Genomic DNA, 110780 nt, shown 5'->3' on the forward strand with positions numbered 1-110780 from the left:
CGGCACCCAGAACAAGCCGGCCTGCGTGCGCTACGACCTGCTGCAGGAGCATGCCGGGATCGATGTCCGCGCGATGTGGCCGGCCTCCAACGAGCGCGGGCCCGGCGCCGATGCCTGGACCTGGGACACCTTCCTTAAGGCCGCCGAGGCCTGCCACAAGGCCGGCGTGCCCTTCGGCCTGCCGATGGGCCAGTTCACCGACGCGGTGGACTGGGTCGGCGCCATGTTCCTCAGCTACGGCGCCCGCATCACCAATGCCAAGGGCGAGCCCACCATCAAGGGCAACGACAAGCTGAAGCAGGCGATCGACTATGGCGTGCGCCTCTCGAAATTCCTGCCGAACGACGTCTGGGCCTGGGACGATGCCTCGAACAACCGGGCGCTGATCTCCGGCAAGTCGGCGCTGGTCTTCAACCCGCCCTCCGCCTGGGCGGTGGCCAAGCGCGACAACCCGGCGGTGGCCGAGAAGTGCTGGACCATCCCGATGCCGGCGGGGCCCGAGGGCCGCTTCCTCGCCTATCTGCCCTACACCACGGGTATCTGGTCCTTCGGCAAGAACAAGGCCGCGGCCAAGGCCATGCTGGAGTTCCTGACCCAGCGCGAGAGCGCCGAGTTCACCACCAATACCAGCGGCGGCTACGACATCCCGCCCTTCGCGACGATGTCCGACTTCAAGGTCTGGGAGACCCAGGGCCCGCCGGTCGGCACCATCTCCAACTACCCGCTGAAGCCGCACCACCAGGCGAAGACCTCGATCGCCTTCGACCCGGCGCCGCCGGAACTCGCCTCGCAGATGTACATCCAGGCGCTGAACACCAAGGTGATCGCGCGCGTCGCCCAGGGCGGCGAGAGCATCGACCAGGCGATGGCCTGGCTGGAGCGCGAGATCAACAACATGCGCCGCGGCTGACGCGGCGGCCCGGCCGGGCGGCGTGCCGCCCGGCCCATTCGAATCCAGCACAACGGGGAGGGGCTTCCATGGCCCTCGATGCCACCACTGCCACCGCGGCCGGGCCGGGCGTGACCCCGGTGCGGCCCGGCCTGACCCTGCACCGCATCGCCCAGCGCCGGTCCACCATCGCCTTCCTGATGGCGCTGCCGCTGATCGCGGTGATCGCGGGGCTTGTCGCCTGGCCGGCGGGCTATGCGATCTACCTCTCGACCCTGAGCCGGCGGATGACCAGCAATATCGGCCTCGGCAATTTCGAGATCCTCCTCGAGTCCGAGACCTTCCGGATGGTCATCTGGCAGAGCTGCATCTTCGCGATCAGCGCGGTGGTCCTGAAGGCGCTGCTCGGCTTCTGGCTGGCGCATATGCTGCACCACGTCCCGGCCAAGGGGCAGAAGATCTGGCGCGGCCTGCTGCTGCTGCCCTGGGTGATCCCGCCGGCGCTGTCGACGCTCGGCTGGTGGTGGATGTTCGACCCCAGCTATTCCAGCCTGAACTGGATCCTGAACGCCATCGGCGCCCCCTCCGTCCCCTGGCTGGGCGAGCCCTGGTGGGCGCGGGCCTCGGTCATCATCGTCAATGTCTGGGCCGGCACGCCCTTCTTCATGATCATGTACCTCGCGGCGCTGAAATCGGTGCCCGACCAACTGTACGAGGCGGCGGCGATCGACGGCGCGACGGGCTGGCAGGGGCTGCGCTACGTGACCCTGCCGATGATGCGCAACATCATCAGCATCACCGTGCTGTTCAGCCTGATCGTCACCTTCGCCAATTACGACATCGTCCGCGTGCTGACCAATGGCGGCCCGCGCGACCTGACGCATGTCTTCGCCTCCTACGCCTTCCAGGTCGGCGTGCTGTCGGGGAACATCCCGCGCGGCGCGGCGGTCAGCCTGTTCATGTTCCCGCTGCTCGCCGTGGTCGCCTTCTTCATCCTGCGCGGTGTCAACCAGCGCAACCGGGAGATGGCGTGATGTCCGCCACCGCAGCCCGCCCCTCCGCCGTCGTCCCGGGCCTCGGCCGCAAGGTCGGCTCGCTCCGCAAGGAGCGGCGCTGGGCGCTCGTCACGGCCTATGTCTCGCTGGTCGTCGCCGCCATCGTCATGCTGGCGCCGCCGGTCTACATGCTGCTGACCAGCCTGAAGACCAGCGCCGAGATCTCCAACCCCGTCGGCACGCCCTGGATCGTGCGCCACCCGACGCTCGAGAACTACACGGCGCTGATCGGCGACCCGATGTTCCGCGGCTTCTTCTTCAACAGCATCAAGGTCACCGTGCTGGTGGTCTGCCTCACCATGGTGATCTCGGTGCTGGCCGCCTTCTCGCTGGCGCGGATGAAGTTCTTCGGCAGCCAGGTGCTGGCGACGGGCGTCTTCCTGACCTACCTGGTGCCGGACACGCTGCTCTTCATCCCGCTCTACCAGCTCGTCGGCGGGCTCGGCCTGCTGAACTCCACCTGGGGCCTGGTGCTGGTCTACCCGACGCTGACCGTGCCCTTCTGCACCTGGATCATGATCGGCTACTTCGCCTCCATCCCGAAGGAGCTGGACGAGGCGGCGCTGATCGACGGCGCCAACTGGATGCAGATGCTGACGAAGATCTTCATCCCCGTGGCCCTGCCGGGCATCATCGCGGCGACGATCTTCGCCTTCACCGTCTCCTGGGCCGCCTTCGTTTATCCCACGGCCTTCATCACCCGGCCGGACGAGATGCCGCTGACCATCGGCGTCGTCTCCCAGCTCATCCGCGGCGACACCTTCGCCTGGGGCCAGCTCATGGCCGGCGCCCTGCTCGCGGCGCTGCCGCCGGTGATCGTCTACGCCTTCCTGATGGATTATTACATTGCGGGCCTGACGGCCGGCGCGACGAAGGGCTAAGCGGCGATGGCGCAGGTCAAGCTCAACAGGATCGTCAAGGAATACGAAGGCGGCGTGCAGGCGGTGAAGGGGATCGACCTCGACATCGCCGACCACGAATTCGTCGTGCTGGTCGGGCCATCGGGCTGCGGCAAGTCCACGACGCTGCGGATGATCGCGGGCCTCGAGGAGATCTCCCGCGGGGAGATCGCCATCGGCGGCAACGTGGTGAACGACATCCCGCCGCGCGACCGGGACATCGCCATGGTGTTCCAGAACTATGCGCTCTATCCGCACATGACGGTCTACGACAACATGGCCTTCGGGCTCATGCTGCGGAAATTCCCGAAGGAGGAGATCCGTCGCCGGGTGGAGAACGCGGCGCGCATCCTCGACATCGGCATGCTGCTCGACCGCAAGCCGAAGGCCCTCTCGGGCGGGCAGCGGCAGCGGGTCGCCATGGGCCGCGCCATCGTCCGCGACCCCAAGGTCTTCCTCTTCGACGAGCCGCTGTCGAACCTCGACGCCAAGCTGCGCGTGCAGATGCGGACCGAGATCAAGAAGGTCCACCAGACCGTCAAGACCACCACCATCTACGTCACCCACGACCAGGTGGAGGCGATGACGCTGGCCGACCGCGTCGTCGTCATGAACCACGGCGTGATCGAGCAGGTCGGCCCGCCGACCGAGCTCTACCACCGCCCCGCGACCAGGTTCGTCGCCGGCTTCATCGGCAGCCCGGCGATGAACTTCATCCCGGGCCGGCTGGTGAACGGCGGCGCGGCGCTGAACGTGGAACTGGCGGGCGGCATCCGCCTGCCGGTGCCGGCGGAGCGGACGCAGCGCTATGCCGGCTATGCCGGCCGGGAGGTGCTCTTCGGCATCCGGCCGGAGCACCTGACCGAGATCCGCCCCAACGACCACCGCCCGAACCTCGCGCCGCTGAGCCTGACGCCGGAGGTGGTGGAGCCGATGGGCATGGAGACGCTGGTGCATATCTGGCTGGAGGGCACCGAGATCAGCGCCCGCATCGACCCCGCCGTCCCGGCCGAGCCGGGCGTGCCGCTGCCGCTGGCCGCCGATATGGGCCAGATGCACCTGATCGACCCGCAGAACGACCGGATCATCTGAGCGAAGGCCTCCGGCGGGGCGCGGCGGGGATACCCGCCGCGCCCCGAATGCATTAGCAGGGACCCCATGGACACCAATGCCCCGGTGCTGATCGGCGCCGACACGCTCGAGACCCTCGTCGCCCATATCTTCGTCGCCAATGGCTGCGACGCGGCGGAGGCGGACCGGATCTCCCACCACCTGCTCGGCGCCAACCTCGCGGGCCATGACAGCCATGGCGTGGTGCGCGTGCCGCGCTATGTCGAATGGCAGCAGGCCGGCTACATCGTCGCGGGCCAGAGCGCCGACATCGTCACCGATGGCGGCGCCTTCGCGCTGCTCGACGGCAAATGGGGCTTCGGCCAGACCGTCGCGCCGCAGGCCTGCGCGCTGGGCATCGAGCGGGCGCAGCGGCACGGCACCGCGGTGATCGCGCTGCGCAATGCCGGCCATGTCGGCCGCATAGGCGCCTATGCCGAGCAGGCGCTCGCCGCCGGCCTCATCTCCATCCATTTCGTCAATGTCGCGGGCAGCGTGCTGGTCGCCCCCTTCGGCGGGACGGAGCGGCGCTTCTCCACCGCGCCCTTCTCGGTCGGCGTCCCCACCGACCCGCCCGTCGTGCTCGACTTCGCGACGTCCCGCGTCGCCGAGGGGAAGGTCCTCGTCGCCTCGAACGGCGGCAAGCCGCTGCCGCATGACGCGCTGGTCGAGCCCGATGGCAGGCTCTCCGCCGATCCGCACACGCTCTATGGCGACTACCCGCCGGTGGGGCCGCGCAACCCGGCGGGCGGCCTCGGCGCCATCCGCGCCTTCGGCGAGCACAAGGGATCGGGCCTCGCCTTCATGTGCGAGCTGCTGGCCGGCGCCTTCACCGGCGGCGGCACCTCCGGCCCGGTGGAGGGGCGCGGGCGCATCGCCAATGGCATGCTCTCCATCTACATCTCGCCGAAGCATTTCGGGACCGAGGCGGAGTTCAAGCGCACCGCCGAGGACTATGTCGCCTGGGTGAAGTCCTGCCGCCCCGACACCCCGGGCGGCGAGGTGCTGGCCCCCGGCGAGCCGGAGGCGCGGCTGCGGGCCGAGCGCCTCGCCAAGGGCGTGCCGCTGCAGCCCGATACCTGGGAGAGCATCGTGCGCTGCGCCCGCGCCCTCGGCGTCACCGTCCCGAACTGAGCGCGTGTCCGAGAGCCTGACCGCGGCGGCGCGCTACGCGATTTACGCGCCGATCCGCCGCCACCTCCTGACCGAGGCCTCGAAGCGCATCCCGCTGGCCTCCGTCGCCAGCCAGGCCCGCGCGCTCACGCTCTGGGACGGCAGGCAGGTGCGGCCGGCGGACGAGATGCAGCTTGCCGCCGTCTTCGACCTCGGCGTGCTCGACCCCGTCGGCGGCCATTCCCGCGCCATCGAGCGGCAGGTGAAGGCCGATCCGCCGCTGCCCGGCAGCGAGGAGGAGCGGATGCTGCGCGCCCTGATGGAGGCGCGCTTCGGCCTCTATCGCCTGCTCGGCCAGCGGGCGGAGGGCGGCGTGGAGGCGATCTCCGTCCCGGGCGGCGAGCCCGTGGTGATCTGGGACAGCCACCTCACGCGCGGCCGTGCGCCCGGCGCGCTGATCGGCACCCGCCTCGCCTGGCCGGAGGAGGACCTGGCCATGACCTGCGGCACCGCCATCAGCCTCGACAGCCGGGCGGTGGAGCGGCTGCTGCTCGGCACGCCGCCGCAGAAGGGCCCCGTCCTGCCCCGCCTGCCCTTGCCCGAGGACGGCGCGGCGCTGGAGCGGCTGCTGGCCGAGCCCGCGGCGCGGATGCGGCTCGAGGCGCTGTCGCGCGCGCCGGGCTTCGCCGTCATGGTCACCCGGACGGCGATCGACCTTGGCCTGATGGGCGCAATCCCCGGCCGCACGCCGCCGGAGGCGATGCCGCCCCCGGCGGCGTGAGCGCACCCCCTTGCCGATCACGCCACCGCTGGCCTAACTGGCGGTGGGGATGAACGCCGGAACCTCGCGCAACCACTGCCCAGGGGAACCGGACGTGCCGGATCAGGATCAGACCGTCGATACGGTGCCGCCGGCGCCGAAGCTGCTGGCGCTTGCCTTGCAGCATGTGCTGGTGATGTATGCCGGCGCCGTGGCGGTGCCGCTCATCATCGGGCGGGCGGCGAAGCTGCCGCCCGAGCAGGTGGCGCTGCTGGTCAATGCCGACCTCTTCGCCTGCGGCATCGCCACCCTGGTGCAGTCGGTCGGGCTCGGCCCCTTCGGCATCCGGCTGCCGGTCATGATGGGCGTGACCTTCGCCGCCGTCGGGCCGATGGTCGCCATGGCGAATGCGCCGGATCTCGGCCTGCTCGGCATCTTCGGCTCGGTCATCGCCGCCGGGATCGTGACCATGCTGGTCGCGCCCTTCGTCAGCCGGCTGCTGCCGCTCTTTCCCTCCGTCGTCACCGGCACGATCATCCTGATGATCGGCATCTCGCTCATGCGGGTCGGGGTGAACTGGGCGGCGGGCGCGCCGGCGCCGACCCTGCCGGGCTATGGCGATCCGCTGCATCTCGGCATGGCGGGCGCCGTGCTGGTGCTGATCCTGCTGATCACCAAATATGCCCGCGGCTTCCTGGCCAATATCGCCGTGCTGCTCGGCATCGTCGCGGGCTGCGCCGCGGCCTGGGCGATCGGCCGGATGGGCTTCGCCAAGGTCGCCGCCGCGTCCTGGTTCGCGCCGGTGCTGCCCTTCGGCTTCGGCATGCCGGTCTTCGACCCCGTCGCCATCCTGACGATGAGCATCGTCATGGTCGTGGTGATGATCGAATCCGCCGGCATGTTCCTCGCGATCGGGGAGATGGTGGACCGCCGGGTGGACGAGGCGGCGATGACGCGGGGCCTGCGCACCGACGGGCTCGGCACCGTCATCGGCGGCATCTTCAACACCTTCCCCTATACCTCCTTCTCGCAGAATGTCGGGCTGGTCGGCGTGACGGGGGTGAAGTCCCGCTGGGTCACCGCGGCCGGCGGCGCGGTCATGCTGGCCATGGGCCTGATGCCGAAGCTCGGCGCGCTGGTCGAGAGCGTGCCGCTCTTCGTCCTCGGCGGCGCGGGCATCGTCATGTTCGGCATGGTGGCGGCGACCGGGGTGCGCATCCTCTCGGGCGTCGACTACCGGGACAACCGCCACAACCTCTACATCGTCGCCATCTCCATCGGCTTCGGCCTGATCCCGCTGGTCGCGCCGCAATTCTTCCGGGCGATGCCGCATGCGCTGGCGCCGATCCTGGAGTCCGGGATCCTGCTCTCGGCCATGATGGCGGTGGTGCTGAACCTCTACTTCAACGGGCTCGGCACCGCCGCCGCGGCGCGCGAGGGCGCGGCGGCGGCGGCGCGCAGCCAGGAGGCGGTGCACTGATGGACCCCTATCTCCACGAATGGGGCGGGATGCTGCTGCGCTGGCTGCATGTCCTCGCCGGCATGGCCTGGATCGGCAGCAGCTTCTACTTCATGCATGTCGACGCCATGCTGAAGCCGGCGCCCGACATCCCCGCCGGCAAGGGCGGCCAGATCTGGGAGGTGCATGGCGGCGGCTTCTACCAGGTCCGCAAATGGCTGGTGGCGCCCAGCGAATTGCCGCCCGACCTGCTCTGGCACAAGTGGGAGGCCTATACGACCTGGCTCTCCGGCTTCGCGCTGCTGGCCTGGGTCTATTACGGCGCCTCGGAGCTTTTCCTGATCGACCCGGCGGTCGCCGATATCGGGCCGGTCACCGCCGCGGCGATCGGCATCGGCTCGCTGGTCCTGGGCTGGGTCGCCTATGACCGGCTCTGCAAGTCGCCCCTCGGCGAGGACGAGGTGAAGCTGGCCGCCATCGGCTTCGCCTTCGTCGTCCTCGTCGCCTTCCTCTTCCAGCAGGTCTTCAGCGGCCGCGGCGCCATGATCCATACCGGCGCCCTGATGGCGACCTGGATGGCCGGCAACGTCGCCATGATCATCATCCCGAACCAGCGCAAGGTGATCGCCGCGCTGCTGGCGGGGCAGGCACCGGATCCTGCGCTCGGCAAGGCCGGCAAGGTGCGCAGCACGCACAACAACTACCTGACGCTGCCCGTGCTGTTCCTGATGCTGGCGAACCACTACCCGATCCTCTGGTCCACGCCCTATGCCTTCGTCGTGGTCGGGCTGATCCTGATTGCCGGCGCGGTGATCCGGGTCTTCTACAACCTGCGCCATTCCGGCCGCGGCAATCCCTGGTGGACCTGGGCGGTCGCGGCCGCCTGCATCCTGCTCGCCGGCCTCGTCAGCCTCACCTCCTCGCCGGTGGGGCGGGAGAGGCTCGGCCTCGCGGCGCGCGAGGCGCCGGGCACCACCCTGCCGCACGGCGTCGCGGCGCCGCCGGCCGAGGTGGTGGAGATCGTCACCGGCCGCTGCTCCATGTGCCATGCGGCGGAGCCGGTCTGGGCCGGCATCCCGATCGCGCCCAAGGGCGTGCGGCTGGACACGCCGGAGCACATCGCGCGGGAGGCGGCGGCGATCCGGACCCAGGCCGTCCTCAGCCACGCCATGCCGCCGAACAACATCACCGGGCTGGAGCCGGCGGAGCGGCGCGTTCTGGCCGCCTGGCTGGCGCAATAGCGCGGGCAGGGACCGGGTCGCGGCGCCAGCCGCCCGGCGTCGCCCACGCGATGCGGTCGCCCCGCCGGTCCCCGGCGGGTCAGTCGCAGCGCGCGGCGCCGCCCTCGACGAAGGCCAGCAGGCAGGCGCCATAGCGGAGCGTGAAGCCCGATTCCGCCCCGCCGCCATGGCCGCTCACCTCCGGCGGCCGGTCGAGGAAGAGCAGCCCGCCGACGCGCGGGGCGTTCAGCGTGCGGAACAGCGCGGCGCGGCGGTCCGGATCCGGGTCGAACTCGTCTTTGGCGAAATTGGCGACCACCACCCGGGCCGCGGGGCTGCGGGCCGCGGTCAGCACCCGCATCAGGTCCTCCAGCGCCCAGGCCCAGGCCGGGCTGCCGCGCGCGCCATGTGCTGCCGGCGCGATGGCGACGACGCCGTCCACCAGCCCCGGCGCGTCCAGCGCCTGCAGCGCGTTCCAGCCGCCGCGCGACTGGCCGCCGACGATGACCTTCTGGTAGCCCTGCGCCCTGAGCGTCCGCAGCGCAGAATGCAGCCACTCCGCGGCGGCATCCGTCTCGTCCGTCGCCGGGTCGCGGTCGAAGCGCAGCACGTCGTAGCCGGCATTGTTGAAGACGCGGACATGCGGCTGCGGCTGGCTGCCGCGGCTGTCCTGGCCCCCGGCGGCGCGGCCATGCGCCCAGACATAGGCGCCGCGCGCCTGGCCGGGGCCCTGCCAGAAGAAGCGGTCATCGGGCACCAGCGACCAGCCCGGCCCGCTGCGGACGGGCTTCAGGGCGGCCGCGGGCGGCGCGCTCTCCCGCCCCGGCCAGACCACCGAGAGGTCGCGGGCATAGAGCTTGCAGCCGCTGCCGCCCCAGGAGGCGCAGAGTTCCAGCGCCCGCGCCTCGGTGGCCGCGGCGTCCGGCAGCGCCGAGGCCCAGCCCCAGGCGCCCGTCGGGCTCAGCGCGAAGGCGCGCGGCGTCGCCTGCTGCAGGAAGCGGGCATAATCCTCCCGCCCCTCGGCGCCGAGATGCGGCACCGCGGCGGTGTCGAGGACGGTGGGATGCGCCGGCGGCTCGGCCCGGGCGGGGACGAGGGCAACGGCACACAGGATAAAATACAAGAGTATGTGATATCCCATAAACGTGAGGAAACCACATCGCCGCCCCCGCTTGCAACAAGCCTCTTGTCCCAGGCCGCCCGACGGGGCAGGACAGCCGCCTTATCGCAGGCCGCCGGGCCGCTCCGGGGCCGACAAGGACTCTCCCGATGCGCGTGAAGGACGTGAAGAAGGTCGTGCTCGCCTATTCCGGCGGCCTCGACACCAGCGTGATCCTGAAATGGCTGCAGACCACCTACCGTTGCGAGGTGGTGACCTTCACCGCCGATCTCGGCCAGGGGGAGGAACTCGGCCCCGCGCGCGACAAGGCGCTGCTGCTCGGCATCAAGCCGGAGAATATCTTCATCGACGACCTGCGCGAGGAATTCACCCGCGACTTCGTCTTCCCGATGTTCCGGATGAACGCCCTCTACGAGGGGCAGTACCTGCTCGGCACCTCCATCGCCCGGCCGCTGATCGCCAAGCGGCAGATCGAGATCGCCGAGCAGGTCGGGGCGGATGCCGTCGCCCATGGCGCGACCGGCAAGGGCAATGACCAGGTCCGCTTCGAGATCGGCTACTACGCCCTGAAGCCGGACGTGAAGGTCATCGCCCCCTGGCGCGAATGGGACCTGACCAGCCGGACGAAGCTGCTCGAGTTCGCCGAGGCGCACCAGATCCCGATCGCCAAGGACAAGCGCGGCGAGGCGCCCTTCTCGGTCGACGCCAACCTCCTGCACAGCAGCAGCGAGGGCAAGATCCTCGAGGAGCCCTGGGACGCCCCGGACGAGATGGTCTGGCAGCGCACGATCTCGCCCATGGACGCCCCGGATACGCCCACCGAGATCGTCATGGAGTTCGAGCGCGGCGACGCCGTCGGCATCAACGGCAAGCGCCTGTCGCCGGCGGCGCTGCTGACGGAGCTCAACGCCCTCGGCAAGGCGAACGGCATCGGCCGCCTCGACCTGGTCGAGAACCGCTTCGTCGGCATGAAGTCCCGCGGCTGCTACGAGACGCCGGGTGGCACCATCCTCTGGCAGGCGCACCGGGCGATCGAGAGCATCACCCTCGACCGCGAGGCGATGCACCTGAAGGACAGCCTGATGCCGCGCTATGCGGAGCTGGTCTACAACGGCTTCTGGTTCAGCCCGGAGCGCCGGATGCTCCAGGCCATGGCCGATGAGAGCCAGCACAGCGTCACCGGCGAGGTGCGGCTCAAGCTCTACAAGGGCAATGTCATCGTCACCGGCCGGCGCAGCCCGCACAGCCTCTACTCCATGAAGCACGTCACCTTCGAGGAGGACCAGGGCGCCTACGACCAGTTCGACGCCCAGGGCTTCATCAAGCTGAACGCGCTCCGGCTCCGGCTCGGCGCCATGGCCGGGCGGAAGGGCGGCGCGCTCTAGGCCTGCCATGCGGGAGATGGCGCGGCGCCACGGCCTCCGGGTCGTGCTGCGCCATCTCTACGAGGCCGGGACGCCCGCGGCGAAGCGCTTCCGCTACGCGCTCCTCGGCCTCGACATCCTCAGCGTCGGCTGGATCGCCCTCGCCTCCTTCCTGCCGGACACCGGCCTCGTCCTGACCGTGGACGTGCTGCTCGGCCTCGTGCTGCTGGCCGAGTTCTGCCTGCGCATCGCCGCCAGCGGCGTGCCGCTGCGGACGCTGGTCGCGCCGCTCAACCTCGCCGACCTGGTCGCCATCCTCTCCCTGCTGCTCGCGCCCGTGCTGCAGGGGGCGCTCGGCTTCCTGCGCGTGCTGCGCACCCTGCGGTTGCTGCATTCGGTGCGGCTCATCAGCACCCTGCGCAGCGACCTGCCCTTCTTCCGCCGGAACGAGGAGGCGACGCTCGCCGCCGCCCAGCTCGGCGTCTTCCTCTTCGTCATGAGCGGCCTGGTCTACGAGACGCAGCACCGCGGCAACCCGGGCATCCGCAACTACGCCGATGCGCTCTATTTCACCGTCACCAGCCTGACCACCACGGGCTATGGCGACGTCACCCTGCCGGGGACCACCGGGCGGCTGCTCTCGGTGGTCATCATGCTGGCGGGCGTCACGCTCTTCCTCCGGCTCGCCCAGGCATTGTTCCGTCCCGTGAAGGTGCGCTATCCCTGTCCCGCCTGCGGCCTGCAACGGCATGAGCCGGATGCCGTGCACTGCAAGGCCTGCGGCCACATCCTGAACATCCCGGATGAGGGGGAGGCCTGACGCCATGCGCACCATGTCCATCGCCGCGCTGCTGCTCGCGGCCCTGCTGCCGGCAGGCCAGGGCTTCGCGCAGTCGGCCTGCCCGGGCCACCTCTCCGCCACCGCCCTGCAGCCGGTGCCGCGCGACGCGGTCTACGGCATCGCGCTCCGCAGCGACGACGCCACCAGCCGGGCGCTGCGCGACCAGGTCTTCGCCGCGCTGCGCGCCCGCGGCCAGCGGGTGGGGGAGCCAGCGACGCATGTGCTCTCCTGGCGCGGCGGCCTCGCCACGGACGGGCCGGGGCGCGGCGGCAGCGACCCCTTCCGCTTCGACGACAGCGACCGCTTCCACGAGAGCGACGATCTGCACTGGATGCAGGACCTGCCGCGCAACCGCCGCCCGGGTGGCGCGCCGGCGGCGCAGCGGCTGAACGGCAGCGTCGAGCTGCGCGACCGCGCCACCGGCCGGGTGGTCTGGACCGCGGTGCTCTCCTGCGACCGGCGGGGCAACGACCAGGCGGCGCTGATCTGCACGCTGGTCGGCGCCGTGGTGCCGGCGATCGGCCAGACTGTGGCCGGGCGGGCCTTCTGACCCTGGCCGCTGCCGACGCCGTCTGGCGCTTGGTCTTCCGGCTGGGCTACCCGCTGGCGCGGCTCTCCTGGGCGCTGCGCCGGCCGGCGCGGAACGGCGTGATGGTCGCGGTCTGGTGGCAGGGCCGGATCCTGGTGCTGCGGCAATCCTACCGGCGCGGCCTGACCTTCCCCGGCGGCGCCATCGAGCCCGGTGAGGCCCCGGAAGCCGCCGCCCGCCGCGAGCTGCGCGAGGAGGTGGGGCTGGAGGCGCCGCCTGGCGCGCTGCGCCCGGCCGGCGAGGTCACGGTCCGTTTCGAATCCTGCCGCGACCATGTGCGCTTCTTCGAGCTGCGGCCGGAGGCCCCGCCTCAGCCTCGGCCGGACAACCGCGAGATCATCTGGGCAGGTTTCCTTGATTCGTCCGCCGCGCTCGCTGAACGCATGCCACCCTATGTTCGACTCTACCTGAAGGAGCGCATAGTTGCGCGACGCTGATCCACGAGGCGATTAGCCGAGTGTGTTTGTCAACGGGACTGGTTGATCTTTCTCCCAATCTGATCACGCCATTAGTTCAGCTGTGGCAGGAGGGCTGATGCCGGAAGAAGCGCATCTGCGAAAGAAGTCGGCCAAACCGAAGCCAGTTCCGGGCAAAGTCGAAGCAGCCGGACGTGATCTCTGGCTCGACCGCTTCCTTGCTGATGTCCAAGTCTACGCGGGGCAGTTCACGGCGGTGGCAAAGGCTTTCGCCGGGTTGCTGGTCGCGGCGGTCGGGATAGCGACGGCTGCCGCTTTCCAGGTGCTCCCCTGGTGGGTCGCGATCCTCGTCTTAGGGTTGCCCATCGCTGCCGCAATTCTGCATTTCTTGGCTACCAAACCGACGCGGCGTCCCGCGTTGCTCGACCTCACTGAAGGAGTTGAGCGAGGCTTTTTTCGGATTGGCTCCTATACCGAGCAGGATCGGGATGTCTATCGCCGCGCCGACGGGGCCCATGAGCAGGTGCGCGATTGGTTGGAGCGAACCACTGCGGTCCCGTTATACTTGACTGGCGATTCCGGTGCTGGCAAATCTTCTCTGCTATCGGCCGCCGTGTTACCCGAACTCGCTAGGCAGGGTTGGCGGATTGTTGCTGCGCGAGCCCTGGACGACCCCGAAGCGAGCCTGCGGGCTGCCCTGAAAAGTGATGTGGCGGAGCTACCTACGGTGATCGCCGCCGCCGTGCCTCGGGCTAAGCGTGGCCAAGAGCCTCCAGGTTTGCTGCTGCTACTCGACCAATTTGAGGAATTTCTGATACTCGCGAAGCAGGGACTTGTGCCTCCTTATGCCGCTGAACGCTTTCTTACTCTGCTGAGGCGGTTGGAGGCAGAACCTGTTCTCGGTCTTCGCCTGCTACTGGTGCTGCGGAAAGATTACCAAGCCGATCTCCTGCGGGCTGGATTGCCGCCGTTGCAGCAAGGGCGGAATTGGCAGGAAGTGGACAGCTTCCATCCCCCGGACGCGGTTGCTTTCCTTAAGGCGTCCGGTCTCGGCCTCGACGATGTGGCGGTATTGCGTTTGGTGGAAGGCGTCATCGCGCTGGACGGCGTACCCGCGAAGGTACGGCCAATCACTCTTAACATGGTCGGCTATATCCTGGCGCATGGACATGGCTGGCGAAAGGGCAACGAGGATGTCGGTACGCTGCTGCAGGGCCATGTCGCGCGTGCCCTACGACAGACAGGCATCACTATGCAGGCACCGCGACTGGTGCCCGGATTGCTGACCAACGTAGGGACGAAGCGGGCGCGACAGCTCCAAGATTTGGCGGCGGAGGCGGGGCTGGACGAGGCGGAGGCCCGGACGGTCCTCCTTAACCTCCAGCGCATGGGGCTCGTCCGTCCACTGGGCGCGCAGGAGGAGAGTTGGGAGATCTCGCACGACTTCGTCGCGCGTCTGCTGGAGCGGGAGATCACCCGGACAAAGCCCCGCCGCTGGTGGTGGCATGCGGAAGCAGCCGGCGATCCCGCAGAGGCGCGCCGGGTCGCTGAGGCGGAGGCGAGACGAGCTCTCGCCGACCTCGGCTTGTTCCTCCGTGCCACAGGCAAGGGCGATACGCTGGTGTTAGAGGCGGGCGCCGCGGAACAGGCGGAACTGGAGCGAGGTATAGCATACTTAAAATTTTTATCGTATCGGATCATGTCCGCCAGAATAGGTCAAACTCGGATCGACGATGTGAAGCCGTTGGCTGTCTTAACCTTTCTCCAAGATCTTTCTTTGCCAAGAACAGGCGTTACGAACTTGGAGCCGCTGGCGAGTTTGGCTTCACTGCAAAAACTCAATTTACAGGGCACGAAAGTTACGGATCTAGAGCCGCTGGCAGGCCTAACTGTCTTGCAAAGCCTTGATCTGTCTGGAACACAAGTAGCGAACCTGCAGCCGCTTGCTGGTTTGCATGCGTTACAAAACCTCCGCCTTGTTCAAACGCCAGTCGAAAATTTGGAGCCGTTAGCTGGCCTGACCACGCTTCAGAACCTCGATCTCGTTCATACACCGGTAGCGAACCTGCAACCGCTGGCTGATCTGGTTGCGTTGGTCGAGCTCAAACTAACTGGTACGAAAGTAACGAAGCTAGAGTCGCTGGCCGGCCTCACCGCGCTGCGGCGCCTCGACCTGTCTAGAACGTCCGTAGAAGACTTGGAGCCGTTGGCAGGTTTAACCGCGCTGCGGAGTCTCGACCTGTCTGGAACGCCCGGAAAAGATTTGGAGCCTTTGGCAGGTTTGACCGCGCTGGCCGAACTCAAATTAAGTCATAAAAGGGTGACGAAGCTCGAGCCGCTAGTTGGGCTGACAGACCTGGTGTATCTTGATTTGAGTTACACGGCAGTAGCCAATCTGGAGCCGCTGTCTGGTTTCACCGCATTACAGATGGTGAGTTTAGTTGGAGCGCCGGTAACCACTTTGGAGCCGTTGGTTGGTTTGACTGAGCTAAAAAGTGTTCTCACAAAGGGACTATCTGCCGATAGCCGCACTGCATTCATCGCTGCTCGCCGTGCCCGCGGCCTGTCGTCCGTGGAACTCAACGACATGGATAACGACATGGATAACGACATGGATAGCGTCACTCCGGCTTGATGCCGGTCTCCTGCACGATCTGCTTCACCACCGCCCGCTCCCGCCGGATGCGGTCGGCGAAGGCTGCCGCGCCCTCGAAATTCGGCTCGTTGCCGGCGTCCTTCAGGCGCTTCTGCACCGTCTCGTCCTGCAGCGCTGTGCGCATCGCGGCCTCGAGCTTCGCGATCACCGGGGCCGGCGTGGCGGCGGGCGCGAACATCGCGTTCCAGCTCGTCAGGTCGAAGCCGGGATAGCCGCTCTCGGCGATGGTCGGCAGGCTGGCGAGGCTGCCCATCCGCCGGCCGCTGGTCAGCGCGATGCCGATCGCGCGGCCATCCTCGATCAGCGGCCGGAAGCTGTTGGCCGTGCCGATGGCGCTGTCGAGGTTGCCGGCCGCGATGTCCCGCGCGCTCTCCGGCCCGCCGCGATAGGGGATGTGCTCGAGCTGGACCTTCGCCCGGCTGGCCAGCAGCGCGCCCGCGAGGTGCCCGACCGTGCCGGTCCCCGGCGTGCCATAGGCGAGGCCCGGGTTCTTCCTGGCGTAATCCACGTATTCGGCCAGCGTCCTCGCCGGGAAGCCCTTCCGCACCACCAGGACATAGGGCGCCGAGACCGCCTGGGCGACCGGGGCGAAGGCCTTGTCATGGTTGTAGGTCAGGCCCTTCACCAGGAAGGGCACGATCAGGAAGCCGAAGCTGTCGAAGAGCAGCGTATGGCCATCGGCCGGCGCCTGCGCCACCGCGCCGCCGGCGATGGAGCCGCCGGCGCCCGGCCGGTTCTCGACCACGAGGGGCTGGCCCAGCGCCTCGGACAGCTTCGGCGCCAGCAGGCGGATCACGGTGTCCGACTGCCCGCCGGGCGCGAAGGCGACCAGCACCCGGATGGGCCGGCTCGGAAAGCCGCCCTGGGCGCGGGCGGGCAGGGCAAGGCTGGGCAGGGTGATGGTGGCGGCGAGGAGGCTGCGGCGTCCCGGCATGGCGTCGTCTCCCGGATCTTTCCCCAAGGCTTTCCCGGGGCGGCCGCGCGGGTCAAGCCACCGCCCGCTGCGCCCCCGTCATCTCCACCCGCTCCTGCGGCAGGGCATTCGGGTGCCGCGCCGCCAGCCAGGCGATCAGCTTCTCCCGCATCAGGCAGCGCAGGTCGAACATCCGCCCGGCATCGGCGGCGCTCATCAGCACGCGCACCTCCATGCTGCGCTCCTTCAGGTCGGTCACCTGCACGGCGAAGGCGCGTCTGTCCCAGAGCGGCGTGGCATCGAGGATGCGCTGCGCCTCGGTCCGGATCGTCTCCACCGGCACGGTGTAGTCGACATAGACGAAGATGGTGTCGAGGAGCTGCGAGCCGGTGCGGGTCCAGTTCCGGACGGGACGCTCGATGAAATAGGTCAGCGGCACGATCAGGGACCGCAGGTCCCAGGTGACGATGGTGACATAGGTGGCGGTGATCTCCTCCACATGCCCCCAGTCGCCCTCCACCAGCACCGCGTCGCCGATGCGGATCGGCTGGGTGAGCGCGAGCTGGATGCCGGCGATAAGGTTGGAGACCGCCGGCCGCGCCGCGAGGCCGGCGACGATGCCGGCGACGCCGGCCGAGGCGAAGAGGCTGAGCCCGACGGTGCGCACCGCCGGGATCGCGGTGAGCACCAGCCCCGCCGTCAGCGCCAGCCCGGCCGAGACCCAGAGGCGGCGGAAGACGACGAGCTGCGTCCGCCGCCGCCGCGCCATCCAGTCCTCCTCGGTCAACCGGCTGCGGTCGAGCCAGGCATCGAAGATGGCGGCCACCTTGCGCGTCAGCGCCCAGCCCAGCGCCGCGATCAGCGCCAGCCGCGCCACGCCGCCGACCGCCGTGACGAATTGGCGGGGCAGGTCGAGCTCCGGCAGCGCGGTCAGCACGGCGAGGAGCGCGACGGCGACCCGCAGCGCGCCGCGGCCGTCCTGCACCACGCGGCGGGCGACCGGGGCGTATTGTCCCCGCAGCACCCGGTCGAGCACCAGGTGGAACAGCGCGAGCGCCGCCAGCGCCGCCGCCGGCGCCGCGAGGAAGGCGAGCAGCAGCGAGAGCCAGAGCGGCATCGGGTCGGGCAGGATCATCCGGCACTCCTTCGGCGTCCCGGCGGGAACGCACCGGAACCGCGCCCTGCCGCCGGCGTTCCGCGCCCGGACCGAAGGAGCAGGCCATGCCGCAGGACAAGGGCAAGGGCACGGGCGAGCCCGGCTGGAGCGAGACGGAGAAGGGCCACGGCGCCCCCGGCGGCGGTGATGCCGGCGCGGCCGGCGAGCCCGCGCCGAAATCCGGCTATGGCGGCGACGCGCGGGCCGAGACCGAGGCCGCCGCCGCCGAGACCGAACGCGACCAGAAGACGAAGCCCGACGCGCCGCAGCGGAGCGGCGACCGCCGGCCCGGCTGACCCCTGCCGCGGCCCGCCGCGCGGCCGATGACGCCGCCATCGCCATGGCCCCGGGGACCTGGCCGCGCGGCGCCGGGTCGCCACCCGGCCGGGCGCAACCCCGGCCGCCGCGGCACCCTCCGCCGGCGCAACCCCGCCCCGCGCGCGGCGCCGTTGCGGCGGCGGGCGGCGATCCGGCAGGCTGTCCGGATGTACAATCCGCCAGCTTTCCGGGAGGACCGCCCGGATATCCTCTACGGCCTGATCCGCAATGCCCGCCTCGCCCTGCTGGTCTCGAACGGCGCGGGCGGCGTGCCGGACGTCACCCACCTGCCCCTGACGCTGGTGGAGGAGGAGGGCGTGCTGCTCGGCCACCTCGCCCGCGCCAACCCGCACTGGCAGGCGCTGCGCGCCGCCGGCCGGGCGCTCGCCGTCTTCCAGGGGGCGGAGGGCTATGTCTCGCCGAACTGGTACCCCTCCAAGGCCGAGCACCACCGGGTGGTGCCCACCTGGAACTACGAGGCGGTGCATGCCGAGGGCCCGATCGAGGTCATCGAGGACCCGGCCCGGCTGCACGCCATCGTCTCCCTGCTGACCGAGCACCAGGAGGCGGCGCAGCCGAAGCCCTGGTCGGTCGCCGATGCGCCGGAGCCCTTCGTCGCGGCGCAGCTCAAGGGCATCGTCGGCCTGGCGCTGCGGATCGAGCGGCTGGAGGGCAAGCGCAAGCTCAGCCAGAACCGGGCGGAGCCGGACCGCGCCGGGGCGGAGGCCGGGCTGGCGGCGAGCGCGGATGCGCGGGACCGCGCGGTCGCGGCGGCGATGCGTAAATTAGGGGCCGCGAAATGAATCGCTCAGAGAGCTTCGTCGGCCTTAATCAGCATCTACCTGTGAGGATCGCCGATATTTGTCTTTTTTACTGAGTTGTGATGCACGCAGTCCATCTAACGCGCCGGACAACGCATCTTGCACGTGAAAACTTGGGTGGTTCTCGCTCGCCTTGGCGATCATATGCCAAAGATTTAACCTATATTTTTCTACTTCCCAGTCAGCGAGGGTGCGTATATTTTTTTCCTTGACGTCTAGAAAAAGACCGCTTGCCATTTCTTCAACTTCTTTGCGGCTTTGGCCCTTCTCGGCCGCACGGATCAACAGCAAAGCGATACGTTCGAAAGCTCTCATAAGGAAATATCATATCATTCTCGTGTTGGAGTCGCAACATTAAATTTTGCGGAGACGAAGTAAGATGGCCAGCCCGGCGAGCGTCACCGCCCCGCCCGCCAGGTCGGTCCAGCCCAGCCGCTCCCCCAGCAGCGCCCAGCCGAGGACCGCGGCGAGCGGCGGGGCGAGGAGCTGCAGCGCCGCGGCGGTCGCCGGCGGCAGCCGGTCCAGCATGACGAAGAACAGCGCATAGCCGCCGATCCCGACCACCAGCACGCCATAGGCCAGCGCCAGCACCAGGGTCAGGCTCGGCGCCGGCGGCAGCGCCGGCTCGGCCAGCCCGGCGATGACGAGCAGCGTCGCCGCCGCGACCGTCGTCTGCGCGGCATTGGCGGTCCAGGGCTCGATCCGCCGCCGCGCCGGGGCGAAGGCGAGGATGCCGGCCGCCTGGCTCAGCGCCCCGCCGAGCGCGAGGGCGACGCCCCAGAGTTCCGCCACCGCCACGCCCCCGGCGCCGCGGCCGGCCCCGAGCACCGCCACCCCCAGCCAGCCGAGTCCGAGACCCGCCCAGGCCAGCGGCGGGATGCGCTGCCGGAGGAACAGCGCCTCCCCGCCCGCGACGAAGAGCGGCGTGGTGGCCGAGAGCAGCGCGACCAGGCCCGAGGGCAGCACGCGCGAGGCCGTCCAGGCCCCCGCCAGGTAGAGCGCCGAGCCGAAGACGCCCATGGCGACGAGGCGCCAGGCATCGGCGCGGGCCGGCAGCGCCGCGCGGCGCCAGGCGACCACCGCCAGCAGCAGCGGCGCGACGCAGGCGAAGCGCGCGGCGAGGCCCCAGAGCGGCGGCCATTCCGGCACCACGCCCTTGATGGCCGTGAAGGCGGAGGCCCAGATCGCGACGAAGAGCAGCCCCGGGCCGAGCCCCGCCATCCCTGCCTCCCATGCAATGCTTCACGGCCGGGCGGGGACGGGCGGGATGGCAGCCCCTTGCCCCCGCCGCCGCGCCGGCCGGCGCCGGATCAGCCCGCCGGGCCGCGGCGGCGCAGCGCCGCCTCGAGCGTGTTCTCCAGCAGGCAGGCGATGGTCATCGGCCCGACGCCGCCCGGCACCGGGGTGATGGCGGCGGCGCGCGCCGCCGCCTCGGCGAAGGCGACGTCGCCCGCCAGCTTGCCGCTGGGGAGGCGGTTGATGCCGACATCGATGACGATCGCGCCCTCGCCGATCCAGTCGCCGCGCACCATCTCCGGCCGCCCGACGGCGGCGACCAGGATCTCCGCCCGCCGGCATTCGGCGGCGAGGTCGCGCGTGCGGCTATGGGCGATGGTCACCGTGCAGTCCGCCGCGAGCAGGAGCTGCGCCATGGGCCGCCCGACGATCTGGCTGCGGCCGAGCACCACCGCGCGGGCGCCGGACAGGCTTGCCCCGGCCTCCCGCAGTAGGTGCATGCAGCCCTTCGGCGTGCAGGGGACGAGGCCGGGCTGCTGCGTCGCCAGCAGGCCGGCATTGACCGGGTGGAAGCCGTCCACGTCCTTGGCCGGGTCGATGGCGGCGATCACCGCCTCCTGCCGGATCTGCGGCGGCAGGGGAAGCTGCACCAGGATGCCGTCCACCGCCGGATCGGCGTTCAGCCGGGCGACCAGCGCCAGCAGGTCGGCCTCGGTCGTCTCGGCCGGAAGCTGCAGGGTGGCGCTGTCGAAGCCGGCCGCGGCCGCGGCGCGGTCCTTGTTGCGGACATAGACGCCGCTCGCCGGGTCGTCGCCGACGCGCACCACGCGCAGCCCCGGCTGGAAGGACAGCCCGGCGATCCGCGCCGCGAGCGCGCCGCGCAGCCTCTCGGCCACCGCCTTGCCGTCGATGATGCGTGCGGTCATGCCAGCGTCTCCAGCCGGGAGGCCAGCGCCGTCGGGTCGCCGGCGACGAAGATGAGCTTCTCGCGCGCCGCTGCGCCCTGCGCGACCTCGGCGGCGGAGGGGGCGACGCCGAGGGCGCGGGCGAGGGCGGCGCAGACCGCCCGGTTCGCCCGCCCGTCCTCCGGCGCCTCGGTGACGGCGAGCTTCAGGCGCGGCCCGTCGGCGCCCGGCGCGAGGCCCAGCAGCCCGGCCCGGCGGGCCCGCGGCTGCACCTTCACCCGCACCGCGACGCCCGCGGCTTCAGCCCGCCACCAGGCCGCGGTCAAAAATACAGCCCGCCCCGCCAGAGATAGCCGCGCAGCGCGCCGAGCAGCATCTGGGTCGCGGTGATCAGCAGCAGCACCACCAGCGGCGAGAGGTCGACGGGGCCGAAATTCGGCAGCACCCCGCGGATGCGGCGGAAGAGCGGGTTGGTGACGCGGTCGAGGAAATCCGAGATCGTCCAGACCAGGCGGTTGCGGGTGTCGAGGACGCCGAATTGCACCAGGAGCTGGACGATGACGGCCAGCACCACCGCCCACCAGAGCAGGTCGAGCACGGCGCCCGCCAGATAGAAGATCACATCCAGGAACATCGACCATCCCGCCGGAAACGCTGGCGCAACCTAGTGAGGTGCCATGGCTGCGGCAAGCGCAGCAGGCGCTTGACCTGCCCCGCGGGGTGGGGCATATGCGCGCTCCCCGCGGCACCCCAATGCCGCAGGCGAGTGGTACGGGGCTGTAGCTCAGTTGGGAGAGCGCGTCGTTCGCAATGACGAGGCCAGCGGTTCGATCCCGCTCAGCTCCACCATTCCCCCCTTCTCCCGCATCATGGACCGGGCCCGGCACGCCAGTTGATGGCGTGAGCATGTGCCAGGCCGACCGCGGCTGCCCGCCTCGGGGCAGGCCTGCTTCCACTCCGCCCTGGGATCCGCGGCGGCGCATGGGTGGCGCGCGCCCGGGCCCGGCAGCGGCGGATCCATCGACACGAGGCCCCGCGGCGGCGATGCGCCCGGTCCGCCCTGCGGGCCGGGCAGCCCGCACCTCCGTCCCGTCCGGCGAGATTCGTCTCCAGGCCCGGCGCCCGCGCCATCGGCATGCCTGCGGCCGGGCGGGGGTGGAAGGCGTATCACGGGCCCGCGAAGGGTCCCGGCGCCCTGCCCGGCGCGGGCAGGGCGGCCCGGATCAGGCCGCCAGCCGCTCCGGCACCCGCGGGTCCAGCCGATAGGCGCCGCGGTCCGTCAGCAGGAGCTGCGGATTGGCCGGATCGGACTCCATCTTCTGCCGCAGCCGGTAGATATGCGTCTCCAGCGTGTGGGTGGTCACGCCGCTGTTGAAGCCCCAGACATCGGCCAGCAGCGTGGTCCGGTTCACCGGCGCCGAATTGGCCCGCAGCAGGTATTTCAGGATCCGGCACTCCTTGTCGGTCAGCCGGACCTTGCGGTTCTTCGCCGGGTCCAGCAGCAGCCGGGCGCTCGGGCGGAAGAGGTAATGGCCGATGCTGAAGACCGCGTCCTCGGAATTGTCGAAGACGCGGAGCTGGGCGCGCAGCCGGGCCAGCAGCTCGGACAGGCGGAAGGGCTTGGCGACATAGTCGTTCGCCCCGGCCTCGAGGCCGCGGACCACGTCCTGCTCGGCATCCGCGCCGGTCAGCATGATCACCGGCATCTTGCGCCCTTCGCGGCGCAGGCGGGCGCAGAAGTCGCGGCCATCGCCATCGGGCAGGCCGATATCGAGCAGGACCGCGTCGTAGCGGCAATCGGGATCCTCGAGCTTCGCGGTCGCCTCGGCGGTCGTGCCCACGGCATCGGCGACGAACTCGCCATCCAGCGCGATCTGCTCGGCCAGGGTGGAGCGGAGGTCGACATCGTCCTCGACGATGAGGATCGGGCGGGCGAGGGTCATGGCGGTCTCCTGTGTTGCGCGTCCCAGGACGCTAGCGCGGAGGCGCTGAAATTTTGCGCCAATGCTCAACCTGTGAGATTAGATACGCGGTTTCGTGTCCTCGGCGCGAAGGAATAAACACCAACGGATGAACACGATGATGTGCGGTGCGACACGCACACATCACTTAGACAGGCGAAGTTTGGCGAGGGGAGGGGCCTCCTGCGGCAAGACCGCGGCAATGTCCAGGCGGTCACGGGATCCGCGGCCCGGCGTTGCCGCAGGACCACACCGGACCGGACCCCTCCCCACACATGGATCCCTACCTCGTCCTGCTGGTCGGCGCCGGCGCGCTGATCCTCCTCGTCGCCTGGCTGCCCATGGCCCTGAAGGAACTGCCGCTCTCGCTGCCCATGATCTGCGTCGCCTTCGGGGCGGCGACCTTCGGCCTCTCGGCCGGCGACGCGCCCAACCCCCTGGTCTTCCCCGCCGTGACGGAGCGGCTGGCGGAACTGGTCGTCATCGTGGCGCTGACCGGCGCCGGGCTGAAGCTCGACCGGCCCTTCGGCTGGCGGCGCTGGGTGCTCACCTGGCGGCTGCTCGGCCTCGCCATGCCGCTCTCGATCGCCGGCATCGCGCTCGTCGCGCAGGGGCTGCTCGGCCTCGGCATCCCCGCCGCCCTGCTGCTCGGCGCTGCGCTGGCGCCGACCGACCCGGTGCTCGCCTCCGACGTCCAGGTCGGCCCGCCCGGCTCGGGCGAGGAGGACGAGGTCCGCTTCACCCTGACCGCCGAGGCCGGGCTGAACGACGGCCTCGCCTTCCCCTTCGTCATGCTGGCGATCGGCCTCGAGCTGAACGACGGGCTGGCCGGCGACTGGCTCTGGCGCTGGGCCGCGCTCGACATCCTCTGGCGGCTCGGGGCCGGGCTGCTGGCCGGCTATGCCGTCGGCACCGCGCTGGGCTGGCTGACCTTCCACATGCCCAACCGCGCCCGCCTGTCCCGCACCGGGGACGGCTTCGTGGCGCTCGGCGTCACCTTCCTCGCCTATGGCCTGACCCAGTTGGTCCATGGCTACGGCTTCGTCGCCGTCTTCGTCGCCGCGGTCGCCATGCGGGCCGCCGAGCGCAACCACCAGTACCATGATCGCCTGCACGACTTCGCCGAGCAGACCGAGCGGCTGCTGATGATGGTGCTGCTGGTGCTGTTCGGCGGCGCGCTCGCCGGCGGGCTGCTCTCGCCGCTGACCTGGGAGGGCGTGGCGGCCGCGCTGCTCTTCGTCTTCCTGGTGCGGCCCCTGGCGGGGCTCGTCTCCCTGGCCGGCGCCCCGGCGCCCTGGGATGAGCGGGCGGCGATCGGCTTCTTCGGCATCCGCGGCCTCGGCAGCATCTACTACCTGGCCTTCGCCCTGAACCAGGCGCCCTTCCGGCAGGGGGAACAGCTCTGGGCCGTGCTGGGGCTGACCGTGCTGGTCTCCATCGCGCTGCATGGCGCGACGGTGACCCCGGCCATGCGGCTGCTCGATGAACGCCGGCGGCTGCAGGGCGTCCTGCCTCTGGGCGGCTGAGGCGTGCCGATGACCGAAGGGCCGGATGGCCCGGAGGTCTGAATCGGCTCGCTCGACAGGCAAGGTGATCCGATGACCGCAGGGCCGGATGGCCCGGAGGTCTGAATCGAACCGCCCAACACACAAGGCGCGGTTGGCGCCGCCGGCGCCGCGCTGCATTCTGACGCTGGAACCGCAGGAGGCACATCCATGTCCGCGACCCATGCCACGCCGCCCAGCCTGACCGGGCGCTTCCCGCTGGTCCGCCGGATGGCGGCGGGCTGGTGGGTCTTCGTCCTGCGCGGGGCGGTCGCCATCCTCTTCGGCATCCTGGCGACGGTCGCGCCGGGGGCGGGGCTCGCCTTCATCCTCGGCGTGCTGGCGGCTTGGATGGCGATCGACGGCATCTCGACCCTCTACCAGGCGGTCAAGGGCCCGCCGGAGCGGCACGGCGCCTGGTTCTGGGTGGACGGCATCGTCTCCATCCTCGCCGCCGTCGCGATCCTGCTGCTGCCCGGCGTCTCGGCCCTGACGCTGGTCTACATCACCAGCTTCTGGAGCATCGCCAGCGGCATCTTCCGCCTGATCCTCGCCTTCCGCCTCGGCAGCGTGCTGATGGGGCTGTTCGGCGCGATCGCCGTCTTCTTCGGTTTCTGGCTGCTGCTGAACCCCGGGCCGGGGCTGCTGGCGCTGATCTGGATCGTGGCGCTGCAGGCCTTCTTCGCGGGTTTCGTGATGATCGGCTTCGGCTGGCGGCTGCGGCGCATCCACCACGATCCGCACGGGCCGGCGGTGGGGCGGGGGTAGCGAGGGGGACGCCGTCCCCCTCGTGCTCCCCCTGCCAAGGGCTTAAGGCCCTTGGATCCCGTGAGTCTCCCGGTGGACGCACCCGGGCCGAGGGGCGAAACTCCGCCAACCCTGGAGTGAAACGCCTTGCCCGATGCGCCGCCGACCACGGTCGTGCCCAGCCGCGCCGACCTCTTCCTCGGCTATCTCAAGATCGGCCTCTTCGGCTTCGGCGGCGTCGCCGCCTGGGCGCGGCGCGTCATCGTCGAGGAGCGCCACTGGCTGACCGAGCGCGAATATGCCGAGGTGCTCGGCCTCGGCCAGGTGCTGCCCGGGCCGAATGTGGGCAATGCCGCTGTCATGATCGGCCGGCGCTTCCACGGCCTGCCCGGCGCGCTGCTGGCGACCGGCGGGATCTACTGCGCGCCGCTGCTGATCCTGATCGGCCTCTGCCTGCTCTATGAGCGCTACGGGCAATTGCCCGCGGTGGCGCCGGCCATGGCCGGCATCGCCGCGGCCGCGGCCGGCATGGTCATCGGCACCGCCATCAAGATGGTGGTGAAGCTGAAGCTGGCGCCGGAGGCGATCGGCATCCTCATCCTCGCCGCCTTCGCCGCCGCCTGGCTGCGCCTGCCCCTGCCGCTGATCGTCCTGGCGCTGGCGCCGCTCTCCATCGCCGCCTCGCTCTGGCGCGCCGGGCTGATCCTGCGGGACGAGGCGGCACGATGACCCTGCTGCTGCAGATCCTGCTGACCTTCGGCATCCTCTCCCTCGTCGCGGTCGGCGGCGCCAATGCCGTGCTGCCGGAGATGCACCGGCAATTGGTCGAGCTGCGGGGATGGCTGGACGACGCGACCTTCGCGCAGCTCTATGCCCTTGCCCAGGCGGCGCCGGGGCCGAACATCCTGGTCGCCAGCGTCATGGGCTGGCGCATCGGCTCCTGGGGTGGGATGGCGATGGCGACCATCGGCATGCTGCTGCCGGCCGCCATGCTGGCCTGGGGCGTCGCCGGCCTGACGCACCGGCTGCGCGGCGCGCCCTGGCTGAAGCCGGCGCAGGCCGGGCTGGTGCCCGTCGCGGTCGGGCTGCTGCTGGCCGCCGGGCTGGTGATGGCCGAGGCCTCGAGCCAGTTCGGCCTGCTGCCGCTGGTCATCGTCGCCGCCTCGACCGTCTTCGTCTGGCGCACCAGCTACAGCCCGCTCTGGGTGCTGGCCGGCGGCGGCATCCTCGGGCTGGTCCTTCTCCGGTAGCGCCGGGCCGCGGCCGGGCATGGACCCCATGCGCGGCGGGATGCTTGCATTGCGCAGGACACCGAGAGGGGGAGCACGACCATGGACCTCGGACTGAAGGGCCTCTGCGCCATCGTCACCGGCGGCAGCAAGGGCATCGGCCGCCGCTGCGCCGAGATCCTCGCCGATGAGGGCGCGCATGTCGCGATCTGCGCCCGCAACGCCGCCGAGGTGGAGGCGACCGTCGCCGCGCTGCGGGCCAGGGGCGTCACCGCCTTCGGCCAGGCGGTCGATGTCGCGGACAAGCCGGCGCTCGAGGCCTGGGTGGCGGCGAGCGCCGCGGCGCTCGGCGGCATCGACATCGTCGTCGCCAATGTCTCCGCCCTCGCGGTCACCGATGACGAGGCTGCCTGGAAGGCGGGCTTCGAGACGGACATGATGCACACCGTCCGCGTGGTGAACGCGGCGATGCCCTATCTCGAGCAGTCGAAGGCGGCCTCCATCACCGCGGTCAGCAGCGTCTCCGGCCGCGAGATCGACTTCACCGGCCCGGCCTATGGCGCTTTCAAGGCGGCCCTCGTCCATTATGCGCAGGGGCTGGCCTTCCGCCTGGCCGGCAAGGGGATCCGCGCCAATACCGTCTCGCCCGGGAATACCTATTTCGAGGGCGGGATCTGGCAGTGGATCGAGACCAACAACCCGGCCCTCTTCAAGGAAGCCCTGGCGCTGAACCCGACGGGACGCATGGCGAAGCCGGAGGAGATCGCCCGCGGCGTGGTCTTCCTGGCGAGCCCTGCTTCGTCCTTCACCACCGGCACCAACCTGGTGATCGACGGGGCGCTGACCCGCGGCGTGCAACTCTGAGTGGCGGGCGCCAGGGGCTTGCCGCCCGAGGCGCGGCGCGCGGTCTGGCGCGGCGCGGACCCCGAGAGGGGCGCGGAACCCCGGAGCCGGCACCCCTGATGCTTTGGATCGGAGGCGCGGCGCCGGGACCCGGCATCGCCAGGCCGTCCACCCGCGCGGCGGCAGCGCCACCGGCGTGAGTGGCGCGGCGTCCTCCCATCCAGGACGCCCCGGTTCTTCCGGTTGCCATGGCGGCTGTGCATGAACAAGCGATCATGCCGGCCGGCACTCCTATTGGCCGCCATGAGACGCCGCGCGTTGTCGGGGCGCCGCGGGAGCGACCCGCGGGGTGGGCGGTGGCGGATGGCGGACCGGGAGGGCATCGACGCCAGGCTGGCGGCCATGCGGGCTATGCTGCAGCGGATGCGGGCGCGCGTCGCGGAGAGCCAGCACCGCCTCGCCGCGAGCCAGGCCTTGCTGGCGCGGGGCGCCGCGCGGTTGCAGAGAGAGGGGCGCATGTCGGACGACAGGAAGGGCAATGATCCCGGTCCGGAGGTTGCGGCGCAGGCCCAGGACCGTGGCGCCGAGATGCGGCGCGCGCGCGCCGCGGAGCGGCAGGCCGCCGCCGAGGCGGACCGGGAGGCGGCGGAGCGGGAGCGGGTCCTGGCCGAGACGGCGCGGCACGCCGGCGAGGAGGGGCGCGAGGTGGCCGAGGTCGGCCGCTCCGTGGCCGAGGATGCGCGCGCGGCGGCGGAGGAGGTGCGGACGGCGCGCGAGGAGGTGCGCAAGGCCCGCGAGGAGATCTACAGGATCCGCGAGGAAGTCCGGCAGATCGCCGAGGCGCTGCGCGTCGACGCGGAGCGGCTGCGGGCGGAGGCCGAGGCCGAGCGCCGCGAGGCGGAGCGGTTGCGCGCCGAGATGCAGGAGGCGCGCGCGGCGGCGCGGCCGGACGGAAAGCGGACGGGCGACGGCCGATAGCCCGCCGGGATGGCGCCTGTTCCAGGGGAGGGCTGCCGTCGCGGGCCCGGCCCGCCGGGTCCGGATGCCGCCCTTCTCCGGCGCAGGGAGGGGTGCCGCGCCGGCGGTTCACGGCCAGGGCGGATTGCCGGCCGGCGGTCTCCCGGCCGGGACCGGGCACGCCGCGCTTGCGCCCTCGCGCCCGCCGGACTATAGGAATATTGTCAAGGCCCGGGCCGCGCCCATGGCCCGGGATGGCAGGGGCGCGGCGGCCGTAAAATTCCTCAAAAATAAAACCCGCCGCGGCCGAAGCCGCGGAAAACCTGGCCTGCGCCGAATTGGGGCCGGATCGGACTCAGCGCCGCTGAAGCGAATTCGGCCGGTTTGACCGGAATTGAGCGGCCATGAATCAGCCTATAGCCGCGCCAGCAGCTCCGCCTTCTTCGCCGCGAATTCCGCATCCGTCAGGATGCCGCGCTGGTGCAGCTCGCCGAGCTTCTCGAGCATCGCCAGCGGGTTTTCGCCGCCCGCCGCCGGGGCCGCCGGCGCCCGGCCCTGTGCCGGCGGGGGCTCCTGCGGCTGTTGCTGCTGCTGGCCCGGGGCGTCGAGCGGCCGCAGGTCCTCCAGCCGCACCTCGCCCTGGCTGGTGGAGAAGCGCAGCGACTGGCCGAAGCCCTGCTGCTGCGACACGCCGTAGATCTGCAGGTTGCCCGTGTCGTAGAGGCGCGTGACGCCGCCCTGCTGCACCGCGAGCCGGCCGGCCTCGGGGAAATGCGCATAGCGCATGTCGTTCTGCCCGCCCGAGGACGCCGGCGCGCCGAGCTCCGCCGGCCACCAGTTGGACGGCGCGAAGCCCATGCCGCCGCCGCCCTGCCACTGCTGCTGGCCGCCGGTCCCGGGCGCGGAGGGGGCTGCCGGCGGGGCGAAGACCGGCATCTCCCGCAGCAGCCCGGCCAGGTCCTGCGCCAGCGCGTCCACCCGCGCCTTCAGCGCGTTGTTGAACATGTCGCCGATCATCAGCATGCCGCCCTGGCTCCACTGGCCCATGCCGCCGAGCTCGGGATGGCTGAACTGCGCCATGCTGCCGCCGCCGGCGGCGAGCGCCCGCAGCAGCGTCCCGGCAGCCTCCGGGCTGACGCCCTGGCGCGCGGCGATCTCCTCCAGGCGCCGGCGCGCGGTATCGGTCAGGTCCTGCATGGCGGTGCTCCATCCTGGTTGCGTCGGCATCGCATGGGGCGCCGCCGCGGGGAAACCGCGCAGCCCCGCCCGCGCGTCAATCCGCCGTGTAGCCGCCGCGCCGCCGGGCGGAAACGGCCCGCGGCGCGGCGGTCCGGCGCGGCCTCAGAAGGCGATGCGCGTCCCGGCATAGAGGCTGCGCCCGTCGCCCGGGTAGAACATGGTGGTGTTCGCCCCCGGCGCGCGCGCATCGGCGATGGTGGTGACATCGGAAATGTAGCGCTTGTTCGTCAGGTTGCGCGCATCGAGGAAGAGCGTGACGCCCGGCCCGACGGTCACGCCCGCCTCCAGCCCCAGCTTGAGATAGCTGTTGGCGCGCACCGTATTGGCATAGTCGAGCCAGGCGCCTTGCGGCACCCAGTCCAGCGCCGGCCGGACGAAGAAGCGGTCGGGCTGGGCATAGGTGAGGGTGGTGCGCAGCACATGCGGCGGCAGGCCGGCGATGCGGTTGTCGCCATATTGCGGGTCGCCGCGGAAGCGGAAGTCGTTGAAGGTCCAGACCTGGCCGAGCGTCACCCGGTCGCCCGCCGCCGCCAGGTCGCGCACCAGGTCGCCGTGCAGCGCGAACTCGACGCCCTGGTTCACCGTGGTGCCGGCATTTTGGGTGAAGGCCGGCACGCTCGGGTCGGTCGAGAATTGCAGCAACTGGCCGTTGATGTTGGAGCGGAAGAGCGTGAGGTCCCAGCCGATCCGGTCCAGCCGGCCGCGGGTGCCGACCTCCACCGTCCAGGCGCGCTGCGCTTGCAGCGGCACGAAGCCGGTGATGCCGCGCACGGTCTGCGTCAGGTCGGAGAAGTCCGGCACGTCCTGGCTGCGCGTCAGGTTGGTGAAGACCTGCACCTCCGGCCGCGGCTGCCAGAGCAGGCCGATCTTGGGATTGATCCCGTCATAGGTCCGGCCGAGCGAGACGGCGCCGCGCGAGGAGGTGAGGCCGCGGCCGCGGTCCTCGTAGTCCCGCTCGTCCCGCAGCGCCTTGGCGCCGGCGACCAGCGCCAGGCTCGGCAGGACCCAGAGCCGGTTCTCGGCATAGGCCTCGTAATTCTGCGCCCGCTGCACGGAGGAGAGCGTCTGCCGCCCGCGCGAGCCGCGGTTGTTCACGTACTGGTCGGCGTCGTTGGTGCCGGCGAAGTAGCGCGCGCCGATGACGAGGTCGTTGCGCAACCCCGCGACGGTGAAGCCGTGCGTCCAGCGTGGCGCGACGCCCCAGGTCAGGCCGTCCTGGTCGATCACCTGGAAGATCGGGTGGTAGAGCCGCTTGTGGACGACCCAACTGTCGACGTCGATCTGCCCGGCATCGAGCCGCACGGTGGTGCGGTTGGCGAAGCGCTCCGCCCAGATGTTGCGCGCCTGGTTGCCGGAGACGGCCTGCGGGTTCGCCTTGCGCGGGTCGTTCAGCGCATCCGAGAGGCTGAGCGCGCCGGGCAGCAACTGCCGCGTCTCGTAGACGCCGGCATAGAAGCGCGTCTCGATGCTGTCGGAGATGCGGTAGCCGAGATTCGCGTTGAACTGGTCGTAGCTGCCGCGGCTGTGCTGCCGCCAGCCATCGCTCGAGGCATGGGAATGGTTGGCGAGCGCATCCCAGTCGTCCCAGACACGGGAGACCTGGCCGGAGAGGCGCCAGGTGCCGAATGTCCCGCCCTCCGCCCGCAGGATGGTCTCCGCCTCCGCCGTCCGTGCGGTCGGGGTGACGACATTCACCGCGCCGCCGAGGGTCGAGGCGCCGAAGGGCAGCGCATTGCCGCCGGGATGGACCGTGACGCTCTGGCTGGCGAGAGGATCGATCTGGTAGAAATCCCCCGACCCGTCCGCGAGGTTCACGGGGATGCCGTCCTGCAGCACCTCGATGCCGCGGAGGTGGAAGCCGCGGGCGATGCCGGAGCCGCGGATCGAGAGGCGCAATTCCTGCCCATAGCGTTCCTGCACGAAGACGCCCGGCGTATCGGCGAGGACGTCGCGCAGGGTGAAGGCGCGGCGGTTCTGGAACTCCCCGGCCTCGATGAAGCGGACCGCGGCGGGGGCCTGCTCCACCTGCCGGCGCTGCTCGGCGACCGGCGGGACGGTGAGGGAGCCGGGCGCCTGCCCGATGACCTGCAGCTCCGGCAGGGTGGCGCTGGGCTCGGGCGCCTGGGCCAGGGCGGCGGCGGGGAGCAGGGCGGCGAGCAGCGCGCCGCTCCGGGCGCGCGAAAGCGATGGCATGCGGGATCTCCTGACGACGGAAGGCCGCGCCGCGGGGCGGCGTGGCGGGCGCGGGCGTCAGGCGAGGGGCGGGGCGCGGGGCTGTTGCGGCGGCGCGCGGGCCGGCGCGGGCGGCAGGCCGGCAACCGGCGGCGGCACCAGGGCGGCGTAGCGGACCGGTGCCGCGGGCAGGGCCGGGGCCTCCGCCGCCGGGGCGGCGGCGCCGGGGCAGAGCGGGCAGCTGTCATGCGCATGCGGGGTGGGGGACTGGGGCTGCCCATCCTCCCCGAGCAGCATGGTCTGCATGCCCTCGGCGGTGCAGATCTCGACCGCCTGGCCGGCGGCGGTGGCCGCGAGCGGTGCGAGGCAATGCGCGAAGGCCGCCCCCCACTGCAGCGACAGCAGCAGGGCCAGCACGACCGACAGCCAGGGCGCGCGGCGGACCATGCGGCCCCTATGCCCGATCATGTCGGTCGCGTCATCCCCTCCGGCGCAATTGACCTGGACGCCCGTCCGGCTCACGAGTCCCGCCATGCCCGACGACCAGCCCCTGCCCCCTTCCTTGCTCGACCGCCTGCAGGCCCTGCTCGGCCCGCGCGGGCTGCTGACCGACCCGGCCGACCTGGCGCCGCACCTCTCGGACTGGCGGAACCTCTACCGGGGCCGCACGCCCTGCGTCATCCGCCCCGGCTCGGTCGAGGAATTGGCCGCGGCGGTCAGGCTCTGCGCCGCCGCCGGCACGCCGCTGGTGCCGCAGGGCGGCAATACCTCCATGGTCGGCGGCGCGACGCCGGACGAGGGCGGCGGGCAGGTGGTGGTCTCGCTCGCCCGGCTGAACCGTGTCAGGGACATCGACCCGCTCGACATGACCATGACCGCCGAGGCGGGCCTGGTGCTGAAGGCGGCGCAGGACGCGGCTGCCGAGGCCGGCTGCCTCTTCCCGCTCTCGCTCGGCGCCGAGGGCACGGCGACGGTCGGCGGCGTGCTGTCCACCAATGCCGGCGGCAATACCACGGTCCGCTACGGCAATGCCCGCGACCTCATGCTGGGGCTCGAGGTCGTCCTGCCGGACGGGCAGGTCTGGAACGGGTTGCGGCGGCTGCGGAAGGACAATACCGGCTACGCGCTGCGGCATCTCTTCGTCGGCGCCGAGGGGACGCTCGGCTTCGTCACCGCGGCCGTGCTGCGCCTCTTCCCCCGGCCGCGGGAGACCGAGGTCGCGCTCTGCGCCGTGCAGGACGAGGATGCGGCCCTCGCCCTCTTCCGCCGCTTCCGCGACCGCGACGAGGGCGCGGTGCGTGCCTTCGAATACATGTCGGGCGAGGGCGTCGGCTTCTACGCGAAGCACATCGAGGGCGGCACGGTCCCGCTGCCGGGCTTCGACCACTACGTCCTGGTGGACCTTGCCTCCTCCCGCCCCGAAGCCGGGCTGCGCGGCCTGCTCGAGGCGGTGCTGGAGGAGGCGCTGGAGGCCGGGGAGGTGCTCGACGCCACCATCGGCGAGAGCGAGGCGCAGCGGCATGCGCTGTGGCGCATCCGCGAGGAGCACCCGGAGGCGCAGAAGCGCGAGGGGGCGAGCGTGAAGAACGACGTCTCCGTGCCCGTCTCCAGGACCCCGGAGCTGATCCGGCGCTCCTCCGAGGCCTGCCGGGCGCTGATCCCGGGCGTCCGTCCCGTGCCCTTCGGCCATATGGGCGACGGCAACATCCACATGAACCTGGAGCAGCCGGTGGGCATGGACCCGGCCGAATTCCTCGCCCGCAGCCACGACATCATGGAGACGGTGAACGCGGTGGTCCGCGACCTCGGCGGCAGCTTCTCGGCCGAGCACGGCATCGGCCGGCTCAAGACCGACATGATGGAGGACTGGCGCGGCGGGGCGGAGCTCGACCTGATGCGGCGGATCAAGGCGGCGGTGGACCCAAAGGGGCTGATGAACCCGGGGAAGGTGCTGCCGTAACGGGCGGCCGCGCCCTATATTGGGCGGCGGAGGTCCGATGCCGTGAACGCCGCCCCGCAGCGCCGCATGACGGCCGATGAGTTCATCGATTGGGCCGACCGGACGGATTTCCGCGGCGAACTCGTGGCCGGGGAGCCGGTGGCGATGTCGCCGGAGCGGATCGAGCATGGCGAAGTGAAGGGCACGGCCTATGCGGCGCTTCGAGACGCGATCCGCCGCGCGCGCCTGCCCTGCCAGGCCATCGTCGACAGCGTGGCCGTCCGCGTGGATGACGGGACGGTCTACATGCCCGACGTGCTGGTCCGCTGCGGCAGCCGCCTGCCGCGCGGGACGATCATCGTCCCCGATCCGCTGATCGTCGTCGAAGTCCTGTCGCCCTCGACCGCCGCGACCGATGCGGGCGCGAAGCTGGAGGACTACTTCCGGATCCCCTCCGTGATGCATTACCTGATGCTGCGCACCGATCGCCGGACCATCATCCACCATGCCCGGGATGAGGCGGGAGGCATCACCACCCGAATCCTCCGGAGCGGCGCCCTCGTGCTCGACCCGCCCGGGCTGACCCTCGACCTCGCCGCCCTGTTCGAGGACGACCTGCCCCCGGCCTGACCGCCGCCCGCCCCCGGGGCCCCGTCCCCCGCGCCACACCTGCGGCAGCATCGCAACATCCCGGGCCGCCGCCGCTTTCCCCGGCCCCCCGCCCTCGCTAGGGTGCCGCCGGCCCCATGACCCGTCTCGACCGCTACATCTTCCGCCAGCTCGCCGTGGCCCTCCTCGCCGTGACCATCGGGCTCGCGGCCCTGGTCTGGCTGACGCAGTCGCTGCGCTTCATCGAGCTGGTCCTCGACCGTGGCCTCTCCTTCCTCGTCTTCATCGAGCTGACGGGCCTGCTGCTGCCGAGCTTCTTCGCCGTCATCCTGCCGATCACCACCTTCGTTGTTACTTTGTTTGTCTATGTCCGCCTCTCCTCGGACCGCGAGCTGGTGGTCATGCGCGCCGCCGGCCTCTCGCAATGGCGCCTCGCCCGCCCGGCCCTCGGCCTCGCCCTGGTCGCGGTCATGGCCTGCTACGGGCTGAACCTCTGGCTGGTGCCGGCCAGCCAGGCCGCCTTCCGGGCCTGGCAATTCGAGATCCGCAACCAGCTCGCCGCCATCCTGGTGCAGGAGGGCGTCTTCTCCTCCATTGGCGACGACCTGACGGTCTATGCCCGCTACCGCGACCGGGACGGCACGTTGCGCGGCATCCTGGTGCACGATGCGCGGGAGCGCGGCGCCCCCGTCACCATCCTGGCCGAGGCCGGCCGCATCACCCCCGGCCCCAATGGCCCGCGCGTGACCCTGATGAACGGCGAGCGCCAGCAGATCGAGCGCGTGCCGCCGCCCGCCGGCGCGGCGCCCGGCACGCCGCCGACCACCCGGCTCAACGTCCTCTCCTTCTCCGAGAACAGCGTCGACCTCGCCCGCACCGGCCGCGGCAGCGGGGAGGGCGGGGAGCGCTACCGCAATGCCCAGGAACGCACGCTGGACGAGCTGCTGCACCCCGACCCCGCCGACCACGTGCCCGACCGCGACCTCCGCCGCTTTCGGGCGGAGGCGCATCAGCGCCTCGCCTCGCCGCTGAATGCCATCGGCTTCGGCCTGGTCGCGCTGGCGACGGCGCTGACCGGCCAGTTCCGCCGGCATGGCGGCGGCCTCCGGCTCTTCACCGGCATCGCCGTGGTGGTGGTGCTCCTCGCGCTCGGCCTGATGACCAACAACCTGGCGGCGCGGCAGAATGCCATGATCCCGCTGATCTGGCTGAACGCCCTGGCGCCGGGGCTGGTGGCGTGCTGGGTCCTCGCCGACATGCCCGGCCTGCCCTACGGCCTGTTCCGCCGGCGCGTGCGGCCGCCTGCCCAGCATGCCTCCGGGCCGGGGCCGGCATGACCCTCGCCACCACGCTCACCCTCTATGTCGCGCGCCGCTTCCTCGGCGCGACCTTCGCCATGCTGGCCGGCCTGACCCTGCTGGTCGCGCTCTTCGACTTCATCGAGCTGCTGCGCCGCGCCGCGACAAGGCCGGATGCCGGCTTCGCGCTCGTCGCCAGCATCGCCGCGCTGCGCCTGCCCTTCGTCGCCCTGCAGATCCTGCCCTTCGCCATCCTGCTCGGCGGCATCCTGGCCTTCTGGCGCCTCACCCGCTCCTCGGAACTGGTGGTGGCACGGGCCGCCGGCATCTCCGCCTGGGGCTTCCTCTCGGGGCCGGTCCTCGTCGCGCTGCTCTTCGGCGTGATCGGCACCGCCGCCGTCTCGCCGCTCTCCTCGGCCATGCTCGCCCGGGCCGAGCGGATGGACTATGCCTATCTCCGCAACAGCGCCGGCCTGACCGCCATCGCCGGCGGCAGGCTCTGGCTGCGTCAGGCCGACCGGGGACTCGACCCGCAGGGGGTGGCCATCCTCTCGGGCCGGCCGGTCGCGGCGCGCCCCGGGGACCGGCCGGCCGGCTTCGAGATGACCGATGTCAGCCTCTGGCGACTCGCCTCGTCCGACCGGCCGCTGGCGCGGATCGAGGCGCCGCGCGCCCGGCTGCAGCCCGGCCGCTGGATGCTGGAGGACAGCATCACCTTCCTCACGGGACGCGCGGCCGGCCGGCCCGAGACCCTGTTCTTCCCGACCGACCTGACCCCGGACCGGATCGAGAACAGCTTCGCCTCGCCCGACACGCTCTCCTTCTGGGCGCTGCCCGGCTTCATCGCGGTGCTGGAGGCGGCCGGCTTCTCCGCCGTGCGGCACCAGCTGCATTTCCAGAGCCTGCTGGCCCTGCCGGTGCTGGCGGTCGCCATGGCGCTGCTCGCCGCCGGCTTCTCCATGCGGCCCTCGCGCCGCGGCGGCGTCGCGCAGATGATCGGCGCCGGCGTCTCGGCCGGCTTCGCGCTCTTCGTGCTCGACAAGATCACCAGCGAGTTCGGCGAGGCCGGCACGCTGCCGGTGGAACTCGCGGCCTGGGCGCCCACCGTCGCCGGCCTGCTGCTCGCCCTCGCCCTGCTGCTGCACCTGGAGGATGGATGAGCCCCGTGCCGGACCGGATGCGCCACCTCCGCCTGCCTGCGCTGCTGCTCCTGCTGGCCGGGCTGCCCGGCGCCGCCCTCGCGCAATACGACCAGCCGACCGTCACGCCGCGCGACCCGACGCCGCTGCCCGGCGCGACGGGCAGCCGGCCGCAGCGCATCGAGCCCTTCGCCGGCCTCGGCGGCAGCGGCCCGCGGCAGGACCCGAACGCGCCCGTCACCTTCACCGCCGACGAGGTGGAATACGACCGGGAGACCGGCGTGGTCACCGCCCGCGGCAAGGTGGAGGCCTGGCAGGGCGAGCGGCTGCTGCGCGCCGATGTCTTCACCTACAACCGCAACACCGGGGTCGCGACCGCCAAGGGCAATGTCCAGCTCCTCGAGCCGGACGGCACCGTGCTCTTCGCCGAGGAAGCCGAGCTGAAGGACCGCTTCCGCGACGGCGTGCTGGAAGGCGTGCGCGCCCTGCTGGCCGCCAACGGCAAGATGGCGGCGAACGGCGCCCGCCGCACCGGCGGCACGATCAACGAGCTGGCGCGGGTGGTCTATTCCTCCTGCGACCTCTGCAAGGACGACCCGACCGCGCCGCCGCTCTGGCAGGTGCAGGCGCGCCGCGCGACGCAGGACAAGGAGGCGCTGCGGATCTCCTACCGCGACGCCACCGTGCGCATGTTCGGCGTGCCGGTGCTCTACACGCCCTATCTCTCGCACCCCGACCCGTCGACGCCGCGCGCCTCGGGCTTCCTCTTCCCGACGGTCGGCTATACCCGCTTCCTCGGCCTGTTCGGCGAGACGCCCTATTTCTGGGCGATCGACCAGACCTCGGACCTGACGATCACGCCGATCTTCTCCGACCGGCAATATCCGAATCTCGGCCTCGAATACCGCAAGCTCTTCAATTTCGGCGAGATCCAGGGCAGCGCCTCGGTCGGCGGCTTCAACGGCAACGACACCTCCGGCAAGGCGGCGGGCGGCCGGGAGGACCTGGCCGGCCATATCTTCCTCAAGGGCCGCTTCACGGTCGACGAGAACTGGCGCGCCGGCTTCGACCTGAACCGCGCGAGTTCCGAGCTCTACCTCCGGACCTTCCGCTACGAATACCGCCGGGTGCTGACCAGCCAGGTCTATACCGAGGGCTTCTGGGGCACCGAGGGCTATGCCCGCTTCGACGCCCGCGCCTATCAGGGCCTGCGGAGCGTCGACGACACGCGGCAGGTGCCCTATGTCCTGCCGAACATCTATGTCGAGCGGGCGCCGCGCGAGAAGATCCTGGGCGGCAACCTGACGCTGGATGCCGGCATCCTCGGCATCTACCGCGACATCGGCAGCCAGACCCAGCGCATCGCCACCCGCGCCCGCTGGGAGCGGCCGGAGGTCGATCCCTTCGGCAGCCTCTGGACCTTCCGGCTGCAAGGCGACGCCATCGGCTACCGCGCCCAGGGCCAGCAGGAGCCGCCGACCAACCTGCCGGACGCCAATGGCACGCGCGGCGTCGGCAATCTCCGCGCCGCGGTGGACTGGCGCATGCCCTTCGTCCGCAGCGCCGGCGAGTACGGCACCCAGACCATCGAGCCGCATGTGCAGTTCGTGACGGGTCCCCGCCAGGGCCCGCAGCGCAGCGTGCCGAACGAGGACAGCGTCGATTTCGAGTTCACCGACGCCAATCTCTTCGCCCTGAACCGCTTCACCGGCCGCGACCGGCAGGAGGGCGGCACCCGCATCGACACCGCGCTGCGCGGCGCCTGGGACTTCCCGAATGGCGGCCAGGTCGAAGGGCTGGTCGGCCGCTCCTACCGCATGGACGACGACTTCCGGCAGGAGAACCCCTATCCCGGATCGGGCCTCGACAAGCGCGCCTCCGCCTGGGTGGCGCGGCTGCGCGTGGCGCCGACACCCTGGCTCGAGACGATCGGCCGCGTGCGGACGGACCCCGACCAGCCCTTCGTGACGCAGTTGACGGATACGGTGGCGAACCTGACGGTCGGGCCGGCCACCTTCTCCGCGGGCTACCTGCATTCCGTGCCGCTGCCCTACCTGATCCCGGAAGTCGGCGGGACCATCCGCACGCGCGACGAGATCAGCCTCGGCGTCAGCGGCCGCATCGGGCAGTACTGGCGTGCCGGCGTCTCCGGCAAGTACGACCTCAAGATCGACCGGCCGGTGCTGGCCCAGGGCTTCGTCGGCTACGAGGACGAGTGCTTCATCCTCGAGGGCCGCTTCATCAAGCGCTTCGCCCAGGACCCGACGACGCAGACGCTCTATCCCGCGAACACGATCGTGCTGTTCCGCCTCGGCTTCAAGACGCTGGGCGAGTACTTCTTCCGCGCGATCTGATACCGACGCCCCTGAACCTTGGCACGTTCAGGGGCCCCTCAGACGCCGGGCGCGAACCTCCGGTTCGCTTGGCTTCGCGCCATCCGGCGCGGCGCCCGTTCGGGCGCTCGGCCCGGTCGGCAGACCGGGCCGTTGTCATGGCGCGGCACCCGGCGCCGCTTGCCGGCGGCGCCGGATGGGTGCATCCGACCGCCGCCGCGCCGCGACGCCGGCGCATCCGGGAGCAGAACCGCCATGACCCTTCGCCTCCGCCGCCGCGCGACGCTCGCGCTCGGCGCCGCCGCGCTCGCCAGGCCTGCCATAGCCCAGGCGCCCTATCCCGCGCGGCCCATCCGCATGTACGTCCCCTGGGCTCCGGGCGGCACCACGGATGTGCAGATGCGCGCGCTGTGCGACGCGGCCTCCCGCCGCGCCGGGCAGCCTGTCGTGGTGGAGAACAAGTCGGGTGCCGGCGGCATCCTCGGCGCCCAGGCGATGCTGAACGACAAGCCGGACGGCTACTCGCTGGGGCAGATGCCCGTCTCGGTCTTCCGCACGCCACTGATGTCCAGCCGGCCGATGTACGACCCGGTGAACGACTTCACCTACATCGTGCATCTCTGCGGCTATCTCTTCGGTGTCGTGGTGCGCGCCGATGCGCCCTGGAAGACCTTCCCGGAGTTCCTGGACTACGCCAAGGCCAATCCGGGCAAGGTGAATTACGGCACGCCGGGCATCGGCACCTCGCTGCACCTGACGATGGAGCGCATCGCCTCCGACCGCGAGATCGACTGGACCCATGTCCCCTTCCGCGGCTTCGCCGAGAACATGAACGCGCTGCTCGGCGGCCAGATCGACGCGCTGGCCGACAGCAGCGGCTGGGCGCAACTGGTCGAGGATGGCCGCGCCCGGCTGCTGGTCACCTGGGGCGAGGCGCGCGCGAAGCGCTTCCCCGATGCGCCGACGCTGCGCGAGGTCGGGATCGACATCGTCAGCGCCTCTCCCTACGGCATCGGCGGCCCGAAGGGCATGGATCCCGGCCTGGTGCGCGCCATCCACGACATCTTCCGCGACGCGCTGCAGGACCCCGCGCATCTCGCGATCCTGGAGCGCTTCGACATGCCGGTGATGCTGAAGGGACCGGAGGAATACCAGGCCTTCGTCCGCCGGCAGGTGGAGGAGGATAGGGCGATGATCCGCAAGCTCGGGCTGAAGCTGAACTGATTGCGGGGCCCACGCTCCGGCGCCCGCGCGATGGGGGTGGCGCGGGGCGGCGGGCGTGGCGCATGCTCCCCGGCAGACCGGCGCCAAGCCGGCTGCCGCAAGGGAGAACGCCGATGCCCCTGCCCATCGCCCGCCGCGCCCTGCTCCTGGCCGGCCTCGCCGCGCCCGCCCTGGCGCAGAGCCGCTACCCCGACCGGCCGGTGCGCGTCTTCGTGCCCTGGACGCCGGGCGGCGCCACCGACATCCAGATGCGCTCGGTCTGCGACATCGCGCAGCGGCATCTCGGCCAGCCCATCGTGGTGGAGAACCGCCCGGGCGCGAGCGGCACGCTGGGCGCGGTCGCGCTGAAGGACGCCAGGCCGGACGGCTACACGTTGTCGCAGATGCCGAACGGCGTCTTCCGCATGCCGGCCATGCAGGCGAAGCCGCAATGGGACCCGGTGCGGGACTTCACCTGGATCCTCCGGCTGGTCGGCTACATGGGCGGCGTGGTGGTGCGGCCGGACGCGCCCTGGCGCGGCCTGCCCGACCTCGTCGACCATGCGCGCGCGCATCCGGGCCGGGTGAACTACGGCACGCCCGGGGCCAATACGACCGAAGTGCAGATGCAGACGCTGGCGAAGCTGGCGGGGATCGAATGGGTGCCGGTGCCCTTCCGCGGCGCCGCGCCGAACCTGCAGGCGCTGCTGGCCGGCGACATCCATGTCTCCGCCGAGACCAGCGCCTGGGCGGACATGGCGCTGGAGGGAAGGCTGCGGCCGCTGGCCGTCTGGACGGGCGAGCGGGCGAAGCGCTTCCCCGAGGTGCCGACCTTCCGCGAACTGGGCTGGGACGTGCTGGGCGAGAGCAGCTACGGCATCGCCGGCCCGCGCGGCATGGATCCCGAGGTGGTGCGCGCCATCCACGACGCCTTCCGGGCGGCGGTGCACGACCCGCAGCACCTGGCGGTGCTGGCGCGCTTCGACATGCCGGTGCGCTACCTCGGCACCGAGGATTTCGCCAACGAGGCGGTGCTGCTGATGGAGGAGGCGAGGCGGATCGTGCGCGAGCTTGGGCTGAAGCAGGTGTGAGCACCCTGCATCTCCGCTGCGGCGACGACCTGCGGGAGGTCCTGCCGCGCGCCGGCCTCGCCGGCGACTACCTCTGCTTCTCCGATCCGGTCTGCGTCGGGCCGGCGGAGGATCATGGCGACCTGCTCGCCTGGCTCGGCATGCGGGCACGCTATGTCGCGCTGCATGCGGGGCAGGATGCCGGGCAGGTGCGGCTGCGGCTCGGCCGCGAATACGCCGCGCTGAACGGGCTGCAGCGCTACGACGCCGTGCATCTCTGGTTCGAGCACGACCTCTGGGACCAGGCGGCGCTGATCCGCATCCTCTCGCTCGTCGCGGAGAAGCGGCAGTTGCGCGGCAGGCTGTGGCTGATGCCGGCGGACGGGGTGCGGACCTTCCCCGAGATGCCGGAGGCGGAGCTCGCCGCGCTGCGGCCGGCGCCGCTGACCGACCTGCAGATCGAGCAGGCGGCGGAGGCCTGGGATGCCTTCGCGGCGCCCGATCCGCGGGCGCTGGAGGCGCTGTCCCGCCGCGCGCTGGCGCTGCCCTTCCTGGCCGCGGCGATGCGGCGGCACCTGCGCGACCTGCCCTGGACGAGCGACGGCCTGGGCGAGACGGAGCGCATGGTGCTGCGGGCGGTGGCGGAGGGTGCGGCGACCGAGGGCCAGGTGCATGCGGCGCTGCGCGGGGCGGATGCCGTCTTCCACGTGACGGACCTGATCACGCGGGAGGTGATCGGGCGCCTGCGCATCGGCCCGAAGCGGCCGCTGCTGGCGAAGGATCCGCTGCGCCTCTCGCCGCAGGGCGAGGCGCTGCTGGCCGGCGCGGCACGGCACCGCCCACCGCCGCGGGCGCATGCGGGCATCGCGGTCCTGCCGGATCCTCCCTGGCTCTGGGATCCCGCAGCCGAGGGAGTAGTAAAGGGCGATTAGCGCGAAGGGGCGGGGCCAGGCCCCGCCCCGCCGTGGCTCAGCTGCCGGACTGCGAGGAATGCACCCTCGCCAGGCCGGTCGGCGCCGGCGCCGCGTTGCGGTAGGTCACGTGGCGGCTGTTCGCGTCGCCCGTGATCTCGGCGACGAGGCCGCTGGAGGCCTGTGCCTGCGGCGTGCTGCCATAGGCGATGGTGCGGTTGTCCGCCTCGCCGGTGATGCGGGCAAAGCCGCCGCCGACGACGTTCGCGGGCGGCGCGTCATAGACAACCTCGGCATCCGGGCCGCCGCCGACCAGACGCGGGCCGCCCTGCGCGAAGGCGATGCCGGTCAGGCCGAGTGCCAGCGTGGAAGCCAGGAGCATGGTGCGAAGCATGGTGAATGTCCTTCAAGTCGGTGGACGACGTCGCGTCGTCCTCTTGCACCGGAAGATGGGCTATCGCGGTGCGAAATCCCAATGCAGGTAGTGAATGCCTATGATTTGCGCCTTGGATGGCAGTTTCTGGTGCAGCGACGCCTGCCTCACGGTGGCGTGAAGTAAGGTTCGCCCGCCGGCGCCGATGTCGTGGCCGCCGGCGGGCCTGCCGTCACCGGCCCTGCGAGCGGGTCAGGCTCTGCGCCAGGACCACCGAGCCTTCAGCGGTGCCGGTGACGAAGCGCCGGTCCTCGCCGCCGCCGACGATGAACACGTCGCGGCCGGGCCGGGCCTGCACCGCCTCGGCGGTGATGCTGCGGTTCTCGCCGCCGCCGCTGATCTGCGCCCGCGCGCCGCCGACGACGTTCTGCGAAGGCGCGGTGTAGATCACGGCGCTGTCCTCGCCGCCGCCGACGAGCTGCGGGGCGGCCTGCGCGGCGCCGGCGGCGAGCGTGATGACGGAGGCGAGGGCGAGGTTGCGGATCATGGCGGGTCTCCTTCGGTTCGTTGCTGGACGGCGTTTTGCGCCATCCGGTGACCCGAAGGATGCGCGCCGGCGCACAGCCTGCCCAATGCCGTGTCCGGATGCAGCCGATTTGCCCGGCGCATGATGCGGGCCGGCGCGCCGCGGCATGCCGGCGCAACCGGCGGATGGCGGCACGGCCGCGAGGCGGCCAGCCTGCCCGCATCAGCCGAGGAGCCTGCCATGCCGCATTTCCGCTGCCTCCCCATCCCGTCCGGGACCGCCGCGCGCTGGCGCGCCACGGGCCATGACGACCGCGGCGGCGCGCTGCACCGGCGCGTGGTGGACGGGCCGGGCTTTCCCTGCCGGCACTGCCTGCAACTCGGCGAGCCCGGCGAGGCCATGCTGCTCGGCAGCTACGACCTGCCGCATCCGCAGGGCGTCTATTGGACCCCGAGCCCGATCTTCCTGCACGCCCGCGACTGCGCCCGCTTCGCGGCGGTGGACGAGATCGCGCCCATCGTGCTGGCGAACGGGATGGTGTCGGTCCGCAGCTACGATGCGGCGGAGCTGTGCCTCTACGACCTCGGCGCGGTCAGCGAGGGCCGGGAGGTGGCGCCGGTCCTCGAACGCGCGCTCGCCGATCCGCGCACGCGCTTCGTCAACATCCACACCGCGCGGCCGGGCTGCCTGCTGACGGCGGTGGAGCGGCTTTAGCCGGAACTACGCCGCCTCCAGCTTCTCCTGCAGCTCGAGCCACTCGGTCTCCAGCGCCTCGACCTCCTTCGCGATCGCGGCGCGGCGGGCGGTGGCGCGGGTGATCAGCTCCGCATTGTTGTTGGCGTAGAGCCGCGGATCGGTCAGCGCGGTGTCGATGCTCGCGGCCTCGGCGTTCAGCTTGGCAAGCTGCGCCTCCACCCGCTTCACGCGGTCGCGCAGCGGCGCCAGCGCCACGCGCGCCTCGGCCCGCTCGCGCCGCTCGTCGCGTCGGGTCGGCGCCGCCTCCAGCTTCGCGGCCGGCCGCGCCCGCTCGGCGAGCAGCGCGCGGTACTCGTCGAGGTCGCCGTCAAAGCTGCGCACGGTGCCGTCGGCGACCAGCCAGAGCCGGTCGGCCGCCAGCTCCACCAGATGCGGGTCGTGGGTGATGAGCACGACGGCGCCGCCGAACTCGGCCAGCGCCTTCACCAGCGCCTCGCGCGCATCGATGTCGAGGTGGTTGGTCGGCTCGTCCAGGATCAGCAGATGCGGCGCGTCGCGCGTGCAGAGCGCCAGCAGCAGCCGCGCCTTCTCGCCGCCCGAGCAGGCCGATATCAGCGTCTCCCCCCGGTCGGCATCCAGCCCAAAGCGGGCGAGCTGGCTGCGGCACTGCGTCTCCGTCGCGCGCGGCAGCGCCGCCTGCATGTGGGAGAGGGGGGTGCCGCGCGGGTCCAGCTCCTCCGCCTGGTGCTGCGCGAAATAGCCGACCTTCAGCTTGGTCGAGCGATGGACATCGCCCGCCATGGGCGCGAGCCGCCCGGCCAGCACCTTGGCGAGCGTCGACTTGCCGTTGCCATTGGCGCCGAGCAGCGCAATGCGGTCTTCCTGATCCAGCCGCAGGTTCATCCCCTGCAGCACGGCGCGGCCGTCATAGCCCGCGCTGCCGCGCTGGATGGAGAGGACGGGCGGGGGCAGGGCGGTCGGCTCGGGGAAGGCGAAGCGCGTCACCGTGTCCTCGACCACTGCCTCGATCGGCGGCATGCGCTCCAGCGCCTTGAGGCGGGACTGCGCCTGGCGCGCCTTGGTCGCCTTGGCGCGGAAACGGTCCACGAAGGCCTGGATGCGGGCGCGCTCGGCCGTCAGCTTCTCGTTCTGCGCCACCTGCTGCGCCTGCCGCTCCGCCCGCACGCGGACGAAATTCTCGAAGCCGCCGGGGTAGAAGGTGATCTTCCCGCGGTCGAGATGGGCGATGGCATCGACGCAGCGGTCGAGCATGCCGCGGTCGTGGGAGACGACGATGGCCGCGCCGGGGAAGCGCTGCAGCCAGCCCTCCAGCCACATCGTGGCCTCGAGGTCGAGGTGGTTGGTCGGCTCGTCCAGCAGCAGCAGGTCGGGCTCGAGGAAGAGGGCGCGGGCGAGGGCGACGCGCATCCGCCAGCCGCCGGAGAACTCGGCGATCGGCCGGGCCTGCGCCGCGGCGTCGAAGCCGAGGCCGGCCAGGATGGTCGCCGCCCGGGCCGGGGCGCTGTCGGCCTGGATGGCGATCAGCCGCTCATGGATCTCGGCCAGGCGATGGGCGTCCGGGTGGCCCTCCAGCGCGGCCAGCAGCGAGGCGCGCTCCGTATCCGCGGCCAGCACCGTCTCCAGCAGGCTGTCCGGGCCGCCGGGCGCCTCCTGCGCGACATGGCCGAGGCGGGCGCGGGCGGCCAGGCGGATCTCGCCGCCATCCGGGTGCAAATCCCCGATGATGGCCTTCAGCAGGGTGGACTTGCCGGCGCCGTTGCGCCCGACCAGGCCGACCTTGCGGCCAGGGTCCACCACCAGCTCGGCCCCTTCCAGCAGGGCGCGGCCGGCGATGCGGAGCGTGAGGTCGCGGATGGCGAGGACGGTCATGGCCGCCCCTTCCTAACCGCCCGGGCGGGCCCCCGCCAGCGCGGCGCGCATCCCATCGGCCTCGCGCCTTCGTGGACGGCGGCGAACCGGGCGGCCCCGCCTGCGTCTCGGCCCGGGGAGGAATCGGTCCGCCGGGCCGCCGCCCCGGATGCGCGGGCCAGGGGAGGGCAGCATGGACCACGCCTACCGCTTCGGGATCGAGGAGGAATACTTCCTCGCCGATGCCGGCAGCCGCGGCACGCCGGACCAGGCGGTGCTGGACGCCTTCCACGCCGCGGTGGCGGACCGCCTGCCCGGCATCGAGCGGGAACTGCTCCGGGCCCAGGCCGAGGCCTCCACCCCGCCGGTGACGGACTGCGCGGAGGCGCGGGCGGTGCTGCAGGGGCTGCGGAGCGGCCTCGCCGACCTGGCCGGGGAGCACGGCCTCCGCGTCTTCGCCGCCGGCACCCACCCGCTGGCGCACTGGACGCGCCAGAGCCACACGGAGAAGCCGCGCTACCAGGACCTGGCGCAGGCACTGGGCCTGCCGGGGCGGCGCAACCTGGTCGGCGGCCTGCATGTGCATGTCGAGGTGCCGCGGCCCGAGGCGCGCGTCGACCTGATGAACCGGCTGATGCCCTTCCTGCCGCTGCTGCTGGCCCTCTCCGCCTCCTCGCCCTTCTGGCAGTGCCACCGGACGGGGCTGGCGGCCTATCGGCTCTGCGTCTTCGGCGAGATGCCGCGCACCGGCCTGCCGGAGCTCTTCGACGGGCCGGAGGACTACGACCGGCTGGTCCGGACGCTGACCCGCACCGGGGCCATCCCGGATGCCAGCTATCTCTGGTGGGTGGTGCGGCCCTCCGTGAAATACCCGACGCTGGAGCTGCGGGTGGCCGACAGTTGCACGCGGCTCGAGGATTCGCTCGCCATCGCCGCGCTCTGGCGCTGCTTGGTGCGCTGCGCCGACCGGCGGCCGGAGCTGAACCGCGGCATGACCGGCGCCTCCCGCGCCATCGTCGGGGAGAATCTCTGGCGGGCGCAGCGGGACGGGGTGCGGGCGCTGCTGCTGGAGGAGGGGGAGACGGGCGAGGCCCTGCCGCTCGCCGCGCGGCTGGAGGCGGCGCTCGTCCTGGTCGCCGAGGATGCCGCGGCGCTGGGCTGCGCGGCGGAGGTGGCGGCGGCGCGCGGGATCCTGGCGCGCGGCACCAGCGCCGACCGGCAGGTGACGATCTTCGAGGCAGGCCAGGGGCGCGGCCTGGACGAGCCGGCCGCGCTGGCCCCGGTGGTGGACTGGCTGGCGGCGGCGACGGCGGGGCGGGAGGCCGGCTGACCGACCCGGTAGGGCGGTGACCGGCCCGGCGGGCCGGCGCCGTGCCGGAGGCTGGCGGGCGCCTTGCCCGGCGCCTCAGCCCGGCTGCCGCTCCGGGTCCTCGGCCTCCGGCTTGCGCTTCGGCTCGGTGGGCTCCCCGCTCCACTCGTCCTCGATCATGCCCTGCTGGCTGCTGACCAGGTCGACATCGGCCTGGGTCGGCGGGCGGGGGATGTAGCCCTGCTTCGGCGGCGGATCGCCGCGGCGCTTGTCGTCGCTCATGCCGCCCCAACGCCGGGGGCGCCGTCGGGTTGGGCTTGCATCCCGCCCGCACCCCGCCTATCCGGCGCGCGACTCTTCGCCACGCCAAAGGAACGCCCCATGGCCGCCGAGCGCACCCTCTCGATCATCAAGCCGGACGCGACCCGCCGCAACCTGACCGGCAAGATCAACGCCAAGTTCGAGGAGGCGGGGCTGCGCATCGTCGCCCAGAAGCGCCTGCAACTGACCGAGGCCCAGGCCGGCGCCTTCTACGCCGTCCACAAGGAGCGGCCCTTCTACAAGGACCTGGTCAGCTTCATGATCTCCGGCCCGGTCGTCGCGCAGGTGCTGGAAGGCGAGAACGCCGTGGCCAAGAACCGCGAGGTCATGGGCGCGACCAACCCGGCCAATGCCGCCGCCGGCACCATCCGCAAGGAATTCGCCGAGAGCATCGAGGCGAACAGCGTCCACGGCTCCGACAGCGCCGAGAACGCCGCCACCGAGATCGCCTTCTTCTTCGCGGGCATCGAGATCACCGGCTGAGCGGCCGGGGCGCCGCGGCCGGGCTTGATCGGCGGCGGCGCCCAGGGCACCATTTCGCGCATGACGGAGGAGGCGCCGGTCCCAGCCCAGGCCTGGAGACCGCATGCCCTTCCTCACCCGCCGCGCCCTGCTGGGCGCGGCCGCCTCGCTCCCCCTTGCTGCGCCGGCCCGCGCCGCCTGGCCCGACCGGCCGCTGCGCATCGTGTCCGGCTTCGCCCCGGGCGGGCTGAACGACATCGTCAGCCGCGCCATGGCCCAGGCGCTCGGCCCGGTGCTCGGCCAGCCCGTGGTGGTGGAGAACCGCGCCGGCGCCGGCGGCAGCCTCGGCGCCACGGCGGCGGCCCGCGCGGCGCCGGACGGCAGCACGCTCTGGATGGGCATCGTCGACACCCAGGCGATCAACCCCAACTCCTACCGCGGCCTGCAATACGACCCGGAGCGGGACTTCGCCCCGATCAGCCTGGTCGCGCATTTCCCCTTCGGCGTGGTGGTCGGCCCCTCCCAGCCGCAGCTCCGGGACTTCGAGGGCATGATCGCCGCGGCCAGGGCCGCGCCCGGCCAGTTCACCTTCGCCTCCTGGGGCGTCGCCAGCACCTCCCACCTCGCGATGGAGCGGATCCTGCGGGCGAAGGGCGTGGAGATGCTGCATGTCCCCTTCACCAGCCAGGCGCCGGCGATGCAGGCCATCATGGCCGGGCAGGTCGATGCCATGGCGCTGCCGGCCGGCGGGGCGGAGAGCCTGACCCGCGACGGCCGGACGCGCTGCGTCGCGGTCATCGCGCAGCGGCCGCTCGACATCCTGCCGGGCGCGCCGCCGGTGAACACCCTCGGCGTCGACCTCGAATCGGGGCTGTGGAAGGCGATCTACGCGCCGGCGCGGACCCCGCCCGAGATCCTGGCGCGGCTGAACGCGGCGGTGCGGGAGGCGATGCAGGCCCCGGCCTTCGTCGAGGTCGTCCGCCAGCAGGGCGCGGTGCCGCAGCCCTCGACCCCGGAGGAACTGGCCGCGCTCGGCCGGCGGGAGCGCCTGGCCTGGGGCGAGGTGGTCAGGGCCACCGGCGCTTTCGTGGATTAGGGCATCGCCGCAGGGCGGCAGCGCCCGGCGGCGCGGCCAGCCCGCGATGCCTGGCCGGGGCACCGGCGTATCGTCCGGCCAGCGCGATGGCACTCCGGCGCGGGGCGCGGCGGCCCCGCCCGGCCGGGTCAGGCGACGAAGAGCAGCAGCGCCAGCAACAGGATCACGACCACGGCGATGCCGTAGGTCAGGAACTGGGTGAAGCCCTCCCAGCCCCGCTGGTGCTGGGCGACGATGTCCTTGGCGTCCACCGCCGCGAATTCATAATGCTGCTGCTCGGCCACGGGCGTTTCCCTCATCCGATCCGGTCGGAGGGTGTAGGAAGCAGGAGCGTTTCGGGCAAGGGGTTGACCAGCGCCGCGGTGCCCGGCGCGGCGCCCTCCACCAGGGCCCGGCCGCCCTCCAGCCGCACCCGCCCGGCCGCCAGCCAGGCCAGCGCCGCGGGGTAGATCCGGTGCTCCTCCGCCAGCACCCGCGCCGCGAGCGCCTCCGGCGTGTCGCCCGGCAGCACCGGCACCGCGGCCTGGACCAGGATCGGCCCCTCGTCCACCCCGGCGCTGACGAGGTGCACGGTGCAGCCATGCAGCCGCACGCCGGCGGCGATCGCCCGCTCATGCGTCTCGAGCCCCGGGAAGGCCGGCAGCAGGGAGGGGTGGATGTTCACCAGCCGTCCCGCCCAGCGCTCGACGAAGCCCGGCGTGAGGACGCGCAGGAAGCCGGCCAGCGCGACCAGGTCGATCCGGTGCCCGTCCAGGACCTGCTGCATCGCCGCCTCGAAGCCGGCGCGGTCGCCGCGGAAGCCGCGGCTCTCCACCACCGCCGTCGGCACCCCGGCCGCGGCGGCATGGGCGAGGCCGGCGGCATCGGCGCGGTTGGACAGCACCAGCGCGATCTCGGCGGGATAGGCCGGGTCGCGCGCCGCCGCCAGCAGCGCGGCCATGTTGGAGCCGCGGCCGGAGATCAGGATGGCGGTGCGGGTGCGGCCCGACCCCGCGCCAGGCCGGTCCATCAGCGCGGCCAGCCCTGCGGCAGGTTGTCGATGCGCAGCGTGGCGGCGCCGTCGCCGGCCTCGATCCGGCCGATGCGGTGGACGCTCTCGCCCGCCGCGGCCAGATGCGCCGTCGCCTTGTCCGCATCCGCCGCGGCGACCACCACGACCATGCCGATGCCGCAGTTGAAGACCCGCAGCATCTCGTCGGCCGCGACATTGCCGGCGCCCGCCAGCCAGGCGAAGACCGGCGGCACCGGCCATGCGGCGGCGTCCACCACCGCCGTCACGCCCGCGGGCAGCACGCGCGGCAGGTTGCCGGGCAGGCCGCCGCCGGTGATATGCGCCGCCGCCTTCAGCAGCCCCGCCCGGTGCAGGCCGAGCAGGGACTTCACGTAGATCCGGGTCGGCGCCAGCAGCGCCTCGCCGAGGCTCTGCCCCGCCGCGAAGGGCGCCGGATCCGCCAGCGAAAGCCCGGCCGCCGCGACCACCCGCCGCACCAGGGAGAAGCCGTTGGAATGCACGCCGGCCGAGCCGAGGCCGAGCAGCACGTCGCCCGGCCCGACCGCCCGTGGCAGCAGCGCCCCGCGCTCGGCGGCGCCGACCGCGAAGCCGGCGAGGTCGTAATCCTCGGCCGCGTACATCCCCGGCATCTCGGCCGTCTCGCCGCCGACCAGGGCGCAGCCGGCCTGGCGGCAGCCCTCGGCGATGCCGGCGATGACGTCGCGCGCCTGGTCCAGCCGCAGCTTGCCGCTGGCGAAGTAGTCGAGGAAGAAGAGCGGCTCCGCCCCCTGCACCACGAGGTCGTTCACGCACATGGCGACGAGGTCGATGCCGACCGTCGCATGCCGGCCGGCATCGATCGCGACCCGCAGCTTGGTGCCGACGCCGTCGGTCGAGGAGACGAGGACCGGGTCGGTGAAGCCGGCGGCCTTCAGGTCGAAGAGCGCGCCGAAGCCGCCGAGGCCGCCCATGGTGCCGGTCCGGTCGGTCGACTTCGCCAGCGGCTTGATGGCCTCGACCAGCGCGTCGCCGGCGTCGATGTCCACCCCGGCCTCGCGGTAGGTCAGGCTCCCCGGGGGGGTGCCCTTGGGGGTGGAGGTGGGGGAACTGGTCAGGGCGGCCTCCAATCCTCTGAGGGGGGCAGGGCGGCGTCGCCGTGGCCGCCATCCCCGAAGCGCCCCACGCCGAGCGAGCCGCGCGAGGGTGCCGCAGGGACTGGATTCGCACAGCGGCGTCACGCCTTCGAGCGTTTCCGCTCTGCGGCGATCTGCTCTAAGCAGACTTTCGCGGGTTGGGCCACACTTCGTGCGGCCCAATCCTTTGAAGCGAAAGCCTGCTTAGGGTTTTGTTGCAGCACAAACCCCGAGGGGTTTGCTTAGGCGTGGCGCCTGTCCAAGTCCAGGGACACCAAACCCGGAGCAATGCCACCCTGCCCAAGGCAGGCCGCTTATGATCCATTATATCGTCTCTGGCATGTCTCCGGCGCCGTTCCGTGGCGAGGCAGACGGCCGGACGCAGCGGTGGGAGCAGGAGAGGCCATGCCGGGACAGAGGTCATGCAAGCCGCGGCGGCCGGCAGGCTGGCTCGCCGCCCTGTGGCTCGCGCTCGCGGCGCCCGCCGCCCTCGGCCAGGCGCTGCCGCCGCCGGTCCCGGCCACCGCGGCCGCGCCGGCCCCGGTGCCCGCCGACCCCGCCGCCGCCACCCTGAGCTTCGCCCAGCACGGCATCCCGGCCGAGGCCAGCGCCGAGAACGGCGTCCTGGCGAAGGAGCGCGCGCTTGCGGCCGGCCGCCGCCTTGCCCTGCAGAAGCTGGCGACGGAGGCGGGGCTCACCGCGCCCAACCTCTCCGATTCGCAGATCGACGACCTCGTGGATTCCATCGTCATCGAGCAGGAGCGCACCTCCCCCACCCGCTACAGCGGGCGGATCACGGTGAACTTCAATGCCGGCCGCGCGCGCCGGGCGCTCGGCGCGCCCGCCCCCGGTGGCCTGCCGCCGGTCGCCGGCGCGGCGGCCGCGGCCGCGAATGCCGGCGACCCGGCCTCGACGTGGGTCGATGTCGTCGCCACCTACAACTCCATGGGCGAATGGCTGGACCTCATGCGGCGGCTGCGGGGCGCGGGCCCGGTCGCCTCGGTCGATATCCGGGCGATCGCGACCGATGCGGCGCGGCTGCGCCTCGGCCTGCGCGCGCCGGCCGAGGCGGTGCAGGGCGACTTCGCCGGGTCCGGCCTGTCCCTCCAGCCGGCCGCCGGGCCGCGGCCGGGCGAAGCCTGGCGCCTGGGCCTTGCCGGCACCTTCTGAGCCGCCGGGGGAAGGCCCGGAGGAGAGCGGGATGCCGGAGGCCGCGCCCGTCGCGCCCGCGCATGTCCTCACCCTGCCGAACCTGATCACGCTGGCCCGGCTCTGCGCCGTGCCGGCGACCATCTGGCTCATCCTGCAGCACCGGCTCGACCTCGCCTTCCTGCTCTTCGTCGGCGCCGGCGTCTCGGACGCGATCGATGGCTGGCTGGCGCGGGTGCGCAATGCCCGCAGCGCGCTCGGCGCCGTGCTCGACCCGGTCGCCGACAAGGCGCTGCTGGTCTCGGTCTACGTCACCCTCGCCGCGGTGCATGTCCTGCCGGACTGGCTGGCGATCCTGGTGGTGTTCCGGGACATCGTGATCGTCGGCGGCGTGCTGGTGCTCTGGGGCCTCGGCCAGCCGCCCTCCATCAGCCCGCTCTTCGTCTCCAAGCTCAATACCGCGCTGCAGATCGCGCTGGCCGCGCTGGCGCTGCTGCTGGCCGGCTTCGGGCTCGCGGCCGATGGGCTGCTGGAGGCGATGATCTGGGCGGTGGCCGCGACCACGCTCGCCTCCGGCGGCGCCTATGTCGTCACCACCCTCCGGCGGCCCTGGACCGGGCCGTGAGGCGCGCATGAACCTGCTGCCGCCCGAGAGGGCGCCCTCCCGCCTGCCATCGGCCGAGCCGCCGCCCGCCGCGACGCGGCCGCGCGCGGAGCCCGCGCCCGCCCCCCCGCCCGGGCCGCGCGTCGCCACCCGCGGGCAGCGCATCGCGCTCTTCGCCGGGGTCGGCGCGGCGCTGCTGCTCGGCCTGTGGATGTTCTCGGCGATCCTGACGCCCTTCGTGCTGGCGGCGGTGATCGCCTATTTCCTCGACCCCATCGCCACGCGCCTGACCCGCATCGGCGTCCCGCGCACGCTGGCGGCGCTGCTGCTCGTGCTCGGCATGGTTGCCGTCGCGCTGCTCGGCCTGCTGCTGCTCTACCCCCTGCTGATCGCGCAGGTGACGGTGCTGCTGCAGCGGCTGCCGAGCTACGTGCTCGGAGTCGGCCAGGCGGTGCGGGAGGCGCTGATCGCGCTCTCCGAGAGGCTCGGGCCGGAGATGTTCGACCAGCGCCTGCAGGACCTGGCGGTCGGCCAGGCGGGCGCGATCATCTCCTTCCTCGGCACCTCGCTGGCGCGCCTCATCGGCGGCGGCGTCGCGCTGTTCAACGTCTTCACGCTCGTCACCGTGACGCCGGTGGTCGCCTTCTACCTGCTGCGCGACTGGCCGCGCATGCTGGCGCGCATCAATGCCTGGCTGCCGCGCCGCTCCGCCGCGACGCTGCGGCAATTGGCCAAGGACACCGACCGCGTGCTCTCGGCCTGGCTGCGCGGGCAGTTGCTCTGCTGCGCGCTGCTCGCAGTCTACTACGCCGCGGCGCTCTCGGCGGTCGGGCTCGAGCTCGGCCTCTCGGTCGGGCTGATGGCGGGCCTGCTCTCCTTCATCCCCTATATCGGCTCCATCACCGGCCTCATCACCGCGCTCGCCCTCGCGCTCGCGCAGTTCGGCACCTGGGACGGCGTGCTGGTCGTGCTCGCCATCTTCCTCGCGGGGCAGGTGATCGAGGGCTACATCATCTACCCCCGCCTGCTCGGCGACCGGGTGGAGCTGCACGCGGTCTGGGTGATCTTCGCGCTCTTCGCCGGCGGCGTCGCCTTCGGCTTCCTCGGCGTGCTGCTGGCCGTGCCGATCGCCGCCGTGGTCGGCGTCATCGCCCGCTACTGGCTGCGGCGCTACCTCGAGAGCCCGCTCTACCTCGATCCGCCGCGCACGGGGCTCTGATGCCGCCGCCCTACCGGCAGCTCGCCCTGCCGCTGCCCGTCGCCGATGGCTGCGACCTCGCCGACCTGCTGGAGGATGCGAGCAATGCCGAGGCGCTGGCCTGGCTGCGCCGGCCGGAGAGCTGGCCGGCCGGCCGCCTCGCGCTCTTCGGCCCGGCGGCGACCGGCAAGACGCATATGCTGCGCGGCCTGGCCGCCCGCCGCGGCTGGCCGGTGCTGCCGGGGCTGACCATCCGCGGCTGGCCCGCGGTGCCGGCGGGGGAGGGGCTGGCGCTCGACGATGCCGACTGCGTGCCGGAGGAGGCGGCGCTGCTGCACCTGCTGAACCTCTGCGCCGAGCGCGGGCAGAGGGTGCTGCTGGCCGGGCGCGACCCGCCGGCGCGCTGGGCGGTGACGCTGGCCGACCTGCGCAGCCGGCTGCGCGCCATGACCGCCGTCATGGTCCATCCGCCGGGCGATGCGCTGCTCTCGGCCCTGCTGCGGCGGCATTTCCTGCTGCGCCAGTTGCGGGTGGAGCGCGGGGTGCAGGACTGGCTGCTGGCGCGGCTGCCGCGGGAGGCGGCCGCCGTCGCCGAGGCCGCCGCCCGGCTCGACCATGCCGCGCTCGCCGCCGGGGGCCGGGTGACGCGGGCGCTGGCCCGGGCGGCGCTCGTGGAACTGCCGGGCTTCGGCCCCGATGGGGAGGAGGAGGACGCGCCGCCGTTCCGGGATGACGGTTTCACGGACGGCCCGACCCTGCTGTAGGCTGGCGGCAAGAGAAGGAGTGAGCGCGCATGTCGCTGGCCGAGACGCTGTCGCCGGAGGTGGCGGAGGCCACGATCTCGCTGGACGACCCGGCGCGCTTCATCAACCGCGAACTGTCCTGGCTGGATTTCAACACGCGGGTGCTGGAGGAGGCGGCGAATCCCCGCCATCCGCTGCTGGAGCGGCTGCGCTTCGTCGCCATCTCGGCCTCCAACCTCGACGAGTTCTACTCGGTCCGCGTCGCCGGGCTGATGGGGCAGGAGCGGGCGGGGATCGCCACCCTCTCGCCCGATGGCCGCACGCCGACCCAGCAGCTTGCCGCCATCCTGGCCCGCGCCAAGGTGCTGATCGAGGGCCAGCAGGCGGAATGGCGGACGCTGTGCAACCTGCTGGCCGGGGCCGGGATCGTGCTGGCGCGCGTCGGATCGCTGTCGGAGGAGGACCGCGACTGGCTGGCCAACTGGTTCATGGAGCGGGTCTTCCCGGTCCTGACCCCGCTGGCGGTCGATCCGGCGCATCCCTTCCCCTTCATCAGCAACCTCTCGCTCTGCATGGTGCTCAAGCTGGTGCGGGAGGAGGATGGCGGCACCATGCGGGCGCTGCTGCCGCTGCCGCCGCAGATCGACCGCTTCATCCGCCTGCCCGCCGGCGACGGCGCGATCCGCTTCGTGCTGCTCGAGGATGCGATCACCCTCTCGCTCGGGCGGCTCTTCCCAGGCTTCATCCCGGCCGACCAGGGGCTGTTCCGGCTGATCCGCGACACCGATGTCGAGTTCGAGGAGGAGGCGGAGGACCTCGTCCGCTCCTATGAGACGGCGCTGAAGCGCCGCCGCCGCGGCCGGCCCATCCACCTGACGGTGACCGCCGCGACGCCCGCCGACATGGTCGAGTTCGTGGTGCAGGAGCTCGACGCCTCCCCCGGCAGCGTGGTGCTGGTGGACGGGCTGCTCGGCATCGCCGACCTCAAGCAGCTCATCGTGGACGACCGGCCCGACCTGCTCTTCACGCCCTATACGCCGCGCTTCCCCGAACGCATCCTCGATTTCGGCGGCGACTGCTTCGCCGCCATCCGCGCCAAGGACATCGTCGTCCACCACCCCTACGAGAGCTTCGACGTGGTGGTGCAGTTCCTCCGCCAGGCCGCGCGCGACCCGAACGTCGTCGCCATCAAGCAGACGCTCTACCGCACGAGCCGGGAGAGCCCGATCGCCCGCGCCCTGATCGAGGCGGCCGAGGCGGGCAAGAGCGTGACCGGCGTGGTCGAGATCAAGGCCCGGTTCGACGAGGAGCGCAACATCGCCCTCGCGCGGGAGCTGGAGGCGGCCGGCGTGCAGGTCGTCTTCGGCTTCGTCGAGCTGAAGACCCACGCCAAGGTCTCGCTGGTGGTGCGGCGGGAGGGCAATGCGCTCCGCTCCTACGCCCATTTCGGCACCGGCAACTACCATCCCGTGACGGCGCGCATCTATACCGACCTGTCCTACTTCACCGCCGACCCGGCGCTGACGCGCGACGCGCAGAAGCTGTTCAACTACATGACCGGCTATGCCCGGCCGGAGACCATGGATGCGCTGGCCTTCTCGCCGCTCACGATCCGCCCGACGCTGCTCGGCCTGATCGAGCAGGAGATCCGCTTCGCGCGGGAGGGCAAGCCGGCCGGCATCTGGCTGAAGATGAACAGCCTGGTGGACGAGCAGTTGATCGACGCGCTCTATCGGGCCAGCCGGGCCGGGGTGAAGGTCGATTGCGTCGTCCGCGGCATCTGCTGCCTCCGGCCCGGGGTGCCGGGCCTGTCGGACCACATCCGGGTCAAGTCCATCGTGGGCCGCTTCCTGGAACACTCCCGGATCATCGTCTTCGGCAACGGCCACCGCCTCCCCTCCCGCCGCGCCCGGGTGTACATGTCCTCCGCCGACTGGATGGCCCGGAACATGGACTGGCGGGTGGAGACCCTGGTGCCGGTGGAGAACCCCACCGTGCATGCGCAGATCCTCGACCAGATCATGGTCACCAACCTCAAGGACACGGCCCAGAGCTGGCAGCTTCAGCCGGGCGGGGAATGGATGCGGGTCGAGCCCGGTATGCAACCCATCTCGGCCCACGAGTATTTTATGACCAATCCCTCGCTCTCGGGCCGGGGCAGCGCCCTGCGGCGGGCTGCCCAGGGGCGTTCCCACGGTACGCGGCGCGGGCGGCAGGACCGCGTGGCACAGGACTGAACCGCTTGGACACACCGGTACGCACCTGGCAGCCCGGCCCCGGGCTGGCCGCCGCCCCTGCCCGCAGCGGGGTGGTCGATCTCGGCTCGAATTCCGTCCGCCTCGTCGTCTTCGAGGGGCTGGGGCGGAACCCGCAGGCCATCTTCAACGAGAAGGCCGTGCTCGGCCTCGGCCGCGGGCTGCAGTCCACGGGCCGGCTGAACGAGGAGGCGATCGGGCCGGCGCTGACGGTCCTCGCCCGCTACCATGCCGTCGCGCGCGCCATGCATGCCGACCCGATCGAGGTGCTGGCGACGGCGGCGGTGCGGGATGCGAGCAACGGCCCGGACTTCGTCGCGGCGCTCGAGAGCCGGATGCCGGGCGTGCCCATCCGCATCCTGACCGGCGAGCAGGAGGCCGCCTTCTCGGCCGCCGGCGTGCTGCTGGGCTTCCCCGGCGCGGACGGCATCCTCGGCGACATCGGCGGCGGCAGCCTCGAGGTGGTGCGGCTCGATGCCGGGCGGCCCGGCCGCTCCCGCTCCCTGCCGCTCGGCGTCATCCGCCTCGCCGAGCGCTCGGGCGGCGACGTGGTCCGGGCGCGGGCGATCTGCGAGGAGGAACTCGGCGCGGTGCCCTGGCTGGCCGAGGGCGCCGGCCGCGACCTCTATCTGGTCGGCGGCGCCTGGCGGGCGCTGGCGCGGATGCACATCGCCCAGACCGGCTATCCCCTGGCGATCGTCCACCATTACGTCCTGCGGCGGGAGGAGGCGCGCGACCTCGCCGGCGTCGTCATGGCGGCGTCCCGGCGGGTGCTGGAGCGGATGCCGGGCGCGCCGCAGAAGCGCCTCGCCGACCTGCCCTTCGCCGCGCTCGCCATGCGGCGCCTGCTGCGGGCGACCGGCGCCGCGCGCGTCGTCTTCTCGGCCAATGGGCTGCGGGAGGGCTGGTATGCCGGCCTGCTGCCGGAGGCGGAGCGGCTGGCCGACCCGCTGCTCTCGGCGGCGCGGGAATTGGCGCTGCGCTGGGGCCGCGACCCCGGCCTGCCGCAGGCGCTGCTGGCCTGGACCGACCCGGTCTTCGCCGGTCAGGACAATGGCGCCCGCGCCTTGCGGGAGGCGGCCTGCTGGGTCTCCGACATTGGCAGCCACGACCACCCGGAATACCGCGCGGAGCAGGCCTTCCTCCGCATCCTGCGCCAGCACGGCGTGGGCCTCGACCACCATGCCCGCGCCTTCCTCGCCCTCGTCGCGGCGCTGCGCTACGAGGCCGAGCCCGGCGCGCCCTGGCTGGCGCCGACGCGGGTGCTGCTGGACCTGCCGACGATCCGCCGGGCGGAGGCGCTCGGGGCGGCGCTGCGGCTGGCCTATACGCTCTGCGGCGGCACGCCGGCGCTGCTGGCCGGCACGCGGCTGGAGCGGCAGGGCGGCAGGCTGGTGCTGCGGCTGGCCGAGGGCACCGGCGTCTTCGCCGGCGAGAGCGTGCTGCGCCGGGTGGAGGCGCTGGGCGCGGCGCTCGGCCTGGAAGCGGTGGTGCAGGTCGAGGAGGACTGAAGCGGACCGATGACCGCAGCGCCGCAAGGCGCGAAGGTCTGGATCGGCCCGCCCGGCATGCAATGTACCGCCCGGGGACGTGACCCGGCATCGGGTGTGCCGCGCTGGCTGGTCGGCTTGGTCGCGGCCTCGGGCCAAGAGCCGCGGGGCTTACCCTCATCCCGGCCGGGCGCTCTCGCCCGCCCTGGCCTGACGCCGCGGCGCGAGCTGTGATCCATGCTACGGCGCAGCATCCAAATGCCTGGGCATGGTGATCCCCGCGCGGGTCCGCCGGCGCGGTCCGCGGGGAGGCATCCATGAGCACGACCTATTACGAGGTGACCGAAGGCAGGGTCATCCGGACTGCCCGGGCCTGGCTGCGGACCCGCCTTCTCTCCTGGTTCCAGGGCAGGCTCTGGCCGCCGCAGGAGGATACCGCCTGCCGGCCAGTGGAGTATGTGCGGGGCCTGCAGTCGGACCTGCGCATCCTGACGCGCTATGTCGCACGCCGCGACGATCTCGGCTTCAAGTGGCAGGACCCCGACGCGGATGCGAAGGGGCGCGCCGCGCCGGCCCCTCCGGCCACCGATCCGGGCCCGGCTGCCCCCGGCTCCGCCACCTCCGGCTCCCCCGCCCCGGGCTTTGCCACTCCCGGCCCCACCGCCGACCGGTCATCCGGACCCGTCTGCGACGAGAAGGTGGCGAAGCTGCTGACCGCCTGCCCGGAGGAGATCGCCAGGGACGCCAGGCTCCTTGCCGCCCTGGTGCACCACACCGACATCCTCTCGCGCCACGTGCGGCCGGCCAATGTCAGCACCATCCGGCTCACCTGCGCCTATGTCGACACGCATGAGCACGGCCCGATGCCGCCACAGGTGGTGCAGGAGGCGCGGTCGGTCCGCCGCTTCATCCGCGCCATGGCGCTGCTCGGGCTGTTCGCCCTCATCCTCGCCGTGCACCTGCTGGTCCATGCCGGCAATGGCGAGCGGATCCTCGGGGACCTCGAGGCGCAGCGGAAGGCGTTGAGCCAGGCCGAGGCGGCGGTGGCGACCGCGCAGCGGGACGCGGCGGCGAACCTGCCGGCCGAGCGGCGCGAGGAGGCGCTGCGCGGTGGTGCCGAAAGCATCTGCAAGGCGACGGCGCCCTTGCCGCCGCCGCCGGTCGCCAAGGCTTGCCTCGAACGCGAGCAGGCCCTGCAAGGCCTGCGCGTCACGCGGGAACGGCTGGTGCTCTGGAACGGCACCACGGACAACCTCGCCCGCTGGACCTTGCTGTACCACTTCGTGCCGGAGGTCCGGCCGCCCGGCGACCTGCCGTCCGATGCCTGGTCCTCGGCCGAGGCGCGCACGAAGGGCGGGCTCTTCGGGCTGACCGCCTTCGTTCTGCCCATGCTGCTCGGGCTGGTGGGGGCCTGCGCCTTCATGTACCAGCGCATCAGCCGGAAGATCGAACTCTGGACGCTGGAAGCCCGTGACAAGTGGCGCAGCGTGCTGCGGGTGCTGCTCGGCTTCATGCTCGGCGGCCTCGTCGGCGCTCTCTGGACCTCTGGCGAGAGCGTGGAGATGGAGGGCGGCGTCACGCTCAGCCTCGCGGCGATCGCCTTCTTCGTCGGCTACGCCGTGAAGATGGTGTTCGATACGATCGAGGCCATCATCGCCGCCGTACTGGCCAAGGTCAGCCTCCTCTTCGGCAAGCCCGATTCGGCTACCTGAAGGCGGCGGGCAGGGAGCCGCCCGCGATGCAGGGGCGCCGGTCCGGGTCAGCCCGGCCGGCGCTGCGCCAGCCAGATCCCCGCCGCGATCAGGCCGATGCCGAGGGCGTGGAAGACCCGCGGCACCTCGCCCAGCAGCAGGATCGCCAGCAGCGTGCCGAAGACCGGCACCAGGTGCATCGCCAGCCCCGCCGTGTTCGCGCCCACTAGCGCGACGGCGCGGTTGTAGGCGAGATAGGCGAGCACCGAGGCGCAGGCCGCCACATAGACCACCGCCAGCAGCGCCGGCGCCGAGAGCGGCATGGGCCGGCCCGCGAGCGTCTCCGCGCCATAGAGCGGCAGCAGCATGGCCGCCCCCGCGACGAAGAGGGCGACCAGCAGGCTGAAGGGGGTTCACCGCCGGCCGCCGCCGCAGCAGCGCGGTGTAGAGCGCGTAGCTGACGCAGGCGCCGAGCATCCAGAGATCGCCGGGGTTGAAGGCGAAGCCCGTCAGCACCGCCGGGTCGCCATGGCTGACCAGCGTCAGCGCCCCGGCCAGCGAGACCGCGATGCCGAGCCCCTGCTGCGGCCGCACCCTCTCCCCGAACAGCAGGAACGAGGCGAGGACGATCAGCACCGGCATCACCGTCTGCAGCATGACGATGTTGAGCGCGGTGGTGGTCTGCGCCGCGGTGTAGAGCATGGTGTTGAACACCGCGATGCCGAGGAAGGCGAGGGCGAGCACCGGCTTCCAGGCCCGCAGCAGCGCCGGCAGGTCGCGCGCCAGGTGCGGCCAGGCCAGCGGCAGGACGAGCAGGGCGCCGAGCACCCAGCGCCAGAAGGCGAGGCCGACCGGCGGCACCACCCCGGCGACCGCGCGCCCGACGATGGCATTCCCGGCCCAGCAGAGCGCCGGGACGGCCATCAGCAGCCAGGCCCGGTCGAAGGGGCCCTGCCTGCCCGTCATGGCGGCCCTCAGGCCGCCTCGATCAGCTTGACCCTCCGCCCCTCGACGCCCAGCGCCAGCCGGCCGGCCTTCAGCGCCAGCGCCGCCTCCCCGAACACCTCCCTCCGCCAGCCATGCAGGGCGGGCAGGTCGGGATGCGCCTCCGTAGCCAGGCGGTCGAGGTCGTCGCTGCTCGCCAGCAGCTTCGGCGCGACATGGTGCTCCTCCGACTTCGCGGCCAGCAGCACCTTCAGCAGCGCGACCAGGGCGGGGGAGGGGGTGGGGCCGGAGCGGTCGCGCGGCGGGTCGGGCAGGGCGCTGTCGGGCAGGCCCTTCGCCTCCTTGATGGCGGCGAGCAGCCCGGTGCCGCTGCGGCCCTTGGCGAAGCCCTCCGAAATCCCCCGCGCCCGGGCCAGGTCGGCCGGGGTTTCCGGCATGGTGGCGGCGAGCTCGAGCAGCGTCTCGTCCTTCACCAGGCGCTGGCGGGGGATGTTGATGCGCTGCGCCTCCCGCTCCCGCCAGGCGGCCAGCGCCCGCAGCATGCCGAGGAAGCGGCGGTTGGTGGTGCGGGGCTTCAGCCGCTCCCAGGCGCTCTCGGGCTCGGTCCGGTAGGTCGCCGGGTCGTTCAGCACGGCCATCTCCTCGGCGACCCAGTCGAGCCGCCCCTCCCGCTCCAGCCGCGCCTTGAGGCCGGTATAGATCCGCCGCAGATGCGTCACGTCCGCCGCCGCATAGGCGATCTGGGAGGGGGAGAGGGGCCGCGCCGACCAGTCGCTGAAACGGTGCGCCTTGTCGATCTGCGCGCCGGCGAGGGAGCGGGCGAGGGCGTCGTAGCTCACCTGGTCGCCGAAGCCCGCGACCATGGCGGCGACCTGGGTGTCGAAGAGCGGCGTCGGGACGGCGCCGAATTTCAGCAGGAAGATCTCCACGTCCTGCCGCGCGGCGTGGAAGACCTTGGTCACCTTGTTATCGGCCAGCAGGGCGCCGAGCGGGGCGAGGTCCATCCCCTCCGCCTGCGCATCGACCACGGCGGTCTCGTGCTCGCCGCCGAGCTGGACCACGCAGAGCTCGGGCCAATAGGTCCGCTCCCGCATGAACTCGGTGTCGACGGTGACGAACTCCTCCCCGCGGAGGCGCTCGCAGAGGGCCGCCAGCGCCTCGGCGGTGGTGACCAGGACGGGTGGCGCAGCTTCTGCAGGCGGGCGACGGCTCATGCCGGGGCTTCTACCGCCGGGGGAAGCCCGGGAAAAGGCCACGCGGCTTGACAGGAGGGGGGGCGGACGCCTCAAACCGCCCGACCTCAGCGATCCGGGTTTTATCCTCACATGCATGCCTACCGCACCCATACCTGCGGCGCCCTCCGCGCCACCGACGCCGGCCAGACCGTGCGCCTCTCCGGCTGGGTGCACCGCAAGCGGGACCATGGCGGGCTGCTGTTCATCGACCTGCGCGATCATTACGGCCTGACGCAATGCGTGGTGGCGACGGGCAGCCCGGTCTTCGAGGCCGCGGACCGGCTGCGGGCCGAGAGCGTGATCACCGTGACCGGCGAAGTGGTGCCGCGCGAGCCCGGCACCATCAATGCGAAGCTGCCGACCGGCGAGATCGAGTTGCGGGTGCGCGAGCTGGTCCTGCAATCCGGCGCCGAGGTGCTGCCTTTCCAGATCGCCGGCGAACAGGATGCGCCTGAGGAACTGCGCCTGCGCTACCGCTTCCTGGATCTCCGGCGGGAGCGGCTGCAGCGCAACATGATCCTGCGCGCCCAGGTCATCCAGGACATCCGGGAGCGGATGATCGCCACCGGCTTCAACGAGTTCCAGACGCCGATCCTGACGGTGTCCAGCCCCGAGGGCGCGCGCGACTTCCTGGTCCCGGCCCGGCTGCATCCCGGCAAGTTCTACGCCCTGCCGCAGGCGCCGCAGCAATACAAGCAGCTCACCATGGTCGCGGGCTTCGACCGCTACTTCCAGATCGCCCCCTGCTTCCGCGACGAGGCCGGCCGCGCCGATAGAACCCTCATGTTCTACCAGCTCGATGTCGAGATGAGCTTCGTCACCCAGGAGGACGTCTTCACGACGATGGAGCCGGTGCTGCGCGGCACCTTCGAGCGCTTCGCCGAGGGCCGCCACGTGGATGCCGGCCCCTGGATCCGCATCCCCTATGCCCAGGCGATGCTCGACTACGGCACGGACAAGCCGGACCTGCGCAACCCGCTGGTGATCCGCGACGTGACGGCGCAATTCGCCGGTTCCGGCTTCGGGCTCTTCGCCAAGATCGCCGCCGGCGGCGGCGTGGTGCGCGCCATCCCGGCGCCGGGCGCGGGCGGCAATCCGCGGTCCTTCTTCGACAAGATGAACGAATGGGCGCGCGAGCAGGGCGCCGGTGGCCTCGGCTACATCACCTTCGAGGCTGCCCCCGCCGGAGGCGACGAAGCCATCCCGAAGGGCCCGATCGCCCGCAACCTGGAAGCCGACCGCGCCGAGGCGATCCGCGCCGCCTGCGGGCTCAAGGCGGGCGACGCGGTGTTCTTCGCCGCGGGCAAGGAGGCCGAGGCCGCCAAGCTCGCCGGCCAGGCCCGCCTCAGGCTCGGCACCGACCTCGGCCTGACGGCCAAGGAGGGCTTCCGCTTCTGCTGGATCACCGACTTCCCCTTCTACGAGCTGAACGAGGAGACGGGGCAGGTGGACTTCAGCCACAACCCCTTCTCCATGCCGCAGGGGGAGATGGAGGCGCTGGAGACGAAGGACCCGCTGACCATCCCCGCCTTCCAGTACGACGTAGTCTGCAACGGCTACGAGATGGCCTCTGGCGCGATCCGCAACCACAAGGCGGAGATCATGGTGAAGGCCTTCGGCATCGCGGGCTACCCGCCCGAGGCCGTGGAGGAACGCTTCGGCGGCATGCTGAACGCCTTCCGCTACGGCGCCCCGCCGCACGGCGGCATGGCGGCCGGCATCGACCGCATCGTCATGCTGCTGGCCGAGGAGCCCAACCTGCGCGAGGTGAACCTCTTCCCCATGAACCAGCAGGGAGAGGAGCTGATGATGGGCTCGCCCTCCCCGGTGGAGGAGCCGCGGCTGAAGGAACTCCATATCCGTACCGTGCTGCCGCCGGCCAAGGGCGGCGCCAAGCCGTCCTGAGGGCCGGGCCGCGCAAGTTTGCGCGGCGGAATCCCGGCCCGGGCGTTTGCGCGGGCGGGCACCTGCCCTAGATGCACCCGATCGACCGAAGGACCCGAGCGATGCCGCTGCGCCGCCATCTCCTCGCCACCCTGGCGGCACTCGGCCTCGCCGCCGCCCTGCCGCGCCCCGTCCCGGCCGCCGAGCCGGGCGCGGAGGCCATGATCGGCCACCGCGCCGCCTACAAGCTGACGCTCGACAAGGTGCGGGACAATTCCGACATCGCCCGGGCCGAGGGCGTGATGCTCTATGAGGTGGTGGATGCCTGCGACGGCTGGGCCACCCGCCAGCGCTTCCAGCTTCGGATCACCGACCGCGACGGGCAGGATGTCGAGACCACCTCGGACTACTCGACCTTCGAGACGAAGGACGGGAAGAAGCTCCGCTTCAGCCTGACCCAGACCAGCCAGGGCGCCGTCTCCCAGCGCATCGCCGGCGATGCCGAGACGACGCCGGAGGGCGGCACGGTGAAGTACACCGAGCCCGAGGCGAAGGAGGAGACGCTGCCCGAGGGCACGCTGCTGCCGATGCTGCACACCATCCGCAGCCTCGCCGCGGCCAGGGCCGGGTCGCGCATGCTGGTCGTGCCGCTCTTCGACGGCACCAGCGCGGAGGGGGCGCAGGACACGACGACGGTGATCTCCGCCTGGACCCCGCCGCAGGCCAATGCGCGCTTCCCGGACCTCGCCAAGCTCGGCAGCGCGCGCATGCGCGTCGCCTTCTTCGACCGCGACAAGGGGAGCGATGCCGGCGGCGCCAGCGCCCCGGACTACGAGGTGGGGCTGCGCTATTTCGAGAACGGCGTGGCCGACGACCTGAAGATGGATTTCGGCGAGTTCAGCGTGGACGGGAAGCTGCAGGAACTGTCGATCCTGCCCAATCCCTGCTGACCCGCCCCGGGCACCGGCGGCCGGGTCGCGTTCCCGGGCCATGCGGGCGCTCCGCTCTCGATACTTGATTCCTCCGAATCTGGAGTCTATCTTCTCCGGGTGAGGAGGACCCTGCCATGGGTGCCCTGGCCTATGCCGCGACCCGCCATGCCCCGCCGGCGCTGGTCGACCTGGGATCGAAGGCGGAGCGGGAGCGGCTGAGCGCCTCCGCGCTGAAGGCCTTCTTCGCCATCGCCGAACGCTGGAAGCTGAAGGACGAGGAGGCCCGCGCCCTGCTGGGCGGGCCGGCCGCCAGCACCTTCTACGAGATGAAGCGCGCGCCGGAGGGGCGGGTGCTGGACCAGGACCGGCTGACGCGCCTTTCCTACCTCATCGGCATCTTCAAGGCGTTGCACATCCTGCATGGCGAGGCGCTGGCCGACCAATGGGTCGGCCTGCCCAACGGCAACCGCATCTTTGGCGGCAGCACGCCGCTCTCCTACATGATCCGCGGCGGCGCCCCGGCAATGCAGACCGTCCGCCGCCTGCTGGATGCCCGCCGGGGCGGGCTGTGACAGCGCTGCCGCCGACCCGGCTGGTCCGGCGGCAGGACACCCACCGGCTCATCCCCTCGCAGTACAGCGTGCTGGCGCGGATCGCCGGCGACGACGCGCAACTGCGCGACCTCTTCGACCTCGACAATGCCACCAACGAAAGGCTGCAGGCGGAGGCCGGCCTGCTGCCGGGCATCGGCATCGAGGAACTGGTCTTCGGCATCCCCTTCGCGCGCATCGTCAACGCCGCCTTCGTGCATGCGCATCCGCTCGGCAGCCGCTTCAACGGCCCCGAGCGCGGCGCCTGGTATGCCGGCTTCGAACTGGAGACCTCCATGGCCGAGGTCGCGCACCACAAGGCGGTGCAATATGCCGAGATCGGCCGCTTCGACGACGTCGTGACCTATGACGACTACCTCGCCGACATCGCCGGCGAATTCCACGACCTGCGTGCCGCGCCGGTGTTCGCCGATTGCCTCGACCCGGACAGCTACGTCGCATCCCAGGCCCTGGCGGAGCGGGTGCTGGAGGCGGAGGGGCTCGGCATCGTCTATCCCAGCGTGCGGCGGGCCGGGGGCACCTGCCTCGCGGTCTTCCGGCCTGCGCTGGTGTCGCATGTGCGGCGCGACACAACCTGGCGCTTCGCCTGGACGGGCAGCCCGGTGCCGGAGATCGGCCGGGCCTGAGCCTCCCGCGGTTTGACCGCCCCACCCCGGCCATGATGGACTGCCGGCAAGCAATCGCCAGCCGGACACGGATTTCGTCACTGCATCCGCAGGAGAGCCGCCATGGCCGCCGATACCGCCGCCGCGCCCGCCATCCCGATCATCGATCTCGGCCCCTATCTGGCCGGTGAGCCCGGCGCGCTGGAGGCGACCGCGGCGCAGCTCCGCCACGTCAACGAGACGATCGGCTTCATGACGATCGTGAACCACGGCGTCCCCGCCGCCCTGGTCGAGGAGGCCTTCGCCGCCTGCGCCCGCTTCCATGCCCAGCCGCTCGAGGCGAAGCTGGCGGTGAAGGCGAATGCCCAGCTCCAGGGCTATGTCCCGCTGCGCGGCAGCACCACCCGGCACTCGAAGATCAACCCGGACAACAAGCCGAACGAGAACGAGGCCTTCTTCATGAAGCGGGATGGCGAGGACGCGGGCGCGCCCGACCGCTGGCCCGCGGACCTGCCCGGCTTCCGCGAGGTGGCGCTGCGCTACTACGACGCCATGGACGCGCTCGCGCAGAGGCTGCTGCCGCTCTACGCCGTGGCGCTGGACATGCCGCCCGGCCATTTCGGGCCCTTCTGCGACCGGCCGCTGAGCGGCCTGCGCTTCACCCACTACCCGCCGGCGGAGTACGGAGCCAACCAGTTCGGCATCGCGCCGCATTCGGATTCCAGCTTCATCACGCTGCTGGCGCAGAACAAGGTCCCCGGCCTGCAGCTCCGCACCACCGCCGGCGAGTGGATCGACATGCCGGTCATCCCCGACAGCTTCGTGGTCAATACCGGGGAGGTGCTGCACCGCTGGAGCAACGGCCGCTTCATCAACACCCCGCACCGCGCCTACAACGTCTCGGCCGGGCCGCGCTACGCCATCCCCTATTTCTTCCACCCCAATCCCGACACGCTGATCGAGGCGTTGCCGACCTGCCGCGTGCCGGGCGAGGCACCGCGCTTCGAGCCGATGACGGTCGGCGACTACATGGCCTGGTTCCGCAACCAGAACTACGACCACGTCCGCAAGCAGGACGCGGCCTGATGCGCCGCATGCTGCTGGCCGCCGCGCTGCTCGCAGCCGCGGCGGTGGCGCCCGCGCGCGCCGAGGAGAAGGTGCTGCGCGTCTCGCTCAATACCGAGCTGCAGGTGCTCGACCCGATCGTCACGACGATCAACGCGACGCGGGTCTTCGCCTATTTGGTCTTCGACACGCTGGTCGGCATCGACAGCAAGGGCGCCTATCGCCCGCAGATGCTGGAGGGCTGGGAGGTCAGCCCGGACCGCCTGACCTGGCGCTTCCGCCTGCGCGAGGGGCTGGAGTTCTCCGACGGCACGCCGGTGACCGCGGCGGATTGCGTCGCCTCCATCAAGCGCTGGGCGCGGCGCGAATCCCTCGGCGCCCAGCTCCTGCGCGCCGCCGACAGCCTGCAGGCGCTGGACGCGCGGAGCTTCGAGCTGCGCCTGCGCGAGCCCTTCGCCTTCGTCATCGAGGCGCTGGGCAAGCCCGGCCACACCATCCCCGTCATGATGCCGGCCCGCATCGCCGAGGCGCCGGCCGACAAGGCGGTGACGGAGATCGTCGGCTCCGGCCCCTTCCTCTTCCGCCGCGAGGAATGGCGGCCGGGCGACCGCGCCCTCTTCCACCGCAACCCGCGCTACCGCCCGCGGGCCGAGCCGGCGGATGGGCTGGCCGGCGGCAAGGTGGTGAAGCTCGACCGCGTCGAGCTGGTCAGCATGCCGGACCAGGCGACGCGCATCTCGGCGCTGATGGCGGGCGAGCTCGATTTCCTCGAGATCGTGCCCTTCCACTTCATCGACCGGCTCCGCCGCAGCCGCGCCATCACCGTCGCCAACCAGCGCGGGGTGGAGCAGATGGTCGCCATCCTCTCCATCAACCACCTGACGCCGCCCTTCAACGACATCCGCATGCGCCGCGCGCTGCAGGCGGCGATCGGCCAGGCCGATGTCATGGCCTCGCTCGGCCTGCCCGCCGGCATGGCGATGGAGCAGTGCCTGACGATCTACATGTGCGACGGGCCGCTGGCGACGGAGGCGGGCACCGAGGCCTATCGCGGCGCCGGCATCGCGCGCGCCCGGGCCCTGCTGCAGGAGGCCGGCTACAAGGGCGAGCCGGTGGTGCTGCTGCATTCCGAGAGCTCGGCGCTGCTGAACCCCACGGGCCTCGTCATGGCTGACCAGATGCGCCAGGCCGGCTTCAACGTCGATGTCCGCACCAGCGACTATGCGACGGCCGCGGTCCGGCGGATGAGCAAGGCGCCGGTGGAGCAGGGCGGCTGGAACGTCATGCCGATCGTCTGGAACGGCATCGACCTGGTGAACCCGCTGGCCAACCCCGCCGTCGCCAACAACTGCAACGAGTTCAACTCCGGCTGGCATTGCGACGAGCAGACCACGGCCCTGCTGCGGGAACTGGCCGTGACAGCCGATCCGGCGGCGCAGAAGGCGCTGGCGGAGAAGCTGCAGGCGGCCTTCCACCGCAACGTCAACTACGTCCTCGGCGGGCAATTCGCCGCCCCGGCCGCCTACCGGTCCGAGGTGACGGGGGTGGTGCCCTTCGCCTTCCCCGTCTTCTGGAACATCGAGAGGCGCTGATGGTAGATTGAATTCGCTTGCGTGGCGTTCATTGTGCGGTGCAACATGGGCGTGAGGCTAGGGAGGAACCTCAACCGGAGATCCCGCGCCATGCTGCCCTTCTTCCTCGGCCTCGCCACCCTCGTCGTCGTCAACCTCGTCACGGACCATGAGGCCCGGCGCGAGGGCCTCGACGAGCTGAAGGCCGGCCTCCGCCTCGGCTCGTGAGCCTGGCGCGGCGGGGCCTCGGTGCCCCGCCGCAGGCTCATGGCATGGGGCGCGGCCCCTGCTGCACCCCGCCGAGCCCGGCCTGGGAGGCCCTCCGCAGCAGGAGGGCCGGTAGGAGGGTCGGTGTCGGGCGAAGGGCAGGCGAGGCCGCCCCCTGGCGCCCCTGCCCCGGCCGGGGCATGCTTCCCGCCGGCGGCCGCCGGCCGCCCAACAGACGCCCGTTGCCCGGCCCGCGCAGCCTTCCGGAGGATCCGCCATGAGCGCCGGCCTCGTTCTCGACCATTCCGCGCCGCTGTCGGCTCGCCCGCTCGGCGCCACCTTCGGCGCGGAGCTTTCCGGCCTGCGCATCGCCGGCGACCTGCCGCAGGCGGAGGTGGATGCCTTCCTCGCCGCCCTGCACCGCCACGGCGTGGTGCTGCTGCGCGGCGTGCCGGAGGACCCGGGCGCGCAGGTGGCCTTCAGCAAGCGGCTCGGCCCGCTCGAGCGGCATTCCTCCACGGCCCATACCCATCCGGCGCACCCCGAGATCTTCTGCGTCGGCAACTACGAGGCGCCGGGCGGCCCGAAGGCGCATTTCGCCACCGGCGTCGAGCAATGGCATGCCGACAGCAGCTTCCGCCCGGTGCCGAGCCGCGCCTCGCTTTTCTACGGCGCCATCGTCCCGCCGGAGGGCGGCGAGACCTGGTTCCTCGACGCCGTCACGGCCTGGGCGGAGATGCCGCCGGCGCTGCAGGCGCGCATCGAGGGCCGCCGCGGCGTGCACGACCTGAACACGCTCTCCGAGTGGAACCGCCGGCACACGCCCGGCCGCCCGCCGCTGTCGGCGGAGGCGCGGCGGCAATTCCCGCCCGTCGCGCAGCCGCTGGTGCGGCGGCATCCCGTCACCGGCCGCCGCTCCCTCTTCGTCTGCCCCGCCGTCATCAGCCACATCGAGGGCATGTCCGCCGAGGACAGCCATGCGCTGATCGAGGAGGTCATGCGGCACGCGACGCAGGAGCGCTACCTCTACCGCCACCGCTGGCAGGCGGGCGACTTGGTCGCCTGGGACAACCTGGCGACCCTGCACACCGCCACCCTCTTCGACCACACCCGCCATGTCCGGCTGATGTTCCGCACCACGGTGGCCGGGGAAGCCTGAGGCTTGCTCAGTTGGTCGCGCTGGCGATCGCCTGCAGCCGGTCGAACTGCTCCTTCGTCCAGCCCGCGCCCGCCGACGGGTCGGTCAGCAGCGGCAGCGTCACGGCGCGGAAGGGCGCGCGGTCCGGGCGGAGGATGACCTTCCCCTCGCGCTCGAACTGGCCGGGCAGCGCCGCCTCGATCTCCCGCACCGCCAGCGTCGAGCGCGTCGCGGCCTCGCGCAGCGCCTGCTCCACCACCGGCCGGTCGGCCTCGCCGATCCTGCGCCAGGCGCTGCCGCCGATGACGGTGCTGATCGCCTCGGTGATGTGGCCGGTCAGGATGACGTGGCTCTGCACCTCCTGCAGGCGCTTGGCGGCGATGTTCGGCAGCGGGTTCTCCTGCGCGTCCACCGTGCCGTTCTGCAGCGCGAGATAGACCTCGGCGAAGGCGATGGGCGTGGCATTCGCCCCGACCGCGCGGGCGAACATCATGTAGAGCGGCGCCTGCGGCACGCGGAGCTTCAGGCCGCGCATGTCCTCCGGCCGGGTGATGGCGCGGTTGGCGGTGACGTGCCGCTCCCCGGTATAGGTCAGCGTCACCATGTGGTTGCCGCTGGCGCGGTCGTAGCCGGCGGCAAGCTCGCGGAACAGCTCGCTGTCGCGATAGGCCATGAAATGCCCGAAGTCGCGCAGCATGTAGGGCGCGCCGGAGATGGCGATGGGCCTGTACTGCCCGGCGGCGAAGCCGACCGCGGTATAGGCGATGTCGATCGAGCCGAGCACGAGGCCCTGGTTCAGTTGCGGCTCGGAGCCGAGCTGGGAGGCGGCGAAGACCTCGATCTGGATGCGGCCCTGCGTACGCTCGGCGATCTCCTTCGCGGCGCGCAGGGCTTCCAGGTGGTGCGGCTCCGTCGCTTCCTGCACATGGCCCCAGCGGAGCCGGGTCTGGGCGGCGGCGGGCAGGGCAGCAAGCAGGGCAAGCGACAGCGTCAGGGCAAGCGACAGCGTCAGGGCAAGGCGCAGGGGCGCCATGGCAATGTCTCCTCGATCCGTGGCGCTTTCCCCGGACCGGAAGGCTAACGAAGCCGCGCCGCGGCGCAAGCCGGGTGCGGATGGCGGAATCCGGCCCAGCCGCTAGGATATGCCTCGAAAGGGAGCAACCGCCATGGACGCCGTCACCCAGCCACCCGTCATTCGTCTGAACCCCGAGGACGGCGTCGTCATCGCCCGCCAGGTCCTGCCGCCGGGAACGCCGGTCGGCGCCGGCGTCTCGACCGCCGCCCGCATCCCGGCCGGCCACAAGATCGCGGTGCGGCGGCACGGGAAGGGCGAGCCGGTGCGGCGCTACGGCCAGATCATCGGCTTTGCCACCGAGGAGATCCTGCCGGGCCAGTGGGTGCATACCCACAACCTCGCCATGGGCGATTTTTCCCGGGATTATGCCTTCGGCCAGGATGCGAAGCCGACCGAGCCGGTTCCCGTCCCGGCGACCTTCCAGGGGATCGTCCGCGCGGATGGCCGCGTCGCCACGCGCAACTACATCGGCATCATCACCTCGGTGAACTGCTCGGCGCATGTCGCGGAACTCATCGCGCTCGCCTTCCGCCGCAACCCGCTGACCGGCGAGGACCCGCTGGCGGCCTGGCCGAACGTCGACGGCGTGGTGGCGCTGACGCACAAGACCGGCTGCGGCATGACGCAGGGCGAGCCGCTGGCGCTGCTGCGCCGCACCCTCGGCGGCTTCGCGCGGCACGCCAACTTCTCCCATGTCATCGCCATCGGCCTCGGCTGCGAGGTGAATCAGATCGGCGGCCTGCTGGAGGAGCAGCGCCTGTCGGGGCGTCTGCGCAACATGGCCATCCAGGAGATGGGCGGCTCGCGCAAGACGGTGCAGGCCGGCATCGACTTCGTCCGCGAGGTGCTGGACGAGGCGAACCGGGTCACCCGGCAGCCCGTGCCGGCGAGCGAGCTCTGCGTCGCGCTGCAATGCGGCGGCTCGGACGGCTATTCCGGCATCACCGCCAATCCCGCGCTCGGCGCGGCCTCCGACCTCGTCGTGCGGCATGGCGGCACGGTGATCCTCTCCGAGAGCCCGGAGACCTATGGCGCCGAGCACCTCTTCACCCGCCGCGCCGTCTCCCCCGAGGTCGGGCAGAAGCTGGTCGACGTCATGCACTGGTGGGAGGAGTACACGAAGCGCGAGGGTGCCGAGATGGACGCCAACCCGTCGCCCGGCAACAAGCTCGGCGGCCTGACCACCATCCTCGAGAAGTCGCTCGGCGCCATGGCGAAGGCGGGCAGCACGAACCTCGTCGATGTCGTGCGCTATGCCGAGCCGGTGACGAAGAAGGGCTTCGTCTTCATGGACACGCCCGGCTACGACCCGGTCGGCGCCACCGGCCAGGTCGCGGGCGGCGCCAACCTGCTCTGCTTCACCACCGGCCGCGGCAGCGTCTTCGGCTGCAAGCCCACGCCCTCCATCAAGCTGGCGACCAATACGCCGATGTACGAGCGGATGGAGGAGGACATGGACGTCAATTGCGGCACGATCGTAACCGGCGAGGAGACGGTGCAGCAGGTGGGCGCGCGCATCTTCGACCTGATGCTGGCGACCGCGAGCGGCCAGCGGACGAAATCGGAAGCCTTCGATTTCGGCGCGGCGGAATTCGCCCCCTGGGTGCTCGGCGCGACGATGTAGCGGCGTCCGGCAGCGGCGCCGGCCGGCGGCGCTACGGCCGGCATAGTCACCGGCAGAACGACCGATTTTAAAGATCGATTCTGCCGGAACGTGCTTTGTTCCGGAGAATCTCCTGTCATCATCGTGAGGTGCGCCTTGCGCCGCCGGCGGCGTTGCGCACCGGCGGGCGGCGCCTTCGCTGTGGCCTGCGGCCCGCGGAGGAGACAGTTCATGGCCGAGATTTTCTTCAGCGCGGTGGCGCCCGCCAATAATTCGGGCGTGGCAAGCCTGGCGCGCATGACGCTCGACGGCACGACGCTGCATGTGGACCTGGTTGCCATCGGGCTCACGCCCGGGCAGGCGCATCCGATCCAGATCGACGGCTTCCCGGATGGCAGCGGTGCCGCGCGGCTGGCGGTCGCCAGCGACGATACCAACGGCAACGGCATCATCGAGCGCGCCGAGGCGGCGGTGGCGACCGGCGCGCCGCTCTTCGACGTCACCCCCTCCGGGACCAACACGCATGGCGCCGGCGCCGGGGCGGATGCGCCGGTGGCGGATGCGAACGGTGTGCTGGCGCTGAGCCAGAACTACACGCTCGACCCGGCGCAGCCGAACGACGCGCAGCTCCTGTCGCACCTCGCGGGCAGCATCCTGGGCATCGGCGGGACCACGACCGCTACGGCCTTCGATCCCACCCTGCCCGCCGCCCAGGGCCAGGTCCTCGCCCTGACGGCCGCCGATGCGGCCGCCGCCGGCCCGCTCGCCAACGATGCCAGTACCTTCCTGCAGCAGGCCGGCGCGGTGGTGGTCGCGCTCGGCGCCTATACGCTGAAGGTGGATGGCAGCGGCCCGGTCCTGCCGGAGCCAGCGGCGGCAACCCAGCCGGGTGCCACGGAATTCGCCGCGGTGCTGCTCCCGTCCAACAACTCGGGTGCCTACGGCCTCTCGATGGCGCATCTCGACGCTGCGGCGGGGACGTTGCAAGTCGATCTCTGGATGGCCGGGCTGACCCCGGACCAGGCGCATCCCGCGCATATCCATGGCTTCTCCAACAACGCGCCCTCGCTGCTGCCGAATGCCAGCCTGGATACGGACCGCGACGGTTTCGTCGAGGATGCGGAGGGTGAGCGGGTGACCGGCCCGGTGATCCTGACCCTGACGCAGGACGGCAGCATCAGCGATGCGGTCCTGACGGCGAATTCCGGCACCGCCGATGCGTCCGGCAACCTGCAGATCCACCAGACCTACCAGTTCGACCAGAACGACCCGGTACAGCGGCAGATCTTCAGCGAGCTCGAGGATCGCCTGACGGGGCGCGAGGTGCAGGTGCACGGCCTCGACGTCACCGCGCAGCAGGGCGCGGGCACGGTGAACGAGGTCAATGGCGAGGCCGGCTACAAGCCCGGCCTCCCCGTCGCCAACGGCATCTACCTGCCGCTCGACGGCCCGGATGCCTCCGTGGCGCTGGCAAGCCTGGCGCAGACGCTTGAGACGCAGTTCGGCGGCACGTCACCGCAGACGGACCAGATGTTCGCCTGACCCAGACAGGCCAGCGGCTGTTCGGATCGACGAACAGCCGCTTCGCCCGCCCGGGATAGTGGAGCCGTTCCGCGTCCCGTTCGCGGCGTCCGACCGCGAGGACGTCGCCGCCATGGACGCGCGGCGCACCCGTCAGGTGGTTGAGCGCGTCCGATGCCCGGCGGATGTTGCCGCCGCCAGGCGCGGCGGCGCAATGCCCATGCGCCGCCGGCCCTTTCCGTGACGCCGACGATCGGCGGGACGGGCGGGTCAGCCCTCGTAGGCGACGGTGCGCTGCCGCTGCTCGCCCAGGCCCTCGATGCCGAGGCGCATGGTCTGGCCCGCCTTGAGGAAGACCGGCGGCTTCATGCCGAGGCCGACGCCGGGCGGCGTGCCGGTGAAGATCACGTCGCCCGGGTGCAGCGTGATCATGTGCGAGACATAGGAGACGATGGCCTTCACCCCGAAGATCATGGTCCGGGTGGAGCCGTTCTGCATCCGCTTGCCGTCCACCTCGAGAAACATGGCGAGGTTCTGCGGATCGGGGATCTCGTCCTTCGTCACCAGCCAGGGGCCGACGGGGCCGAAGGTGTCGCAGCCCTTGCCCTTGTCCCAGGAGCCGCCGCGCTCGATCTGCCACTCGCGCTCGGAGACGTCGTTGCCGACGGCATAGCCCGCGACATGGTCGAGCGCCTGGTCCTCCGACACGCATTTGGCCTTCGTGCCGATGACGATGCAGAGCTCGACTTCCCAGTCCGCCTTCACGCTGTTCTTCGGGATGATGACGTCGTCGTTCGGGCCGCATAGGGCGCCGAGCGACTTCAGGAACACGATCGGCTCCTTCGGCACCGGCGCGCCGGTCTCGGCCGCGTGGTCGGCGTAGTTGAGGCCGATGCAGACCAGGTTCTTCATCCCCGAGGTCGGCGGGCCGATGCGCACCCCGGCATCGACCGCAGGCAGCGAGGCCGCATCGAGCGCGGCGAGCTTCGCCAGCCCGGCGGGCGAGAGCACCTCGCCCGCGAGGTCGGAGACGACGCCCGAGAGATCGCGGATGGTGCCCGAGGCGTCGAGCAGGCCCGGTTTCTCCTGGCCGACTGGGCCGTGGCGGAGCAGCTTCATGGGTGGGTCCTCCGGAAACGAAATACTGCCGACGCAGGCAGGGTTGGTGTGGCGGCTGGCTGCGTCGGCGCAGGAAAGAGGCGCGGCGGCTTGATGCCGGCGCGAAGCATCAAAGCATCCAGCCGCCGTCGATGACGATGGCCTGGCCGGTGACGAACTGGCTCTCGGGCGCGGAGAGATAGACGACCAGCGCCGCGATCTCCTCGGCCGTCGCCAGCCGGCCCATGGCCTGGCGCGCGACGAAGGCCTGCCGCGCGGCATCCAGGCCGCCGGCCTGCGCCGCATTGGCGGCGATGCGGTCGCCGAGGCTCGGCGTGTCCACGGTCCCCGGGCAGACCGCGTTGCAGCGGATGCCCTTCGCCACGTAGTCGGTCGCGACAGACTTGGTCAGGCCGATCACCGCGGCCTTGGTCGTGCCGTAGAGGAAGCGGTTCGGCGCGCCCTTCACGCTCGAGCAGGCGGAGGCCATGTTGACGATGGAACCGCCGCCCTTGCCGAGCATCCCCGGCAGCGCGGCGCGGATGGTCTGCCACATCGCCCGGACATTCAGCCCGAAGGCGAAGGTCCACTCGTCGTCGGTGCAGGTCTCGACCGAGTTCTGGTGCACGAAGCCGGCGCAGTTGAACAGCACGTCGAGCGGCCCGGCGTCCCGGAAGGCGGCGGCGACGGCGGCATCGTCGAGCACGTCGAGCGCCCTGGTCTCGATCCCCTGCGCCTCGAGCCCCGCGAGCCTAGCGGCGTCGCGGTCGGTGGCGACGACGCTCGCGCCCTCCGCGGCATAGGCGAGGGCGGCCGCCCGGCCGATGCCCTGGCCCGCCGCCGTCACGAAGCACCGCCTGCCCTGCAGCCTGCCGGCCATGGCCCGTCCCCACCCTGCTCTTCGGCCGCCATCATCGCGGCGGCGCCCGCAGCGTCAATGGGGGGGCGTCAGTGGGGGGGCGTCAGTGGGGGCTCAGGCGGCGACCGGCGGCGGCATGGCGAGGAAGGCGTGCATGGCGTGCCAGAATTGCTGCCGGTTCAGCCCGAAGCCCAGCGCATGCGCGGCATGCGACAGCGTGACGAACTGCCGATCGCCGTTCGGCAGCCGGCCGAAGAAGTCCTGCAGGTCGGCCAGGCTGGCGATGCCGTCATGCTCGCCGCGGATGATGAGGACGGGCGCCTTGACCGCCTCCGGCTGCACCACCGGCAGGTTGGCCGTCATGTCCAGGTAGGTCCCGGTCGGGATCTGGTCGCCGAAGGCAAGCTCGGCATCCGCCAGCGCCTCGGCGACCGCCATGTCGGAGGTGCCGGGCAGGTCGCGGGTGAAGATGCTGCGGATCATGGCGCGGTCGCGCAGGCGGCGGTTGCTGGCGCGGTACTCGGGCAGGCGCTTCGCGCGCTCGGCCAGCGTCGGCGAGCCCTTCCCCGTATAGGTGAAGGCCGACAGCACCAGGCGATCGACGCGCGCAGGCTCCCGCGCCGCGAAGACCGCGGCGCGCAGCGCGCCCGAGCTTTCGCCGCAGTAGTGAAAGCGCGCCGCGCCCGTCTCCCGCGCCACGACAGGCGCGGCGGCGGCGAGATCCTCGGCGCCGCTGGCGATGTCCGAGTTCGACCCGGTGCGGGAGGACCTGCCGTAATTCTCGTGGTCCATCGTCCAGACATCGTAGCCGAGCCGGGCGAAGACGTTCATGAGCGAGTACTCGCCCTTGCCCGGCACGGTCAGGTCGAAGCTCGGCTGGGCGGAGTTGGAGGAGCCGTGCACCAGGAAGAGCACGGGCCGCGGCGCCTCCCCGGGCCGCGGGACGCCGAGCCGCTTGCGGTAGAGGCAGAGGCGCACGGGGCCCTTCCCGGCCCAGTACTGCGCGCCCCAGACCGCCGCCTCCTCGGCCGCGGCGGGGCCGGCGGCGAGCGCGGCGGCTGTGGCCGCGCCGGCGAGCATGGCGCGGCGCGATGCGGGTCCCTGCATCGGACATCTCCCCCGTGGTGTTGCGGGGGAGCCTAACGCCTGTCCGGCGGAGGGAAAACGTCGCGGGGGGTCGGATACGACAAGGGCCGGGGGTAGTCCCCCGGCCCTTGGCCGTCAGCGGAGTGTCGGGTGGCGGTTCAGCGCCGCGCCGGCTCCGCCTGGGCGAAACGGCGCGCCACCGCCGGCGGCAGCGCGGCGACCGGCGGCTGCTTCACGGCCTCGGCCTGGCGGGGCTGGGGCCGTGCCGGGGTCGGGATGAAGGCGCGCTGGTTCTGCTGCAGGGTCCGGGCGGAGGGATCCTCCGGCGCGGGAGACCCTTGGGCGAAGGCGGGCGCCGCGGCCAGGCCCAGAAGCAGGGCGGCGGCAGGCAGGATGCGGGACATGTGGATCGACCCTCTGGAGGGGGCGGCCCGATAGCCGCCCCTCGCTTGGCGCCATACTTGCGCATCCCGGCCGCCGATTCCAATGCGGCATGTCGATTGCCGTCATCCGTCAGGCGGATTCCCGCCCGACGGAACCGCCGGGCAACCCTCAGTGGTTGTGCCGGCTCTCCCCCTTTGTCTCGAGGATGTTGAGATAGAGCGTCGCCGGCTCCAGGCAGCCGCCGGTCCCGAGCTGCCCGACCATGCTGCGGGAGATCTCCTCCCAGGGCGTCTTGTGGACCAGCTTCGGCGGCTGCCAAGCGGCGCGGCGGGCGGCCAGCTCCGCCTCCGGGATCAGCACGTCCACCTTGCGGGTGTTCAGGTCGATGCGGATCGGGTCGCCCGACTTCAGCAGGGCGAGGCCGCCGCCGACCGCCGCCTCCGGCGAGACGTTGAGGATGGAGGGGCTGCCCGAGGTGCCGCTCTGCCGCCCGTCGCCCATGGTGGGCAGGGTATCGACGCCGGCTTTGATGAGCGCCGCCGGCGGCTGCATGTTCACCACCTCCGCCGAGCCGGGATAGCCGACCGGGCCGCAATTGCGGATGACGAGGACGGTGCGCGCGTCGATGCCGAGCGAGGGGTCCTCGATGCGGTCGTGGTAGTCCTCCGGCCCCTCGAAGACCACGACCTTGCCCTCGAAGACGCCCGGCGGCTCGGAGAGGAAGCGGCGCTGGAACTCGGCATCGATGACCGAGATCTTCATCACGGCATTGTCGAAGATGTTGCCCGACAGGATGGCGAAGCCGGCGCGTTGCTTCATCGGCGTGCCATAGGCGCGGATCACCTCGCGGTCCGGCTCCTCGAGGCTCTCGAGATTTGCCGCGTAGCTCCTGCCGGTCACCGTCATGACGTCGCCATGCAGCTTCCCGGCCTGCAGCAGCTCCTTCATCACGGCGGGCACGCCGCCGGCTCTATGGAAAGCCTCGCCGAGGAAGCGGCCGGCCGGCTGGCAATCGACCAGCAGCGGGATCTCCTGGCCGATCCGGTCCCAGTCCTCGATCTTCAGCTCGACACCCATGTGCCGGGCGATGGCGATGATGTGCGGCGGGCAATTGGTGGAGGCGCCGATGGCGCTGGCCGCGACGATCGCGTTCTCGAAGGCCTGGCGCGTCAGGATGTCGGAGGGGCGCAGGTTCTCGTGCACCATCTCGACGATCCGCTTGCCGGTCGCGTAGGCCATCTGCCCGCGCTCCCGGTAGGGGCCGGGGATGGCGGCGCAGCCGGGGAGCGACATGCCCAGCGCCTCCGCCAGGCTGTTCATCGACAGCGCGGTGCCCATGGTGTTGCAGTGGCCGACGCTGGTCGCGCTGGAGGCGACCAGCTCCATGAAGCGCTCGTAGTCGATCTCCCCGGCCGCCAATTGCTTGCGCGCCGCCCAGACGATGGTGCCGGACCCGGTGAGCTGGCCGCGGAAATGCCCGTCCAGCATCGGCCCGCCGGAGAGCACGATGGCCGGTATGTTCACCGTCGCCGCGCCCATCAGGCAGGCCGGCGTCGTCTTGTCGCAGCCCGTGGTAAGCACCACGCCGTCCAGCGGATAGCCGTGCAGCACCTCGACCAGGGAGAGATAGGCGAGGTTGCGGTCGAGCGCCGCGGTCGGGCGCTTGCCGGTCTCCTGGATCGGGTGGATGGGAAACTCGAGCGGGATGCCGCCGGCGGCGATGATGCCGTCCCTGACGCGCCTGGCGAGGTCGAGGTGATGGCGGTTGCAGGGGGCGAGGTCGCTGCCGGTCTGGGCGATGCCGATGATCGGCTTGCCCGATTGCAGCTCGCCCCGCGTCATGCCGAAGTTGAGGTAGCGCTCGGTATAGAGCGCGGTCATGCCCGGGTCTTCCGGATCATCGAACCAGCGCTGGCTGCGCAGCTTGAAACTCTTCTTGGTCTGGTCGGAACCGGCCATGGCGATCACTCCCCGAGGGATGGAAGGGTTAGACCCGCCAGTTGGGGTGTCAACGGCGCGTGCGCAGGCCAGGGCATTCTCACGCTGACCGTGCAGCGTGAGAATGCCCTAGGCTTTTGATTTCTGGAGCAGATTCACGCCTCCGAGCGTTTCCACTCTGCGGCGATCTGCTCTAGCCTCCGCGGAACGATGGGGGAGGAGACCCGCCATGTTGCGCCGCCGGCTGCTCGCCGCCCCGCTCGCCGCCGCGCCCGGCCTCGCCCCCGTCCTGGCCCAGGGAGCCGGGGAGCCGCCGATCGCGCTGCGCGCCATGGGCAGCTTCCATATCGGCGGGCGGGAGGCCGTGGTGACGGGACGGCCGGTGAAGGAGGTAGCGCTGGTCCCAGGCAGCGTCCCGGCCCGCATCGACCCGAACGGCACCTACCAGGTCGAGGCGATGTACGTGCAGTACCACCTGCCGGCCGCGCCGCGCGGCGCGGTGCCGCTGCTGCTCTGGCATGGCGGCGGCCTCACCGGCGTGACCTGGGAGAGCACGCCCGACGGCCGCGAGGGCTGGCAGCAGTATTTCCTTCGCTGGGGCTGGGCGACCTATGTCTCTGATGCGGTGGAGCGCGGCCGCGCCGGCTGGGCGATGTCGCCGGAGATCTTCCAGGGCGATCCCGTCTTCCTGACGAAGCAGGACCCCTGGGAGCGCTTCCGGATCGGCGCCGGGCCGGGAAGCTGGCGGACGCGGACCGCGCTGCCCGGCACGCAGTTCCCGATCGACGCCTATGACGCCTTCATGCGCCAGGTGGTGCCGCGCTGGACCACGACGGATGCGGCGCAGCTTGCGGCCTATCGGGCGCTGCTGCGGCAGGTCGGGCCGGCGGTCGTGCTGGCGCATAGCCAGGGCGGGCTCTTCGCCTGCCGCGCCGCCCAGGCGGAGCCGGCGCAGGTCCGGGCGCTGGTGCTGCTCGAGCCCTCCGGCTTCGGGGAGGCGACGCCGGAGGCGCTGGGCGCGCTGCGCGGCATCCCCGTCCTCGCGCTCTACGGCGACTTCATCGACCAGGACGCGCGCTGGCCGGCGATCCGCCAGCGCGGCCTCGATTTCTACGAAAAGCTGCGGGCGGCGGGCGGGGCCGTGGAGGTGGTCTCGCTGCCCGAGCGCGGCCTCCGCGGCAACAGCCACATGATGATGATGGACAGGAACAACCAGGCGGTCGCGCAGGTGGTGCAGGACTGGCTGGCGGCGCGGGGGTTGTGGCAGTAGCCGATCCCGGCGACGGCGGCCGGTATCCTTTATTGAAACGAACGAAAATACCGTTATTCCTGCGCACGAATTCGTGATGTGCGCCAGGAGAACCTCCTCATGGATGACGGCAAGCTCTTTGCGCCTGTTGCCGACGCAACCGGGCCGGGTCTATCGGCGGCCGTCCCGGTCTCCATGGTGTTCGATGTCTCGGACCTGATCGAGTATTTCATCCATTCACGGCTGCCGACCGGCATCCAGCGGGTGCAGATCGAGGTGGCGCGCAACCTGCTGGCCGATCCCCGGTCGGATATCGAGATCGGCTTCGTGAGTTTCGTCCGGGCGATGCAGGGCTGGGCGGAGATCGCCCCGGCGGACCTGATGGCACTGGCGGACCTGGCCATGCGGCAGGGCGACGCGCAGGCCCCGGAATGGCGCGAAGCCTTCGAAGCCTTTCACGGCCGCCTGCAGGAAGCGCCGCCCTTTGCCTTCCCGGCCGGCGCCTGGCTGGTGAACCTCGGCTCGTCCTGGGGCATCCCGAACTACTTCCTGCACCTCCGCAAGGCCAAGGTCCTGCACGGCCTTCGCTACGTCCCCTTCATCCACGACTGCATCCCCTTGACGGCGCAGGAATACTGCGCGCCGCAGCAGACGCGCGAGTTCCTCGACTGGATCCTGGGCGTGTTCCAGCACGCCGACCGGATCATCGTGAACTCCCGCGCCTCGGCGCGGGACCTGCGGCGCGTCGCCGCCGCGCTCGGACAATCCCTCGATATGCCGCCGGTGGTGACGCTCGACGCCGATTTCCGGACCGCCGAGACCCGCGTCCAGCCCGCGCCGCTGCGCGAGGACCTGGCGAGCGGCAATTTCGTGCTGATGGTCTCGACCATCGAGGCGCGGAAGAACCACCTCGCCGTCTTCGCGGCCTGGCTGGCCTTGCTCCGCCGCCATGGCCCGGCCCGCGTCCCGATGCTGGTCTGCATCGGCAAGCCAGGCTGGGAGAGCGGCCCGATCTACGCCCGGCTTGCCAGCAACGACCTGCTCCGGCGCCGGGCCATGATCCTGTCCGACGTGACGGATGCCGAACTGGCCGCGCTGTACCGGCATTGCCGCTTCACCCTCTACCCGAGCTTCTACGAGGGCTGGGGCCTGCCGGTGACGGAGGCGCTGTGCCACGGCCGCGTGCCGCTGGTGGCCCGGACCTCCAGCCTGCCCGAGGCCGGCGGCGAATTCGCGCGGTACTTCGACCTGGGCTCGCAGGCGTCGCTCGAGCAGGCGCTGGAATCGCTGATCTTCGACGATGCGGCCCGGGCCGGGATGGAGGCGCGTATCGCCGCGGCCTTCCGGGCCCGCCGCTGGTCCGACATCGCCGCGGACATCACCGGCCTCGTCCGCGATTGGGCGCGCTCCGCGCCCGCCGCGCCCGGCTGGCACCGCGACCTCGCCGCGCGCGGTCTCTGGCCCTGCGACATGCCGCTCGGCATCTGGCTCGGCCTCTCCCCCTGCCGCGAGACCGAACTCTGGCCGGGTCGCTCCGCTCCCGAGGCCCTGCGGCAGGGCGAGAACTGGTGGGACCTGGAGGACTGGGGCTGCTGGACGCGGGGCAAGCTGGCGCGCCTTGCCGCCCTCGTCAGGCTTCCCGACGAAGGCAGCGCGATCGTGCATATCGGGCTGCTCGGGCTCTCGCGCGGGGAGTGCCGGGGCCGGGTCACGCTGCAGGGCATCGGCCAGCAGGAGGTCACCGTCGGTCCTTCCTCCCATGCATGGGTCAGCTTCGAGGTTACCCAGGAGCGCGCCGCGGCGCTGCGGCTGCCGGATGGCCGCGCGGTGATCGACATCGTCATCGCCAGCGACCGCAGCCTGGACTTTGCCGAGGTGACGGGAGGCGCGGACCGGCGGACCGCCGGCCTCGGCGTCCGCGGCATCCTGATCTGCGCCGCGGCCGACACCGGCACGCGGTTGCGCTTCCTGGAATGCGCCACGCTCGGGAATTTCCGGCCCCTCCTCGGCATGCCGGACGACATCGAGCATCAGGGCGTCGGGCGCTGGGCCGATGCCGACCTGCCGGACCCAGGGGAAGCCGCCGCAACCTGACGCCGCGCGCCTCCGCCACGCGCATCGCGCGGGCGGAGGCAGGCCCTCAGGCCCCCGCTTCCTCCAGGAAGACCTGCACCGCCTGGAACAGGGCGCCGCGGTTGCGCTCCATGATGATGGTATGCGTCCCCTCCGCCAGCATCACCAGCCGCTTGCCGGGCGAGGCGGTCAGCAGCGGGAAGAGCGTCGTCGCCATCGCGGGCGGCGTGTCGTGGTCCCATTCCGCGACCACCAGCAGGGTCGGCGCGGTGATCTTCGCCGGATCGTAGAAGGGCTTGCCGGCCTGCCAGTATTCCCGGCCGTCGAGCAGCACGCCGTTCGGCGCGCGCAGCGCCGGCGGGTTGCGCCGCTGCCCCTCCGGATCGGTCGCCCAGGTCACGCCGGCCCAGTGCTCGAACCAGCCGGGCGGGATCAGGGCCGCGCGCTTCTCGGCCGGCACGCCGGTCAGCCAGCGCTCCCGCGCCTGGGCCTGGGTGACGAAGCGATAGGCGCCGAGCTCGCCGGAGGTCCCGGCGGCCGAGAGGCTCGGCCCCTCCCGCAGCCAAGCGGGCGCATAAAGGACGAGGCGCTCGACGAGGGCGGGGTTGTCGGCGGCGAAGCGCGCCTGCGTCGCCGTGCCCCAGGACCAGCCCATGTGGACGATCCGCGGCAGGTTGCGCTTCTGGCGGATGAAGGCGGCGACCGCGCCGATATCGGCCACCGCCGTCTCGCCGCGCACGAGCGGCGGGTTCGCTTCGGGCGGCTGCGCCATCTCCGGCGGGCGGGTGCTGCGGCCATAGCCGCGGAGGTCCATGCACCAGACGTCGAAGCCGCGGCCGGCGATGTAGTCCATCCAGGACAGGCCGCCGAGCGGCAGGTCGAAGGCGGTCGAGGCCGGATAGGTCGCGCCATGGACGAAGAGCAGCGTGCGGTCCGGCCGCGGCGCCGCGCCGCTCTCCGGGCGCTTGTTGCGGACGAAGATCTCGATCCCGGCATCCTTGGACGGGACCATGAATTCCTCGGTGGCGATCTGCGGCGCCTGGGCCTGCACGGCGCCAGGGACGACCACGGGGGCGAGCATCGGGGCGGCGAGAAGCGCGCGGCGGTGCATGGCGTCACTCCGGTTGTGCCGGCCCGTCGGGCGGGCCGTGCTTTCGGCCGCGAAGTGTCGCCCCACTCGGCGCCGAACGGAAGGGCATGCGGCGGGGGCGGCGCGCGATCGGGCGGCGGGCGCAACCATCCGGCCACAGGCGCGGCCCCCGCCCGCGCGGCGCGTGCGGCGTGTCACGCGACCCGGCGGCGCGGACCCGCTAGAGGAGGGCGGATGGACGCCATCACACGGGCCGCCGGGGACAACGCCTGGGCGGCGGAGGCGCGGGCGACGCTCGCCCTCGCCTGGCCGCTCGCCCTGACCAATCTCAGCCAGCACGCGCTGGCGCTGACGGATGCCATGATCCTCGGCTGGCTCTCGACCGAGGCGCTGGCGGCGGCAACGCTGGGCGCCAATCTCTACTGGGCCGTCATGGCCGCGCCGCTCGGCACCGCCCTCGCCGCGACGCCCCTGCTGGCGCAGGCGCGCGGCGCCGGCAGGCTGCCGGGCGGCCGGGGCTGGGTGCGGCAGATGCGGCGCGGGGCGCGGAGCGCGCTCTGGGCCTCGCTGGCCATGCTCCTCCCGTCGATGGTCCTGCTCTGGTTTGCCGAGGCGGTGCTGCTGGCGATGGGGCAGGAGCCGCGGCTGGCGGCGCTGGCGGGCCGCTATGTCCGGGCGCTGATGTGGGGGCTGCCGCTCTTCTGCGCCTTCGTCGTGCTGCGCGGCTTCCTCGCCGCCATGGAGCGGCCGGCGCCGGCGCTCTGGATCGCGCTCGCCGGGATCCTGGTCAATGCCGCGCTCTGCGCGCTGCTGACCTTCGGCGCCTTCGGCTGGCCGGGCCTCGGCATCCGCGGCGCGGGCATCGCCAGCACGCTCGCCAATGCGCTGATGGTGCTCGGGCTGCTCGGGCTGATGGCGCGGGACCGCGTGCTGGGGCGCTTCCGCCTGTTGGGACGCTTCTGGCGGCCGGACCGGGCCAAGCTGGCCGAGGTGACGCGCATCGGCCTGCCGATCAGCGGCACCATGCTGCTCGAGATCGGCGTGTTCAGCGCGGCGGCGATCGCCATGGGCTGGTTCGGCGCCACCGCGGTCGCGGCGCATGCCATCGCGCTGCAGGTCGCGGCCATGACCTTCATGGTACCGATGGGCATCGCCCAGGCGGCGACGGCGCGCGTCGGGCTCTTCGCCGGGGAGGGGCGGGGGCGGGAGGCGGCGCGGGCCGGCTGGGTGGCGGTCGCGCTCGGCGCCGGCTTCATGGCGGCGATGGCGATGCTGCTGCTGGCCGGGGCGCATCGCATCGCCTGGGCCTTCCTGGACGCGGCCGACCCGCAGGCGGCGCCGGCGGCGGCGCTGGGCGCGGTGCTGCTGACCATCGCCGGCATCTTCCAGTTGGCCGACGGCGTGCAGGCGGTGGCGGCGGGCGCGCTGCGCGGTCTGAAGGACACGCGGGTGCCGATGCTGCTCGCCGCGCTCGGCTATTGGGGCCTCGGCATGCCGATCGGGGTCGGCCTCGCGGCCGGGGCGGGGCTGGGGCCGCCCGGGATCTGGGTGGGGCTGGCCGCGGGGCTCGGCGCCGTCGCGCTGCTGATGCTGCGGCGCTGGCGGCGCCTGTCCGCGGCGTAACTGGACGGTTCATGCCGGCGCGCGCATCAGGCGGATCGGTTGAAGGACCCGCCCATGCGCCTGTTTCTGCTGCTGCTGCCCCTGCTGCTCGGGGCCTGTGAATACGTCAGGCCGAGCCCAGTCGGGACGAACTGCGTCCACCAGGGGCGCAACCCGATCCCGGTCTGCACGAACTGAGCGCGCCGGAGGTCACTCGCTCTCGGGCGGGATGACGTTGGTCTTACGCCCCTCGACCAGCACGTCGCGCATGGTCTCGGCGCCGAGGCGGCGGATGTCGTCCCAGGCCTCGGGCGTGTGGAAGGCGATGTGCGGCGTGATGACGAGGCGCCCCGCGAGCCAGGGCTCCCGGTCCCGGTAGGCGCGGAGCAGCGAGGGGATCGGCTCCTTCGGCGGCTCCTCCGGGATGACGTCGAGGCCAGCGCCGGCGATATGGCCGTCGCGCAGGCAGCGCTCCAGCGCATCGATGTCGAGGATGGGGCCGCGCGCGGTGTTCACCACGACGGCGTTCCGCGGCAGCAGGCGCAGCTCCCGCTCCCCGATCAGGCCGCGCGTCGCGCGCGTCAGCGGGCAATGGATGGAGAGCACGTCCGACTGCGCCAGCAGCTCGTCCAGCGAACGGGCGCGCTCGATGCCGAGCGCGCGGTCCCAACCATTGGGCTGGTTCGGATCGTGGAAGACCACGCGGTAGCCGAAGGCCCTGGCGCGCAGCGCGGCGGCGCTGCCGATGCGCCCGAGGCCGAGGATGCCGAAGGTCTGGACCTGCTGCCGCCGGTGCAGCGGCGACTGCAGGACGGACCAGGGCGCCGGGTCCGGCCCGCGCTGGGTGTCGTGGTAGAGGATGAGGCCGCGGCGGAGCGAGAGGGCGAGGAGGACGGCGAACTCCGCCACCTCCATGGTGCCGTAGTCCGGCACGTTGCAGACGGTGATGCCGCGCGCGGCGCAGGCGGCGCGGTCCACGCGGTCGTAGCCGACGCCCATGCGGACGACGACCTTCAGCTTCGGGAAGCGCGCGACCTGCTCGGCCGGGACCGCCATGCGGAGCGTCATCAGCCCCTCCACCTCGGCCAGCAGCGCGTCCGGCAGTTCGGCGATACTCGCCTTCGCGTTGCCCTGCAGGATGCGGACGCCGGGGCCGAGGATCTCCTGCTCGAGCCTGGTATCGGGATAGAGCCCCTCGGGCTCGAGCACCGTCAGCATCGCGCGCGTTTCCCCCTGGATCGGTTGGGCGGGCAGAATGCGGCGGCCCTGCGACCCACGCAATCCGCCCCGCCCCGCGGCGGACAGGATGGTCATGGCGCGCCGCCGATGGTCTTCTGTGCCTTGCGGCGGGGCCCTGCCGGCATGGGCGGGGCGCGTCGCGGAATGACGGATGCAGGTCGGAGGACAGGATGGCGCGGCGTTACCTCATCACCGGCGCGGCGAGCGGCATCGGCGCCGCCTGCTGCCGGTTGCTCGCCGCGCCGGGCAATGCCATCGCCCTGCACACGCGGAAGAACCGGGAAGGGCTGGAGCACATGGCCGCCCAGGTCAGGGAGCGCGGCGCCACCGCCCACACCCTGCTCGGCGACCTCGCGGAGGCCGGGGCACCCGAGCGGGCGGTGGAGGAGGCCGCGGCCGCCCTCGGCGGACTCGACGTCGTCATCGCCAATGCCGGCTTCGCCGACCGCACGCCCATCGACCGGTTGACCGACGAGGCCTTCACCCGCAGCCACGACTCGATCACCCTCGCCCTGCTGCGCCTCGCCCGCGCCGCCCGGCCGCATCTCGCGCGCGGTGAGCATCCGCGCCTCGTCGCCGTCTCCTCCTTCGTGGCGCATGTCTTCCGGCTGGAGCAGCCGCTCTTCCCCGCCTCCGCCGCCGCCAAGGCGGGGCTGGAGGCGCTGGTCAAAGCGCTCGCCATCGAATGGGCGCCGGGGATCACGGTGAACGCGGTCGCGCCCGGCTTCACCCGGAAGGACCCGGGCGCGCACGCCGCGCTCGACCCGAAGGCCTTCGAGGAGCGGATCGGCCGCATCCCGCTGCGCCGCCTCGGCGAGACGAAGGAGGTGGCGGCGGCGATCCTCTTCCTCGCTTCCCCGGCCGCGGGCTACGTCACCGGCCAGGTGCTTCACGTGGATGGCGGCATCACCGCCTGAGCGCCGGCGAGTCGCTCACCGCATCGGATAGGCCGTGAAGATATAGTCCTTCGCGGCGACCGCCGTGTGGCAGGCATGCCCGCAGGCGGTGCCGGTCACGCTCGGCCGGAAGCTATCGGCGGCGGCGTCATAGGCATACTGGGCATAGGCCCATCCGGCCGTGGCCGGGAAGCGCTTGGTGTCCTTCTCGATGAAGGAGACCGATTTCAGGACGCCCGGCACCGTCACCGCATAGGGCGATTCGGCGCTGGCCTGCCGCGACCACTCGATCTTGGCGACCATGGAGCCCTCGGGGAAGGGCCGGCCACTGCCCGGCACGCCGGCCCGGTAGGCCTCGATCATCGCGGGGTTCGCGGCGATGACCTTCAGCCCCTCCTCCGTCGCGCTCACGGCGACGTATTGCCAAGTCTCGTAGCCCCGGAACTCGGCCAGCGAGAGCCCGTCCGGCACCGTCACCGCGAAGCGGTCCTGCGCCGCGGGGGCGATGCCGCCGAGCGCCGCCGGGAGGGCGGCCGTCGCCAGGGTCATCGCCATGCGTCTGCCCTTCATGTCCGTTGCCTCCTGTGCACTCGTCGGTCGCGGCGGTGGAGCGAAGCGGCGTCGGTAGGGAAGCGGCGGCCTTCCCTGCGGGTGTCCCGGAGGGGAGCGCGCCGGGACTGCGGCGGCGGCGTATCGGCCGCAAGGCAATGCGAGGGCCGAGCCTGCGCCGCTGCCTGCCCGGATGCAACGACGAAGCCTGCCGCGGGAAGCGCGGTCCGGACGGCGGGACCCTCGGCCGCCTCCATCCCCGGCTTGCCGTTTCTGGAAATTATTCCTATAACGTGCCCGCGCTGCCGGAGGCCGATCCATGCGTCCCGCCCCACCCCTCCAGATCCCGGTCCAGGTCCCGCCGGCTGCACATTCTTGCCACATTTCCCCGGCCGCCTTTGTCCGAAAGCCGCGTTCTCCTCCGGTGCCGCTTCGGAATTCCCGACCTGTGCGACTGATCCTGCTACTCGTCCTCGCGCTTGTGCCGCTGTCCCCGCGCGCCCAGGACCTCGCCGGCCATGGTGGGCCGGTGCGGGCGCTGGCGGTGCTCGCGGACGGGATGCTCGCCTCGGCCGGCTTCGACCAAGCGGTGATCCTCTGGGACCCGGCGGCGGGGAAGGCGCGGCGGGTGATGCGCTGGCATGCCGGGGCGCTCTCGGCGCTGGCCGCGCTGCCCGGCGGCGGGGTGGCCAGCGCGGGGGAGGAGGGGCGCATCGCCCTCTGGCCCGCCGGCGGCGCGGCCGAGCCGCTGCGGGTGCTGGAGGGGAATGACGGCCCGGTCACGGCGCTGGCCGCGGCGCCGGACGGGGTGCTCGCCTCCGGCGGCTGGGACGGCACGGTGCGGCTCTGGGCCCGGGACGGCACGGCGCGGGTGCTGCAGGGCCATGCCGGGCCGGTGGGCGGCCTCGCCTGGCTCCCGGCGGGCCTCGCCAGCGCCGGGGCGGACGGTACCCTCCGACTCTGGGACACCACGGGCGGATCGGGCGGCGGCCGCGTGCTGGCGGAGTTCGGCCTGCCGCAGAACGCGCTTGCGGCGCTGCCGGGCGGGGCGCTCGCCGCCGGAGGAGCGGATGGCGTAGTGCGGATCCTCGGCCCGGACGGGACGGTGCGGGAGATGGCGGCGGGCAGCCGACCGGTGGTGGCGCTGGCCGCCTCGCCGGACGGGCGGGTGCTGGCCGCGGCCTCCATGGGCGGCAGCGCCGGGCTCTGGTCGGTCGCCGATGGCCGCCTGCTGCATACGCTGGAGGGACCGGGCCTGCCGCTCTGGTCCGTTACCTTCGCCGCGGATGGCCGGAGCCTCTGGACCGGCGGGCAGGACCGGCGGGTACGGCGCTGGGATGCGGCGACGGGCGCGCCGCTCGGCCCCGTCGCGCCGGTGTCCGAGGCCGCGCTGCCTGCCGGCGCCGATCCGGAGGGCGCCCGGGTCTGGCGCGCCTGCAGCGCCTGCCACGCGCTGACGGATGGGGAGGGGCCCATGGCCGGGCCGACGCTGCACGGCCTCTTCGGCCGGCGGATGGGCAGCGTGCCGGGCTATGCCTATTCCGAGCGCCTCGCCCGCGGCGACATCACCTGGACGCCGGAGACGGTGGCGGACCTCTTCACCCGCGGCCCCGACCTGGTCACCCCCGGCACGCGCATGCCGGTGCAACGGGTGGGGGAGCCTGCGGAGCTGGCGGCGCTGATCCGCTTCCTCGAGGTGGCGACGCGATGAGCCGCCATTCCCTCCGGCCCCCGGCTGGACGCACCCCGCGGGGCGAGGCTTGGCCGCCGCGGCGCGGCCCGGGCTCAGGGCAGCAGGCGGGAGATGGTGACGCGGCGGCTGTCGCGGTCCTCGAGCTCGCGCGTCGTCGGCACCTCGAAGCGGGCCACTTCGAGAAGCCCTTCGCGCGGGACATAGGCGCGGCCGGGATCGGCCAGCCAGACCTCCGCCCCCGCCGCCGCCATGGCGCGCAGCCAGGGCAGGATATGGCCGGTCATCGGCGCCTCGTAGCAGACATCGCCGGCCAGGATCAGGTCCCAGCGGCAGGCGGCGCCGACCACGTCGCCCGCGGGCGTCGCTACCGCGACGCCGTTCAGCGCGGCATTCACCCGGGTCGCGGCCAGCGCCAGCGGGTCGATCTCGGCGGCCTCCACCAGGGCGGCGCCGGCCTTGGCCGCGGAGATGGCGGCCAGGCCGCAGCCGGCCGCGAAGTCCAGCACCCGTCGCCCGGCGGCACGGGCAGGGTCGTCCAGGATCAGCCGCGCCATGGCCTGGCTGCCGGGCCAGGCGAAGGCCCAGAAGGGCGGCTCGATCCCCTCCTGCTGCAGCCAGGCCTCGGTCGCCTGCCAGATCGGGGTGATCTCGGTGGCCAGATGCAGCGGGATCTCCGGTACCAGGGCCGGCCGGGCGATCGCCGTCTGGGCGCGGATGAAGGCCTCCGGGTCCCTCACAGCCGGCCCAGCAGGAAGGCCGCGGCGACGGCCAGCCCCACCTCACGGTTCGCCTTGAAGAGGCGGAGGCAGTGAGCGGGGTCGTGGATGTCGAGCGTCGCCACCTGCCGCGCCAGCAGCGCCGCCGGCAGCAGCAGGCCCGGCAGGTAGGGCCAGGCCAGCCCCGCCGCCCAGCCCGCGGCGGCGAGCAGGCCGAGCATCGCGGCATAGCAGGCGGCGAGGAAGGGCCGCGTCCGCTCCCCGAAGCGCAGCGCCGTGCTGCCGATGCCGACCGCCGCGTCGTCCTCGCGGTCCTGGTGGGCATAGATCGTGTCATAGCCGAGGATCCAGCAGAAGCCGGCGGCCCAGAGCAGCCAGGCCACGGGCCCGAGCGCCCCGGTCGCCGCCACCACCCCCTGCGGCGCCGCCCAGGAGAAGACGAGGCCGAGCATGGCCTGCGGCCAATGGGTGACGCGCTTGGCCAGCGGATAGAGCAGGATCGGCAGCAGGGAGCAGAGGCCGAAGAGGATCGCGGCCCCGTTCAGCTGCACCAGCACCAGCAGCCCGACCAGGCAGAGCCCGGCCAGGAAGACCAGCGCCTGGACGGGGGTGACCGCGCCGGAGGCGAGCGGCCGGCCGCGCGTGCGCTCCACCCGCCGGTCGATGTCGCGGTCCCAGAGGTCGTTGACCACGCAGCCCGCCCCGCGCATGGCGATAGCGCCGATGCCGAAGAGCGCCGTCAGCCACAGCCCGGTGCCCCGGTCCGGCGCCACGGCGGCGAAGGCCCAGAGCCCGGGCAGGAAGAGCAGCCAGGAGCCGATGGGCCGGTCCAGCCGCGCCAGCAGCGCATAGGGCCGCCAGCCGGCGGGCAGGCGGGCCACCAGGCCCTGGGTGCGGATGTCGGTATGGCCTTGCATGCTGTGCCCTTGAATTGGGGCTCCGTGTCAGCGAAAGGGCCGCATGTCCACCCCGCGCCTCTACCTGGACCAGCCGCTGGAGGAAGGCCGGGAGGTCCCGGCCACCTCCGCCCAGGCGCATTACCTCGGCGGCGTCATGCGCCGGGCCCCGGGCGATGCGGTGCTGCTCTTCAATGGCCGGGACGGGGAGTGGGAGGCGCGCATCGCCGCACTCCGCAAGGACCGTTGCCTGGTCAGGCCCGAGCGGCGGACCCGCGCGCAGGAGGTGGCGCCCGCCACCCGCCTGCTGGTCACGGCGGTCAAGCGCGACGCCATGGACTGGATGGCGGAGAAGGCGACCGAGCTCGGCATCGGCGCCATCCAGCCCGTGCTGACGCGCCGCAGCATCACGGACCGCGTCAATACGGGGCGCCTTTCCAGCATCGCGCAGGAGGCGGCCGAGCAATGCGGCCGGCTGACGGTGCCCGCCATCGCCCCGGCCGCCCCCTTGCATGCGGTGCTGGATGCATGGGATGGCACGCCGCTGCTGGTCGGCGACGAGCGGCGGGAGTCGCCGCCGCTCGCCGCCCTCGCCCAGGGCCTGCCGGTCGGGCCCTGGGCCTGGCTGGTGGGGCCGGAGGGCGGGTTCGAACGGGCGGAGCTTGACGATCTCCGCCGCCGTGCCTTTGTTTCGACGGTTTCCCTCGGGCCCCGCATCCTGCGGGCGGAAACCGCCGCGGTGGCGGGCCTGGCGGTGCTGCAGGCGCTTGCCGGCGACTGGAATACAACCTGATCGTGCCGGGCGATCGCCCAGGGCCCGAGGACACTGGAAGGGCAGGATGTCGAATCCCGGCGAGGCGGACCTGACGCCGATCACCTCCGTTCGGCAGCTTGCCGAATGGTTCGCCGCCGGCAGCAAGCCGCGCGGCGAGTGGGGCGTGGGGACGGAGCACGAGAAGTTCGGCTTCCATCGCGGGGATCTCGCGACGCCGCCCTACGAGCCGCACGGCATCCGCGCGCTGCTCGAGGGGCTGCAGGGCAAGGGCTGGGCGCCGATCCTCGACGACGGCAACCCGATCGGGCTGAAGCGCGGCGGCGCCTCCATCAGCCTGGAGCCGGCGGGGCAGTTGGAACTGTCCGGCGCCGTGCTGCCGGACCTGCATGCCACCTGGGCGGAGCTGCAGCAGCACCTGCGCGAGGTGCACGAGGTGGCGGGCCCGATGGAGATCGGCTTCGCGCCGCTCGGCTTCCACCCGCTGCATGCGCGCGAGCAGATGCCGTGGATGCCGAAGGGCCGCTACGCCATCATGCGGCGCTACATGCCGACGGTGGGCTCGATGGGCCTCGACATGATGACGCGCACCTGCACGGTGCAGGCCAATCTCGACTACGGCGACGAGGCCGACATGGTCGAGAAGCTGCGCATCTCCCTCGCGCTGCAGCCGGTGGCGACCGCGCTGTTTGCCAACAGCCCCTTCACCGAAGGCAGGCCGAACGGCTTCCGCAGCATGCGGGCGCAGGTCTGGACGGATACCGACAATGCGCGGACGGGCATCCCGGCCGTGGTCTTCGAGCCGGGCTTCGGCTTCGAGCGCTTTGCCGAATGGCTGCTCGACGTGCCGATGTACTTCGTCATGCGTGAGGGCAAGTGGCTGGACGCGGCAGGGGCGAGCTTCCGCGCCTTCCTCGACGGCAGGCTGAACCTGCTGCCGGGCGAGCGCGCGACCATGGGCGACTTCGCCGACCACGTGACCACCGCCTTCACCGACGTCCGCCTCAAGCGCTTCCTCGAGATGCGCGGCTCGGATGCCGGCAGCGCGGCGATGATCGTGGCCAAGCCGGCGCTCTGGGTCGGGCTGCTCTATGACGACGCCGCGCAGAAGGCGGCCGCGGCGCTGACGCGGGACTGGACGGTCGAGGAGATCCGGGCGCTGCGGCTGGCCGTGCCGCGGGAGGCGCTGGGGGCCAGCATCCGCGGCCGCAGCCTGCGGGACGTGGCGCGCGACATGGTGGCGATCGCCCGCGACGGGCTCAAGGCGCGCGGCCTGGGCGAGGAGGTCTATCTCGCGCCGCTCGACGAGATCGTGGCGAGCGGCCTGACCCAGGCGGACCGGCTGCTGCAGCTCTACGAGCGCGCCTGGGGCGGCGATGCCGGCCGGGCGCTGCGGCACGCGGAGGTGTGAGGTGACGCCGCCGGTGCGCCTGCTGCCCGAGGAGATCGCGGCGGTGAAGCGCATCGTGGCCGAGCATTTCGGGCCGGCGGCGGAGGTGCGGGTCTTCGGCAGCCGGGCGCGGCTGGAGGCACGGGGCGGCGACCTGGACCTGCATGTGCTGGTGCCGGGACGGGCGCCGGCGGAGAGCGTCGCCGACCGCGTTGCGATGGCGATCGAGCACGCGCTGGACGACCGGCACACCGACCTGCTGGTGCTGGGCCGCGAGGATACTGCGCGCCGCATCGACGAGGTGGCTCTGCAGACGGGCGTGCTGATTTGACCGAGGCCGACCTCGCCGAGGCCATCCGGGCCGCGCAGGCCATCGCCCAGGCGCTGCGCCGGTCGCGGGAGCGGTTGGCGCCATTCTTTCCGCTCGACGCCGCGGGCGTCGCCGCGCTGGACGAGGACCAGCGCGAGCGCACCGATGCGCTCATCAAGCGCTTCGAGAACCTGGTCAACACGCTGCAGGACCAGGTCTTCCGCCAGATCGCGGAACGGGAGCTGGCACGCGACCCCGACCGGATGTCGCGCCGCGACGTCCTCGACTACATGGAGAAGATCGGGGTGCTGGACGCGGCCGACCGCTTCCTCGACGCCGTCAAGCTGCGCAACCGCCTCTCCCATGTCTATCCGGCGGACCCGGCGAAACAGGCGGGCCAGTTGAACCGGGTGCAGGCCGCGGCGGCGGTGGTCCTGCGGGCTTTGGATGGGGTCGAGGCCTGGGCGGCCCGCCGCCTCACCCCACCCGCTTCGCCATGAACACCCGCGCGAAGCCCTTCTCCTGCCGCCGCTCCGTCTCGGCATAGCCGCGCTTCGCATAGAGCGCGATGTTCCGCTCCATCAGCACATTGGTATAGAGCCGCACCTCCGGCAGGCCGCGCCGCCGCGCCTCCGCCTCCACGAAGTCGAGCAGCACCCGCCCCTCGCCGCTGCCCTGCCGCGCCGGGTCGACCGCGATATTGTCGAGCATGAGGTGGTCGGCATGCGTCTCGATGACGACGAGGCCGCGGATCGCGCCCGCGTCCTCCAGCACCCAGGCCTCGCCGGCGGCGATGCGCGCGGCGTAGTCGTCGTCCATCGGGAAGGGGCGCCGGCCGACCACCGGCACCCAGGGGCCATAGGCGCGCTCGACGATGGCCGCGAGCAGCGGCGCCTCCGCCGGGCGCGCCTGGCGGATCATACGGCGGTGCCGCCCACCGTCAGCCCCGCCATCTTCAGCGTCGGCTGCCCGACCCCCACCGGCACGCCCTGGCCCTGCTTGCCGCAGGTGCCGATGCCGGGGTCGAGCGCCATGTCGTTCCCGACCATCGCCACCTTGGTGAGCGAGTCGGGCCCGTTGCCGATCAGCGTTGCGCCCTTGACCGGCGCGCCCAGCTTGCCGTCCTCGATCAGATAGGCCTCGGAGGCCGAGAAGACGAACTTGCCCGAGGTGATGTCCACCTGCCCGCCGCCGAAATTCACGGCATAGAGCCCGCGCTTGACGCTGCCGATGATCTCGTCCGGCGTGTGCTTGCCGCCCAGCATCACCGTGTTGGTCATACGCGGCATGGGGATATGCGCGAAGCTCTGCCGGCGGCCATTGCCGGTCGGCTTGACGCCCATCAGCCGCGCATTCTGCCGGTCCTGCAGGAAGCCGACCAGCACGCCGTCCTCGATCAGGACCGTGCGGTTAGAGGGCGTCCCCTCGTCGTCCACGGTCAGGCTGCCGCGGCGGTCGGGGATGGTGCCGTCGTCGATCACCGTCACGCCCGGCGCCGCGATCCGCTGGCCGAGCAGGCCGGCGAAGGCGCTGGTCTTCTTGCGGTTGAAATCGCCCTCGAGGCCATGGCCGATCGCCTCGTGCAGCAGGATCCCCGGCCAGCCCGGGCCGAGTACCACCTCCATCTCGCCGGCCGGCGCCGGCACGCTGTCGAGGTTCACCAGCGCCTGGCGCAGCGCCTCCTGCACCGCGCCCTGCCAGACCGGCTCGGCGACGATGCGGGCATAGTCGAAGCGGCCGCCCAGGCCGTGGCTGCCGGTCTCCCGCCGCCCGTCCTGCTCCACCACGACGGCGACATTGAGCCGCACTAGCGGCCGGATATCGGCGACGCGGGTGCCGTCCGGGCGCAGGATCTGCACCGCCTGCCATTCGCCGGCGAGGCTCGCCATCACCTGCTTCACCCGCGGGTCGCGGCCGCGGGCATAGGCGTCGATCTCGGCCAGCAGTTTCGTCTTGGCCGCGAAGTCCAGCAGCGCCAGCGGATTGGCGTCCTCGTAGAGCCGGGCATTGGTCGCGCGCGGCGCGACGTCGAGCGTGCCGCTGCGGCCCTGCCGCACCGCGCCGACCGTCTCCGCCGCCCGCTTCAGCGCCGCCTCGCTCAGCTCGCCGGCATGGGCATAGCCCGCCGCCTCGCCCGCCACGGCGCGCAGGCCGAAGCCCTTGGTCGCGTCGAAGCTGGCCGAGCGGATGCGGCCGTCATCGAGCGAGATCATCTCGCTCTCGCGGTATTCGAGGAACAGCTCGCCATCCTCGGCGCCGGCCAGCGCCTCCTTGAGAATGCGTTCCGACCCCGCGCGGTCGAGCTCGCTGAAGAAGAGGCGGTCCGTCACCGAGAGCGGCGTGTCGAGCGGCATGGGATGGGCTCTCCTTCGGAATGTCAGGCGGCGAGCGTGGCGAGCAGGCGGGATTCCGGGAAGCGCAGCACCGCCGTGGTTCCCGCGCCCGGCACGCTCTCGAGCGTCAGGGTGGCACCCTGCGCCTCGGCCAGGGCCTTGGACAGATATAGGCCGAGGCCGGAGCCGGGGAAGCGCCGCGAGAGGGAGGAATCGAGCTGGGTGAAGGGCTCGAAGGCGCGCGGGATGTCCTCGGGCCGCATGCCGATGCCGCTGTCGGTGACCCGCAGCACCACCGCGCCCCCGGCCTCCTGCCCGGCCGAGACCGTCACCTGCCCGCCCTCGGGGGTGAACTTCACCGCATTGGAGAGGAGGTTCAGCAGCACCTGCCGCAGCCGGAGCTCGTCCGCCCGCAGCGGCGGCAAGGCCTGCGGCAGCGCCGCCTGCAGCGTGACCCCGGCGGTCGCCGCGGTCGCCTGCATCACCCGGATCGCGCCCTCGACCAGCGGGACCAGCGCCACCTCGCCCTCGACGGTCGCGAAGCCGCTGGTCTCGCCGCGGGTGACATCGAGGATGTCGTCGATCAGCGAGAGCAGGTGCCGCCCGGCCTCGTGGATGCAGCGGACATAGTCCTTGCCGCGCTCCGGGTCGGGGTCGACGCCCAGCGCCTCGGAGAAGCCGATCACCGCGTTCAGCGGCGTGCGCAGCTCGTGGCTCATGGTGGCGAGGAAGCGGGACTTCGCCCGGTTGGCCGCCTCGGCGGCATCCTTGGCGCCCTCGAGCTCGGTGCGGATCCGGCGGTCCTCGGTCACGTCGGTCAGCGCCAGCACCCAGCCGCCGCCCGGCACCGGCTCGGAGGCGATCTCGAGCACCAGGCCATTCGGCCGGGTGCGGGTGGACAGCGTCGCCTGCCGCCGGTCGCGCGCCTTCAGCCTGGCTGCGACCGCAAGGCCCGCCTCGCCCTCGCCATACTCGCCCCGCTGCTGCAGGTGGTCGATGAAGCCGGCGAAGCTGCCGCCCGCGCGCATGACCTCCTGCGGCAGGTCGAGCAGGGCGAGGAAGACGGGGTTGACCGCCTGGATCCGGCCATCGGCATCGAACAGCGCGATGCCGTGCCGGATATTGTCCAGCATGGCCTGCTGGATGCCGGCGCGGCGCTGCGCCTCGGCCTCGGCGCGGGCGAGGGCGCTGATGTCGGTCATCGTCACCACGAAGCCGCCATCCGGCGTCGGGTCGGAGGTGACCTCGATGATCCGCCCGTCGGCATGCGGCCGCAGGTAGCGCGCGGGGCGGCTGCGGTCGAGCGAGCGGGCCATGCCGGCCGTCGCCCGTGCGTCGCCGCCGACCGAGCCGGCGGCGAGCTGGTAGTCGATCAGCTCGTCGATCGAGGCGCCGGTCTCGATGAGGTGCCGCGGGAAGCCGCCGAGCTCGGCGGCCAGCGCATTGGCCGAGATCACCCGCCGGTCCGGCCCGTAGTAGCAGATGCCGTGCCGCATGCTGTCCAACATCACCTGCAGCACGCCGGCGCGCTGCCGGGCGGCGGCCTCGGCCTCGGTCAGCGCGGTGATGTCGCTGTAGGTGGCGACGAAGCCGCCATCCGGCGTCGGGTCGGTAAAGATCTCGATGACCCGGCCGTCGAGGTGGCGGCGGATGCGCCGCTGCGGCCGGCCGTAGTCGTCCTCCGCGGCGGCCCGCACCGCCTCGGGCGAGATGACGCCGGCCTGCATCGCGGCGGCGGCCAGTTCCGCGGCCGTGACGCCCGGCCGCAGCACCGCCGCCGGGATGCCGTTGAGCTCGCCGGCCAGCCGGTTCGCCGTCACCAGCCGCTTGGCGCTGTCGAACTGGGCGATGCCGTGCCGCATGTTGTCGAGCATGATCTGCAGCAGGCTGGCGCGGGCCAGGGCCTCGGCCTGCGCCTGCGCCAGGTCCGTCACGTCGGTATGGGTGACGACGAAGCCGCCCTCCGGCGTCGGGTCGGAGCCGACCTCGATCACCCGCCCGTCCGGCTGCACCCGGCGGTAGCGGGCCGATTGGCCACGGTCGAGGGCGAGGATGTCGGCGAGCAGCGCATCGGCCGCCTTGCCCTCGCCGAAATGGCCGCTGGCGTGCTGGAGGCGGACGAGGTCGTCGAACCGGCTGCCGCGATGCGCCACGAGGTCGGGGATGCCATAGGCCGGCCCGGCCAGGCGGTTGGCCAGCAGCAGCCGGCGGTCCGGGCCGAACAGCATCAGGCCATGGCGCATGCTGTCGAGGGCGGCCTGCAGCATCCCGGCATGCCGGCGCGCCTCCTCCTCGGCCCGCGCCAGGGCGGTGATGTCGGTGCAACTGACGACGAAGCCGCCATCCGGGGTCGGGTCGGTGAAGACCTCGATCTGCCGGCCATCGGGCATGTGGCGCAGCACGCGGCTGCGCCGCGCCGGGTCGAGGTCGAGGAACCCCTCCGCCGCGCCGGCCGCGGGCTCCGGCGGGCCATGCGCGCCCTGCAGCGCCGCCGCGGCCAGGCCGGGTGCCACCTGCTCCGGCGACAGCCCCAGCATCGTCGCGGCGAGGGCATTGGCCGCGGTCAGCCGGCGGTCCGGCCCGAAGATCAGCAGCCCGTGCCGCATGTTGTCGAGCGCGGCCTGCAGCATGCCGGCGCGGCAGGCGGCGGCCGCCTCGGCCTCGGCCAGCGCGGTGATGTCGGAGAAGGTGATGGCATAGCCGCCATCCGGCGTCGGGTCGGAGACCACCTCGATGAGCCGGCCCTCGGGGCTGCGGCGCCGGTAGCGGAGTGGCTGCGACCGGTCGAGGGCGAGCAGCCGCCGCGCCATCGCCTCCGCCTCCTCGCCCGCGCCGAAGACGCCCGCCGCCTGCTGCAGCCGCAGGATCTCGGCATGCGCCATGCCGGGCGGCAGCCGCTCCTCCGGCAGGCCGCTCAGCCGCGCGGCGAGGCGGTTGGCGGCGATCAGCCGGTGGTCGGGGCCGAAGAGCTGGATGCCGTGGCGGATGACGTCGAGCATCACCGCCTGGGTGGCGGCGCGTTGCTTCGCCTCCGCCTCCGCCCGCGCGAGCGGCGTGATGTCGGAGAGGCTGAGGACGAAGCCGCCATCCGGCATGGGGTCGGAGAAGACCTCGAGCGTGCGGCCGTCCCGCATCGGGCGGATGTAGTGCAACGGGCGGCTGCGGTCGGCCGCCCGCACCAGGCGGGCGAAGTCGGCGTCCTGCGCGGGATCGCCGGTCCCGCAGGAGGCGACCACCGTCTCTATCAGGGCGGCGAAGGGCGTGCCCGGCTGCGCCAGCGCCTCGGGCACGCCGGCCAGCTCCCGCGACAGCCGGTTGTCGGCGAGGAAGCGGTGGTCGGGGCCGAACAGCACCACGCCGTGATGCATGGTGTCGAGCATCGCCTGCAGCGTCGCGGCGCGCTGCGCCGCCGCCTGCTCCGCCTGCACCTCGATGGTCACGTCGGTCCAGGTGATGACGAAGCCGCCATCCGGCGTCGGGTCGGAGACGCTGTCCACCACCCTGCCATCGGGCATGACGCGGCGCACGGGGTGGGGCCGGCTGCGGTCCCGGGCGGCGACCGCGCGCGCCTCGGCCGCCGCCGCCGGGCCGGTGCCGAAGACGCCGTGGCGGAACTGGCGCTCCGCCAGTTCCGCCGGCGTCATGCCGGGCACCAGCTCCGCATCCGGCACGCCGGCGAGGCCCGCGGCCAGCCGGTTCGCCAGGATCAGCCGCTGATCGGGGCCGAAGAGCGCGATGCCGTGCCGCATCGAATCCTGCATGGTCTGCAGCAGCTCGGCCCGCCGCTGGATCTCCGCCTTGGCCGCCGTCACCTCGGTCGTGTCGATGTAGCTGATGACGAAGCCGCCATCCGGCAGCGGATCCGACAGCACCTCGACCGTGCGCCCGCCCGCGCTGCGGCGGGTGCGGCGCTGCGGCCGCCGCCGGTCGAGGCCGAGGGTCCGGGCGACCTCCTCGGCCGCCGCCGGGGCGAGGTCCGGGCCGGTGCCGCCCACCCGCTCCGCGACGAGGTCCTGCAGGCTGCGCCCCGGCCGGACGGCACCCGGCGGCAGGCCGGCGAGCCCGCTGCAGAGGTCGTTCGCCACCACCACCCGGGCGTCGCGGTCGAAGACCGCGATGCCGTGCCGCAGGTGGTCCAGCATGGCCTGCAGCAGGTCGGCGCGCTCGCGCCCCGCCGCTTCCGCATGCGCCAGGGCGGTGATGTCGGTCAGGGTGATGACGAAGCCGCCATCCGGCGTTGGCGCGGAGAGCACCTCCATCACCCGGCCGTCCCGCATGCTCCGGCGGGCCTGCCACGAGCGGCGGCGGTCCCAGGCCAGGGTGGCCTGCAGGAAGGCATCCGCCTCCGCCCCCGTCCCATAGGCGCCCGCGGCATGCTGCAGCCGGGCGAGGTCGGAGAAGGGCCGGCCGGGGCGGAGATCCGCCGGCGTCAGGCCGCAGAAGGAGGCGGCCAGGGCATTCGCGGTGACCAGCCGCCCCGCCGCGTCATAGAGGATGAAGCCGTGGCGCATCGAATCGAGCGCCCGCTGCAGCCCGGAGGGGGGCGGCGGCACCTCCGCGGGGGCGGCTATCTCGACCAGCACCGCGACATGGCCGCCCTCCGGCAGCGGCGACGTGGTCTGCTCGAAGCAGGTGCCGTCGGTGCGGCGGAGGCGGCGGCGGGAGGGTTGGCCATGGTCGAGCGCCAGATGCTCGCGCGCCAGGTGCTCGCACGCCAGCGCCTCGGGGTCGCCGGGGCCGTAGAGGCCGCGCTCGGCGAGGCGGCGGAGCAGGGCCTCGAGCGGCGTGCCAGGCGGCAGCGCCTCCGGATCGAGGCCGGCGGCCTGCCGCAGGGCGGCATTGGCGAAGGCGAGCCGCCGGTCCGGGCCGATGACCCAGACCGGCAGGGGCAGCCCGGCAAGGGCGGCAGCGAGCGCCGCCCCGGCGCCCCCGTGCTGTGTCATGCAGGTCTCCGGGGTTCGCGCAGGCCATGCAGGGCGAGCAGCGCCGCCGCCAGCACCAGCACCGCGCAGGCCTGGTGCAGCGTGCCGAGCCAGACCGGCACGACATGCACCAGCGTGGCGACGCCGAGGGCATATTGCAGGCAGACCGCGCCGCCGAGCAGCAGGCAGGCGTGCCGCGCCGCGCCCGGCGCCAGCCGCCGCCAGCCCCCCGTGGCGGCGCCGAGCGCGGCGAGGGCGGTGAGTGTCGCGAGAAGGCGGTGGTTGAACTGCACCGCCGGGATATTGGCCGTGAGGTTCTGCCACCAGGGCGAGAGCCGCCCATAGCCTTCCGGCACCAGCTGCCCGTCCATCAGCGGGAAGGTGTTGTAGTCGAAGCCGGCCTTGATGCCGGCGACGAAGCCGCCGGCCAGCATGGTGGCGACCACCAGCCAGGCCGCCGCCTTGATCTGCCGCCGGACCGAGCCGGTGGCCGGCTGCGGCGCGGCGGGGGCGCGCAGCAGGGAGAGCCCGGTCCAGAGCAGCGCGGCGAAGAGGCCGAGCGCCAGGCCGAGATGCAGGACGAGCCGGTAGGGGGAGACCGCGGTCCGGTCGGCCTCGAAGCCCGAGGCGACCATGAACCAGCCGACCGCGCCCTGCAGCCCGCCGAGGAGAAGCAGCAGCAGCAGCCGGCCGCGGTAGCCGGCGGGGATCCGGCCGCGCAGCCAGAACCAGGCGAGCGGCAGCGCATAGGCCAGGCCGATCAGCCGGCCCCAGAGGCGGTGCGTCCACTCCAGCCAGAAGATCTCCTTGAAGCCCTCGAGGCCGAAGCCGGCATGGACCAGGGCGTATTGCGGGATGGTCCGGTAGAGGTCGTAGAGCCGCTGCCACTCCGCCTCCGACAGCGGCGGCAGGGCGCCCGAGAGCGGCGCCCATTCCATGATCGAGAGGCCGGAGCCGGTCAGGCGCGTCGCCCCGCCTAGGGCGACCATGATCCAGACCATGGCGGCCACGCCCAGCAGCCAGAGGGCGACGGGGCGGGGATCGGGTTCGGTGCGGTCCGCGGTGGCGGCGGAGGTCTCGGCGTCGAATGGCATACAACGGACTATAGAGTGGCGCCGCTTCGGGTGCATCCGTGCCGCGGCTTGCCGGTGGCGCCACGGACTGCTACCCGCGCGCCCATGCCCCTCGCCGAGACCGCGGCGCCGGCTGCCGCCGCGCCGGCCTCGCCGGTCGCGGCCGGCGTGCCGGCCGGCCCGCTCCCGCTTTCCGTCGTCATCCCCGTGCGCAACGAGGCGCCGAACATCGCCCCCCTGGTCCAGGAGATCGAGGCGGCGCTGGCCGGGGTGCCGCACGAGATCGTCTATGTGGACGACGGCTCCTCGGACGCGACGCCGGCGGCGCTGCGGGCGGCAGCGGCGGGCGCGTCGGTGCGGGCGCTGCGGCACCGCGCGAGTTGCGGCCAGTCGGCCGCCATCGTCACCGGGGTGAAGGCGGCGCGCGGCACCTGGATCGCCACCCTCGACGGCGACGGGCAGAACGACCCGGCCGACATCCCCCGCCTGCTGGCGCGGGCGGAGGCCGAGGGCGGCGCCATCCTGGTCGCCGGCCACCGGGTGACGCGGCGGGATTCCTGGGTGAAGCGCCGCTCCAGCCGCATCGCCAATGCGGTGCGGGCGCGGCTGCTGCGCGACGCCACGCCGGATACCGGCTGCGGGCTGAAGGTCTTCCCGCGGGCGCTCTTCCTCGACCTCCCGCATTTCGACCACATGCACCGCTTCCTGCCGGCGCTGGTGCTGCGCCAGGGCGGGCGGGTGGTGAGCGAGCCGGTGAACCACCGGCCGCGGGTGCGGGGCCGGTCGAATTACGGCACGCTCGATCGCCTCGCGGTCAGCCTCTTCGACCTGGTCGGCGTCGCCTGGCTGCAGCGGCGCTGGAAGCGGCCGGTGGTGGACGCCGCGGAATGAGCGACGGCCCCGGCCCGGGCCGCGAGCGGCTGCGGGCGGTCGGCAAGCTGGTGGTCCTCGCCCTCGGGCTCGTCCTGGGCGGCCTGCTGCTGCGCGCGCTCGGCGCCGTGCCCGGGACCGAATGGGTGGACCGCTACATCCGCGACCAGGGATTGCTCGGCGAGACGCTGTTCCTGCTGGTCGGCGCCGCCGCCGCGGCGGCCGGGCTGCCGCGGCAGGGCGTCGCCTTCCTCGGCGGCTATGCCTTCGGCGCCGTGATCGGCACGCTGCTCAGCCTGCTCGCGCAATTGCTCGGCTGCGCGCTGGCCGTCTTCTGGGCGCGGCTGGTCGGGCGGGCCTGGGCGGAGCGCGTGCTGGCCGGCCGCTACGGGCGGCGGCTGCGGGCGGTGCGCGACGTGCTGGCCGAGAGCCCCTTCGGCGCGACGCTGGCGCTGCGGCTGCTGCCGGTCGGCAACAACCTGGCGCTGAACCTGCTGGGCGGGCTGGCGGGCATCGCGCCGCTGCCCTTCCTCGCCGCCTCGGCGCTCGGCTACCTGCCGCAGACCGTGGTCTTCGCCCTGCTGGGCAAGGGCGTGCGGGTGGATGGCGCCTGGCAACTGGCGCTGGCGGGGCTGCTGCTGGCGGTCTCGGTCGGCATTGGCCTCGCGCTGCTGCGGCGGGCGCGGGCGGGGCGGGCGCTGGCCGCGCCCTGAAGGCGCGTGCGCCATCGCATGCCGCGGGCGATCCGGCATTGCCGGAGGCGCATGGAGCGCCTTCGACACCGTCGAAGGCGACCAGTGCCGGCGGCCATGGGCCCGGAGCCTCGTCAAGGGTGCGGCTTCGCCGCACCGCGCGAAGCGCGGCTTCGCCCTTGACGAGGCTCCGGGCCCATGGCTTGGGCTGGAGGTCGCTCGACGCGGTCGAGCGCCCGTCCGGGCCTCGTCCGACGACCGGGTCAGGGCTTCGGCGGCACCATCGCGGCCTCCGTCACCTCGGCCGCGCCCAGCGGCTCGCCGGCGGCGAAGCGCGTGGCGTTGCCGAGCGTCGTGTCGGCGATCGCCGCCAACGCCTCGCGCGTGAAGAAGGCCTGGTGCCCCGTCACGACAACGTTCGGGAAGGTCAGCAGCCGCGCCAGCACGTCGTCCGGGATGATCCGGTTCGACAGGTCCTCGAAGAACAGGTCGGCCTCCTGCTCGTAGACATCGATGGCGAGGCCGCCGAGCCGGCCGCTCTTCAGCGCCTCGATCGCCGCCTCGGCATCCACCAGCCCGCCGCGGCTGGTATTGACCAGCAGCATGCCGCGCCGCGCCCGCGCCAGCGTCTCCGCCCGCAGCAGGTGCCGCGTCGCCGGCGTCAGCGGGCAATGCAGCGTCAGGATGTCCGCCTGCGCCACGATGGCGTCGAGATCGGCATAGGCGATGCCGAGCGCCTCCAGCGCCGGGTCCGGCACCAGGTCCTGCGCCAGCACGCGGCAGCCGAAGCCGGCGGCCAGCGCCCGCGCCACCAGCGCGCCGATCCGGCCGGTGCCGATGACGCCCACGGTCTTGCCGAAGAGATCGAAGCCGAGCAGCCCGTCGAGGGCGAAATTGCCGTCCCGCGTCCGCTGGTGGGCGCGGTGGATGCCGCGCACCAGGGTCAGCAGCAGGCCGATGGTGAACTCGGCGACCGCATGCGGCGAATAGGCCGGCACCCGCGCGACCGTCAGGCCGAGCCGCGCCGCCGCCCGCAGGTCGACGTTGTTGAAGCCGGCGCAGCGCAGCGCGATCAGGCGCGTGCCGGAGGCGGCCAGCGCCGCCAGCGCCGCCAGCACCGGTGCCGGGAGCTCGTCGTTGACGAAGGGGCAGACCGCGGCGGCGCCCTGGGCCAGCACCGCCGTCTCCGCCGTCAGCCGCGGCTCGAGGAAGAGGAGCTCATGGCCATGGGCGCCGTTCGCCGCCTCGAAGGAGCGGCGGTCATAGGGCTTGGTGCTGAACATCGCGATGCGCATGCGCCCGCTTCTCGCACCTGCCGCCGCTGCCCCGGCGCTCAATGCAGCGTGAACTGCCCGTCGGCGTAGCGCAGCTCGGCCGGGCGGATCAGCGCCGAGGAGGCGACCCGCACCGAATGCAGCGGCCCCTCGATCTCCCGCCGCCAGAAGTCCAGGAATTTCGTCAGCTCGGGGAAGACCGGGGCCCGGTCCAGCTTCTGCCAGACGAAAGTCTGCAGCACCTCGGGATGGTCGGGCATGTGGTAGAGGATCTCGGCGGTGGTCAGCCGCCAGTCGGGGATGTGGAACTCGGGCACGCGAACAAAGCTGGCAATGTCACGCAGCACGCCTGTCGTCCTTTCCTAGCCTGATCGATCCGTCCTGAGGCGCGGACCGGCGTCTTTCCTCCTTGGCCAAGGTCTGAAGCTTGCCACGATGGGCGGGGTTCCCTGCAAGAAAAACCTTGTGTATCAGTCTGTTAGCACTCGCACTCCGAGAGTGCTGCAATCCCTTGACGAGAACGAACGACTCCCTTAGATCGCTGGCACTCCTCCGGGGGGAGTGCCAGCGGGCTGCCAAGGCGGACGCGGGCCGGACCTGCCGGTCGAGGAAACGCATGTGATAAAGGCATCAGGAGAGGACCTATGAGCTTCCGTCCCCTGCATGACCGCGTTCTCGTTCGCCGCGTGACGGCCGAAGAGAAGACCGCGGGTGGCATCATCATCCCCGACACCGCCAAGGAGAAGCCGCAGGAAGGCGAGATCGTCGCCGTCGGCTCCGGCACCCTGAACGACAAGGGCGAGCTCCGCCCGCTCGACGTCAAGGCCGGCGACCGCATCCTGTTCGGCAAGTGGTCGGGCACCGAGGTGAAGCTCAATGGTGAGGAGCTCCTGATCATGAAGGAGTCCGACATCATGGGGATCCTCGACAACCCTTCCGTCGCGAAGGCCGCCTGAGGGCCCTGCCGCCGGCGGCCGAAGCGCCCGAGGCGCGGCGGTCCGGCCCGGCGGCAAGACCGAACCTCAGACTCGTCTCCAACCAGGGCGTTCCGACGCGCGCCGGGCCCGAGCCCGGGCGCGAAGCGTGAGCGCCTGAGCAACCAGAGGATACGCAACGATGGCAGCGAAGGACGTCAAGTTCGGCGCCGGCGCCCGCGAGCGGATGATCCGCGGCGTCGACATCCTGGCCGATGCGGTGAAGGTGACGCTGGGCCCGAAGGGCCGCAACGTCGTGCTCGACAAGAGCTTCGGCGCGCCGCGGATCACCAAGGACGGCGTGACCGTCGCCAAGGAGATCGAGCTGGCCGACAAGTTCGAGAACATGGGCGCGCAGATGGTGCGCGAAGTGGCCTCGAAGACCAACGACCTGGCCGGTGACGGCACCACCACCGCGACCGTGCTGGCCCAGGCCATCATCCGCGAGGGCGCCAAGGCCGTCGCCGCCGGCATGAACCCGATGGACCTGAAGCGCGGCATCGACAAGGCCGTCGCCCAGATCGTCGGCGAGCTCGAGGCGAAGACCAAGAAGATCACCACCTCCGCCGAGGTGGCGCAGGTCGGCACCCTCTCCGCCAATGGCGAGGCCGAGATCGGCGAGATGATCGCCAAGGCCATGGAGAAGGTCGGCAACGAGGGCGTGATCACGGTCGAGGAAGCCAAGAGCATCCAGACCGAGCTCGACGTCGTCGAGGGCATGCAGTTCGACCGCGGCTACGTCTCCCCGTATTTCATCACGAATGCGGAGAAGATGATCGCGGAGATGGACAACCCCTACATCCTGATCTTCGAGAAGAAGCTGTCGCAGCTGCAGCCGATGCTGCCGCTTCTCGAGTCGGTGGTGCAGTCGGGCCGGCCGCTGGTCATCATCTCCGAGGATGTCGAGGGCGAGGCCCTGGCGACGCTCGTCGTCAACAAGCTCCGTGGCGGCCTGAAGATCGCCGCCGTGAAGGCCCCGGGCTTCGGTGACCGCCGCAAGGCGATGCTCGAGGACATCGCGATCCTGACCGGTGGCCAGGTGATCAGCGAGGATCTCGGCATCAAGCTCGAGAACGTCACGCTGAACATGCTCGGCCGCGCCAAGACCGTGCGGATCGAGAAGGAGAACACCACCATCGTCGACGGCGCGGGCGAGAAGTCCGAGATCAACGGCCGTTGCGAGCAGATCAAGGCGCAGATCGAGGAGACCACCTCGGACTACGACCGCGAGAAGCTGCAGGAGCGGCTGGCGAAGCTGGCGGGTGGTGTTGCGGTCATCCGCGTCGGCGGCTCGACCGAGGTCGAGGTGAAGGAGCGCAAGGACCGCGTCGACGACGCGCTGCATGCGACCCGCGCCGCGGTCCAGGAAGGCATCGTCCCCGGCGGCGGCGTGGCGCTGCTGCGCGCCTCCGAGAACCTGGGCTCGCTGAAGGGCCTCAACAACGACGAGCAGGTCGGCATCGAGATCGTCCGTCGCGCCATCCAGGCGCCGGCGAAGCAGATCGCCGAGAATGCCGGCAAGGACGGCGCCGTCGTCGCCGGTGAGGTGCTGCGCAAGTCCGAGTACGCCTTCGGCTACGACGCCCAGAAGGACGAGTACAAGGACCTGGTTGCGGCCGGTATCATCGACCCGACCAAGGTCGTGCGCACCGCCCTGCAGGACGCCGCTTCCGTGGCCGCCCTGCTGATCACCACCGAGGCGATGGTCGCCGAGCGGCCGGAGAAGAAGGCCCCGGCCGGTGGCCCGCCGGGCGGCGGCATGGGCGACATGGACTTCTGATCCCTCAGGGACCTGAAGTGACTGAAGGGGGCGGAACCGCAAGGTTCCGCCCTTTTTCTTTGCTGGATTTTGCTCTGATTTTGCGACAGCCGCTTGCGCTACTCACATAAATGCTAGTGCAAGCCGTTTGACTTCGCGAGGGCGATCTGTGCTGACTGCCTCGGCCAGCCGATCTTGGCCGCCTTGCCGTGCCTCCCCGGGGAAGAACTCCCCGGGCGCCCTCAAGCGATCCAGCCCGCTGGTTTTCCGCGCGGGCGATCGGCGTCCGCGCAGCAGGACACAAGGAGGGTGCGTCGCATGGCGACCGGCACCGTGAAGTGGTTCAACGCGACCAAGGGGTTCGGCTTCATCGTCCCGCAGGACGGCGGCAAGGACGTCTTCGTCCACATCACCGCCGTGCAGAAGGCGGGGCTGCAGGGCCTGAACGAGAACCAGAAGGTCAGCTACGACGTGGTGATGGAGCGCGGCAAGGCGGCCGCCGCCAACCTCAAGCCGATGTAAGCGAAAGGGCCCGGGAGACCGGGCCCTTTTCCTGTCGGCCGGGCTCAGCCCGCCGGCGTCTCCTGCACCCAGACCCGGCGCGCGCCCTCCTGCTGCAGGAAGGCCTCGGCCTGCTGGCGCAGTTCCGGCGTCGCCGCCTGGATGCCCAGCGCGGGTCCCTCCGCCCGCTCGGCGATGCGCTCGCCCTTCTCGGCCTCCTCCTTCGCCTGGCGCGGCTCGGCCGCCTTGCCCACGGCCTCCCCGGCCGCGAGCGTCGCGCCGCCCGCCGCCGCCGCCGCGGCGACTGCCGGCAGCGCCGCGCCGCCGGTGGCGATCACGAGCCCCGCCGCGAGCATGGAGGTGCCGGCGGTCGCCGTGCCGACCCAGTTGGTCCGCAGATTGCGCTGGCTGGCCTCATGCGGGTTCTCGTCCGGCATGATGACCTGCTCGTTGTCGGCGCGGCCGGGCTGGCCCTCGCCGGCCGAGGCCTGCGACTGGCGGAACCAGTCGGCCGCCTGCAGCCGCTCCGCCGCGCGGTCGAGCGCGGCGCGTTCCGCGAACTCGCCCCAGACCACGGGGCTCGCCATCGGCCGGTCGTCGTGCTCGCCGGTCCACTGGCTGCTGTCCACCACGATGGGCATGCGGGCTCCTTTCGCTAGACTGCGATGATGAGGCACGGGCAACGCCCGGCCCCCGACCACCGTTCCGGGAGACCCGCGTGTTCGATCTGCCCGCCCTCGAGGCTGCCGCCGCCCTGGTGCATCGCGCCTTCCCGCCGACGCCGCAACTCGCCTGGCCGCTGCTGGCGGCGCGCACCGGCGCGGAGGTCTGGGTGAAGCACGAGAACCACACGCCGACCGGTGCCTTCAAGCTCCGCGGCGGCCTGGTCTACATGGACCGCCTGAAGCGGGATCGGCCGCAGGTGCGCGGCGTGATCAGCGCGACCCGCGGCAACCACGGCCAGAGCCTGGCCTATGCCGGGGCCCGGCACGGCGTGCCGGTCACCATCGTGGTTCCACAAGGCAACAGCACGGAGAAGAACGCCGCCATGCGGGCGCAGGGCGCCGAACTGGTGGAGCATGGCGAGGATTTCGACGCGGCCCGGGAGCATGCGGTGGCGCTGGCCGCGGAACGTGGGCTGGAATTCGCCCCCTCCTTCGCGCCGGACCTGGTGCTGGGCGTCGCCACCTATGCGCTCGAACTCTTCCGGGGCGCCCCGCCGCTGGACGCGCTCTATGTGCCGATCGGGCTCGGCTCCGGCATCTGCGGCTGCATCCTGGCGCGCGACCTGCTGGGCCTGCCGACCGAGATCATCGGCGTGCAGAGCACGGAGGCGCCGGCCTATGCGCTCTCCGTCGCGGCGGGCCGCGTCGTCACGACCGACAGCGCGAATACGCGCGCTGACGGCATGGCGGTGCGGGTGCCGGACACGGCGGCGCTCGAGATCATCCGCCGCGGCGGGAACCCGGCGGCGCCGCACCGCGACGCCCATGGGAAGCCGGGCGCCGCGCGCGTCGTCACCGTGACGGATGCGGAGGTGGCGGCGGCGATCCGCGCCTATTGGCAGGACACGCACAACCTGGCGGAGGGGGCGGGCGCCGCGCCGCTGGCGGCGCTGCTGCAGGAGCGCGAGCGCATGGCCGGCCGGCGCGTCGGCCTCGTGCTCTGCGGCGGCAACATCGACCTCGCGTTGTTCCGCGACTGGGTGCTCGCCGCTCCCTGAGCAGGCCTTTGCCGCACGACCTGCGGCCCGACCGCGAAAACCTGCTCGGGATCCTGTCGCGGCGCAAAGCCCGAGGGGTCTGCCTGGCCGGGCCCGGCATGCAACCCCGCGCCGCCGCGCCCCGTTGCCCCGCGAGGGAAGGGAGAACCGGCGCATGCGCATCCATCACCTCGATTGCGGGCCGGCGCGGCCTCTCGGCGGCGCGCTGATGGATGGCGTGAGCCCGGGCGCCGTCGGCCGCCTCACCTGCCATTGCCTCGCGGTGGAGACGCCGCGGCATGGCGTGGTGCTGGTCGATACCGGCCTCGGCCTGCGCGACATGATCCGTCCCGCCGGCCGCCTGCCGCGGGTGAACAGCAGCCTGCTGCGCTTCCGCTACGACCCGGACCGCAGCATGCTGCGGCACATGAAGCACCTCGGGCTGCATCCCTCCGACGTGCGGCATATCATCATGACGCATCTGGACTTCGACCATGCCGGCGGGCTG

The 110780-nt window shown here is 72.2% G+C and carries 106 protein-coding genes, 1 tRNA gene and 1 pseudogene (1 of these 108 running past the window's edge); 68 read left to right on the top strand and 40 right to left on the bottom strand.

Annotated features, from left to right (window positions below; genetic code table 11):
* From Q7A36_RS18865 to Q7A36_RS18900, 8 genes are all read left to right on the top strand, one after another.
* A partial coding sequence (locus Q7A36_RS18865) for an ABC transporter substrate-binding protein (protein WP_305105286.1) occupies positions 1–910 on the top strand: 910 nt, incomplete at its 5' end.
* A gap of 68 nt (positions 911–978) precedes the next feature.
* Positions 979–1923, top strand: coding sequence for a carbohydrate ABC transporter permease (locus Q7A36_RS18870; RefSeq protein WP_305105287.1), 945 nt, complete (start codon positions 979–981; stop codon positions 1921–1923).
* Positions 1923–2825, top strand: a complete 903-nt coding sequence (locus Q7A36_RS18875) for a carbohydrate ABC transporter permease (protein WP_305105288.1) — start codon at positions 1923–1925, stop codon at positions 2823–2825. The genes Q7A36_RS18870 and Q7A36_RS18875 overlap by 1 nt, the downstream gene beginning before the upstream one ends.
* A gap of 6 nt (positions 2826–2831) precedes the next feature.
* Positions 2832–3935 carry an ABC transporter ATP-binding protein gene (locus Q7A36_RS18880; protein WP_305105289.1) on the top strand — a complete coding sequence of 368 codons (1104 nt, stop codon included), beginning with the start codon at positions 2832–2834 and terminating at the stop codon, positions 3933–3935.
* A 66-nt stretch (positions 3936–4001) separates the two neighbouring features.
* The gene (locus tag Q7A36_RS18885; protein ID WP_305105290.1) at positions 4002–5087 is read left to right on the top strand and encodes a malate/lactate/ureidoglycolate dehydrogenase; all 1086 of its coding nucleotides are present in this window, start codon (positions 4002–4004) and stop codon (positions 5085–5087) included.
* Between the two features lie 4 nt (positions 5088–5091).
* A complete protein-coding gene (locus Q7A36_RS18890; RefSeq protein WP_305105291.1) occupies positions 5092–5847 on the top strand; it encodes a hypothetical protein in 756 nt (251 codons plus the stop codon).
* Positions 5848–5941: 94 nt separating this feature from the next.
* Positions 5942–7306, top strand: a complete 1365-nt coding sequence (locus tag Q7A36_RS18895; protein ID WP_305105292.1) for a nucleobase:cation symporter-2 family protein — start codon at positions 5942–5944, stop codon at positions 7304–7306.
* Positions 7306–8526 (top strand): urate hydroxylase PuuD, encoded by a 1221-nt coding sequence (locus Q7A36_RS18900; protein ID WP_305105293.1) that lies wholly within the window; start codon positions 7306–7308, stop codon positions 8524–8526. The genes Q7A36_RS18895 and Q7A36_RS18900 overlap by 1 nt, the downstream gene beginning before the upstream one ends.
* Positions 8527–8605: 79 nt before the next feature.
* Here Q7A36_RS18900 and Q7A36_RS18905 read toward each other — a convergent pair whose 3' ends face one another.
* Positions 8606–9628, bottom strand: a complete 1023-nt coding sequence (locus Q7A36_RS18905) for a hypothetical protein (RefSeq protein WP_305105294.1) — start codon at positions 9626–9628, stop codon at positions 8606–8608.
* A gap of 146 nt (positions 9629–9774) precedes the next feature.
* Here Q7A36_RS18905 and Q7A36_RS18910 point away from each other — a divergent pair, with 146 nt between their 5' ends.
* The 5 genes from Q7A36_RS18910 to Q7A36_RS18930 all read left to right on the top strand — a co-directional run bounded on the left by Q7A36_RS18910 (position 9775) and on the right by Q7A36_RS18930 (position 15470).
* The gene (locus Q7A36_RS18910) at positions 9775–11010 is read left to right on the top strand and encodes an argininosuccinate synthase (RefSeq protein WP_305105295.1); all 1236 of its coding nucleotides are present in this window, start codon (positions 9775–9777) and stop codon (positions 11008–11010) included.
* 16 nt (positions 11011–11026) lie between these two features.
* The gene (locus tag Q7A36_RS18915; protein WP_305105296.1) at positions 11027–11809 is read left to right on the top strand and encodes a potassium channel family protein; all 783 of its coding nucleotides are present in this window, start codon (positions 11027–11029) and stop codon (positions 11807–11809) included.
* A 4-nt stretch (positions 11810–11813) separates the two neighbouring features.
* Complete coding sequence (locus Q7A36_RS18920; RefSeq protein WP_305105297.1) at positions 11814–12380, top strand: hypothetical protein; 567 nt, start codon at positions 11814–11816, stop codon at positions 12378–12380.
* A 29-nt stretch (positions 12381–12409) separates the two neighbouring features.
* Positions 12410–12856 carry an NUDIX hydrolase gene (locus Q7A36_RS18925; protein WP_305105298.1) on the top strand — a complete coding sequence of 149 codons (447 nt, stop codon included), beginning with the start codon at positions 12410–12412 and terminating at the stop codon, positions 12854–12856.
* A gap of 97 nt (positions 12857–12953) precedes the next feature.
* A complete protein-coding gene (locus tag Q7A36_RS18930) occupies positions 12954–15470 on the top strand; it encodes an nSTAND1 domain-containing NTPase (RefSeq protein WP_305105299.1) in 2517 nt (838 codons plus the stop codon).
* Here the strand turns inward: Q7A36_RS18930 and Q7A36_RS18935 are convergent.
* The gene (locus Q7A36_RS18935) at positions 15457–16425 is read right to left on the bottom strand and encodes a Bug family tripartite tricarboxylate transporter substrate binding protein (RefSeq protein ID WP_305105300.1); all 969 of its coding nucleotides are present in this window, start codon (positions 16423–16425) and stop codon (positions 15457–15459) included. The genes Q7A36_RS18930 and Q7A36_RS18935 overlap by 14 nt on opposite strands.
* Positions 16426–16477: 52 nt before the next feature.
* Complete coding sequence (locus tag Q7A36_RS18940) at positions 16478–17539, bottom strand: mechanosensitive ion channel family protein (protein ID WP_305105301.1); 1062 nt, start codon at positions 17537–17539, stop codon at positions 16478–16480.
* A gap of 86 nt (positions 17540–17625) precedes the next feature.
* Here Q7A36_RS18940 and Q7A36_RS18945 point away from each other — a divergent pair, with 86 nt between their 5' ends.
* Together Q7A36_RS18945 and Q7A36_RS18950 are read left to right on the top strand one after the other, a co-directional pair.
* A complete protein-coding gene (locus tag Q7A36_RS18945; protein WP_305105302.1) occupies positions 17626–17856 on the top strand; it encodes a hypothetical protein in 231 nt (76 codons plus the stop codon).
* 189 nt (positions 17857–18045) lie between these two features.
* Entirely contained in the window at positions 18046–18681 is a 636-nt protein-coding gene (locus tag Q7A36_RS18950) for an FMN-binding negative transcriptional regulator (RefSeq protein WP_305105303.1), read from the top strand.
* 24 nt (positions 18682–18705) lie between these two features.
* Here Q7A36_RS18950 and Q7A36_RS18955 read toward each other — a convergent pair whose 3' ends face one another.
* From Q7A36_RS18955 to Q7A36_RS18975, 5 genes are all read right to left on the bottom strand, one after another.
* Positions 18706–19014, bottom strand: a complete 309-nt coding sequence (locus Q7A36_RS18955; protein ID WP_305105304.1) for a hypothetical protein — start codon at positions 19012–19014, stop codon at positions 18706–18708.
* A 39-nt stretch (positions 19015–19053) separates the two neighbouring features.
* Entirely contained in the window at positions 19054–19920 is an 867-nt protein-coding gene (locus Q7A36_RS18960; protein ID WP_305105305.1) for a DMT family transporter, read from the bottom strand.
* A gap of 89 nt (positions 19921–20009) precedes the next feature.
* Positions 20010–20861 (bottom strand): bifunctional methylenetetrahydrofolate dehydrogenase/methenyltetrahydrofolate cyclohydrolase FolD, encoded by an 852-nt coding sequence (gene folD / locus Q7A36_RS18965; RefSeq protein WP_305105306.1) that lies wholly within the window; start codon positions 20859–20861, stop codon positions 20010–20012.
* Complete coding sequence (locus Q7A36_RS18970; RefSeq protein WP_305105307.1) at positions 20858–21166, bottom strand: DUF167 domain-containing protein; 309 nt, start codon at positions 21164–21166, stop codon at positions 20858–20860. The genes folD and Q7A36_RS18970 overlap by 4 nt, the downstream gene beginning before the upstream one ends.
* Positions 21163–21474 carry a YggT family protein gene (locus Q7A36_RS18975; RefSeq protein WP_305105308.1) on the bottom strand — a complete coding sequence of 104 codons (312 nt, stop codon included), beginning with the start codon at positions 21472–21474 and terminating at the stop codon, positions 21163–21165. Before Q7A36_RS18975 ends, Q7A36_RS18970 begins: the two co-directional genes overlap by 4 nt.
* A 139-nt stretch (positions 21475–21613) precedes the next feature.
* Between Q7A36_RS18975 and Q7A36_RS18980 the strand changes: the two genes are divergently transcribed.
* Positions 21614–21689, top strand: a tRNA-Ala gene (locus tag Q7A36_RS18980).
* A 374-nt stretch (positions 21690–22063) separates the two neighbouring features.
* Here the strand turns inward: Q7A36_RS18980 and Q7A36_RS18985 are convergent.
* Positions 22064–22783 carry a response regulator transcription factor gene (locus Q7A36_RS18985; RefSeq protein WP_305105309.1) on the bottom strand — a complete coding sequence of 240 codons (720 nt, stop codon included), beginning with the start codon at positions 22781–22783 and terminating at the stop codon, positions 22064–22066.
* Positions 22784–23076: 293 nt separating this feature from the next.
* Between Q7A36_RS18985 and Q7A36_RS18990 the strand changes: the two genes are divergently transcribed.
* From Q7A36_RS18990 to Q7A36_RS19015, 6 genes are all read left to right on the top strand, one after another.
* The gene (locus Q7A36_RS18990) at positions 23077–24327 is read left to right on the top strand and encodes a cation:proton antiporter (protein ID WP_305105310.1); all 1251 of its coding nucleotides are present in this window, start codon (positions 23077–23079) and stop codon (positions 24325–24327) included.
* Positions 24328–24516: 189 nt separating this feature from the next.
* The gene (locus Q7A36_RS18995; RefSeq protein WP_305105311.1) at positions 24517–25113 is read left to right on the top strand and encodes an HdeD family acid-resistance protein; all 597 of its coding nucleotides are present in this window, start codon (positions 24517–24519) and stop codon (positions 25111–25113) included.
* A gap of 126 nt (positions 25114–25239) precedes the next feature.
* A complete protein-coding gene (locus Q7A36_RS19000; protein ID WP_305105312.1) occupies positions 25240–25821 on the top strand; it encodes a chromate transporter in 582 nt (193 codons plus the stop codon).
* The gene (locus Q7A36_RS19005; RefSeq protein ID WP_305105313.1) at positions 25818–26342 is read left to right on the top strand and encodes a chromate transporter; all 525 of its coding nucleotides are present in this window, start codon (positions 25818–25820) and stop codon (positions 26340–26342) included. Before Q7A36_RS19000 ends, Q7A36_RS19005 begins: the two co-directional genes overlap by 4 nt.
* Positions 26343–26423: 81 nt before the next feature.
* Complete coding sequence (locus Q7A36_RS19010; RefSeq protein ID WP_305105314.1) at positions 26424–27185, top strand: SDR family NAD(P)-dependent oxidoreductase; 762 nt, start codon at positions 26424–26426, stop codon at positions 27183–27185.
* 342 nt (positions 27186–27527) lie between these two features.
* Entirely contained in the window at positions 27528–28142 is a 615-nt protein-coding gene (locus Q7A36_RS19015) for a hypothetical protein (protein ID WP_305105315.1), read from the top strand.
* A 393-nt stretch (positions 28143–28535) separates the two neighbouring features.
* Here Q7A36_RS19015 and Q7A36_RS19020 read toward each other — a convergent pair whose 3' ends face one another.
* The 3 genes from Q7A36_RS19020 to Q7A36_RS19030 all read right to left on the bottom strand — a co-directional run bounded on the left by Q7A36_RS19020 (position 28536) and on the right by Q7A36_RS19030 (position 32000).
* Positions 28536–29318, bottom strand: coding sequence for an SHOCT domain-containing protein (locus Q7A36_RS19020; protein WP_305105316.1), 783 nt, complete (start codon positions 29316–29318; stop codon positions 28536–28538).
* A 144-nt stretch (positions 29319–29462) separates the two neighbouring features.
* The gene (locus Q7A36_RS19025; RefSeq protein ID WP_305105317.1) at positions 29463–31553 is read right to left on the bottom strand and encodes a TonB-dependent receptor family protein; all 2091 of its coding nucleotides are present in this window, start codon (positions 31551–31553) and stop codon (positions 29463–29465) included.
* A 57-nt stretch (positions 31554–31610) separates the two neighbouring features.
* Positions 31611–32000, bottom strand: a complete 390-nt coding sequence (locus Q7A36_RS19030; RefSeq protein WP_305105318.1) for a DUF2946 family protein — start codon at positions 31998–32000, stop codon at positions 31611–31613.
* Between the two features lie 64 nt (positions 32001–32064).
* On the opposite strand from Q7A36_RS19030, the gene Q7A36_RS19035 reads away from it, so the two are divergent.
* The 8 genes from Q7A36_RS19035 (at position 32065) to Q7A36_RS19070 (ending at position 42055) form a co-directional block, all read left to right on the top strand.
* Positions 32065–33492, top strand: a complete 1428-nt coding sequence (locus Q7A36_RS19035) for an FAD-binding oxidoreductase (protein ID WP_305105319.1) — start codon at positions 32065–32067, stop codon at positions 33490–33492.
* 42 nt (positions 33493–33534) lie between these two features.
* The gene (locus tag Q7A36_RS19040; protein WP_305105320.1) at positions 33535–34101 is read left to right on the top strand and encodes a Uma2 family endonuclease; all 567 of its coding nucleotides are present in this window, start codon (positions 33535–33537) and stop codon (positions 34099–34101) included.
* 116 nt (positions 34102–34217) lie between these two features.
* Positions 34218–35417, top strand: coding sequence for an LPS export ABC transporter permease LptF (gene lptF, locus Q7A36_RS19045; RefSeq protein ID WP_305105321.1), 1200 nt, complete (start codon positions 34218–34220; stop codon positions 35415–35417).
* On the top strand, positions 35414–36538 hold the full coding sequence (gene lptG, locus Q7A36_RS19050; protein ID WP_305105322.1) for an LPS export ABC transporter permease LptG: 1125 nt from the start codon (positions 35414–35416) through the stop codon (positions 36536–36538). Before lptF ends, lptG begins: the two co-directional genes overlap by 4 nt.
* On the top strand, positions 36535–38871 hold the full coding sequence (locus Q7A36_RS19055; protein ID WP_305105323.1) for an LPS-assembly protein LptD: 2337 nt from the start codon (positions 36535–36537) through the stop codon (positions 38869–38871). The genes lptG and Q7A36_RS19055 overlap by 4 nt, the downstream gene beginning before the upstream one ends.
* Before the next feature lie 234 nt (positions 38872–39105).
* Complete coding sequence (locus tag Q7A36_RS19060; protein WP_305105324.1) at positions 39106–40074, top strand: tripartite tricarboxylate transporter substrate binding protein; 969 nt, start codon at positions 39106–39108, stop codon at positions 40072–40074.
* 113 nt (positions 40075–40187) lie between these two features.
* Positions 40188–41144, top strand: a complete 957-nt coding sequence (locus tag Q7A36_RS19065; RefSeq protein WP_305105325.1) for a tripartite tricarboxylate transporter substrate binding protein — start codon at positions 40188–40190, stop codon at positions 41142–41144.
* Entirely contained in the window at positions 41141–42055 is a 915-nt protein-coding gene (locus Q7A36_RS19070) for a hypothetical protein (RefSeq protein WP_305105326.1), read from the top strand. The genes Q7A36_RS19065 and Q7A36_RS19070 overlap by 4 nt, the downstream gene beginning before the upstream one ends.
* A gap of 37 nt (positions 42056–42092) precedes the next feature.
* Here the strand turns inward: Q7A36_RS19070 and Q7A36_RS19075 are convergent, their stop codons facing one another.
* Positions 42093–42428 carry a hypothetical protein gene (locus Q7A36_RS19075; RefSeq protein WP_305105327.1) on the bottom strand — a complete coding sequence of 112 codons (336 nt, stop codon included), beginning with the start codon at positions 42426–42428 and terminating at the stop codon, positions 42093–42095.
* 211 nt (positions 42429–42639) lie between these two features.
* Positions 42640–42954, bottom strand: coding sequence for a hypothetical protein (locus Q7A36_RS19080; protein ID WP_305105328.1), 315 nt, complete (start codon positions 42952–42954; stop codon positions 42640–42642).
* A 219-nt stretch (positions 42955–43173) separates the two neighbouring features.
* Here Q7A36_RS19080 and Q7A36_RS19085 point away from each other — a divergent pair, with 219 nt between their 5' ends.
* Positions 43174–43647, top strand: coding sequence for a DUF1203 domain-containing protein (locus tag Q7A36_RS19085; RefSeq protein WP_305105329.1), 474 nt, complete (start codon positions 43174–43176; stop codon positions 43645–43647).
* A 6-nt stretch (positions 43648–43653) separates the two neighbouring features.
* Here the strand turns inward: Q7A36_RS19085 and Q7A36_RS19090 are convergent, their stop codons facing one another.
* Positions 43654–45519: an ABC-F family ATP-binding cassette domain-containing protein gene (locus Q7A36_RS19090; RefSeq protein ID WP_305105330.1), complete on the bottom strand. Its 1866-nt coding sequence runs from the start codon at positions 45517–45519 to the stop codon at positions 43654–43656.
* Positions 45520–45691: 172 nt separating this feature from the next.
* Here Q7A36_RS19090 and Q7A36_RS19095 point away from each other — a divergent pair, with 172 nt between their 5' ends.
* The gene (locus Q7A36_RS19095; protein ID WP_305105331.1) at positions 45692–46828 is read left to right on the top strand and encodes a carboxylate-amine ligase; all 1137 of its coding nucleotides are present in this window, start codon (positions 45692–45694) and stop codon (positions 46826–46828) included.
* Positions 46829–46903: 75 nt separating this feature from the next.
* On the opposite strand, the gene Q7A36_RS19100 is transcribed toward Q7A36_RS19095, so the two are convergent.
* Complete coding sequence (locus tag Q7A36_RS19100; RefSeq protein ID WP_305105332.1) at positions 46904–47089, bottom strand: hypothetical protein; 186 nt, start codon at positions 47087–47089, stop codon at positions 46904–46906.
* A 99-nt stretch (positions 47090–47188) separates the two neighbouring features.
* Here Q7A36_RS19100 and ndk point away from each other — a divergent pair, with 99 nt between their 5' ends.
* Complete coding sequence (gene ndk / locus Q7A36_RS19105) at positions 47189–47611, top strand: nucleoside-diphosphate kinase (RefSeq protein WP_305105333.1); 423 nt, start codon at positions 47189–47191, stop codon at positions 47609–47611.
* 103 nt (positions 47612–47714) lie between these two features.
* Positions 47715–48686, top strand: a complete 972-nt coding sequence (locus tag Q7A36_RS19110) for a Bug family tripartite tricarboxylate transporter substrate binding protein (protein WP_305105334.1) — start codon at positions 47715–47717, stop codon at positions 48684–48686.
* A 128-nt stretch (positions 48687–48814) separates the two neighbouring features.
* On the opposite strand, the gene Q7A36_RS19115 is transcribed toward Q7A36_RS19110, so the two are convergent.
* The 3 genes from Q7A36_RS19115 to purM are packed head-to-tail and all read right to left on the bottom strand — an operon-like array spanning position 48815 to position 50792.
* On the bottom strand, positions 48815–48970 hold the full coding sequence (locus tag Q7A36_RS19115; protein ID WP_305105335.1) for an aa3-type cytochrome c oxidase subunit IV: 156 nt from the start codon (positions 48968–48970) through the stop codon (positions 48815–48817).
* 11 nt (positions 48971–48981) lie between these two features.
* Positions 48982–49695, bottom strand: coding sequence for a phosphoribosylglycinamide formyltransferase (gene purN, locus Q7A36_RS19120; RefSeq protein ID WP_305105336.1), 714 nt, complete (start codon positions 49693–49695; stop codon positions 48982–48984).
* Positions 49695–50792, bottom strand: coding sequence for a phosphoribosylformylglycinamidine cyclo-ligase (purM, locus tag Q7A36_RS19125; RefSeq protein ID WP_305105398.1), 1098 nt, complete (start codon positions 50790–50792; stop codon positions 49695–49697). The genes purN and purM overlap by 1 nt, the downstream gene beginning before the upstream one ends.
* A 423-nt stretch (positions 50793–51215) precedes the next feature.
* On the opposite strand from purM, the gene Q7A36_RS19130 reads away from it, so the two are divergent.
* From Q7A36_RS19130 to Q7A36_RS19160, 7 genes are all read left to right on the top strand, one after another.
* Positions 51216–51980, top strand: a complete 765-nt coding sequence (locus Q7A36_RS19130) for a hypothetical protein (RefSeq protein ID WP_305105337.1) — start codon at positions 51216–51218, stop codon at positions 51978–51980.
* Positions 51981–52011: 31 nt separating this feature from the next.
* The gene (locus Q7A36_RS19135) at positions 52012–52584 is read left to right on the top strand and encodes a CDP-alcohol phosphatidyltransferase family protein (RefSeq protein WP_305105338.1); all 573 of its coding nucleotides are present in this window, start codon (positions 52012–52014) and stop codon (positions 52582–52584) included.
* 7 nt (positions 52585–52591) lie between these two features.
* A complete protein-coding gene (locus Q7A36_RS19140) occupies positions 52592–53782 on the top strand; it encodes an AI-2E family transporter (RefSeq protein WP_305105339.1) in 1191 nt (396 codons plus the stop codon).
* The gene (locus Q7A36_RS19145; RefSeq protein ID WP_305105340.1) at positions 53782–54525 is read left to right on the top strand and encodes a P-loop NTPase family protein; all 744 of its coding nucleotides are present in this window, start codon (positions 53782–53784) and stop codon (positions 54523–54525) included. Before Q7A36_RS19140 ends, Q7A36_RS19145 begins: the two co-directional genes overlap by 1 nt.
* A 29-nt stretch (positions 54526–54554) precedes the next feature.
* On the top strand, positions 54555–56741 hold the full coding sequence (locus Q7A36_RS19150) for an RNA degradosome polyphosphate kinase (protein WP_305105341.1): 2187 nt from the start codon (positions 54555–54557) through the stop codon (positions 56739–56741).
* 5 nt (positions 56742–56746) lie between these two features.
* On the top strand, positions 56747–58270 hold the full coding sequence (locus tag Q7A36_RS19155; RefSeq protein ID WP_370655681.1) for a Ppx/GppA phosphatase family protein: 1524 nt from the start codon (positions 56747–56749) through the stop codon (positions 58268–58270).
* A 296-nt stretch (positions 58271–58566) separates the two neighbouring features.
* Positions 58567–59961, top strand: coding sequence for an SLC41A family transporter (locus Q7A36_RS19160; protein ID WP_305105342.1), 1395 nt, complete (start codon positions 58567–58569; stop codon positions 59959–59961).
* 47 nt (positions 59962–60008) lie between these two features.
* Here Q7A36_RS19160 and Q7A36_RS19165 read toward each other — a convergent pair whose 3' ends face one another.
* Positions 60009–60341 carry an EamA family transporter gene (locus tag Q7A36_RS19165; RefSeq protein ID WP_456306816.1) on the bottom strand — a complete coding sequence of 111 codons (333 nt, stop codon included), beginning with the start codon at positions 60339–60341 and terminating at the stop codon, positions 60009–60011.
* Between the two features lie 92 nt (positions 60342–60433).
* Between Q7A36_RS19165 and Q7A36_RS41600 the strand changes: the two genes are divergently transcribed.
* A complete protein-coding gene (locus Q7A36_RS41600) occupies positions 60434–60637 on the top strand; it encodes a hypothetical protein (RefSeq protein WP_370655682.1) in 204 nt (67 codons plus the stop codon).
* Here the strand turns inward: Q7A36_RS41600 and Q7A36_RS19170 are convergent.
* Both Q7A36_RS19170 and rnd read right to left on the bottom strand, forming a co-directional pair.
* A pseudogene (locus Q7A36_RS19170) lies at positions 60538–60906 on the bottom strand (EamA family transporter); the annotation flags it as partial. The gene Q7A36_RS41600 and the pseudogene Q7A36_RS19170 overlap by 100 nt on opposite strands.
* A gap of 8 nt (positions 60907–60914) precedes the next feature.
* Entirely contained in the window at positions 60915–62099 is a 1185-nt protein-coding gene (gene rnd, locus Q7A36_RS19175; RefSeq protein WP_305105344.1) for a ribonuclease D, read from the bottom strand.
* A 111-nt stretch (positions 62100–62210) separates the two neighbouring features.
* Between rnd and aspS the strand changes: the two genes are divergently transcribed.
* From aspS to Q7A36_RS19210, 7 genes are all read left to right on the top strand, one after another.
* Positions 62211–64025, top strand: a complete 1815-nt coding sequence (gene aspS / locus Q7A36_RS19180) for an aspartate--tRNA ligase (RefSeq protein ID WP_305105345.1) — start codon at positions 62211–62213, stop codon at positions 64023–64025.
* Between the two features lie 101 nt (positions 64026–64126).
* A complete protein-coding gene (locus Q7A36_RS19185) occupies positions 64127–64954 on the top strand; it encodes a cell envelope integrity EipB family protein (RefSeq protein ID WP_305105346.1) in 828 nt (275 codons plus the stop codon).
* A gap of 116 nt (positions 64955–65070) precedes the next feature.
* Positions 65071–65508 carry an antitoxin Xre-like helix-turn-helix domain-containing protein gene (locus Q7A36_RS19190; protein WP_305105347.1) on the top strand — a complete coding sequence of 146 codons (438 nt, stop codon included), beginning with the start codon at positions 65071–65073 and terminating at the stop codon, positions 65506–65508.
* A complete protein-coding gene (locus Q7A36_RS19195; RefSeq protein WP_305105348.1) occupies positions 65505–66173 on the top strand; it encodes an RES family NAD+ phosphorylase in 669 nt (222 codons plus the stop codon). Before Q7A36_RS19190 ends, Q7A36_RS19195 begins: the two co-directional genes overlap by 4 nt.
* 102 nt (positions 66174–66275) lie before the next feature.
* Complete coding sequence (locus Q7A36_RS19200; protein WP_305105349.1) at positions 66276–67238, top strand: isopenicillin N synthase family dioxygenase; 963 nt, start codon at positions 66276–66278, stop codon at positions 67236–67238.
* The gene (locus Q7A36_RS19205) at positions 67238–68809 is read left to right on the top strand and encodes an ABC transporter substrate-binding protein (protein ID WP_305105350.1); all 1572 of its coding nucleotides are present in this window, start codon (positions 67238–67240) and stop codon (positions 68807–68809) included. The genes Q7A36_RS19200 and Q7A36_RS19205 overlap by 1 nt, the downstream gene beginning before the upstream one ends.
* A gap of 463 nt (positions 68810–69272) precedes the next feature.
* Positions 69273–70154 carry a TauD/TfdA dioxygenase family protein gene (locus tag Q7A36_RS19210; RefSeq protein ID WP_305105351.1) on the top strand — a complete coding sequence of 294 codons (882 nt, stop codon included), beginning with the start codon at positions 69273–69275 and terminating at the stop codon, positions 70152–70154.
* 7 nt (positions 70155–70161) lie between these two features.
* Here Q7A36_RS19210 and Q7A36_RS19215 read toward each other — a convergent pair whose 3' ends face one another.
* Positions 70162–71166 carry a DctP family TRAP transporter solute-binding subunit gene (locus Q7A36_RS19215; protein WP_305105352.1) on the bottom strand — a complete coding sequence of 335 codons (1005 nt, stop codon included), beginning with the start codon at positions 71164–71166 and terminating at the stop codon, positions 70162–70164.
* A 133-nt stretch (positions 71167–71299) separates the two neighbouring features.
* On the opposite strand from Q7A36_RS19215, the gene Q7A36_RS19220 reads away from it, so the two are divergent.
* Together Q7A36_RS19220 and Q7A36_RS19225 are read left to right on the top strand one after the other, a co-directional pair.
* Positions 71300–72832, top strand: a complete 1533-nt coding sequence (locus Q7A36_RS19220) for a UxaA family hydrolase (RefSeq protein ID WP_305105353.1) — start codon at positions 71300–71302, stop codon at positions 72830–72832.
* A gap of 210 nt (positions 72833–73042) precedes the next feature.
* Positions 73043–74353, top strand: a complete 1311-nt coding sequence (locus tag Q7A36_RS19225) for a CHRD domain-containing protein (protein WP_305105354.1) — start codon at positions 73043–73045, stop codon at positions 74351–74353.
* A 249-nt stretch (positions 74354–74602) separates the two neighbouring features.
* On the opposite strand, the gene Q7A36_RS19230 is transcribed toward Q7A36_RS19225, so the two are convergent.
* The 5 genes from Q7A36_RS19230 to Q7A36_RS19250 all read right to left on the bottom strand — a co-directional run bounded on the left by Q7A36_RS19230 (position 74603) and on the right by Q7A36_RS19250 (position 79718).
* Positions 74603–75451 carry a fumarylacetoacetate hydrolase family protein gene (locus Q7A36_RS19230; RefSeq protein WP_305105355.1) on the bottom strand — a complete coding sequence of 283 codons (849 nt, stop codon included), beginning with the start codon at positions 75449–75451 and terminating at the stop codon, positions 74603–74605.
* A 109-nt stretch (positions 75452–75560) separates the two neighbouring features.
* A complete protein-coding gene (locus Q7A36_RS19235) occupies positions 75561–76310 on the bottom strand; it encodes an SDR family oxidoreductase (protein WP_305105356.1) in 750 nt (249 codons plus the stop codon).
* 93 nt (positions 76311–76403) lie between these two features.
* On the bottom strand, positions 76404–77396 hold the full coding sequence (locus Q7A36_RS19240; protein WP_305105357.1) for an alpha/beta hydrolase: 993 nt from the start codon (positions 77394–77396) through the stop codon (positions 76404–76406).
* Between the two features lie 137 nt (positions 77397–77533).
* Positions 77534–77779, bottom strand: coding sequence for a hypothetical protein (locus Q7A36_RS19245; protein ID WP_305105358.1), 246 nt, complete (start codon positions 77777–77779; stop codon positions 77534–77536).
* A gap of 148 nt (positions 77780–77927) precedes the next feature.
* Positions 77928–79718, bottom strand: coding sequence for an IlvD/Edd family dehydratase (locus Q7A36_RS19250; RefSeq protein ID WP_305105359.1), 1791 nt, complete (start codon positions 79716–79718; stop codon positions 77928–77930).
* 208 nt (positions 79719–79926) lie between these two features.
* On the opposite strand from Q7A36_RS19250, the gene Q7A36_RS19255 reads away from it, so the two are divergent.
* Positions 79927–80967 (top strand): alpha/beta fold hydrolase, encoded by a 1041-nt coding sequence (locus tag Q7A36_RS19255; RefSeq protein ID WP_305105360.1) that lies wholly within the window; start codon positions 79927–79929, stop codon positions 80965–80967.
* Between the two features lie 99 nt (positions 80968–81066).
* Positions 81067–83040: a glycosyltransferase family 4 protein gene (locus Q7A36_RS19260; protein WP_305105361.1), complete on the top strand. Its 1974-nt coding sequence runs from the start codon at positions 81067–81069 to the stop codon at positions 83038–83040.
* Between the two features lie 46 nt (positions 83041–83086).
* Here the strand turns inward: Q7A36_RS19260 and Q7A36_RS19265 are convergent, their stop codons facing one another.
* Positions 83087–84130, bottom strand: a complete 1044-nt coding sequence (locus Q7A36_RS19265) for an alpha/beta hydrolase (protein ID WP_305105362.1) — start codon at positions 84128–84130, stop codon at positions 83087–83089.
* A 213-nt stretch (positions 84131–84343) separates the two neighbouring features.
* Between Q7A36_RS19265 and Q7A36_RS19270 the strand changes: the two genes are divergently transcribed.
* Positions 84344–85732 (top strand): MATE family efflux transporter, encoded by a 1389-nt coding sequence (locus Q7A36_RS19270; protein ID WP_305105363.1) that lies wholly within the window; start codon positions 84344–84346, stop codon positions 85730–85732.
* A 54-nt stretch (positions 85733–85786) separates the two neighbouring features.
* Positions 85787–85909 carry a hypothetical protein gene (locus Q7A36_RS19275; RefSeq protein ID WP_305105364.1) on the top strand — a complete coding sequence of 41 codons (123 nt, stop codon included), beginning with the start codon at positions 85787–85789 and terminating at the stop codon, positions 85907–85909.
* 12 nt (positions 85910–85921) lie between these two features.
* On the opposite strand, the gene Q7A36_RS19280 is transcribed toward Q7A36_RS19275, so the two are convergent.
* Positions 85922–87025 carry a C-terminal binding protein gene (locus Q7A36_RS19280; RefSeq protein ID WP_305105365.1) on the bottom strand — a complete coding sequence of 368 codons (1104 nt, stop codon included), beginning with the start codon at positions 87023–87025 and terminating at the stop codon, positions 85922–85924.
* Between the two features lie 95 nt (positions 87026–87120).
* Between Q7A36_RS19280 and Q7A36_RS19285 the strand changes: the two genes are divergently transcribed.
* Positions 87121–87867 (top strand): SDR family NAD(P)-dependent oxidoreductase, encoded by a 747-nt coding sequence (locus Q7A36_RS19285; RefSeq protein WP_305105366.1) that lies wholly within the window; start codon positions 87121–87123, stop codon positions 87865–87867.
* Between the two features lie 15 nt (positions 87868–87882).
* Here the strand turns inward: Q7A36_RS19285 and Q7A36_RS19290 are convergent, their stop codons facing one another.
* The gene (locus Q7A36_RS19290) at positions 87883–88416 is read right to left on the bottom strand and encodes a cytochrome P460 family protein (protein ID WP_305105367.1); all 534 of its coding nucleotides are present in this window, start codon (positions 88414–88416) and stop codon (positions 87883–87885) included.
* A gap of 427 nt (positions 88417–88843) precedes the next feature.
* Between Q7A36_RS19290 and Q7A36_RS19295 the strand changes: the two genes are divergently transcribed.
* Positions 88844–90106 carry a hypothetical protein gene (locus Q7A36_RS19295; RefSeq protein ID WP_305105368.1) on the top strand — a complete coding sequence of 421 codons (1263 nt, stop codon included), beginning with the start codon at positions 88844–88846 and terminating at the stop codon, positions 90104–90106.
* A gap of 74 nt (positions 90107–90180) precedes the next feature.
* Here the strand turns inward: Q7A36_RS19295 and Q7A36_RS19300 are convergent, their stop codons facing one another.
* Both Q7A36_RS19300 and ubiA read right to left on the bottom strand, forming a co-directional pair.
* Positions 90181–90825 (bottom strand): class I SAM-dependent methyltransferase, encoded by a 645-nt coding sequence (locus tag Q7A36_RS19300; protein WP_305105369.1) that lies wholly within the window; start codon positions 90823–90825, stop codon positions 90181–90183.
* Positions 90822–91721 carry a 4-hydroxybenzoate octaprenyltransferase gene (gene ubiA / locus Q7A36_RS19305; protein ID WP_305105370.1) on the bottom strand — a complete coding sequence of 300 codons (900 nt, stop codon included), beginning with the start codon at positions 91719–91721 and terminating at the stop codon, positions 90822–90824. Before ubiA ends, Q7A36_RS19300 begins: the two co-directional genes overlap by 4 nt.
* Before the next feature lie 43 nt (positions 91722–91764).
* Between ubiA and Q7A36_RS19310 the strand changes: the two genes are divergently transcribed.
* The 4 genes from Q7A36_RS19310 to Q7A36_RS19325 are packed head-to-tail and all read left to right on the top strand — an operon-like array spanning position 91765 to position 94672.
* A complete protein-coding gene (locus Q7A36_RS19310) occupies positions 91765–92493 on the top strand; it encodes a 16S rRNA (uracil(1498)-N(3))-methyltransferase (RefSeq protein WP_305105371.1) in 729 nt (242 codons plus the stop codon).
* Between the two features lie 46 nt (positions 92494–92539).
* On the top strand, positions 92540–93883 hold the full coding sequence (locus Q7A36_RS19315) for a glutamate--cysteine ligase (protein WP_305105372.1): 1344 nt from the start codon (positions 92540–92542) through the stop codon (positions 93881–93883).
* 1 nt (position 93884) lies between these two features.
* A complete protein-coding gene (locus Q7A36_RS19320; protein ID WP_305105373.1) occupies positions 93885–94193 on the top strand; it encodes a nucleotidyltransferase domain-containing protein in 309 nt (102 codons plus the stop codon).
* Complete coding sequence (locus Q7A36_RS19325; RefSeq protein WP_305105374.1) at positions 94190–94672, top strand: hypothetical protein; 483 nt, start codon at positions 94190–94192, stop codon at positions 94670–94672. The genes Q7A36_RS19320 and Q7A36_RS19325 overlap by 4 nt, the downstream gene beginning before the upstream one ends.
* On the opposite strand, the gene Q7A36_RS19330 is transcribed toward Q7A36_RS19325, so the two are convergent.
* Genes Q7A36_RS19330 through Q7A36_RS19345 form a run of 4 tightly spaced genes read right to left on the bottom strand, consistent with a single transcriptional unit; the run spans position 94650 to position 102521 of the window.
* Positions 94650–95093 carry a GNAT family N-acetyltransferase gene (locus Q7A36_RS19330; RefSeq protein WP_305105375.1) on the bottom strand — a complete coding sequence of 148 codons (444 nt, stop codon included), beginning with the start codon at positions 95091–95093 and terminating at the stop codon, positions 94650–94652. The genes Q7A36_RS19325 and Q7A36_RS19330 overlap by 23 nt on opposite strands.
* Positions 95090–96526 carry a metalloprotease TldD gene (gene tldD / locus Q7A36_RS19335; protein ID WP_305105376.1) on the bottom strand — a complete coding sequence of 479 codons (1437 nt, stop codon included), beginning with the start codon at positions 96524–96526 and terminating at the stop codon, positions 95090–95092. The genes Q7A36_RS19330 and tldD overlap by 4 nt, the downstream gene beginning before the upstream one ends.
* A 23-nt stretch (positions 96527–96549) precedes the next feature.
* Complete coding sequence (locus tag Q7A36_RS19340) at positions 96550–101448, bottom strand: PAS-domain containing protein (RefSeq protein WP_305105377.1); 4899 nt, start codon at positions 101446–101448, stop codon at positions 96550–96552.
* A complete protein-coding gene (locus Q7A36_RS19345; protein ID WP_305105378.1) occupies positions 101445–102521 on the bottom strand; it encodes a COX15/CtaA family protein in 1077 nt (358 codons plus the stop codon). The genes Q7A36_RS19340 and Q7A36_RS19345 overlap by 4 nt, the downstream gene beginning before the upstream one ends.
* 84 nt (positions 102522–102605) lie before the next feature.
* Here Q7A36_RS19345 and Q7A36_RS19350 point away from each other — a divergent pair, with 84 nt between their 5' ends.
* On the top strand, positions 102606–103391 hold the full coding sequence (locus tag Q7A36_RS19350) for a glycosyltransferase (protein ID WP_305105379.1): 786 nt from the start codon (positions 102606–102608) through the stop codon (positions 103389–103391).
* Complete coding sequence (locus Q7A36_RS19355) at positions 103388–104083, top strand: TVP38/TMEM64 family protein (protein WP_305105380.1); 696 nt, start codon at positions 103388–103390, stop codon at positions 104081–104083. The genes Q7A36_RS19350 and Q7A36_RS19355 overlap by 4 nt, the downstream gene beginning before the upstream one ends.
* Positions 104084–104325: 242 nt before the next feature.
* Here the strand turns inward: Q7A36_RS19355 and Q7A36_RS19360 are convergent, their stop codons facing one another.
* Entirely contained in the window at positions 104326–105357 is a 1032-nt protein-coding gene (locus Q7A36_RS19360; protein WP_305105381.1) for a 2-hydroxyacid dehydrogenase, read from the bottom strand.
* A gap of 38 nt (positions 105358–105395) precedes the next feature.
* Positions 105396–105683 carry an usg protein gene (locus Q7A36_RS19365; protein WP_305105382.1) on the bottom strand — a complete coding sequence of 96 codons (288 nt, stop codon included), beginning with the start codon at positions 105681–105683 and terminating at the stop codon, positions 105396–105398.
* A gap of 297 nt (positions 105684–105980) precedes the next feature.
* On the opposite strand from Q7A36_RS19365, the gene groES reads away from it, so the two are divergent.
* From groES to Q7A36_RS19380, 3 genes are all read left to right on the top strand, one after another.
* Positions 105981–106292 carry a co-chaperone GroES gene (groES, locus tag Q7A36_RS19370; protein ID WP_305105383.1) on the top strand — a complete coding sequence of 104 codons (312 nt, stop codon included), beginning with the start codon at positions 105981–105983 and terminating at the stop codon, positions 106290–106292.
* A gap of 160 nt (positions 106293–106452) precedes the next feature.
* Entirely contained in the window at positions 106453–108090 is a 1638-nt protein-coding gene (groL, locus tag Q7A36_RS19375) for a chaperonin GroEL (RefSeq protein ID WP_305105384.1), read from the top strand.
* Between the two features lie 297 nt (positions 108091–108387).
* Positions 108388–108591 (top strand): cold-shock protein, encoded by a 204-nt coding sequence (locus tag Q7A36_RS19380; RefSeq protein ID WP_305105385.1) that lies wholly within the window; start codon positions 108388–108390, stop codon positions 108589–108591.
* Positions 108592–108635: 44 nt separating this feature from the next.
* On the opposite strand, the gene Q7A36_RS19385 is transcribed toward Q7A36_RS19380, so the two are convergent.
* Positions 108636–109211: a hypothetical protein gene (locus tag Q7A36_RS19385; protein ID WP_305105386.1), complete on the bottom strand. Its 576-nt coding sequence runs from the start codon at positions 109209–109211 to the stop codon at positions 108636–108638.
* A 77-nt stretch (positions 109212–109288) separates the two neighbouring features.
* Between Q7A36_RS19385 and Q7A36_RS19390 the strand changes: the two genes are divergently transcribed.
* Together Q7A36_RS19390 and Q7A36_RS19395 are read left to right on the top strand one after the other, a co-directional pair.
* Entirely contained in the window at positions 109289–110293 is a 1005-nt protein-coding gene (locus Q7A36_RS19390; protein WP_305105387.1) for a threonine dehydratase, read from the top strand.
* 154 nt (positions 110294–110447) lie between these two features.
* Positions 110448–110780: the 5' end (the start) of an MBL fold metallo-hydrolase gene (locus Q7A36_RS19395; RefSeq protein ID WP_305105388.1), read on the top strand. Its footprint extends 546 nt past the window's final position; 333 of the gene's 879 nt are visible here — the first part of the coding sequence; the start codon lies at positions 110448–110450; its stop codon lies off the right edge, out of view.

The sequence above is a fragment of the Paracraurococcus lichenis genome (assembly GCF_030657435.1).
In the GTDB taxonomy this organism is placed as follows: domain Bacteria; phylum Pseudomonadota; class Alphaproteobacteria; order Acetobacterales; family Acetobacteraceae; genus Paracraurococcus; species Paracraurococcus lichenis.

Coding starts and splice junctions, on each gene's coding strand:
- Q7A36_RS18870 (WP_305105287.1), top strand. CDS start 979: ATGGCCCTCGATGCCACCACTGCCACCGCGGCCGGGCCGGGCGTGACC.
- Q7A36_RS18875 (WP_305105288.1), top strand. CDS start 1,923: ATGTCCGCCACCGCAGCCCGCCCCTCCGCCGTCGTCCCGGGCCTCGGC.
- Q7A36_RS18880 (WP_305105289.1), top strand. CDS start 2,832: ATGGCGCAGGTCAAGCTCAACAGGATCGTCAAGGAATACGAAGGCGGC.
- Q7A36_RS18885 (WP_305105290.1), top strand. CDS start 4,002: ATGGACACCAATGCCCCGGTGCTGATCGGCGCCGACACGCTCGAGACC.
- Q7A36_RS18900 (WP_305105293.1), top strand. CDS start 7,306: ATGGACCCCTATCTCCACGAATGGGGCGGGATGCTGCTGCGCTGGCTG.
- Q7A36_RS18910 (WP_305105295.1), top strand. CDS start 9,775: ATGCGCGTGAAGGACGTGAAGAAGGTCGTGCTCGCCTATTCCGGCGGC.
- Q7A36_RS18915 (WP_305105296.1), top strand. CDS start 11,027: ATGGCGCGGCGCCACGGCCTCCGGGTCGTGCTGCGCCATCTCTACGAG.
- Q7A36_RS18920 (WP_305105297.1), top strand. CDS start 11,814: ATGCGCACCATGTCCATCGCCGCGCTGCTGCTCGCGGCCCTGCTGCCG.
- Q7A36_RS18930 (WP_305105299.1), top strand. CDS start 12,954: ATGCCGGAAGAAGCGCATCTGCGAAAGAAGTCGGCCAAACCGAAGCCA.
- Q7A36_RS18935 (WP_305105300.1), bottom strand. CDS start 16,425: ATGCCGGGACGCCGCAGCCTCCTCGCCGCCACCATCACCCTGCCCAGC.
- Q7A36_RS18940 (WP_305105301.1), bottom strand. CDS start 17,539: ATGATCCTGCCCGACCCGATGCCGCTCTGGCTCTCGCTGCTGCTCGCC.
- Q7A36_RS18945 (WP_305105302.1), top strand. CDS start 17,626: ATGCCGCAGGACAAGGGCAAGGGCACGGGCGAGCCCGGCTGGAGCGAG.
- Q7A36_RS18950 (WP_305105303.1), top strand. CDS start 18,046: ATGTACAATCCGCCAGCTTTCCGGGAGGACCGCCCGGATATCCTCTAC.
- Q7A36_RS18955 (WP_305105304.1), bottom strand. CDS start 19,014: ATGAGAGCTTTCGAACGTATCGCTTTGCTGTTGATCCGTGCGGCCGAG.
- Q7A36_RS18960 (WP_305105305.1), bottom strand. CDS start 19,920: ATGGCGGGGCTCGGCCCGGGGCTGCTCTTCGTCGCGATCTGGGCCTCC.
- folD (WP_305105306.1), bottom strand. CDS start 20,861: ATGACCGCACGCATCATCGACGGCAAGGCGGTGGCCGAGAGGCTGCGC.
- Q7A36_RS18975 (WP_305105308.1), bottom strand. CDS start 21,474: ATGTTCCTGGATGTGATCTTCTATCTGGCGGGCGCCGTGCTCGACCTG.
- Q7A36_RS18985 (WP_305105309.1), bottom strand. CDS start 22,783: ATGACCCTCGCCCGCCCGATCCTCATCGTCGAGGACGATGTCGACCTC.
- Q7A36_RS18990 (WP_305105310.1), top strand. CDS start 23,077: ATGGATCCCTACCTCGTCCTGCTGGTCGGCGCCGGCGCGCTGATCCTC.
- Q7A36_RS18995 (WP_305105311.1), top strand. CDS start 24,517: ATGTCCGCGACCCATGCCACGCCGCCCAGCCTGACCGGGCGCTTCCCG.
- Q7A36_RS19005 (WP_305105313.1), top strand. CDS start 25,818: ATGACCCTGCTGCTGCAGATCCTGCTGACCTTCGGCATCCTCTCCCTC.
- Q7A36_RS19010 (WP_305105314.1), top strand. CDS start 26,424: ATGGACCTCGGACTGAAGGGCCTCTGCGCCATCGTCACCGGCGGCAGC.
- Q7A36_RS19015 (WP_305105315.1), top strand. CDS start 27,528: ATGGCGGACCGGGAGGGCATCGACGCCAGGCTGGCGGCCATGCGGGCT.
- Q7A36_RS19020 (WP_305105316.1), bottom strand. CDS start 29,318: ATGCAGGACCTGACCGATACCGCGCGCCGGCGCCTGGAGGAGATCGCC.
- Q7A36_RS19025 (WP_305105317.1), bottom strand. CDS start 31,553: ATGCCATCGCTTTCGCGCGCCCGGAGCGGCGCGCTGCTCGCCGCCCTG.
- Q7A36_RS19030 (WP_305105318.1), bottom strand. CDS start 32,000: ATGATCGGGCATAGGGGCCGCATGGTCCGCCGCGCGCCCTGGCTGTCG.
- Q7A36_RS19035 (WP_305105319.1), top strand. CDS start 32,065: ATGCCCGACGACCAGCCCCTGCCCCCTTCCTTGCTCGACCGCCTGCAG.
- lptF (WP_305105321.1), top strand. CDS start 34,218: ATGACCCGTCTCGACCGCTACATCTTCCGCCAGCTCGCCGTGGCCCTC.
- lptG (WP_305105322.1), top strand. CDS start 35,414: ATGACCCTCGCCACCACGCTCACCCTCTATGTCGCGCGCCGCTTCCTC.
- Q7A36_RS19055 (WP_305105323.1), top strand. CDS start 36,535: ATGAGCCCCGTGCCGGACCGGATGCGCCACCTCCGCCTGCCTGCGCTG.
- Q7A36_RS19060 (WP_305105324.1), top strand. CDS start 39,106: ATGACCCTTCGCCTCCGCCGCCGCGCGACGCTCGCGCTCGGCGCCGCC.
- Q7A36_RS19065 (WP_305105325.1), top strand. CDS start 40,188: ATGCCCCTGCCCATCGCCCGCCGCGCCCTGCTCCTGGCCGGCCTCGCC.
- Q7A36_RS19075 (WP_305105327.1), bottom strand. CDS start 42,428: ATGCTTCGCACCATGCTCCTGGCTTCCACGCTGGCACTCGGCCTGACC.
- Q7A36_RS19080 (WP_305105328.1), bottom strand. CDS start 42,954: ATGATCCGCAACCTCGCCCTCGCCTCCGTCATCACGCTCGCCGCCGGC.
- Q7A36_RS19085 (WP_305105329.1), top strand. CDS start 43,174: ATGCCGCATTTCCGCTGCCTCCCCATCCCGTCCGGGACCGCCGCGCGC.
- Q7A36_RS19090 (WP_305105330.1), bottom strand. CDS start 45,519: ATGACCGTCCTCGCCATCCGCGACCTCACGCTCCGCATCGCCGGCCGC.
- Q7A36_RS19095 (WP_305105331.1), top strand. CDS start 45,692: ATGGACCACGCCTACCGCTTCGGGATCGAGGAGGAATACTTCCTCGCC.
- Q7A36_RS19100 (WP_305105332.1), bottom strand. CDS start 47,089: ATGAGCGACGACAAGCGCCGCGGCGATCCGCCGCCGAAGCAGGGCTAC.
- ndk (WP_305105333.1), top strand. CDS start 47,189: ATGGCCGCCGAGCGCACCCTCTCGATCATCAAGCCGGACGCGACCCGC.
- Q7A36_RS19110 (WP_305105334.1), top strand. CDS start 47,715: ATGCCCTTCCTCACCCGCCGCGCCCTGCTGGGCGCGGCCGCCTCGCTC.
- purN (WP_305105336.1), bottom strand. CDS start 49,695: ATGGACCGGCCTGGCGCGGGGTCGGGCCGCACCCGCACCGCCATCCTG.
- Q7A36_RS19130 (WP_305105337.1), top strand. CDS start 51,216: ATGCCGGGACAGAGGTCATGCAAGCCGCGGCGGCCGGCAGGCTGGCTC.
- Q7A36_RS19135 (WP_305105338.1), top strand. CDS start 52,012: ATGCCGGAGGCCGCGCCCGTCGCGCCCGCGCATGTCCTCACCCTGCCG.
- Q7A36_RS19140 (WP_305105339.1), top strand. CDS start 52,592: ATGAACCTGCTGCCGCCCGAGAGGGCGCCCTCCCGCCTGCCATCGGCC.
- Q7A36_RS19145 (WP_305105340.1), top strand. CDS start 53,782: ATGCCGCCGCCCTACCGGCAGCTCGCCCTGCCGCTGCCCGTCGCCGAT.
- Q7A36_RS19150 (WP_305105341.1), top strand. CDS start 54,555: ATGTCGCTGGCCGAGACGCTGTCGCCGGAGGTGGCGGAGGCCACGATC.
- Q7A36_RS19160 (WP_305105342.1), top strand. CDS start 58,567: ATGAGCACGACCTATTACGAGGTGACCGAAGGCAGGGTCATCCGGACT.
- rnd (WP_305105344.1), bottom strand. CDS start 62,099: ATGAGCCGTCGCCCGCCTGCAGAAGCTGCGCCACCCGTCCTGGTCACC.
- aspS (WP_305105345.1), top strand. CDS start 62,211: ATGCATGCCTACCGCACCCATACCTGCGGCGCCCTCCGCGCCACCGAC.
- Q7A36_RS19185 (WP_305105346.1), top strand. CDS start 64,127: ATGCCGCTGCGCCGCCATCTCCTCGCCACCCTGGCGGCACTCGGCCTC.
- Q7A36_RS19190 (WP_305105347.1), top strand. CDS start 65,071: ATGGGTGCCCTGGCCTATGCCGCGACCCGCCATGCCCCGCCGGCGCTG.
- Q7A36_RS19200 (WP_305105349.1), top strand. CDS start 66,276: ATGGCCGCCGATACCGCCGCCGCGCCCGCCATCCCGATCATCGATCTC.
- Q7A36_RS19205 (WP_305105350.1), top strand. CDS start 67,238: ATGCGCCGCATGCTGCTGGCCGCCGCGCTGCTCGCAGCCGCGGCGGTG.
- Q7A36_RS19210 (WP_305105351.1), top strand. CDS start 69,273: ATGAGCGCCGGCCTCGTTCTCGACCATTCCGCGCCGCTGTCGGCTCGC.
- Q7A36_RS19215 (WP_305105352.1), bottom strand. CDS start 71,166: ATGGCGCCCCTGCGCCTTGCCCTGACGCTGTCGCTTGCCCTGACGCTG.
- Q7A36_RS19220 (WP_305105353.1), top strand. CDS start 71,300: ATGGACGCCGTCACCCAGCCACCCGTCATTCGTCTGAACCCCGAGGAC.
- Q7A36_RS19225 (WP_305105354.1), top strand. CDS start 73,043: ATGGCCGAGATTTTCTTCAGCGCGGTGGCGCCCGCCAATAATTCGGGC.
- Q7A36_RS19230 (WP_305105355.1), bottom strand. CDS start 75,451: ATGAAGCTGCTCCGCCACGGCCCAGTCGGCCAGGAGAAACCGGGCCTG.
- Q7A36_RS19235 (WP_305105356.1), bottom strand. CDS start 76,310: ATGGCCGGCAGGCTGCAGGGCAGGCGGTGCTTCGTGACGGCGGCGGGC.
- Q7A36_RS19240 (WP_305105357.1), bottom strand. CDS start 77,396: ATGCAGGGACCCGCATCGCGCCGCGCCATGCTCGCCGGCGCGGCCACA.
- Q7A36_RS19245 (WP_305105358.1), bottom strand. CDS start 77,779: ATGTCCCGCATCCTGCCTGCCGCCGCCCTGCTTCTGGGCCTGGCCGCG.
- Q7A36_RS19250 (WP_305105359.1), bottom strand. CDS start 79,718: ATGGCCGGTTCCGACCAGACCAAGAAGAGTTTCAAGCTGCGCAGCCAG.
- Q7A36_RS19255 (WP_305105360.1), top strand. CDS start 79,927: ATGTTGCGCCGCCGGCTGCTCGCCGCCCCGCTCGCCGCCGCGCCCGGC.
- Q7A36_RS19260 (WP_305105361.1), top strand. CDS start 81,067: ATGGATGACGGCAAGCTCTTTGCGCCTGTTGCCGACGCAACCGGGCCG.
- Q7A36_RS19265 (WP_305105362.1), bottom strand. CDS start 84,130: ATGCACCGCCGCGCGCTTCTCGCCGCCCCGATGCTCGCCCCCGTGGTC.
- Q7A36_RS19270 (WP_305105363.1), top strand. CDS start 84,344: ATGGACGCCATCACACGGGCCGCCGGGGACAACGCCTGGGCGGCGGAG.
- Q7A36_RS19275 (WP_305105364.1), top strand. CDS start 85,787: ATGCGCCTGTTTCTGCTGCTGCTGCCCCTGCTGCTCGGGGCCTGTGAA.
- Q7A36_RS19280 (WP_305105365.1), bottom strand. CDS start 87,025: ATGACCATCCTGTCCGCCGCGGGGCGGGGCGGATTGCGTGGGTCGCAG.
- Q7A36_RS19285 (WP_305105366.1), top strand. CDS start 87,121: ATGGCGCGGCGTTACCTCATCACCGGCGCGGCGAGCGGCATCGGCGCC.
- Q7A36_RS19290 (WP_305105367.1), bottom strand. CDS start 88,416: ATGAAGGGCAGACGCATGGCGATGACCCTGGCGACGGCCGCCCTCCCG.
- ubiA (WP_305105370.1), bottom strand. CDS start 91,721: ATGCAAGGCCATACCGACATCCGCACCCAGGGCCTGGTGGCCCGCCTG.
- Q7A36_RS19310 (WP_305105371.1), top strand. CDS start 91,765: ATGTCCACCCCGCGCCTCTACCTGGACCAGCCGCTGGAGGAAGGCCGG.
- Q7A36_RS19315 (WP_305105372.1), top strand. CDS start 92,540: ATGTCGAATCCCGGCGAGGCGGACCTGACGCCGATCACCTCCGTTCGG.
- Q7A36_RS19330 (WP_305105375.1), bottom strand. CDS start 95,093: ATGATCCGCCAGGCGCGCCCGGCGGAGGCGCCGCTGCTCGCGGCCATC.
- tldD (WP_305105376.1), bottom strand. CDS start 96,526: ATGCCGCTCGACACGCCGCTCTCGGTGACGGACCGCCTCTTCTTCAGC.
- Q7A36_RS19340 (WP_305105377.1), bottom strand. CDS start 101,448: ATGACACAGCACGGGGGCGCCGGGGCGGCGCTCGCTGCCGCCCTTGCC.
- Q7A36_RS19345 (WP_305105378.1), bottom strand. CDS start 102,521: ATGCCATTCGACGCCGAGACCTCCGCCGCCACCGCGGACCGCACCGAA.
- Q7A36_RS19350 (WP_305105379.1), top strand. CDS start 102,606: ATGCCCCTCGCCGAGACCGCGGCGCCGGCTGCCGCCGCGCCGGCCTCG.
- Q7A36_RS19355 (WP_305105380.1), top strand. CDS start 103,388: ATGAGCGACGGCCCCGGCCCGGGCCGCGAGCGGCTGCGGGCGGTCGGC.
- Q7A36_RS19360 (WP_305105381.1), bottom strand. CDS start 105,357: ATGCGCATCGCGATGTTCAGCACCAAGCCCTATGACCGCCGCTCCTTC.
- groES (WP_305105383.1), top strand. CDS start 105,981: ATGAGCTTCCGTCCCCTGCATGACCGCGTTCTCGTTCGCCGCGTGACG.
- groL (WP_305105384.1), top strand. CDS start 106,453: ATGGCAGCGAAGGACGTCAAGTTCGGCGCCGGCGCCCGCGAGCGGATG.
- Q7A36_RS19380 (WP_305105385.1), top strand. CDS start 108,388: ATGGCGACCGGCACCGTGAAGTGGTTCAACGCGACCAAGGGGTTCGGC.
- Q7A36_RS19385 (WP_305105386.1), bottom strand. CDS start 109,211: ATGCCCATCGTGGTGGACAGCAGCCAGTGGACCGGCGAGCACGACGAC.